Source organism: Isoptericola nanjingensis, from assembly GCF_050311635.1.
Taxonomy (GTDB): Bacteria; Actinomycetota; Actinomycetes; order Actinomycetales; family Cellulomonadaceae; genus Isoptericola; species Isoptericola nanjingensis.
In genome coordinates this window covers 506,353-600,958 of the sequence record NZ_JBNOZL010000001.1, presented here as the reverse complement: position 1 = coordinate 600,958, position 94,606 = coordinate 506,353, and the positions used below count along the sequence as shown (strand labels likewise).

Here is a 94,606-nt window from a genome sequence, read left to right as displayed (position 1 = left end):
ACGAGGCCGCATCCAGTGCGGCCTCGTCCGGGCCTCTCTATCTCGGCGGGTTCGCTTCTCTATCTCGGCGCATCATGGGACCCATGGTCGCGAGAAGCCAGCGTGGGTGGTCGGGCGAGCCGGGCGAGCTCCTGAGGGTGGGGCCGGGGTTCCGCCTCGCGGACGTCGACCCGGACGCGAAGCCCGGGTACGACGGGAAGAAGAAGGACGGCGCGGCCGACCTGCTCGCCGGCGAGCAGGAGCTCGACGAGCTGCAGGAGCGCCTGTACGCCCAGAGCCGCGAGGACCCGTCCGCGCCGGCCGTGCTGCTCGTGCTGCAGGCGATGGACTCGGCGGGCAAGGGCGGGATCGTGCGCCACGTCATCGGCGCCACGGACCCGCAGGGCGTGCACCTCGTGGCGTTCAAGAAGCCGACGCCGCAGGAGCTGGCGCACGACTTCCTCTGGCGGGTCGAGAAGGAGGTCCCCGAGGCCGGGTACATCGGCGTCTTCGACCGCTCGCACTACGAGGACGTGCTCATCGGGAGGGTGCGCGAGCTCGCGCCCCCGGAGGAGATCGAGCGGCGGTACGGTGCGATCAACGCGTTCGAGTCCGAGCTCGTCGCGCGCGGCACCCGCATCGTCAAGGTGATGCTGCACATCTCGCCCGAGGAGCAGAAGGCGCGGCTCGGCGAGCGCCTCGAGCGCCCCGACAAGCACTGGAAGTACAACCCCGGCGACGTCGACGAGCGCCTGGAGTGGCCCCGCTACATGGAGGCCTTCCAGGCCGTCTTCGAGCGCACCTCCACCGACCATGCGCCCTGGTGCGTCGTCCCCGCGAACGCCAAGTGGTACGCCCGCCTCGCCGTGCAGGCGCTGCTGCTGGACGCGCTCGAGGACATCGACCCGCAGTGGCCCGCCGCGACGTTCGACGTCGAGCACGAGAAGGCGCGCCTCGCGGCGTCGTGACGCTCAGCCCGCCGGGGCCGGCCCGGCCGCCTGCTCGACGTCGTCGGGCAGGTTGGCGTCGAGCGGCTCGCGGTCGGTCTTGGTCCACGTGCGCCGCCCGGCGAGCTCGCGGACCAGCGCCACCGTGACGACCGGCCACAGCAGCCAGGTGTAGAGCATGTACGGGATCAACCCGAACACCGCCCGCAGCAGCGGGTGCCGCCCCGGCTCGTCGGTCATGAGCAGGGACAGGAAGCTCGGCACCAGGGCGATCGTCGCGAAGAACACCAGCGACGGCCACCACCCGGAGACGAACGGGACGTCGCCGAACAGCCAGAACGCCAGCGACAGCACCAGGCCGAGCCCCATGAGGAGCTGCAGCAGCGGCATCAGCAGGTAGGCGAGGTGGTCGACGCGGGCGCCGACCGACACCGGCGCCCGCAGCGCGCCCCGCAGCAGGCCGAACGCCTGCCAGTTCCCCTGTGCCCAGCGCACGCGCTGCTTGACCAGGCGGCGCATGCTCGTCACGCCCTGCTGGTCGACGGTCGTCAGGACCGTCTGGCGACCGCGCCAGCCGGCACGGACCAGCCGCACGCCGATGTCCTGGTCCTCGGTGAGGCGGTCGCGCCACGGGCCGCGCTCGATCCCCGGCGGCAGGTTCTCCGTGACGACGACGTCGTCCAGCGCCGCGAGCCGCACGTACTGCCCGTTGCCGCCCATGTTCGCCGTGCCCCACGCCGACCGCCCGAGCTGGTAGACGTACGCCATGACGCCGAACTCCACGTCCTGGCCCCAGGTGAGGTAGTGCCGGCGGTTGTAGATGCGCACCAGGGCCTGCACGCCGCCCACCCGCTCGTCGGTGAACGCGCCGGCCAGCGCCCGCGGCGCGTCGGCGGGGATGCGCCCGTCGGCATCCACGACGCCGACGACGACGCGCGTCGTCGGCCAGCGGGCGTACCGCCCGGTGAGGACCTCGTCGTGGACGAACTCCCACGCGTCGTCGAGACCCGCGGACTTGCCCACGCGGGCGTTCGGCAGCTCGCGGCGCAGCACCTGGAGCTCGGGCACCCGGGCCCGCAGCTCGGCGAGGACCTCGGGCGTGCGGTCGTCCGAGCCGTCGTCGATGACGACGATCGCCTTGTGCGTGGCCTCGACGGCGACGAGGCGGCCCACGCTGTCGGCGATCGTCACCTCCTCGTTGAGCGCGGGCACGACGAAGACCCACAGGTAGTCCTCCTCGTGCGCGGACTCGACGGCCTCGCGCTGGCGCCGGCGCTCGATCCACGCGCGGACGACGAGCCAGACGATCACGCAGAACGTGACCAGCGTCAGGGCGAGCAGGAACCACATGAGCACCTGCACGCCCACCGGCATGCCGCGGTACGGGTCCCACCACGGCGCCGTCGTGGCCACGGTGGTCGCGGCCGTCGTCGCCAGGCCGGTCACTCGGCGGCCCGCTCGGGCGCGGCGCCGGACGACGTGCCGGGCGGGGCGTCGTACGGGTCGACCGTCGACCTCGGGGCGATGACGACGTCCTCGAGGTCCTGCGGGACGCGGTCCACCGGGCTGGGCTCGCGCACGAACTCCGGCCCGTCGACGGCGTCGGTGCGGTGGAACCCGGCCCACTCCAGCACCTGGGCGCGCACGAAGCCGGGGCCCGACGTGCGGGGCGCGGGGGAGTCGAAGACCAGGTGCTCCAGGGCGCCGACGATGCGCTCGGCGGAGCGCCCGTCCCCGTACGGGTTGGGCTGCCGCGAGAACGCGGCGTGCGCCGCCGGGTCGGTGAGCACCCGGGTGGCGGCGTCGACGATCGTGTCGGCGTCGGTGCCGACGAGCTCGAGGGTGCCCGCCTCGACGCCCTCGGTGCGCTCGGTGGTGGTGCGGGCGACGAGCACCGGGACGCCGAGCGCCGGCGCCTCCTCCTGGATGCCGCCGGAGTCGGTGATCACCAGGGTCGAGCGAGCGAGCAGGCGGGCGAACGTGTGGTACTCCATGGGCGCCGTGAGGGTCACGGCGTCGACGTCGCCGAGCTCGTCGCGCACGGTCTGCGCGACCCGGGGGTTCGGGTGCACCGGCACGACGAAGCGGACCCCCGGGTGGGCGTCCGCGAGCCGGTGGACGGCCCGAGCGATGCTCGCGATGCCCTCACCCCAGTTCTCGCGGCGGTGCGCGGTGACGGTGACGACGCGCGCCGTCGCGTCGTCCTCCAGCCACGCCAGCTCGGGCCGCCCGTAGGGCACCTCGCGCGCGGCGGCCCACTGCAGCGCGTCGATGCCGGTGTTGCCGGTGACGAACGTGCGCCCGATGTCGACGCCCTCGCGCACGAGGTTCTGCACGTTGCTGCGCGTGGGGGCCGCGTGGAAGGAGGCGATGCGCGCGACGAGCTGGCGGTTGAGCTCCTCGGGGAACGGCGAGAGCGTCGTGCCGGTCCGCAGCCCGGCCTCGACGTGGACCACCGGGATGCGCAGGTGGAACGCGGCGACGGCGGCCGCCGCCGCGCTGGAGGTGTCGCCGTGCACGATGGAGGCCGCGGGGTAGTGGTCCTCGCGGACGCGCCCGGTGATCCGCTCGGGCGGCGGCCCGTACCGGCCGGCGACGAACTCGTCCAGCCCGGCGATCACCGACGACGAGAGCTGGTTGAGCGTCAACCCCGGGCGGCCCACGCCGAGGTCGCCCGCGATCTCGCACCCGGCCTCCTGCAGCACGTAGTCCACGAGCTCCTTGTGCTGCCCGGTCGTGACGACGACCGGGCGCAGGCGCGGGTGGTCCTGCAGGCGCTGGATCAGCGGGAACAGCTTGATCGCCTCCGGGCGGGTGCCCAGCACGATCAGGATCTCGGGGCTGACGGGAAGCGGCATGTCTCTACCTTCGTCGAGCGGGGTGGCGGTGGTGCGCCGACACCGATGAGTTCCGGTTCGCCCGCGGGTCGGAAGGGTGCTGCACCGGCCGCGAGGGGACGGTGCCCGTCAGGAGGGAGCGGCCATGGTGACCGCACGCACGCACCTGTGGTTCGGGAACAACCGCGCGCACGAGGCGGCGGCCTTCTACGCCGAGCACATCCCGGGGTCGTCGGTGGAGTCGGTGCTCACGTCGCCCGAGGGGGTGCCGGGGGCGGCCGCCGGCGAACCGTTCGTCGTCGAGTTCACGGTAGCCGGGCTTCCTGTGACCGGCCTGAACGCGGGCCCCGAGTTCACGCTGAACGAGGCGTTCAGCTTCTACCTGCGCGTGGACTCGCAGGAGGAGGTGGACCGGTACTGGGACGTGCTCACGTCCGAGGGCGGCGAGCCGGGGCCCTGCGGCTGGTGCAAGGACAAGTTCGGCATCTCCTGGCAGGTGATCCCGAAGCAGCTCGAGGAGCTGTCCGGCGACTACTCGACCGAGGCGAACCTGCGCACCATGAACGCGATGCTGAAGATGGGCAAGATCGACGTCGCCGGGCTGGAGGCCGCCTACCGCGGGGAGTGACGCACCCGACGCCCGCGGCCGCTGGAGGTGTCGGCATCCCGTGACGGGGTTGCGGGCTCGACCGAAGGTCGATGGCGCCGTGTGATCAAATGGCCGGCGTGCTGACCGTCGCCACCGCCAACGTCAACGGCATCCGTGCCGCCTTCCGCCGCAACATGGACGCCTGGATCGCCGCCCGCACCCCCGACATCCTGCTGCTGCAGGAGGTCCGCGCGCCCGACGAGCTGGTCCACGAGTACCTCGAGGGCTGGCACGTCGCCCACCTGCCCAGCGATTTCAAGGGCCGCGCGGGCGTGGCCGTCGCGTCGCGCCTGCCGCTGCACGCGGTCCGGGTCGGCCTCGCCGCCCACGGACCGGACGGCGAGTCCGAGCCGCCCGTGGACACCGGCCGCTGGGTGGAGGCGGACGTCGAGCTGCCGGACGGCGGCCTGCTCACCGTCGTCTCCGCCTACCTGCACTCCGGGTCCAACGCCCCGGGCCAGGAGCACACGATGGCGGCCAAGTACGCGCACCTCGACAAGGTCACCGCGCGCCTGGCCGAGCTCGCCGCGGCCGAGCACCCCGCGGTCGTCGCCGGGGACCTCAACATCGCCCACCGGAACGAGGACATCGCGAACTGGAAGGGCAACCTCAAGAGCGCGGGATTCCTGCCGCAGGAGCGGGCGTACGTCGACCGGTGGCTCGACGAGCTCGGCTGGGCCGACCTCGGCCGCGCGCACGGCGGCGAGGGCCCCGGGCCCTACACCTGGTGGTCGTGGCGCGGGCAGTCGTACGTCAACGACCGCGGGTGGCGCATCGACTACCAGCTCGCCAACGCCGCGCTGGCGCCGCGCGCCGTCAAGGTCGAGGTCGACCGTGCGCCCACCTACGAGGAGCGTTGGTCCGACCACGCCGCCGTCGTCGTCACGTACGACCTGTAGCCCGGCGCCGCCGGTCGAGCCTGTCGAGACCACGGTCCGGGTCTCGACGGGCTCGACCGACGGGCTACCTCCGGGGGAACATCGCCCGCTGCACGGCGTCGTGCACGTCGGTGTTGAGCTGCGGCCCGGAGAGGCGCTCGGCGCCCGGCCCCTGTGCGGTGATCGGCGTGGCCTCGCCCGTGTGCCCGCCGGTGGTCCAGTCGACGGTGAACTCGAGGTCCGTCCCCGGGACGGGGAAGGGGCCGTCCTCGGCGGTCTGGCCCTCACCGGACTCGTCCTCGGGGTCGACGTTCTCGATCGCGAGGCCGCCCGTGGCGTGGTCGCCGACGACGAGCACCAGCGTGTCGCGGTGCTTCTTCTGGAAGTCGAGGGCGAGGGCGACGGTCTCGTCGAGGGACCGGCCCGCCTCGATGGTGCGCGTCGCGTTGCTCTGGTGGGCGAACTCGTCGATCGCCTCCTCCTCGAGGAACAGGAAGAAGCCGTCGCGGTCGCGCTGGAGCACGTCGAGCGCCTTGGCGGCCATGTCGACCAGTGGCACCTCGGGGGAGTAGACGTCGCCCTCGCCCTCGTTCGCCTGCTGGAACATCTCCTCGTTCGCGAACAGCCCGAGCAGCTTGCGGCCGTCCGCGTCGGCGAGGCCGTCCGCGTCGCTCACGTAGGTGTACCCGAGCTCCTGCGCCCGCTCGACGAGGTTGCCCTTCGTGCCCTTGCTCTGCTCCTCCGGGTCCTCGGTGGGGTTGTCGGGCCACGCCCCGGGCTCGCCCTCGGGGTACCAGAAGTCCTCGCCCCCGCCCAGTAGGACGTCGGGGCGGGACTCCTCCAGGTACTGCCGCGCGATCTCGCTCTGGTCGTACCGGTCGGTGACGTGCGCCCCGAACGCGGCGGGGCTCGCGTCGGTGACCTGCGCCGTCGAGACGAGGCCGGTGGCCTTGCCGGCGCGCCTCGCGTCCTCGAGCAGGGTGGGGACCGGGTCGCCGTCGACGTCGACGCCCACGGCGCCGTTGAACGTCCGCACCCCGGTGGCGAACGCGGTCGCGCCGGCGGCCGAGTCGGTCACCGCGTCCTCGGGATCGGCGGAGTCGGTCGCGGTCCAGCCGGCCTCGTCGAGCGAGTCCATGACGAGGTGGCCGTCCTTGCCCACGGTCGCCAGGCGGATCAGCTCCCGGGCCGCCAGGCCCATGCCGTCGCCCTGGAGCACGATGACGTTCCGCGCCCGGTCCCTGTCGTGCCGTCCCTCGTGCCCGCCGCGCCCGCGGTCGTCACCGCCGGCCGTCGCGCCGACGGCCGTCCCTGCGGCGACCACTGCCGTGAGCGCCGCCGCTCCGACGCGGCGCATCGTGGTGCGTGCTGCCATCGCTCCTCCTCGAACGATCGAGCCCGGCGACGTCGTGCCGCCGCGCCCCCGCACCGTAGGCAGGTGCCCGCGTCACCGGCATCCGGGGGGAGGAACCGCAGGTCGCGCGCGGTCAGGCGGCCCGGTCAGGCGGTGCGGCCCGCCGGCGCCGACGGCGGCGCGAGGAGGAATCCCGGCGCCCGCAGCCCGGCGGCGTCGAACGCGTCCTGCACGGCCGCGGCGACCGTGTCGACGGCGTCCGCGCGTACCAGCGCGATCGCCGAGCCGCCGAAGCCGCCGCCCGTCATGCGCGCGCCGAGCGCGCCCGCGGCCACCGCGGCGTCGACGACGAGGTCCAGCTCGCGGGCGGAGACCTCGTAGTCGTCCCGCAGCGACGTGTGGGACGCGACCATCAGCGGCCCGACCTCGTCCGCACGCCCCGCCGCGACGAGGTCGCGGAACCGCGCCGTGCGGTCGATCTCGGTGACCACGTGCCGCACCCGGCGGGCCAGGACCCCGTCGGGGTCGTGCGGCCCGAGAGCGGCGAGCGTCTCGTCCAGGCGGGCCGGGTCGACGTCACGCAGGGTCTCGACGCCGAGCAGCGCGGCCGCGCGCTCGCAGGTCGCCCGGCGCTCGGCGTACTGGCCGTCGACGAGCGCGTGCTCCGCGCGGGTGTCCACGACGAGCAGCGTGAGGCCCGCGGCCGCCAGGTCGAACGGCACGGGCGTGCCGGACTCCAGCGCGGACAGGCCGGGCCGCGAGTCGACGAGCAGCGCGTGCCCCGCGGTGGCGCGCAGCGACGCGGCCTGGTCCATGCCGCCCGTCGGGGCGCCGGCGATCTCGTTCTCCGCGCGCACGCAGGCCGTGACGAGGGCCGCGCGGCCCGCGTCGTCCGCCGCGAGCCCGAGGTCGCCCGTCTCGTCGAGGGCTACGGCGACGGCGCACTCCAGCGCGGCCGACGACGACAGCCCCGCTCCGAACGGCACGCACGAGTCGACGACGGCGTCGAAGCCGCGCACCGGGTGGCTGTCCTGGGCGAGCGCCCACGCGACGCCCGCGACGTACGCGCCCCAGCCCGTCACCGCGCCCGGCGCGACGTCGGCCAGCCGCGCCGTCCAGAGCTCGCCGGGCGCCTGCGCCGACCCGAGGCGCACGACGTCGTCGTCCCGGTGCCGCAGCGCGACGTACGTGCGGTGCGGCAGCGCGGTCGGCAGCGCCAGGCCGCCGTTGTAGTCGGTGTGCTCGCCGATGAGGTTGACCCGGCCCGGGGCGGACCAGACGCCGTCGGGCGCGCCGTCGTCGCCGAAGACCCGGGCGAACAGGTCGCGGACGCGGCGGGCCCCCTCGTCGTCGGACCAGGACTCGAGCCACTCGGGCGTGCTCATGGCGGGGACAGCTCCTTCGCAGGGGTGGACCGGGTGGTGGCGCCGGCGGGGCGCCCGGGCGAGGCTACCGTGCGTCAGCCCTGGACGGGGCTGAGGTTCAGCCGCATGCCCGCGAGGCCGCGCGACCGGGCGGCCAGGGATCGGGCGACGTCGCGCAGCACGCGCGCCCCGGCGGAGTCCGGGTCGCTGAGCACCACGGGCGTGCCGTCGTCGCCGGCCGCGCGGACCGCGACGTCGAGCGGCACCTGGCCCAGCAGCGGCACCGGCGTGCCGAGCGTGGCGCCCAGCCGGTCCGCGACCCGCCGGCCGCCGCCGGAACCGAACACCTCGAGCCGCGACCCGTCCGGCTGCTCGAGCCAGGACATGTTCTCCACCACGCCGACGACGCCCTGCGACGTCTGGGTGGCGATCGACCCGGCGCGCTCCGCGACCTCCGCTGCTGCGGCCTGCGGCGTCGTCACGACGACGATCTCGCTGCCGGGCAGCAGCTGCGCCACCGAGATGGCGATGTCGCCGGTGCCGGGCGGCAGGTCGAGCAGCAGCACGTCCAGGTCGCCCCAGAACACGTCCGCGAGGAACTGCTCCAGCGCGCGGTGCAGCATCGGCCCGCGCCACACGACCGGCTGCCCCTCGGGCACGAACATCCCGATCGACACGACCTTCACGCCGTGCTCGATCGGGGGCAGCAGCATCGAGTCCACGCGGGTGGGCTGGCGGTCCACGCCGAGCATGCGGGGGATCGAGAAGCCGTAGATGTCGGCGTCCACGACGCCGACGTTCAGCCCGTCGGCCGCCATCGCGGCCGCGAGGTTCGCCGTCACGCTCGACTTGCCCACGCCGCCCTTGCCGGACGCGATCGCGTACACCTTGGTGAGCGAGCCGGGTTGGGCGAACGGGATCACGGGGTCGCCCGCGCCGCCGCGCAGCTGCGAGCGCAGCGACTGCCGCTGCTCCGGGGTCATGACGCCGAGCTGCACGTCCACGCCGGTCACGTCGTCGAGTGCCTCGACCGCGGCGGTGACGTCGCGCACCAGCGTGCCCTTCATGGGGCAGCCGGCCACCGTGAGGTCCACGCCCACCGTGACGCGGCCGTCCTCGGCCACGTCCACCGAGCGGACCATGCCCAGGTCCGTGATGGGCCGGCGGATCTCCGGGTCGACCACCGACGTCAGGGCGGTGCGGACGCGGTCGGTCAGCGGTGCGGGGCCGTCGGGGGAGCCGGTGGTCATGCCTCGATCCTAGGCGCGGCGGGCGGCGGCACCGGTGCGTCGTGGGTCACGGCCGGACAGCGCCGTCGTGACCCGGAGGGCCAGCGCGCCGACGTCCACCGGGCGGGTCGTGTCCTGCCGCACCACCGGGCCGAGCGCGAGCGGCGCCGCCCCGGCGGACCAGGCCGCCCACTCGGCCGTCAGGTCCCGGTCGTCGGCGTGCACCGGGTGGCGGCCCGGGCGGGACTCGTAGCGTCCGCGCGCGACGTCGGGCGGCACGTCGCACCACACCTCGACGACGGCGTCCGCGCCCGCGGTCGCGAGCCCGCGCAGCGCGTGGTCCAGGTCGCGCGGCCGGAACCACCACGACTCGACGACGACGCGCGGCAGCGGCGCCGCGGCCAGGCGCCACACCGCCTCCATCGCCGCCGCCCCGACGACGGGCGCCCCGACGACGGAGGTCGCGGCCAGGGACGGCGCGCCCGGCCCGACGGCGTCGGCCAGGGCCTCCTTGACGGCGTCCTTGCTCAGCCACGGCGCGCCGAGGCGCGCCGCGAGCGGGCCTGCCAGCGTCGACTTGCCCGACCCGGGCAGCCCGTTGACCAGCACCACCTGTCGCGCCATGCCGTCGCCTCCTCCGGCCGCCGTCCGAGCCCCGCGAACGGGAGGATACCGGGCCGCACGGACGGCACGGCGTCGCGCGGCGCAGGGTGCTCGGGGCTACGTTGACCTGCATGGATGCGATGGCCTCCCTGGCTCGGGACTCGGTACTGCTCGTGGCGGCCGTGCACGCCGCCCCCGCCGACGCCGAGGTGCCGGCCTGCCCGGGGTGGACCGCCGACGACCTGGGCTTCCACGTCGCGTCGGTGCAGTCCTTCTGGGCGTCCGTGGTGGGCCGCGAACCGGGGACCGGCCTGCAGGCAGGCGACGTCGTCCCGCCCGAGCGGCCCGCCGGCGACGCCGCCCTCGCCGCGCTGCTGCACGACGCGACGGCGCACCTCGTCGCGGCGCTCGCGGGCCGCGACCCGCGCGAGCCGTGCTGGTCCTGGCACCCCGACGGTCACACCGTCGGGTGGGTGACCCGCCGCCAGCAGCACGAGGCGCTCGTGCACCGCGTCGACGCCGAGCAGGCGGCGGGCCGCGGGGTCACGCCGCTCGACCCCGAGATCGCGGCCGACGGCGTGGACGAGGTGCTCGACGTCCTGCTCGGCGGGCACCCGGGCTGGACGACCTTCACGCCGGCGGGCGGCGCCGTCGCCGTCGTCGTGGACGCCCCCGGCGAGGCGCCCCGGCGCTGGGACGTGGAGCTCGGGCGCGTGCGGGGGACCGGGCCGGAGTCCGGCCGGGAGTACGACGTGCCCGGCGGGCGCCTGGTCCATCCCGACGGCGAGCCCGCCGCCGTCGTCGCGGGCGCCGCCGCCGACCTCGACCTGTGGCTGTGGGGGCGTGGTACGGCCGAGTCGCTCCGGGTCACCGGCGACGCCGCGGCCGTCGAGGCGCTGCGCGCCGCCGCCGCCGACGCCATGCAGTGAGGGCGGCGTCCCGCGTCAGGAGGCGTCCCGGCCTCGCCCCGACTCCTTCTCGTCCAGCTCCTCGAGCAGGTTCCTGATCTCGGAGCGGACGAAGTCGCGCGTCGCGACCTCGCCCAGCGCGATCCGCAGCGCCGCCATCTCCCGGGCCAGGTACTCCGTGTCGGCGAGGTTGCGCTCCGCGCGCTGCCGGTCCTGCTCCGCGGTGACGCGGTCGCGGTCGTCCTGCCGGTTCTGCGCGAGCAGGATGAGCGGCGCGGCGTAGCTCGCCTGCAGCGACAGCACGAGGGTCAGCGCGGTGAAGCCGTTCGACGCGGAGTCGAACCGCAGCGCCTCCGGGCCCCAGGAGTTCCACGCCAGCCACAGCGCGCAGAACACCGTCAGGTAGATGAGGAAGCGCGGCGTGCCCAGGAAGCGGGCGATGCCCTCCGTGGCGCGGCCCACCGCGTCCTGGTCCATCTGCGGCCGGGGGATGAGGGTGCGGCGGGCCTCCTTCGGCTGGTCGAGGCGGTCAGCCACGCGGCACCTCCTCGAGGTTCTCGTCGACGTGCTCGCGCCAGTCGTCCGGGAGGATGTGGTCGAGCACGTCGTCCACGGAGACCGCGCCGAGCAGCCGCTTCTCGCCGTCGAGGACGGGCAGCGCGAGCAGGTCGTAGGCCGCGAGCAGGCGGGTCACCCGGCCCACCGGCGCGTCCGGCGTCAGCCACTCCGTGTCCGTGTCCAGCACCGACCCGACCGACGCGTGCGGGGGCTCGCGCAGGAGCCGCTGGAAGTGCGCGACGCCGAGGAAGCGGCCCGTGGGCGTCTCCAGCGGCGGCCGCACCACGAACACCATCGACGCCAGCGCCGGCGGCAGGTCCTGCTTGCGGATCTGCGCCAGCGCGGTCGCGATCGAGGTCTCCGGGCCGAGGATCACCGGCTCGGTGGTCATGAGACCGCCGGCCGTGTCCTCGTCGTAGGACAGCAGGCGGCGCACGTCCTTCGCCTCCTCCGGCTCCATGAGCTCCAGGAGGCGGGCCGCCTGCTCGTCGGGCAGTTCGTTGAGCAGGTCGGCGGCGTCGTCGGGCTGCATGGCCTCGAGGACGTCCGCGGCACGGTCGGAGTCCAGGCGGGACACGATGGCGACCTGGTCGTCCTCCGGCAGCTCCTCGAGCACGTCGGCCAGGCGCTCGTCGTCGAGCGCGCTCGCCACCTCGAGGCGCCGGGTGTCGCCCAGCTCGTGCAGCACGTCCGCCAGGTCCGCCGGGCGGAGGTCCTCGTACGCCTCCAGCAGCTTCGTGGCCCCCTGCTCCTCGGTGGAGCCGGCCAGCCCGGTGACGGCGGTCACCGGGACGACGAGCGTCTCCCCGCGCCGGCGCAGCGACAGCCCGCGGGCGGGTTGCTTGCGGCGCACGAAGAGCTGGTCCACCAACCAGTCGCCCGTGCGCTGGCGCGTGATGGACAGGTCCTCGACCGTGGCCTCGCCGGAGCCGTCCGTGAAACGCACGGTCCGGTCCAGCAGCTCGCCCAGCACCAGCGACTCCATGGCGCGCTGCTCGAACCGGCGCATGTTGAGCAGGCCGGTGGAGATCACCTGGCCCGCGTCGATCGCGGTGACCCGCGTCAGCGGGAGGAAGACGCGTCGCCGGCCGGGGACCTCGACGACCAGCCCCACCGCACGGGGCGCGCCCTTGGCGCGGACCAGCACGACGGCGTCGCGCACGCGCCCCACCTCGTCACCGATCGGGTCGAAGACCTGGGTGCCGGCGAGGCGTGCCATGAAGACCCTGGTTGCCGCGCTCACGTCGGTCAGCCTACGCGGGGCGGGCCCGTCGGGCCTGGTAGCGGGCGTGCGGCGCGGGTGGTGTGGTGGTGCGGGGCCCGCGACTGGGCCAGACTGGGCGGATGAGCTTCAGCCGCCCGAACGCCGTGCCCCGCGTCCCGACCCTCCCGGCGGGCGACGAGGTCGCCGCGTACGACACGTACCTCGAGGCCCAGCAGGCCGTCGACTACCTGTCGGACCACAAGTTCGCCGTCGAGCACGTCACCATCGTCGGCACCGACCTGCGCATGGTCGAGCGCGTCACCGGGCGGCTCTCGTACGGCCGCGTCGCGCTCGCGGGCGCCCTGTCGGGTGCGTGGTTCGGCTTCTTCGTCGGCCTGCTGCTCAGCCTCTTCGGCGGTGCCGGCATGGGCGGCGTGCTGCTCGTCGGCATCGGCCTGGGTGCCGGCTTCGGCCTCCTGTTCTCGGTGCTGTCCTACGCGCTGACCGGCGGGCGTCGGGACTTCACGTCGTCGTCGCAGATCGTCGCGTCGACCTACGCCATCCTCTGCGCCGCCGAGCAGGCCGGCGAGGCCCGGTCCATGCTCCGGGAGTCCCCGGGCGGGCTCGGCAAGGCGCGTCGTGGTGCGGCCACCGCCACCCCGCCGGTGGGGTCGCCCACCGTCGGCGCGCCGGCCGCGCCGGCCGCGCCCGTGGCTCCCGCCGCGCCGCGCACGCCCGATCCCCGCTGGACCACCCCCAGCGGGGCCCCGCGGTACGGCGCGATGCGGCCCCACGGGGAGCAGGCCCCTTCGCCGGAGCCCCAGAACCCCGCGGTGCAGAACGCTGCGCCCCAGAGCCCCGCGCCGCAGGACCCGGAGCCGCAGGGCACCCCGCCGGGCACCCACCAGACGGAGCCCCGGCAGCAGCAGGAGGGCGACCCGGAGCAGCCCAAGGCGCCGGAGCACGACGACCCGTACCGCCCGCCGCAGCCCTGAGTCGCCCTGCCCATCAGTTCGGCAGCCCCTTCATCTGGTCGACACGTCGGCCTGCCGAAGAGATCGATGCGCTGCCGAACTGAACCCACGCTCACGGCGGTGCCGGCAGCAGCGGGTGCTGCCGGAGCGTCCGTCGGAGCTCCTCCGGGAAGCGTGCGGTCAGAGCTCGCGCGACCTCGCCGAGGCGGGAGGGGCCGACGGCCGTCACCCGCACGGGGTTGATGCCGGTCGCACGGATGGCATCAAAGCGCTCCTTCTCCCGCAGGAGCTCCTGGGCGGCGTCGTGGCCGGGCCGCACGCCGCCGTCGCGGTACTTCACCAGTCCGTCGAACTCCGCGTACACGGACCAGTCCGGCCAGCCGAGGTCGCAGTGGAAGACGCCGCGTGCGGTGGTGATCGGCGCCTGGGTGATCGGCCGGGGCAGGCCGGATCGCAGCGCCAGGTACCGGAGCCAGGTCTCCCACGCGGAGTCGGCGCCGGCGTCCGCATGGTCCAGGACCCACCTCGCCCGGCGCGTGCCGTTGCGCCGGCGCGTGACCCCGAGCGCGGCACGGCACTCGTCGAGGTCGACGCCCCGTGCCAGGGCGTGGTCGGCGATCACCAGGCCTTCGAGGGGATGCATCGATCGGGCACAGTCCGCCACCGTGCGCGAGAGGGTCGTGACGGGCAGGCCGACCTGGTCCACGCGGTGTGCGGGGGGCACCGTGCTCAGGTGCCGGGCGAGGTCCGCAGCCGCGCCCCCTGACCGGCGGTACGCCTGCACGACGTGCGTCACGGCGGGGACCCGCCACAGCCGGAGACCGTGGAGCAGGGCGGCAGTCTCGTGGCTGAAGACGTGGTCCGCGTCGAGCTGGCGATGAGCGGCCGCGGCGAGCGCACGGGCGCGGCGTCGTGCCGTCTGGAGCCGGTGCTCGTCGCGGGGCTCCTCGACCGTGCGGTATGCGCCGCGACGTAGCCGCTCGAGGTCACCGGCGCGCCGCGCCTGGTCCAGCACGTGGCGCTGGAGCTCGCCCGCGAGAATCACCGGCTCGTCGTCGATCATGCGGACGAGCGTGCCGCAGCGTCCCGCCGTCCGGCGGCGGCCTGTGGACGGTCGTCGTCCGTTCGGCAGCAGATGGATCTCTTCGGCATGCTCACGTGCCGAAGAGATCCACCCGGTGCCGAACGGACGAGCGGGATCAGCCGCGCAGGCGCGCCATCCAGGCCTCGACGTCCTCGGGGCGGCGGGGGAGGGCGGCGGACAGGTTCTCGTTGCCGTCGGTGGTGACCAGCACGTCGTCCTCGATGCGCACGCCGATGCCGCGGTACTCCTCGGGCACGGCGAGGTCGTCGGCCTTGAAGTACAGCCCCGGCTCGATGGTGAAGACCATGCCGGGCTCGAGCACGCCGTCCAGGTAGAGCTCGCGGCGCGCCTGCGCGCAGTCGTGCACGTCCAGGCCGAGGTGGTGGCTGGTGCCGTGCACCATCCAGCGGCGGTGCTGCTGGCCCTCGGTGGAGAGGGACACCTCGGCGGTGACGCCGTCGGGCAGCAGGCCCCACTCCTCGAGGCGGGCGGCGATGACCTCCATCGCGGCGGCGTGGATGTCGCGGAACTTCGTGCCGGGCTTCGCGACGGCGAACGCGGCGTCGGCGGCGTCGAGCACGGCGGTGTAGATGCGGCGCTGGACGTCGGTGAACTCGCCGTCCACGGGCAGGGTGCGCGTGATGTCGGCGGTGTAGAGGGAGTCGACCTCGACGCCGGCGTCGAGCAGCACGAGCTCGCCGGTGCGGACCACGCCGTCGTTGGTGATCCAGTGCAGCGTGGTGGCGTGCTCGCCGGCGGCGGCGATGGTCTCGTAGCCGACGGTGTTGCCCTCGAGGCGGGCGTGCGCGTCGAACGTCGTCTCGATGACGCGCTCTCCGCGGCGGTGCGCGACGGCCTGGGGCAGCGCCGGCACGACCTGCTCGAAGCCCTCGATGGTGCGGGCCACGGCCTCGCGCAGGTGCTCCAGCTCGAGCGCGTCCTTCACCAGGCGGATCTCCGACGTCGCCTCGACGAGGGACTCGTCGTCCGCCTCCGCCTCGACGCCGGCCTCCTCGCGGATGGCCTCGACGAGCGTCTCGATGCTCTCGTCCGCACCGGTCACGACCAGCACGCGCACGCCGTCGGCGCCGACGTCCTTGGCCAGCGCGTCGCGCAGCTCGTCGACGTGGCGGGCCTCGACGCCGGTGAGCGTCGTGACGTCGTCGAGCGAGGGCCGCGCGCCCACCCAGAACTCGCCGTAGCGGGAGTCGGCGTAGAACTCCTCGGTGTCGCGGGCCGCGAGCGGGCGCACGTACAGCACGGCGTGGTGGTGGGTGCCGTTGCCGCTGCCGTCGGGGTCGCCCTCGCCGTCGGCCACGGGGTGGAGCACGAGCACGGCGTCGGGCTCCTGGTCGGTGCCGAGGCCCGTGAGGTGCGCGAACGCGGAGTGCGGGCGGAACCGGTAGTCGGTGTCGTTGGAGCGCACCTTGAGCGGCCCGGCAGGGACCACGAGGCGGGCGCCAGGGAAGCGGGCGGACAGCTTCGCGCGGCGCTCGGCCGTGTACGGCACGGCCTCGCCGGGCTCGACGCCGAGGTCGGCGCGCTCGCCCCACTGCGAGGTGATGAACGACTTGAACGCCTCCGAGACGGGGCGCTGGGAACGGTTGCTGCCGCGTTCCTCGGTGCTCGCGGGGGCGGTGGGCGCGGTCTCGTCGACGGGGGTGGTGTCGGTCATGGTTCCCAGTGTCCCACCCGCGCGGAGGGCCAGGCCCGGCCCCCGGCGACGGGGCCGGTCAGGCGCGCGCGAAGTCGTGCAGCGCCCGCGTGAGCACCTGGTTGAAGGCGGCGGGGGCGTCGGAGTTGACGTCGTGGCCGGCGTCCGGGACCACGATGAGCGCGCCCCGCTCGGCGGCCGCCACGTGCCGCGACTCCTCGAGCCGCATCCGGTCCCGCGCGCCGTTGACGAACCACACGGGCACGCGCAGGGCCCGCGTGCTGGCCACCGACGAGCGGCCGGCGAGGTGCGTGAGCGCGTCGGTGACGATGTCCCAGCCCGGCCGCTGGACGGTGTCGCCCAGGAGCGCCGCGACCTCGAGCCCGCCGGCGCGCGACCGGCCGCCGGTGAGTGCCGAGCGCCAGGCGAGACCGGCGTCGCGCAGTCCGCGCCGCACCGCCGTCGTGCCGGTGACGGCGAGGTGCGCGACGTCGCGGAACAGCGCCACGGGCTTGCCCTTGGGGTCGGACGAGCAGCCCGCCGCGACGACGCCGGCGAGCGGCGAACCGGCGCCGGCGGTCGCCTGGTGCGCCGCCCACGCGAGCGACGTGTACCCGCCGAGCGAGAGGCCCACGACGACGACGGGCCGGCCGGCGCCGAACGACCCGGCCGCCTCGTCGAGCACCTCGAACGCGCGGGGCATGGAGAACCTCTCCCGGTGGAGCGCGCCGTGCGCGGGCAGGTCGACGGCGACGGCGTCGTGCCCGGCGTCGCGCACGTGCTCCACCTGCCGCTCCCAGATGGCCGACGACGTGCGCATGCCGTGCACGAAGACGATCCCGGCACGCGGCGGTGCGGGGTCGGCGCCGAGGACGGTACCGAGCGCGGCGGGCACGGCGGGGGCAGGGGTGGCATCGGCGCTGGGGAGGTTCATCGCGAACGATGCTGCCCTGCCGGTCGGGGCGTGTGGGGGGAGGCGACGGCGGGCGGGGTGGAGAGGTTGTGCCCATTCCTTCACGGGGCCGGGGCGGCGGGAGTGTCCGACGTCGCACCGTGCGAAGGCCGTTTCGGGCGTGCGGGCGCGTGGCGCTCCCTAGAATCGGTGATCGTGACGCCGCCCCGGATCGACCTCCACGCCCACTCGCGGGCCTCCGACGGCACGGACTCCCCGCGCGGCGTGCTCGAGGCGGCTGCAGGTGCCGGGCTGGACGTCGTCGCCCTCACCGACCACGACACGACCGCCGGCTGGGCCGAGGCCGCCGACGCCGTCGTGACGACCGGCGTGGCGCTGGTGCGCGGCACCGAGATCTCCACGCGCGTCACGACCGAGGGCGGCAGCATCAGCGTGCACCTCCTGTCCTACCTGCACGACCCCGAGGACGCCGTCCTGCGCGCCGAGTGCGACCGCACCCGCGACGACCGCCTCACGCGGGCCCGGCGCATGACCGAGCGGCTCGCGGAGGACTTCCCGCTGACGTGGGACGACGTCGTCGCGCAGACGGGCGACGACGCGACGGTGGGCCGCCCGCACCTCGCGGACGCGCTGGTCGCGGCGGGCGTCGTGGCGTCGCGGGACGAGGCGTTCGCCACGATGCTGCACCCGGGCGCGCGCTACTACGTGCCGCACTACGCCCCGGACACGGACGCCGCGGTGCGGGCGGTGCTGGGCGCGGGCGGGGTGCCCGTCATGGCGCACCCGGGCGCCGGGGCGCGCGGCCGCACCGTGAGCGAGGAGACGATCGCGGCGCTCGCCGCGGCGGGCCTCGCCGGGCTCGAGGTGGACCACCGCGACCACGACGCGGCCACCCGCGACCGGCTGCGCGGCCTGGCGGGGGAGCTGGGGCTGCTCGTCACGGGCTCCAGCGACTACCACGGCACGGGGAAGCTCAACCGCATCGGGGAGCGCACGACCGCTCCCGAGGTGCTCGCACGGATAGAGGAACGAGGTCTGCTGGACGTGATCCGACCATGAGCGCGGTGCGACGGTGAGCGCGGTGCTGGACACCGCGCTGTTCACCGAGGTGTTCGTCACCCTGTTCGTCATCATGGACCCGCCCGGCACGGTGCCCGTGTTCCTGGGGCTGACGTCGGCGATGGGGGCCAAGCAGCGCAACCGCGCCGCGCGCCAGGCGATCCTCGTCGCGTTCGGCGTCATCGTGGTCTTCGCGCTGTTCGGCCAGCAGGTGCTGCACTACATGGGCATCACGCTGCCGGCGCTGCAGGCCTCCGGGGGTCTGCTGCTGCTCCTCATCGCGATGGAGCTGCTCACGGGCAAGATGGAGGAGCCGTCGCCGTCGGGCAACAAGGGCGTCAACGTGGCGCTCGTGCCGCTGGGCACGCCGCTGCTGGCGGGGCCGGGCGCGATCGTCGCGACGATGGTGTTCGTCCAGCAGACCCGGGTGTCGGACGACGGCGGCGCGCCGCAGCTGATCGCCATCGCGGTGGCGATCGTGCTGGTGCACGTGTGCCTGTACCTGTCGATGCGGTTCGCGAACGTCATCCACCGGGTGCTGAGGGAGTCGGGCGTCACGCTGGTGACGCGCATCGCGGGCCTGCTGCTGGCCGCGATCGCGGTGCAGCAGATCGCCACGGCGGTCACCGAGTTCGTCAAGATGGCGCAGTAGCGCCCGGGGTGCGGTCGTCCGGCCGGACCCCCGCCTCGTAAACATGGGATGTTAGGGTCTTTGGGTGTCCGAGCCCGTCGTGCCCCCGACCACGCCCATGACGTCGCCGATCTCCCCGCCCCGCAAGGTCTCCGAGCTCGTCGTCGAGCACCTGACCGACCTCGTCGAACGGGGGGAGTGGCCCGTCGGGTCCCGCATCCCCGCCGAGCCCGAGCTCGTCGCCCAGCTCGGCGTCGGGCGCAACACGGTCCGCGAGGCCGTGCGTGCCCTGGAGCACGCCGGCATCCTCGAGCCGCGGCGCGGCGACGGCACCTACGTGCGCGCCGCCAGCGGCCTGGACGCCGCCATCGGGCGCCGGGCGCGGACCTCCGACGCGCTGCAGGTGCTCGAGGTGCGCTCCGTGCTCGAGCGCGGGGCCGCGCGCGTCGCCGCCGGCCGGGTCGCCGCGGGCGGGCACGGCGACGGCGCCCTCGCCGCGCTGCGGACGGCGCTCGACCGGCAGGAGGCCGCTGCCCGCGAGGGCGGCGAGGACGACTTCCGGGCCGCCGACGTCGCCTTCCACGCCGAGCTCGTGCGCTCCGCCGGGAACGCCCTGCTCGCCGAGCTCTACGACGGCATCGACCACGTGCTCGTCCGGACCCTCGCCACCGACGCCCACGGCCGGCACCACCGCGACGTGCCCGGCCACCGCGAGGTCGTCGACGCCGTCGCCGCCGGGGACCCCGACGCCGCCGAGCGCGCGGTCGAGGCCACGATGGCCGCGGTCCATGCCCATCTCGTCGACCGGGCTGACGCCACGGCGGCGCCGTCGTCCGGCACGACGACGGAGGTGGACGCGTGAGCCTCCGTCGCCCGCTCGGGGCGGGGGCCGTCGTCGCCATCGTCCTCGCCGCGCTCAACCTCCGCCCCGGTGTCGTCGCTGTCTCGCCCCTGCTGGGCGAGATCCTCGCGGAGGAGGGGCTCAGCGCCACCGCCGGCGGCGTCCTCACGACGCTGCCCGTCCTCTGCTTCGGGCTCCTCGCCCCCGTGGCGCCCGGGCTGGCCCGCCGCGTCGGCCTGGAGCGCGCCCTGTTCGGCAGCCTCGTGGTGCTGTGCCTCGGCTTCGCGCTGCGGCTCGTGCCCGGGATCGCCCCGCTGCTGGTGGGCACGCTCGCCGTGGGCTCCGCGATCGGGCTCGGCAACGTGCTGCTGCCCGCCCTGATCAAGCGCGACTTCGCCGACCGGGTCGGCCTCATGACCGGGTTGTACTCCATGGCCCTGTCGGGCGGCGCGGCGCTCGCCGCCGGCCTCACCGTGCCGATCGCCACGGCCACCGGCATGGACTGGCGCGCCGCGCTCGCGTCGTGGGGGCTTCTCGCCGTGCTCGGCGCCGTCGTCTGGGCGCCGCGCGCGCTGCGCTCGACCGGCGTGGTCGCCACCCTCCGGCCGCCGGGCGCCACCCCCGCCGACGCCGTGCGGTCGGTGTGGCGCAGCCCGCTGGCCTGGGCAGTCACCGTGCTGATGGGCACGCAGTCGCTGTCGTTCTACGCCGTGAACGCGTGGCTGCCGGAGATCTTCGTCGCCGCGGGCCGGAGCGTCGCGGTGGGCGGCTGGCTGCTCGCGCTGACCAACCTGCTCGGCATCGTCGGCTCGTTCGTCACGCCCGTGCTCGCGGGCCGCATGCGGCGGCAGCGGGGGATCGGCGTCGTCATCGTCGCGCTCATCACCACCGGCCTGGTCGGCCTGATCCTCGCGCCCGACGCCGCCGTGCTGTGGGTCGTGCTGCTCGGCCTCGGCCAGGGGGGCGGCATCAGCCTGGCGCTGACCCTCATGGCCCTGCGCACCGAGCACGCCGCGCGCACGTCCGAGCTGTCGGGCATGGCGCAGAGCGCGGGCTACGTGCTGGCCGCCTGCGGCCCGCTCGGCCTCGGCGTGGCCCACGACGCCACCGGATCGTGGACCGCGCCGCTGGTGCTGCTCGTCGTGGCGTCGTTGGTGCAGGGTGTGGCGGCCTGGTTCGCCGGGCGGGACGAGATCGTCCGCTGACGCGCGCTCAGAGGCCCACGGGCTCGAGCGTGACGTGCACGGTCGCGCCCGGCTCGAGGCCCTCGGCCACGCGTACCGCCTTCTTCATCGGCAGCACGTAGCCCCGCTGCTCGTCGCTGGGGAACACCGACGTCGACCAGGTCGTGGCGCCGACGGTGACGGTGACCTTGATCGACCCGAAGCCGCGCGGCGGCAGGGGAAGCTCGGCGAGGGTGTCGGACTCCTCCGGCGGCACCGTGACGAACCACCACGAGTCCGTGCGGACCTGCCACTGCCACAGCGGGGCGGAGAACGTCAGGCGCATGCCGGCCACGCTACGACCCGCCCCGGACATGCTCCGGACTGCCCCGGACATGGATCGAGCGTGCTGACGTGCTCCTCGAACGGGGCGTCGAGGAGCACGTCAGCACGCTCGATGCGCGCCGGGTGCCGTGGTGGGGGTCAGCCCTCCGACGGGGCCTGCGGGGCGGAGGAGCCGCCCTCGACCGGGCGGCCTCCGCGGGTGCGACGGCGGTTGCGGCTGCGACGACGGCGCTGCTCGCCGTCGCGCTGCTCGCCCGCACCGGACGCTGCCGCCTCGGAGCGCTCGCCCGCGCCGTCCGCCGAGCCCTGGCCGGAGCGCGAGCCCTGGCCGGAGCGCGAGGCGCCGCGGCCGCCGCGCGAGCCGCCGTCGCGACGACCGTCCCGGCCTCCGTCACGACCGCCGCGGTGGCCGTCGCGCTGGCCGCCGGAGGAGCTGGTGCGCTTGCCCGTCTCGCCGAGGTCCTCGAGCTCCTCGGCCTCCAGGCCGCCCAGCTGCTGCTTGCTCTTCGGCAGGCGGCCCTTGGTGCCCTCGGGGATGCCCAGGTCGGAGAAGAGGTGCGGCGAGCTCGAGTACGTCTCGACCGGCTCCGGGAACCCGAGGTTCAGCGTGCGGTCGATGAGCTGCCACCGGGGCACGTCGTCCCAGTCGACGAACGTCACCGCGGTGCCCTGCTTGCCCGCGCGGCCGGTGCGGCCGATGCGGTGCAGGTAGGTGCGCTCGTCCTCGGGGCACTGGTAGTTGACGACGTGCGTGACGTCGTCGACGTCGATGCCGCGCGCCGCGACGTCCGTCGCGACGAGGACGTCGATGTGGCCGTGCCGGAACGCGCGCAGGGCCTGCTCGCGCGCGCCCTGGCCGAGGTCGCCGTGGATGGCGCCGGCCGCGAAGCCGCGGTCGCGCAGCTCGTCGGACACCTTCGCCGCGGTGCGCTTGGTCCGGGCGAACACGATGGTCCGCCCGCGGCCCTCGGCCTGCAGCAGGCGGGCGAGCACCTCGACCTTGTCCAGCGCGTGCGCGCGGTAGACGACCTGGCGCGTGTTCTTCACGGTCGCGCCGTCGTCGTCCGGCTCGGCCGCGCGGATGTGCGTGGGCTGCGACATGTAGCGGCGGGCCATCGAGACCACCGGGCCGGGCATCGTCGCGCTGAACAGCATGGTGTGCCGCACCGCGGGCGTGCGGGCGAGGATCTTCTCGACGTCCGGCAGGAAGCCCAGGTCGAGCATCTCGTCGGCCTCGTCCAGCACGACCGTGGCCGCGCGGGTGAGGTTGAGGTGGCCCTGGTTGAGCAGGTCGACCATGCGGCCCGGCGTGCCGACGACGACCTCCACACCGCTGTTCAGCATCTCGATCTGCGGCTCGTACGCGCGCCCGCCGTAGATCTGCGCGATGCGCACGGAGCGCTTCTTCGAGGCGGTGGCGAGGTCGTTCGCGACCTGCACCGCGAGCTCGCGGGTCGGCGCGACGACGATCGCCTGCGGCTTGCCGGGAGCGGGCAGCTCGTCGTAGCCGGGCTCGCCGGGCGCGACGACGCGGTGCAGCAGCGGAACGCCGAAGCCGAGGGTCTTGCCCGTGCCGGTCTTGGCCTGGCCGATGATGTCGTGACCCTGCAGGGCCACCGGCAGCGTCATCGCCTGGATGGGGAACGGGTGGGTGATGCCGGACTCGCGCAGGGCCTCGACGATCTCGGGGCGCACCCCGAAGTCCGCGAAGGAGACGTCCTGCGCCTGGATGGCGGCGGGGGTGGAGTAGTCGGGCTCGCCGGTGGCGGGCGCCGTGGGGGCCGCGGTGGCGGCGGGTTCGGTCGTGGTCACGGGTACCTTCGTCTGCTCGTCGGCGCGCGCGAACCGGGCTCCCGATCGGGCCGGAGATCCGGCGACGGGCCGTGTTCGGGTCGCAAGGAGCGCCGAGGTGGTCGGCAGCCGATCGCGGAAGAACGTCGCTCAGGCTCGGCAGGGATCCCGCCGGGCCGCTGCGGTCGAGTCAGTGGATTGAGACCCATGGCGTGACGACCGGGCAACCGAAGTACACGCCCATGGTACGCGACGGGTGCCGGGTAGGGGTGTGACGTGGCCGGTCGCCTCTATCCTGAGGCGCGTGAGCGAGCAGCAGAGCACCCCGGACCCCGCCCTGACGACGCTGGTCGGGCTCGCGGCCTACACGGAGCTGGCGGCGTTCGGGCTGCTCGCGGCCCGGTCGGTGGACGCCCCCGACCTTGTCGCCCGTCAGACGCTGGCGACGGCGGCGGGGGAGGCGCTGAGCCGTCAGGAGCGGCTGCTCGATCTCGTCGACGCCCCGGGGCCCGAGGGCTCGGGGGGCGCCGGCGCGGCCGCGACGATGGCCCCGTTCGACGGTGCGCTGGCCGACTTCGACGCCCGCACGACGCCGTCGGGCTGGGCCGAGGGCCTGCTCAAGAGCGTCGTGGGGCTCGGCGTCGCGCAGGACCTGTGCCGCGAGCTCGCCGCGGGCCTGCCCGGCGGCGCGGCAGGCTTCGTGGCCGCCGTGGGCGAGCCCCGGCCCGACGACCCCGCGACCGCCGTGCTGGCGGGGGCCGCCGCGGCGGACGGCGTGCTCGCCTCGCGCCTGGCGCTGTGGGGGCGCCGCGTCGTCGGCGAGGCGCTGGGCCTCGTCCCCGTGCTGCTCGCGGCTCACCGCCGCGCACACGCGCCGGATGGACCGCCTCGGCCTCGCCGCCTGACGCCGACCGACGCCGCCTGACGCCGACCGACGCCGCGCCGACGCCGCGCCGACGGTCAGAGGGCGCCGAAGCCCACCCGGGCCTGCTCGGTGGCGCCCACCTCGACGTAGCCGATCGTGGCGGTCGGCACGAGGATGGTGCGCCCCCGCGAGTCGGTGAGCTCCAGGAGCCCCCCGTCGGCGATCGCGCTGCGCACCGCGGCGGTCACGTCCTCCGCCGTCTGGTCGGTCTCGACGACCAGCTCGCGGGCCAGGTTCTGCACACCGATCGTGATCTCCACGTTGTCTCCTTCGCGAGCCGCGCCGGTCGTGCCGGCGCGTGTCTGTCGGCCGTCTAGCGGCCGTCCGTCGTTCCCGGTCGTCCCGGACGTCTCGTCGATCCTAGCCACGGCCGCGTGCCGCGACCGGCCCGGACGGCGCTTGTCAGCGGAGGGTGAAACTGCTCGTCGCGTGGGGCGGGGCGGTCGGGTCGGTGGGGCTGTCGGTGGGGCTGTCGGTGGGGCATGGTCGAATCGGTCCCGTGACGTCAGCTCCCTCCACCGCCGTGCGCCTCGTGGCGCCGGAGCCCGCCGCCGTCGGTAGCGCCGACGTCGTGCTGGACGCCACGCAGGAGGCGGCCGTGGAGACGGCGCTCGCCGGCGACGTCACGCTCGTGGTCGGCGCGCCGGGCACGGGGCGGACGACGGTCGCGACGGCGGTGGCGGTGCGGGCCATGGCGGGCGGCGAGGGGGTGCGCGGCGTCGACCCGTCGCGCGTGCTGGTGCTCGCGGCGTCGCGCCGGTCGGCCGCACGGCTGCGCGACGAGGTGGCCGCGCGCGCGGGCCGCACGGTCGGGGCCCCGATGGTGCGCACGCCCGCGTCGGCGGCGTTCGCGGTGCTGCGGTCGCGGGCTGCGGCGCACGGTGACGCCGCGCCGACGCTGGTCTCCGGGCCGGAGCAGGACCTGGTGCTGGCCGAGCTGCTCGAGGGGCACCTGTCCGGGGAGGGGACCGACCTCGCGCTGCCGCCGGGGCTGCCCGAGGAGTCGCTCGGCCTGCGCGGGCTGCGGCAGGAGCTGCGCGACCTGCTCATGCGCGCTGCAGAGCGCGGGCTCGGCCCGGTGGACCTCGACGAGCTGGGCCGCCGGCACGACCGCCCCGAGTGGGTGCTCGCCGCGCGGCTCTACGAGGAGTACCTGGACGTCACGACGCTGCGCCTCGGCACGCCGGACGCGGGCGCCCGGTACGACCCGGCGGGCGTGATCGACGAGGCGGCGCACGCCCTCGCGGGCTGGGACGACGAGCTGCCGGACGTGCCGCGCCCGTCCTGGGACCTCGTCGTCGTGGACGACTACCAGGAGGCGACCGTCGCCACGGCGCGGCTGCTGCACGTGCTGCACGACGCCGGGGCCCGGCTCGTGCTGCTGGCCGACCCGGACTCCGCGGTGCAGGGGTTCCGCGGCGCGTCCCCGGGTCTGGTCGGGCGCGCCGCCGCGCCCGCGCGCGCCGGCGTCGTGGGGGCGTTCGACGCGCGCACCGTGGTGCTGGGCACCGCGTGGCGGCAGCCGGAGGGGCTGCGGGAGGTGACGCGGGCCGTGACGTCGCGCATCGCGACCGTCTCCGGCGCCCTGCACCGCGGCGCCGCCCCGCGGCCCGACGACGACGGTCCGGTGGGCGACGGCGGCCCGGACGCGGACGGCGAGGACGGGTCGAGGGCTGCGGCATCGCCCGGCGCGGGGGACGGGCCCGAGGCCGTGGGGCCGTCGGGCGTGCAGGTCGCGGTGCTCGCCGGGCCGGCGCAGGAGGCCGCGTTCGTGGCGCGGGAGCTGCGCGCGGAGCACCTGCTGCACGGCACGCCGTGGGAGCGGATGGCGGTCGTGGCGCGCAGCGGCGACCGGCTGGCCTCGCTGCGCCGCGACCTGGTCGCGGCGTCGGTGCCGGTGGCGCTGCTCGGCTCGGACCTGCCCCTGCGCGACGAGCCGGCAGCGTCGCCCCTCCTGGCGGCGCTGCGCGTGTGCGCGGCCGGCGGCGGCGTGGACCGGCTGCTCGCGGAGGAGCTCGGGGAGCCCGGCGTGGGCTCCGCCCTCGACGCCGAGACGGCGGCGCTGCTGCTCACGTCCCCGGTGGGCGGGCTCGACGCGGTGGCGCTGCGCCGCCTGCGGCGCGCGCTGCGGGCGGAGGAGCTGTCGGGCGGCGGCGGACGGTCGTCGGACGCGCTGCTGGTCGAGGTGCTGGACGACCCGGCGCGCGCGGAGACGCTGCCGACGCCGGTGCGGCGCGGCCCGCACGCCGTCGCGCGGGTGCTGGCCGCGGGCCGGGCGGCGGCGGGCGAGCCGGGCGCCACCGCGCAGACCGTGCTGTGGGCGGTGTGGGCGGCCACCGGGCTCGCGGACCGGTGGCGCGACCAGGCGCTGGCGGGCGGCCCTGCCGGGGCGCGCGCGGACCGCGACCTGGACGCCGTCCTGGCCCTGTTCCGCGCGGCCGAGACGTACGTGGACCGCATGCCCGGCGCCCCGGTCGCCGCCTTCGTCGACTACCTCGCGTCGCAGGACCTGCCCGCCGACTCGCTCGCGGCGTCCGCGGTGGGCGCGCACGCGGTCGAGGCGCTCACCCCTGCGGGCGCGGCGGGGCGCGAGTGGGACGTCGTCGTGGTCGTGGGCGTGCAGGACGGCGTGTGGCCGGACCTGCGGCTGCGCGACTCGCTGCTCGGCTCGCAGGCGCTCGTGGAGCTGCTCGCCGGGCGCTCCGACGACGCGCACGGCATGGGCCCGGAGGCCCGCCGCCAGGTGCTCGCGGACGAGCTGCGGGCGTTCGCGGTCGCGACGTCGCGGGCGCGGCGCCGGCTGGTCGTGACGGCGGTCGAGGACGCCGAGGACGCGCCGTCGGTGTTCCTCGACCTGGTCGAACCGCCCGACGGCGACCGGGCGGGCGCCGAGGGGGCCGACCCGCGCCGCGTGACCGTGGGCCCGCCGCTCGACCTGCGCGGCGTGGTGGCCGAGGCGCGCGCGACGCTCGTCCGTGCGGGCGGCCGTACCGATGACGACGGACCGGTCGACGTGGCCGCCGCGCTGCTCGCCGACCTGGTGGACGCGGGGATCGCCGAGGCCGACCCGCGCACCTGGTACGGCGTGGCCGCGACCTCCAGCGACGCGCCGCTCTGGGGGCCGGACGACGTCGTGACGGTCTCGCCGTCCAAGGTGGAGACCGTGAGCACGTGCGCGCTGAAGTGGGCGTTCGAGTCGGCGGGGGCCACGGCACCCGACGCCACGCACCAGACGCTCGGCACGCTGGTCCACGCGATCGCGGAGGACCTGCCGAAGGCGTCGCTCGGCGAGCTGCGCGCCGAGCTGGACCGGCGCTGGCCGGAGCTCGCGCTGCCCGACGGCTGGCCGTCGCGCCAGCTGCGGAACCGCGCCGAGCAGATGATCGAGCGCCTCGCCGCCTACTACGGGGAGGCGGGCGACCCGCTGCTCGTGGAGCCGGCCTTCGAGCTCACCGTGGGGCGAGCGCGCCTGCGCGGCAAGATCGACCGCGTCGAGGACGCGGGCGACGACGGCGTGACGGTGGCCGACCTCAAGACCGGCCGTAGCGCGCCCGCCCGCGCGAAGGCCACCGAGCACCCGCAGCTCGGCGCGTACCAGCTCGCGGTGTCCGAGGGTGCGCTCGACCTGCCGCCCGGCACGCCCAGCGCGGGGGCGCGGCTCGTGTACGTGGGGACGCCGACCGTGGCGCCGACGCTGCGCGACCAGCCCGCGCTGCAGGTCGGCGAGGACGGGTCGAGCTGGGCGCGGGCGCTGGTGGAGAGCGCCGCCGACACGATGGCGGCGGGCCGCTTCACCGCGCACGAGAACGACCTGTGCCCCATGTGCCCCGTGCGCCGGTCGTGCCCCGTGCAGCCCGAGGGAAGGAACGTGATCGAGTGACCGGCGACGGCACCACCGGCCCGGCCGTTCCCGAGCCGCAGGACGACCGCCCCCACGGCGGTCGCGACGACCTCGCCGGGGCGTTCGCGGACGAGACGTGGGCCGCGCTGGGCGAGCCGGGCCGCGAGGCCGGCCTCGGGTTCCCGGAGCTCGCCGGCGTGGGCCTCGCGTCGCCGGACGCGGTGCTGTTCGACGACGCCGCGCTGCTCGGCGACTCGCTGCTCGGCGGCGCGACGGCGGACGACGGCCCCGGGACGTCCGGGCGCCGCGCTCCCGCGGAGCCGCGGCTGTCCGCCCGCGACATCGCCGAGCTGCTCGGGCGGCCCTCGCCCACGGACGAGCAGGTCGCCGTCATCGAGGCGCCGCTGGAGCCCGTGCTCGTCGTCGCCGGGGCCGGGTCGGGCAAGACGGAGACGATGGCGGCGCGCGTGGTGTGGCTCATCGCGAACGAGCTCGTGGCGCCCGAGGAGGTGCTCGGGCTGACGTTCACGCGCAAGGCGGCGGCGGAGCTCACCCAGCGGGTGCAGTCCCGTCTCGCGCAGCTCGCCCGCGCGCAGGGCCGCGCGACGTCGGGGCTCGACCTGCTCGCGCGGCCCACCGTCGCGACGTACAACGCGTACGCGGCGTCGCTGGTGGCCGACCACGGGCTGCGGCTCGGCATCGAGCCGGGCTCTCGCCTGCTGGGCGAGGCGAACCAGTGGCAGCTCGCGGCGCAGGTCGTGGAGTCGTGGGCCGACGACCTCGGCACCGACAAGGCGGTGAGCACCGTCACCGGGGCCGTCCTGGCGCTGTCGGGCGAGCTCGGCGAGCACCTGCTGCCCGTGGACGAGGCGCGCGACGCGCTGGCCGACGTCGTCGCCCGCCTGGAGGCGCTGCCGCTCGGCCCACGGCAGAAGAAGCGGACCAAGGAGATCCAGGGGCTGATCGACTCGGTGGCGGAACGCACCCGCCTGCTCGACCTCGTCGCGGAGTACCGGCGTCGCAAGCGTGTCGCGGACTCGCTGGACTTCGGCGACCAGATCGCGTTCGCGGCCGAGCTCGCGCTGTCGGTGCCGGCGGTCGGGGCCACGGAGCGCTCCCGCTTCCCGGTCGTGCTGCTCGACGAGTACCAGGACACGTCGTACGCCCAGGTCGAGCTGCTCGCCGGGCTGTTCGGCGGCGGGCACGCCGTGACCGCGGTGGGCGACCCGCACCAGTCGATCTACGGCTGGCGGGGCGCCTCGGCGTCGGGGCTGGCCCGCTTCGGCGAGCGGTTCCGCACGCGCGGGGGAGCGCCGGCCGCCGTGCGCTACCTGAGCACGTCGTGGCGCAACGACGCGGCCGTGCTCGCGGCCGCGAACGTCGCCGCGGCGCCGCTGCGCGAGCGCGCGCGGCACACCGGCACGGGCGTCGACGTCCCGCCGCTCGACCTGCGGCCCGGCGCGGGGACGGGCGTCGTGCGCGCGCACGTCGCCGCCACGAGCGAGGAGGAGGCGGAGGCGGCCGCGGAGTTCGTCGCGGCGCGCTGGCGCCGCGCGACCCGCCGGGACGGCTCCGACCGGGTGACGGCCGCCGTGCTGTGCCGGGCGCGGTCGCAGTTCGCGGCGGTCGAGGTCGCGCTGCGCCGCCGCGGGCTGCCGGTCGAGGTCGTGGGCCTGGGCGGGCTGCTGTCCACGCCGGAGGTGGTGGACGTCGTCGCGCTGCTCGAGGCCGTGCACGACCCGTCGCGCGGCGACTCGCTGCTGCGGCTCCTCACCGGGCCGCGGGTCAACCTCGGCGCCGCGGACCTGCACGCCCTCGGCTCGTGGGCGTCGGACCTGGCCCGCGCCGACGGCGCACGGCCGGGCGACCGCACCGCGGCACGGGACGAGGTGCCGGAGGGGGAGGACGGCGACGCCCCCGTCGTCGTCGAGGGCGACGTCGTGGACCACCGCTCGATCGTCGACGCGCTTGACGACCTGCCGGCGCCGGGCCGCCCCGCCCGCGACGGCCGCGTCTTGTCCGCCGCGGGCCACGGCCGGCTGGCCGCCCTCGCCCGGCTGCTGCGCGAGCTGCGGGGCCTCACCTACCTCTCGCTGCCCGAGCTGGTGGTGGCGGCCGAGCGCGCGCTCGGGCTCGACGTCGAGGTCGCCACGGCGCAGGTGCTCGCGGACACGCTCACCCCGGTGACCGGCCCCGGGGGCGGCGGGGCCGCCGCGGGCGTGAGCCTGCGCGGGCGCGAGCACCTCGACGCGTTCCGCGACGTCGCCGCGAGCTTCGCGCAGTCGGCCGACGTCGCGACGCTCGGCGCGTTCCTCGCGTGGCTCGGCGTGGCCGGCGACCAGGAGCGCGGGCTCGACATGCCGGTCCGCGAGCCCGACCCCGACGCCGTGCAGGTCATCACCGCGCACGCCGCGAAGGGGCTGGAGTGGGACGTGGTGGCGGTGCCGGGGCTGGTGGACGGCGTGTTCCCGAGCCAGGCGGAGTCGGCGCAGGGGCGCCTGGACAGCGGCTGGCTCACCGACGTCTCCGCGCTGCCGTACCACCTGCGCGGCGACGCCCCGGACCTGCCCGAGTTCACCTGGGCTGAGGCGGCCGACACCAAGGACCTCGCCGCCCGGCGCGACCAGTTCCGCGCGGACAGCGGCACGCACCGGCTCGCCGAGGAGCGGCGGCTCGCCTACGTCGCGTTCACGCGCGCCCGGCGCGAGCTGTTCCTCACCGCGCACTGGTGGGGCACGGGCAGCACGCCGCGGCGCGTCTCGCCGTTCCTCGCGGAGCTCGTCGAGGCCGGGGTGGTCGACGCGGGCGGCTGGGCCGACCAGCCCGACCCGGCGACGGGCAACCCCCGCGACGCCGTGGAGCACGCCGCGCCCTGGCCCGCGCCAGAGCAGGCCGTCGGGGGCGGAGCGGCGGACGACGCCGAGCCCGACCCTGCGGCCGGAGCACCACCACCCGGGCCCGACGACGCCGAAGGCTCGACGCCGCGCGACGTCCTGCGGGCGTCGGCGGCCCGGGTCGACGCGGCGCGCGCCGACCTCGCGAGAGCCGAGGGCGAGGGCGCCGCGACCGGCGTGCTGCGCGACGCGGCGGGGCGCGACCTGGTGCTGCTGGCCCGCACGCTGCTCGTGGAGCGCGGGGAGCGGGGGGCGCGGCAGGTCGAGATGCCGGCGCACGTGTCGGCGTCGGGCCTGGTCCGGCTCGCCGGGGACCGCGACGGCTTCGCTCTCCAGCTGCGCCGGCCGGTGCCGCAGGAGCCCACGGTGCACGCCCGCCGCGGCACGCACTTCCACGAGTGGGTGGAGCGGTTCTTCACCTCGTCGTCCCTGGTCGACGTCGACGACCTGCCGGGCGCCGAGGACGGCGAGATCGCACCGGACGTCGATCTGGAGACGCTGCGGCAGCGCTTCACGGAGTCCGTGTGGGCGTCCCGTACCCCGCTCGCTGTCGAGGTCGACGTCGAGACCCCGGTGGGCGGCGTCATGCTGCGCAGCCGGATCGACGCCGTCTTCCCCGACGACGACGCGCCGCCCCCCGCGGAGGGCGAGCCGCCGGCCGTCGTCGTCGTGGACTGGAAGACCGGGCACGAGCCCCGCGACGCGGGCGCGCGCTCCGCCCGCGAGGTGCAGCTCGCGGTCTACCGGCTCGCCTGGTCCCGCTACACCGGGCTGCCGCTCGACAAGGTCTCCGCCGCGTTCGTCTACGTCTCCAGCGGCACGACCGTCCGCCCCCGACGCCTGCTCGACGAGGCCGAGCTGGAGGCGCTGGTGCGGGGCGCGCCGCACCAGCGGTAGGGCTCACCAGCGGTAGTCGAGGAACTTCCCGTCGAGGGTCACCACCACCCGGTCGCCGTCCGGGTGGGCGCGCCGGGCGATGTCGACCTGGAAGTTGATCGCCGACATGATCCCGTCGCCGAACTCCTCGTGGATGAGCTCCTTGAGCGCCGGCCCGTACACGGCCAGCGCCTCGGTGAAGCGGTAGATCGTCGGGTCGGTGAGCACGGCCTCGTCGCGCACGCGGTAGGGCTGCAGCCGCAGGGCCTCGGCGACGTCCTCGCCCAGGCCGAGCAGCGTGCACGCCGCGGAGGCCTGGTCCGCTGACATCGGGTGGTTGCCGAGCAGCGCGGCCGTCGTCCAGACGACCGGGGCGCCGACCTTGTCGGCGATCTCCTGCCAGGTGAGGCCGGAGCGGAGGCGGGCGGTGACGACCTGCTCGGCCGCGGCGGCCTTGGTCATGATCGGGTCCACGGGTGTCCTTCGTTCGGGGGTTTGCTGTCTGACGGCGGCGGGGGCGGCGGCTCAGCCGACCGGCGTGGCCACGCGCTCCTCGGCGACGGTCTCGACCGGCGCGGGACGACGGCGCTCGGGCCGGGTGCGGTAGTGCGTGAGGTACAGGGGCAGCCCGACGAACGTCAGACCGCCGACGAGGTTGCCGAGCACGGTCGGGATCTCGTTCCAGACCAGGTAGTCCATGACGGTGAAGTCGCCGCCGAGCAGCAGGCCCGAGGGGAACAGGAACATGTTCACCACGGAGTGCTCGAAGCCCATGTAGAAGAACAGGAACACCGGCATCCACATCACGACGGCCTTGCTGATCGTGTCCTTCGACATGAGGAACGCGACGACGCCGGTCGAGACCATCCAGTTGCACAGCACGCCGCGCACGAACAGCGTGAGCATCCCGGCCGCGCCGTGGTCGGCGTACCCGACGGTGCGCCCCTCGCCGATGTGCCCGATGGCCTGCCCGATCTCGTTGGGCGGCGTGGAGAACCCGTACGTGAAGGTGATCGCCATGAGCACGGCGACGGTGAACGCGCCGGCGAAGTTGCCGCAGAACACGAGGCCCCAGTTGCGCCACATACCGGCCCAGGTGGCGCCCGGGCGGCGGGCGATGACGGCGAACGGCACCAGCGTGAAGACGCCGGTGAGCAGGTCGAAGCCCATCAGGTAGAGCATGATGAAGCCGATCGGGAAGAAGGCCGCCCCGAGCAGCGGGTTCCCGGTGTTCGTCGAGATGGTCACGGCCATCGCGGCGGCCAGGGCGAGGATGGCCCCGCCCATGAACGAGCGGATGAGCGTGTCCCGGGTGGACATGAACAGCTTCTTCTCGCCGGTGGCGATCATCTGCGAGACGAAGTCCTGCGGCATCACGTACGACATGGCGGACCCTTCGGCGGGAGTGGAGGCGCTGGTGTGCCGCCGAGTCTCGTCGCCGCAGGTTGTGGCCACGTCGCCGTGGTGTTGAGGTCGTGTTTCGGCCCGTCCCGAAGTGGTGAGCCCGCGGTTTCCGCGACCTCGCACCGGCGCGCGCGGGCCGGTGAGGCCGGTCAGGCGGGGGCGTCCTCGCGGGTGGCCTCGTCGAGGTCGGCGAGCATGGCCTCGGCGTCGGCGACGACGTCGCCCAGGCCGCGGCGGACGCCGTGCAGCAGCCAGCGGGCCAGCGCCAGCTCGCCCACGAGCAGCGCGCGGTCGACGAGGCGCGCGTCGTGCAGCTCGGTGCGGCGCAGCTGGTAGGCCTCCATGATCGAGTCGACCGCGTCCGGCGGGGCGGCGACGAGCAGCCAGGCGAGGTCGTCGGCCGGGTCGGCCACGCGGGCGTCGGACCAGCCGCTGATGGCGGTGACCCGCCCACCGGTGACGAGCATCTGGTCGGTGGCGAGGTCCCCGTGCACGACGACGGGCTGGAAGCGCCAGAGGGCCACGTCCTCGAGCGCGGCCTCCCAGCGGCGCAGCAGCGTGGGCGGCACCTTGCCGGTCGCGGCGGCCTCGTCGAGCTCGACCAGGCGGCGCTCGCGGTACTCGGCCGCGGTGTACGACGGAAGCCCGCACGACTCGACGACGGACGCGGGCAGCTCGTGCACCGCGGCGAGGGTGCGGCCGAGGTCGGCGGCGAGGCCGGGGCCGGGCCGCAGGGCCTCGAGGTCGAGCGCGGTGCCCGTCACGTGCCGATGCACGACGGCGCGCCCGCCCTCGGGCAGCAGCGCGAAGCCGGCCACCTGCGGCACGGTGAAGGGCAGCACCCCGGCGTCGACGTACAGGTGCAGCGCCTCGAGCAGCTCGGTCTCGGCCTCGAGGGCGGCGCCGGCCATGGTGGTGCGGGGCGCGCGCACGAGCCAGTCGACGCCGTCGTCTGCCGTGACGACGGCGACGTCGTAGTCGCCGGGGAGCTCCTCGGGGCGGACCGAGCGGGCGTCCAGGCCCGGGACGGCGGCCGTCGCGAGGGCGGCGAGGGCGAGCGGACTGCGTGGCACCCGCCCACCGTAGACGCTGCCGGGGTCCGCCCGGGAGCACCGCGGCGCGCGTGTCCGCCGTCGTCCCACCGTCCTCACGCCGTGCGCCCGGGGCCCCGCCGCCGCGGGTACGGTCGAGGCGTGACGGCCCCCTCTGCGATCCCCGACCTCTCCTTCACGCACGCCACCCACGACCGGGCGGCCGAGCGCCGCGCCGAGCCGGGGCTGCTGGCCCGGCTGCTGGGCGACCCCGCCACCCGGGTCGTGCTGGTGCTGCGCGGCCGCGTCGCCGTCGACGCCGCGGGCGACCTGCTCCTCGTCGACGTCGCGGCGGTCGACGGGCTCCCGGCCGAGCCCGAGCGGGCCGACCGGCCCGACGCGCACGTGCCCGGGCACCGCTGGCTGTTCCTCGGCGAGCAGGACGGCGCGGCGCTGCTGGGCCTCGTGCTGCCCGACGAGGCGGACGCCGACGCCGTGGGGATCGAGGGCGTCTCCCCGGCCGCGCCCGCCTCGCGGCTGGCGCGCGAGCACGCGTGGGCCGGGCTGCGCGAGGTGGGCGGGCGGCGTGGTGACGCGCTCGCCGCGGAGGCGGTGGCCCTGGCCGCGTGGCACGCGTCGCACGAGCGCTGCCCGCGGTGCGGCGAGCCGACCGTCGTCGAGCAGGCCGGTTGGGTGCGCCGCTGCGTGGCGCAGGACGTCGAGGTCTACCCGCGCACCGACCCGGCGGTGATCATGGCGGTCGTCGACGACGCCGACCGGTTGTTGCTGGGGCACGCCGCGCACTGGCCGGAGGGTCGCTACTCGACGCTCGCCGGCTACGTGGAGCCGGGGGAGGGTCTGGAGCAGGCGGTGCGCCGGGAGGTCGCCGAGGAGACGTCGGTCGTGATCGGCGACGCGCCCGGCGACGTCGTCTACCGCGGCAGCCAGCCGTGGCCGTTCCCCGCGTCGCTCATGCTCGGGTTCCGGGCGCGGGCCGTGGCGACCGACGTCGAGGTGGACGGCGCGGAGGTGACCGCGGCGCGCTGGTTCACCCGCGAGGAGCTGGCCGCGGGCGTGGCTGCGGGCGAGGTGGGCCTGCCGGGCCGGCCGTCGATCGCCCGCGCCCTCGTGGAGGAGTGGTACGGGAAGGAGCTGCCCGGCTGACGCGGCCTCCGACGGCGGGTCAGGCGGTCAGGCGCGCCTTCACGTCGAGCAGCGACGGGTTGGTCGCTGCGGTGCCGTCGGGGAAGACGACGGTCGGGACGGTGCGGTTGCCGTCGTTGACCTGCTCCACGAACTCCGCCGTCCCCGGCTGCTCCTCGATGTCGACCACCGTGTACCCGATGCCCTCGGAGTCGAGCTGGGTGCGCAGCCGCCGGCAGTACCCGCACCACGCGGTCGAGTACATGGTGACGGTGCCCGGGGCGGGGAGCTGCGGCGTGACGACGGTCATCGGGATCCTCCTGTGACGGCGGCTGGGGACGACGGGAGCGGGGTGTCGGCGACGGCTGCGAGAATCGCAGACGATGCCGACCACCACCAACTCCCCGAGCGCCCCGCTTCATCCCGACGCGATCCTCGACGCCCTCGACCCCGAGCAGCGCGACGTGGCGCTGGCCCTGACGGGGCCGGTGTGCGTGCTCGCGGGCGCGGGCACGGGCAAGACGCGCGCGATCACGCACCGCATCGCCTACGGCGTGCGGAACGGCACCTACAAGCCGACGTCGGTGCTCGCGGTGACGTTCACCGCCCGGGCGGCGGGGGAGATGCGCACCCGGCTCCGCGACCTGGGGGTGGTGGGCGTGCAGGCGCGCACCTTCCACGCGGCGGCGCTGCGTCAGCTCGGCTACTTCTGGCCACGCGTCGTGGGCGGCGCGCCGCCGCGGATCCTCGAGCACAAGGCGCCCGCGGTCGCCGAGGCCGCCCGCCGCGTCGGCGTCAGCGTCGACCGGGTCGCCGTGCGCGACCTGTCCTCCGAGGTGGAGTGGGCCAAGGTGTCGCTCGTCACGGCGGAGGACTACGTGAAGGCGGCCCAGGTCGACGACCGCCCGGCGCCGTCGGGCTACGACCACCAGACGGTCGCCCGCCTCATCACGGCGTACGAGGACGTCAAGACCGAGCGCGGCGTCATCGACTTCGAGGACGTCCTGCTCATGCTCGCCGACATGCTGAACTCCCACCGGCAGGTGGCCGACGAGGTGCGCTCGCAGTACCGCCACTTCGTCGTCGACGAGTACCAGGACGTCTCGCCGCTGCAGCAGTTCCTGCTCGACCAGTGGCTCGGGGACCGCAAGGAGCTCTGCGTGGTGGGCGACCCCTCGCAGACCATCTACTCCTTCACGGGCGCGACGCCGCACTACCTGCTCGACTTCACGCGGACCTACTCCGAGGCCCAGGTGGTCCGGCTGGTGCGCGACTACCGCTCCACGCCGCAGGTCGTGCACCTCGCGAACCAGGTGCTGCGCCGCGGCCGGGTCCCCGGGGCGCTGGAGCTGGTGGCGCAGCGCCCGGCGGGTCCGCCCGCGAGCTTCACGGCCTACGACGACGACGACGCGGAGGCCACGGGGATCGCGGCCCGCGCGGGCCGGCTGATCGCGTCGGGCGTGCGGCCCAGCGAGATCGCGGTGCTCTACCGCACCAACGCGCAGTCGGCGGCGTTCGAGTCGGCGCTCGCGGACGCCGGGATCAGCTATCTCGTCCGCGGGGGCGAGCGGTTCTTCCAGCGCAAGGAGGTGCGCGACGCGATCGTCCTGCTGCGCGGCGCGGCCCGGTCCGCCGACCCGGACCAGCCGATGCCCGAGCAGGTGCGCGACGTGCTCACCACCGCCGGCTGGACGGAGCAGCCGCCCGCCGCGCGGGGCGCCGCGCGCGAGCGGTGGGAGGCGATGCAGGCGCTCGTCGGGCTGGCCGACGACGTCGCGGCCGCCGCCCCGCAGGACGCGCCGGCCACGATGGCCACCCTCGTCGGCGAGCTGGAGGAGCGGGCCTCGGCGCAGCACGCACCCACCGTCGAGGGCGTCACGCTGGCGTCGCTGCACGCGGCGAAGGGGCTCGAGTGGGACGCCGTGTTCCTCGCGGGGGTGAGCGAGGGGCTCATGCCGATCTCGCTCGCGGAGACGGACGAGGCGGTCGCCGAGGAGCGCCGCCTCCTGTACGTGGGGATCACCCGCGCCCGCGAGCACCTGGAGCTGTCGTTCGCGCGGTCCCGCAACCCGGGCGGCCGGGCCACGCGCAAGCGCACCCGCTTCCTCGACGGGCTGTGGCCGGACGACCCGTCGGACCGGCGCGGCCGCGGGCGGGCGGTGCGCGGCCAGGCGCGCCAGCTGCTCACCGGGGAGCACGACGTCGCCCTGTTCGACGCGCTGCGCGAGTGGCGGCTGTCGGTGGCCCGCGAGACGGACAAGCCGGCGTTCACGGTGCTGGGCGACGCCACGCTGGCCGCCATCGCGGAGCTCAAGCCGACGTCGGTGGCGCAGCTCGCGCGTGTGAACGGCGTGGGCCCGGCGAAGATCGACCGGTACGGGCCGACGATCCTCGCGATCGTGGCGGAGCAGGCCGGCTGAGCACGTACGGCATAACCCGTATTTGTGAGCGGACCTGCCGAAAGGTCTTGTCGGCAGGTCGCAGGGCTGCCAGATTGTCGGGGTCCGTCCCCGACGAGAGGTGTCCTCCATGTTCCCGGCACGGTTCCCGCCCCACCGTTCCCGGTGCCCCCGTCCCGACGGCCGTCGTACCCGCACGGCGCTGACGGCGGGCGCCGGCGTCGTCCTGGCCGTGCTGCTGGCGGCCTGCTCCGCCGGCGGCGGCGAGCCGGGTGACGGCAACGGCCCGCGTGGCGGCGGCGACCACGCCGACCACGGCGGATCTCAGGGGACCTCGGAGGGTCACGCCGCGCACGTGATGCCCGAGGGCTTCACCGAGGCCCTCGAACGGGTCACGACCGACCGGGGGACCGAGATCCTCGAGGACGGGCTGATCACCAGGGCCGAGGTGCAGGACCTGCAGCAGGTCCAGGTGGACTGCCTCGTCGACGAGGGCTTCGACGCGAGCCGCGGGGACGGCGGGCTGCAGGTCCGGGCGGTCCCGGACGGCCTCGACGACGCGGGTGTCGCGGCCGCCGTGGAGGGCTGCCTGGGTGACCTGAAGGTCATCGGCCCGCTGGAGGCGGCGACCTCCTCGGGGGCCTGAACGGGTGCCCGAAAAAACTCGTCGAAGAAAATCTCGAAAAAGATGTGGCGGCCTGGGCGGGGCCGTCTATGCTCGGAGAGTCCCAGACGGAGTGGCGTCTGCCGAGAGGCGGAGGTCCGAGAGCAGTGAGGAGGTGGGTGCACAAGATGGACACGATGACTCAGATCGTGATGGCGACCGCGTCTGCCGGCGCGCCCGGGTACACGTCTGCCCGTGGCGAGCTTGACGCCGTCCGTCCGTTCCGCGCGCGTCAGCACGGAGCAGGCAACGCCGATCTCCACATCGCACCCGACTCCGCCTCCTGGAGACATCCGGTCTAGAACCGGATCCAGGCCGCGGAGTCCCCCCGGGACCCGCGGCCTTCGTCTTTCCGCTCAGGGAAGAAGACCTCACCAGGTCGTTCGAGCCGGACCTCTGACTCCAGAGGTCCACCCGCAGGTCCTGAACACCGACGTTCACATCAACACTCAGGACCTGACGGAGGAACTCGTGCGTCTCGCACAGCTGTTGGACGAGCGGCTGCTCGACACGATCCCCCAGGGCGGAAACGGCCCCTGGACCCCGCATCAACCCCTCACCCAGAGCCCGGCCGAGGTGGCCGAGCTCGACCGCCAGTTCGCGGCGCTGCTGCCGTGCCGTACCAACGACCCGGAGCTCTGGTTCGCCGAGCACACCACCCAGGTCGAGGAGGCCAAGGCGCTGTGCCGTGGCTGCCCGCTGCAGGCCGGCTGCCTCGCCGGTGCCCTCGAGCGGCAGGAGCCCTGGGGCGTCTGGGGTGGTGAGGTCTTCGTCGACGGCAAGGTCGTGGCCCGCAAGCGCGGTCGCGGCCGGCCCCGGAAGTCGGAGACCGTCGCAGCATGACCGCGCAGTGCGCCCGGGACCCCCGGCGTGCTGACCAGGCAGGAACCATCACAGGCCTCCGGCGAGACCTCGGGGAGCGCGCCCGCACCACGTGCGGCCGGCTCTCCGCGGTCTCGCCCGGGGCCTGTCCTCATTCCGGCAGGCGAGTACACCCGCAGTCCGGGTGCGGCGCGACGTCCCGCGCCCGCGGTACCGCCTCGGGCAGCGCGACCTCGAGGCTGCGCCCCACGGTCGCGGGCATCGCGCCGTCGAGCAGCGCGAGCACCTGCCCGGCCGCGAGCGCCGCGGCCGTCGCCGCCAGCATGGTCTCGTGGGCGACGTCGTCGTCCGGGCGGAGCGCGAGGTCCGCGGCGACGAAGGGCCAGCGCCGGTCCGCGTCGGCGGCGTGACGGTCGCAGCACCCCACGCACGGCGAGCGGCCCGGCAGCACGAGCGGGCCGACCACCACGTCGGCCTCCCGCACCACGACCGGGAGGTGGGGGACCCCGGCGCCGAGCAGCCGCTCGTAGCGCTCCGGGCGCGCGGCGTGACCCTCCACCACCACGACGGCGTCCGGCAGGCGGGGCTCGCCGGCCGCCGTGACCGGCAGCGCGCTGCCGACGCGCAGGCGCGGGTGCGCGGACGCGAGCCGAGCGGCGGCGGACTGCTCCCGCGGGCGACCGACGTCGCCGGGTGCGTGGCCCCCGAGCCCCAGGTCGCCCACCTGGACGGGGTCGCGGTCGTCGAGCACGAGGGTGCCGACGCCGGCGCCCGCGAGGAGGCCGGCCAGGGCGGTGCCGGTCCGGCCGAGGCCGCGCACCCCGACGACGCGGGCGCCGCGGACGGCGAGCGTGGCCGTGCCCGCACCGTCGGGGCGCAGCGCGCCCAGCACGGTGGCGTCCGGGGTCCAGCCCGGCGCCGCGTCCGCGGCCTCGAGCGGCCGGTCCGGGGCGGCGCGGACGAGGAACCCTCCGTCGGCCAGCGCGCGCACGATCTGCTCCTGGCGCTCGGGGCTCACGCCCCAGTGCCGCGCGCCGCGGGCCAGGGAGCGGTGCCGCCGCGCGCCGGCGTCGCGCAGCCACCGCGCCTCGTGGTCGTCCAGCCCGGACAGGACGAGGCTCCAGCGAGGGTCCGTCCCGAGCTGGACCTCGCCGGCTCCGTGGTCGAGGACCGGGGTCGCCGGGCGCAGCGTGAGGAGGGGCCCCGCCGAGGTGGTCGGGCTGTCGGCGTCTGCCATGCGGTCACCCTGGCACGCACGTCGGAGGCCGGCCGGGCGTCGTCCACAGGCCCGACGCCCGGGCCTCGTGGCGCCCCGGTTCGTGTGTTGTGACACACAAAGTTCACGATTCCCCGGTACCGTCGTGCCGTGGCCCACGACACGATGATGACGTCGGTGGAGGTCCGGCGCAGTCGCCGGCGGACCGCCACGGTCAGCGCGTACCGCGACGGCGAGCGCACCGTCGTGGCCATTCCCGCGCGCTTCTCTCGTGCCCAGGAGCGTGAATGGGTGGCGAAGATGCTCGCGCGGCTCGAGGACAAGGAGCGTCGTCGGCGCCCGTCCGACGCCGAGCTCGTCCAGCGGGCCAGGGAGCTCTCCGAGCGGTACCTGGACGGTCGTGCCCACCCGACCAGCGTGTCCTGGTCGCCCCACCAGGGCCGACGCTGGGGGTCGTGCACGCTGGTCGACGGCTCGATCCGGATCTCCACGCGCGTGCAGGGGATGCCCGAGTGGGTGCTCGACTACGTGCTGCTGCACGAGCTGGCGCACCTGCTGCACGCGGGGCACGGCGCCGCTTTCTGGCAGCTGCTCGAGGGCTACCCGCGCACCGACCGCGCGCGCGGGTTCCTCGAGGGCGTCTCCTTCGTCCAGGACGACGGCGGCGCGCAGCCCGGGCCCTCCGGCGGCGACACCGCCGGCTGAGCCTGCCGGCCGTCGAGCCTGTCGGAACGAGCCCCGCGCGAAGGTCCCGACAGGCCGACCGGCGACAGGTCAGGAGCTCGGGGAGTCCCCGTCCTCGGCGTCGCCGTCCTTCGCCGAGCGGTCCGCGGCGTCCAGGATCTGCGCCAGCGCCGCGTCGACGTCGGACTGCTCCTCCGCCTGCTCCTGACGGCGCGTGAAGTAGCCGGCGGGGTCGTCGAGGTCCGCGGTGCCGGGCAGCAGGTCCGGGTGCTCCCAGACGGCGTCGCGGGCCTGCGGGCCGCCCTCGGCGAGGACGTGCGCGAAGAGCGCGGTGGCGTCGCGTGAGCGCCGCGGGCGCAGCTCGAGCCCGACCAGCGTGGCGAAGGTGTGCTCCGCGGGGCCGCCGGCCGCGCGGCGGCGGCGGATCATCTCGCGCAGCGGGTAGGTGTGCGGCAGGTGGGGGAGGGCCGCGGTGGCGGCGACCTCCGTGACCCAGCCCTCGACGAGCGCGAGCGCGGTCTCGAGGCGCAGCAGCGTGGCCTCCTGCTCGGGGGTGTGCTGCAGCCCGAACACGCCGCCGGTCAGCGCGCCGCGCAGCGCCTCGGGGTCGCTGGGGTCGATGTCGCGCACCTGCTGCTCGAGCACGTCCAGGTCGATGGTGATGCCGCGCGCGTACTGCTCGACGAGGCCGTGCAGGTGCGCCGCGAGCCAGGGGACGTGCGTGAACAGCCGGGCGTGCGCGGCCTCGCGCAGCGCGAGGAAGTGGCGCACCTCCTCCAGCGGCGCGTCGAGCCCGTCGGCGAACGCCGTGAGGTTGGTCGGCAGCAGCACGGTGGCGGGCTCGGACAGGAGCGGGACGCCGACGTCGGTCGCGCCGAACACCTCCCGCGACAGGGTCCCCGCGGCCTGCCCCACCTGCATGCCGAACACGGCCGACCCGAGCCGGCGCATCATCTGGGCGGGGTCGAACGCGCCGCCGCCCAGGGCGCCGGCGGGCAGGCCCGCGAGACCCGGCATGTCCAGCGCGTCGTCTCCGAGCTCCCCGGGGAGCTGGTCGCGCAGCACGGTGGCGAGGGCGTCGGCGACGGACGTCGCGACGGGTGCCACCAGCCGGTTCCAGGCGGGCAGTGTGGCCTCGACCCACTCCGAGCGGCTCCACGCGTGCGCGCGGCCGCCGGCGGGCGGCAGGTCGGTCACGGCGTCGAGCCACAGCTCCGCCACGCCGAGGGCGTCGGTCGCGGCCTTGGCCTGGCCGCCCGTGAGCGACGGGTCGCCCTCGGCGACGGCGACCTGCCGGGCGATGTCGTGCGCGACGTCGGTGTTCACCGGGCCGTCCCCGGACGCGGACAGCAGCCGCTGCACCTGGGCGAGGACGTGCTGCATGGTCGCCGGGTCCGGGGTGCCGGCGCCGGGCATTCCCGCGAGCGCGGCCGGGTCGATGCCCTGCGCGCGCATCTGGGCGAGGACCTCGTCGGTGCGGTCGCCGAAGAAGCCCTCCAGCATCGAGCGCAGCATGCGCTCGCGCTCCTCGGCACCCTCGGGGTCGTCGGGAAGGTTGCTCATGCGCGGGGCTCCTCGGCTGTGCGGTGGAGGGACGTCGGGCGACGGCGGCCGTCTTCCGACTGGTTCACCGTAACCACCGACGACGTCCGGTCGGGTCGTGGGGTTCCGGCGGTTCGCTCTGGGCGCAGATCTCCCGGATACCCTGACCCGGGGACGGGCCCCGGCCGCGCCACCGACCGTGCCCGTGACCGGGCGCAGCGTCCAGGAACGTCGGCGATGATGTGCCCGTGACCTTCGACCGCGACATCCTCGCGCCCGACGACCCGTCGTCGCCCGACGAGGACACGCTCCCCGGCGCGCGTGCGTCGCGCCGCAGCGTGACGCTCGGCGTCTCCCTGCTGACGACGGCGCTCCTCGCGGCCGTCCTCCTGGTGCTCCCCACGCCCTACGCGATCCGGGCCCCGGGGCCGACGGAGGACACGCTCGGGCTGCAGGGCGCGGACGTGCAGAGCGGTGCGGACGAGACGTCGAGCGGAGGCAAGAGCGCGACGGCGAAGCCCGTCGTCGAGATCGAGGGCGCCGAGACCTACGACGTCTCGGGCGAGCTGCGACTCACCACCGTGTCCGTCTACGGCGGGCCCGGCGGGGACGTCCTGCTCGGCGACGTGCTGTGGGGCTGGGGCTCGCGCGAGCGCTCGGTGCAGCCGGTCGAGTCGATCTTCCCGGAGCAGACCACGCGGGAGCAGCAGCAGGAGGTCGGCCAGGCGCAGATGGCGGGGTCGGAGTCGGCCGCGACCGTGGCCGCGCTGACGGAGCTGGGGTACGAGGTGCCCGCCACCCTCACCGTCGCGGGCACCGTGCCCGACTCCGGCGCCGACGGCGTCGTCGAGGCGGGGGACGTCGTGCGCAGCATCGACGGGCACCAGGTCACGACCCACCAGGACCTGCTCGCCGCCCTCGACGACGTGACGCCGGGCGCCGACGTCACGCTGGGCGTCGAGCGCGACGGCGAGCCGACGGAACTCACGGTGACGACGTCGGAGGGGGACGGGCGGGCCGCGCTCGGCGTGCTCCTCGACCCGGCGTACGACTACCCGGTCGACGTGACCATCCGGCCGGGCGACATCGGAGGGCCGAGCGCCGGCACGATGTTCGCGCTGGCGATCATCACGAAGATGACGCCCGAGGACGAGCTGGACGGCGCGCACGTGGCGGGCACGGGCACGATGAGCGTCGACGGGCTCGTCGGCCCGATCGGCGGCATCCAGCAGAAGCTCTTCGGCGCGGTCGACGCCGGCGCGGACTGGTTCCTCGCCCCGGCGGACAACTGTGACGAGGTCGTCGGGCACGTCCCCGACGGGCTGCGGGTGGTCCGGGTGGCCACCCTCGACGACGCGCGGACCGCGATCGAGGCGATCGGTGCGGGGGAGGGCACGGACCTTCCGACGTGCTCGTGACCGGCGAGTGAAGGGCCGGTCGCCCACCCGCGCGCGAAGCGTGGGAACCTGAGGGATGACAGGGACGTTCCACACCAGAACGTCCGTCCGTCCCGAGCACGAGTGAGGTGCCCGCACCGTGTCCTTCGCTGCCCCACCCCGTCGACGGCCAGGCGGCCCGCCCGCCAAGCGCCGCCGCAGCCCTCTGGCGATCACGCTGGTCGTGATCGCCGCGGTCGTCGTCGCGCTGCTCCTGCTCGCGCAGTTCTGGACCGAGATCATGTGGTTCGACGCGCTCGGCTTCGGCAACGTGATCTGGACGGAGTGGATCACCCGCGGCGTCCTGTTCGTCATCGGCTTCCTCGTGATGGCGGCCGCCGTGTTCTCGTCGTTCGCCGTCGCGTACCGGGTGCGCCCGGTCTACGCGCCGTCGACGCCCGAGCAGGCGACCCTCGACCAGTACCGCGAGGCCATCGAGCCCCTGCGGCGCGTCGTGACCATCGCCGGGCCGGTCGTCGTCGGGTTCTTCGCCGGTGTCGCGGCGTCCGCGCAGTGGCGCAGCGTGCTCCTGGCGATCAACCCCTCGTCGTTCGGCGAGAAGGACCCGCAGTTCGGCATCGACCTCGGGTTCTACGTCTTCTCGCTGCCCGCGCTGCGGTTCATGGTGAGCTTCCTCATGGCGGTCGTGATCATCGCCGGCATCGCCGCGCTGGTGACGCACTACCTGTACGGCGGGCTCCGGCTCGGGCCGGTGCCGGCGGGCACCCCGCGCACCACGCGCGCGTCCCGCGTGCACCTCGCCGTGCTGGGCTCCGCGCTCATGCTCGTGATCGGCGCGAACTACTGGCTCGACCGGTACTCGTTGCTGACGGCGACGAACGGCGGCAGCACCGCGGCCACCTACAACGGCGCGTCCTACTCGGACGTGCACGCCGTCATCCCGTCGAAGGAGATCCTCACGGGCGTCGCGGTGCTCGTGGCGCTCCTGTTCGTCGTGGCGGCGGTCCGCGGCACGTGGCGCCTGCCGGCCATCGGCGTCGGCCTCATGGTGGTGTCGGCGATCGCGATCGGCGGCATCTACCCGGCCGTGGTGCAGCGGTTCCAGGTGAACCCCAACGCCCAGGAGCTCGAGGCCGACTACATCCAGCGCAACATCGACGCCACGCACGCGGCGTACGGTCTGGACGACATCGAGACCCAGCCGTACGACGCCACCACGGAGGCGGAGCAGGGCGCGCTGCGCGAGGACGCGGACACCACCGCGTCGGTACGTCTGCTCGACCCGCAGATCGTCAGCCCGTCGTTCCGTCAGCTGCAGCAGAACAAGCAGTACTACAACTTCGCCGACAACCTGTCGGTGGACCGGTACGAGATCGACGGCGAGTCCCGCGACACCGTGATCGCGGTGCGCGAGCTGAACCTCGGGGGCCTCGGCGACGGGCAGCGCAACTGGGTGAACGACCACACCGTCTTCACCCACGGGTACGGCGTCGTCGCCGCGTACGGCAACCAGCCCGGACCCGACGGTCAGCCCGCGTTCTACGAGGGCGGCATCCCGACGCAGGGCGCGCTCACCGACAAGGGGTACGAGCCGCGCATCTACTTCAGCCCCTCCACCACGGAGTACTCCATCGTGGGCGCGCCGGAGGACACGAAGCCGTGGGAGCTCGACTACCAGGCCGACGACGAGCAGGGTGGCCAGCAGGTCAACACGACGTTCCCCACGGAGGAGGTGACCGCCGGCCCGTCCGTCGGGTCGTTCGGCAGCAAGCTGCTGTACGCGCTGAAGTTCGGCTCGCAGGAGATGCTGTTCTCCGACCGCGTCACCGACGAGTCGCAGATCCTCTACGACCGTGACCCGATGACCCGCGTGCAGAAGGTCGCCCCGTGGCTGACCCTCGACCAGGGCATGTACCCGGCGGTGGTCGACGGACGCGTCAAGTGGATCGTCGACGGGTACACCACCTCGGACGCGTACCCGTACTCGACCAGCCGCCCGATGCAGGAGGCGACGGCGGACTCCCTGACGCTCGCCGCGCAGGGCGTGCCGGTGGAGATGCCGCCGGAGGTCAACTACATCCGCAACTCGGTGAAGGCGACCGTCGACGCGTACGACGGCTCGGTGGACCTGTACGCCTGGGACACCGACGACCCCGTCCTCAAGGCGTGGTCCGACGTCTTCCCGACGTCGGTGAAGCCGATGTCGGAGATCTCCGGCGACCTCATGAGCCACATCCGCTACCCCGAGGACATGTTCAAGGTCCAGCGCACGCTGCTGACGCAGTACCACGTCGAGGACGCGGGGCAGTTCTTCTCCGGCCAGGACTTCTGGGCGAATCCGGCGGACCCGGTGTCCACCGGTGGCGCGACCGGCTCGAACGCGGCGAAGCAGCCCCCGTACTACCTGTCGCTGCAGATGCCGGGACAGGAATCCTCGGCGTTCTCGTTGACCAGCACCTTCATCCCGGGCGGTAACACCGACCGCGAGATCCTCACGGGATACCTGGCCGCCGACGGCGACGCCGGGTCCACCGCGGGCGAGGTGGCGGAGGGCTACGGGAAGCTCCGGATGCTGGAGCTGCCCCGCGACTCGACGGTGCCGGGCCCGGGCCAGGTGCAGAACAACTTCGACTCGAACCCGACGATCTCCGAGCAGCTGAACATCCTGGAGCGCGGCTCGTCGAACGTCGTGCGCGGCAACCAGCTGACCCTGCCCGTGGGTGGTGGCCTGCTCTACGTGCAGCCGGTGTACATCCAGTCCGCCGGTGGCACGGCGTACCCGCTGCTGCGCCGCGTGCTCGTCGCGTTCGGCGACCAGACCGGGTACGCGGAGACGCTCGACGAGGCCCTGGACCAGGTCTTCGGCGGCGACTCGGGTGCGACGGCCGGCGACGCCGACGGCGGGACCGAGACCGAGGTGCCCACCGCGCCGGTCGAGGGCGAGGACGGGGCGACCGAGCCGTCCACGGAGCCCAGCACGGAGCCGAGCACCGAGCCCAGCACGGAGCCGTCGACGGAGCCGAGCGGCGGCAGCACGCCGTCGGGTGACGCGCAGTCGCGGCTGAACGCCGCCCTCCAGGAGGCGAATGACGCGATGACCGACAGCGACGAGGCGCTGAAGGCCGGCGACTTCACCGCGTACGGCGAGGCGCAGGACCGCCTGCAGCAGGCGATCGAGGACGCGCTCGCTGCGGAGAAGGAGATCGGGTCCGCCGGCTGACCGGCCGGTGGTGCGAGGCGCGGGGTCGTCGGTCCGTCCGGACCGGCGGCCCCGCCGTCGTCTGCGCCGCCGTCCGGTGGTCGTGGTCGGGGGCGTCGTCGCTGGTCGGAGGCCACCGCGAGTGTGACCTCCGTCCCATTCGCCCGATGCGATTTGATTCGTGTCCGACGACGCCGTAATGTTCAGGGAGTCGACGCGGGGTGGAGCAGCTCGGTAGCTCGCTGGGCTCATAACCCAGAGGTCGCAGGTTCAAATCCTGCCCCCGCTACCACGGGATGTCGTCGACATCCACGAAGGCCCCGACCGGGATCCGGTCGGGGCCTTCGTCATGTCCGGGTGCCGGCACCACCCGTGAGTGATAGGTCTCGAGCGTGGGCCCCGCGTGAAGCCACCGCGCGGGCACGCCCGGATCGGGAGGAGCCACCATGCCGCGACGAGACGCAGGGCCGAGCGTCAAGGACAAGGAGCTCTACGAGGAGCTCCGCGACGAGGGCAACAGCAAGGAGAAGTCCGCGCGGATCGCGAACGCCGCCGCGGCGCGAGGCCGGAAGAAGGTCGGCGCCAAGGGCGGGAAGTCCGGCTCCTACGACGACTGGACTGTCGCCGACCTGCGGAAGCGGGCGTCGGAGATCGGCATCGAGGGACGCTCGTCGATGCGTAAGGCGGAGCTCGTCAAGGCGCTGCGCTCGCACTGACCGCGCCGTGCCAGGGGCCCGTGCCGGGCGCATGATGGAAGGAGCCGGCACGGGGACGGCGGGCACCCGACGACGCGAGGAGGCGGCGATGAGAGCGACGGTGGGCGACCGGATCGTGGTGGCGTCCGGGGTGGTCGGCGGGGCGGTGCGCGACGGCGTCGTGATCGCCTGCCCGCACGACGACGGGTCGCCGCCCTACCAGGTGCGCTGGTCCGACACGGGGGAGGAGACGCTGGTGTTCCCCGGCGCGGACACGCTCGTGCAGCACGACGGCGGCGGGACGGAGCACGCACGGTCGCCGCGACCGTCGCCCGCCCGGGCCCTGACGTGGGACGTGCGGGTCTCGCTCGTGGAGTCGTCCGGGAGCACGACGGCGGAGGCGATGCTGACGCCCGGTCCGGACGTGGGCTCGTTGCGCGGCGTCGGGCACGCGCGCAAGGACCCGGGCGACCTGCAGGTCCCGGTCATCGGGGACGAGGTCGCGGCGGCACGGGCCCTGCGACGCCTGGCGGACGCGCTGCTCGAGCAGGCGGAGCAGGACATCTCGGCGCAGACGGGGCACCAGGCGCACGTGCACCCCTGACCGACCGCCGCCCGGGCGGTCAGGCGAGCTCGGCCCGACGCCGGCGCAGATGGTCGTGCTCGGCCCCCGGCCCGCACAGGGCGAGCGCCGCGTCGTAGGCCCGCAGGGCACCGTCGGGGTCGCCCGCGCGCCGCAGCAGCTCCGCCCGCAGCGCGGGCAGCCGGTGCCCGGGCAGCGCGACCTCGGCGAGGGCGTCGAGGCCGGCGCGCGGACCGGAGACCTCGGCGACGGCGACCGCGCGGTTGAGGCGCACCACCGGGGTGTCGGCCAGCGTCAGGAGCTCGTCGTAGCGGGCGAGGATGCGGTCCCAGGCGGTCGCGTCCGGGGTGCGGGCGATCGCGTGCTCGGCCGCCACGAGGGCCTGCAGCAGGTACGGCGTCGGGGCAGCGGTGGCGAGCGGGGTGAGCAGCTCGAGGGCCTCGGCGATCTCGTGCTGGTGCCACCGGGAGCGGTCCTGGTCCGGAAGCAGCACCAGGGCGCCGTCGTCCACGCGGGCGTCGCGGCGCGAGTGCTGGAGCAGCACCAGCGCGAGGAGCGCGTCGAGGTCGCGCGCCGCCACGCCGCCGCCGGCCTCCCCGCCGGCCCCCAGCGTGGGCCGGACGTCGCGCAGCACGCGGACGAGCCGCACCGCTTCGCCGGCGAGCTCGGCTCGCACGACGTCGTCCCCGCTGGCGGGCGCGTAGCCCGCGGTGAAGGCCAGGTAGGCGACGTCGGCCGCGACACCGAGGCGGTCGGCGACCTCGTCGGCGGGCGGCAGCGCGAACCGCTCGCCCGCGAGCTTCTTGCGGGCCCGGGTGAGGCGCGCCGCCATCGTCGGCGTGGACTGGAGGAACAGGCGGGCGACGTCGGCCGTGGGCACGCCGAGCACCAGGCGCAGCGAGAGCGCCGCGGCCGCCTCGCGCGACAGCCGCGGGTGGGCGCACAGCAGCACCAGCCGGAGCCGCTCGTCGGTGAGGGGCTCGCCGACGTCCGCCATGACCCGCTGTGCCCGGGCGGCCACGTCCGCCTCGACCTCCAGCAGCGGCATCGACCGCGCCAGCACCTGTTCCGACCGGAGCCGGTCGAGGACGCGGCGCCGGGCGGCGGTGAGGAGCCAGGCCGGGCCGTTCGCCGGCACGCCCTCGCGCGGCCAGGTGCGCGCCGCCGCCTCGAACGCGTCCGCGAGCCCGTCCTCGGCCAGGTCGAGGCGGCGGAACCGCGCGACGAGCAGGGCCAGGAGCCGGCCCCACTCGTCGCGCACGAGGTCCTCGAGGACCGTCACGAGCGTCTCCCCACGGGGTGCCCTACCCGGCCACGGCCGGCCGCAGCTCGACCGTGAGCTCGTCCGGGAGCAGCCGCGCGAGCTCGACGGCCGTGCCCAGGTCGGGCAGGTCGACGACGTAGAAGCCGCCGAGCTGCTCGGCCGCCTCGGCGTACGGGCCGTCGGTGACGGCGCGGTCGCCGTTCGCCCCCGGCCCGAGCGTGCGGGCGGTGCCGGGGTGGCCGAGGCCCTCGCCCGCGAGGACCGCGCCCCGCTCCGGGACGGCGGAGTCGAACGCCTCCAGCCGGGCGTAGAAGCGCTCGCGGTGCGCGTCGTCGGCGGCGCCCCAGATCTCGTCGTGGTCCGGCTGCGTGAGCAGGACGACGACCTTCATGCGTCCCCCTCCTCGTGGTCGACCGCGGCGCGGACCTCGACGACGCCGTCGGCGTCGCCGCTGCCGGTCGAGCCGACGAGGGTCGCACTGACCTGGAGCAGGTCGTCGAGGTCGTCCGACTCGACCAGGTAGAACCCGGAGAGCTGCTCCGCCGTCTCGGCGAACGGACCGTCGGTGACGACGACCCGGCCCGCGGCGTCGCGGGAGACCTGCTTGGTGGAGCGGGAGTGCGTCAGCTCGGCACCGCCGGTGATGCGGTGCCCGCGCTCGGCGAGCAGTCGGGCGAACTCCTCGTGCTTCGCGTAGACGGCGGCGCGCTCCTCGGCGCTCGCGCGTTCCCAGACGTCCTCGACGCCGGGCAGCAGTACGACGTACGTGGTCATGGTCCCATCGTCCTTCCTCGTGGCGGGTCGTACACGGTGATGACGCGCCAGGGGCGGGAAGATCGACAACCGCGCCGAGGTTCCTCTGTGACCACCGCCATGCCGCAGGGACCCGCGGTCGGCATAGGCTCGTCGGCGGCGTGACCCGCCGCGTCCCCCTCGTCGGAAAGGCTCCACCGTGCGCACCTCCCGTCCTGTCCTCGCGGTCGCTCTCGCGTCGGCCGCCACGCTCGCGTTCGCCGGCTGCTCGACGTCGGACGACGGCGACGGCGCGCCCGTGGCGTCCGGCAGCGCGACCGACTGCACGCCCGAGGGGATGCAGACCCTCACCGACGGCACGTTGACCGTGGGCGCCAGCGACCCCTTCGAGCCCTGGTACGTGGGCGAGCCGAGCAGCGGGGAGGGCTTCGAGTCGGCGCTCGTGTACGCCGTCGCGGACGAGCTCGGGTTCGCGAAGGATGACGTCGAGTGGACGTCGGTCACCTTCGAGCAGATCATCAGCCCGGCCGTGAAGACCTTCGACGTCGCCGCCTACCAGACGACGATCACGGACGAGCGGAAGAACGCCGTCGACTTCTCCAGCCCCTACCTGACCAGCCGCCAGGGCGTCATCGTCGCCGACGAGGGCGACTTCTCCGACGCCGCGAGCCTGGCCGACCTCAAGGGCGCGACGATCGGCGTCACCGCCTCGCAGACGTCGCTCGCCGTCGCCGACGCCGCGTGGGGCGACGACGTCGAGGTCACCCCCTTCAACGCCGCGGGCGACGGCATGACGGCGCTGAGCTCGGGCACCATCGACGCCATGGTGATGGACGTCGACCAGGGCGTCGCCGCCTCGACCGTCTACTTCCCCGACACGCACGTGATCGGCACCCTGCCGCCCGTGGGCGAGCCCGAGCAGCTGGGTCTGGTGCTCGACAAGGGGTCGTCGCTCACCGCGTGCGTCTCGGCCGCCGTCGACACGCTCGAGGAGAACGGCACGCTCGACGAGCTGCGCACCACGTGGCTCAAGTCGGACGACATCACCGAGCTGTCCTGACGCGCACGTGAGCACCCCGACGTCCGGACCCGCGACGACGCCGACCGGCGGATGGCAGCCGTCGGAGCGGGCGCGCGCCCGCGCGGCGTACCGCCGGGCGCAGCACCGCCGCGCGCTGCTGGTGGCGGGTGTCGCGACCGTGCTGGTGGTGGCCGCCGTCGCGTACGTCGTGACGACGGCGCCCGGCTGGGAGCGGGCGCGCGAGGCGTTCTTCTCCCCGGAGCGGGCGTGGGAGGTGCTGCCCGAGGTCGCGGCGGGGCTGTGGCTCAATCTGCGGGTGTGGGTGGTGGCGAGCGTCGTCGCGCTGGTCGTGGGGCTCCTGCTGGCGGTCGTGCGGACGTCGCGGGTGCCGGCGCTGTTCCCGCTGCGGATCCTCGCCGTCGGGTACGTGGACGTGTTCCGCGGCGTGCCTCTGCTGCTCGTGCTGCTGCTGGTCGGCTTCGGCCTGCCCGCCCTTCGGCTGCCGTGGCTGCCGGTGAGCGCGGCCTTCCTCGGCGGCCTGTCGATCGTGGTCTGCTACACCGCGTACCTCGCGGAGATCTTCCGGGCGGGCATCGAGGCGGTGCACCCGTCCCAGGTGGCCGCCGCGCGGTCGCTCGGGCTGACCCGCGCGCAGGCGGCACGGCGCGTCGTGCTGCCGCAGGCGGTCCGCAACGTCGCCGCGCCCGTGGCCAGCATGCTCGTGTCGCTGCAGAAGGACTCCGGCCTCATCTCCATCCTCGGCGCCGTCGACGCGATCCGCGCGGCCCAGATCGCCACCACCGGGGACTACAACTTCACGCCGTACGTCGTCGCGGGCCTGCTGTTCATCGCGATCTCGATCCCGCTCACCCGGCTGGTCGACGCCTGGTCGGCGAGGCAGGGCTGGCGCGGCGAGCTGCGCGGCGTCGCGGGCGCGGGGGCGATCCGATGACCGCACCCCTGCGCGCGCCGCTGCTGGCGCTGCGCGACGTGCGCAAGTCCTTCGGTACCGGCGCCGACCGCAAGGTCGTGCTCGACGGCGTCGACCTCGACGTGGCCGAGGGGTCGTGCGTCGTCGTGGTCGGGTCGTCCGGCTCCGGCAAGTCCACGCTCCTGCGCGTCGTCGACCTGCTCGAGGAGGTCGACGACGGCCAGGTGCTGCTCGACGGCGAGGACGTCGCCGACCCGTGGGTGGACGCCGACGCCGTGCGCGCCCGCCTCGCCATGGTGTTCCAGCAGTACAACCTCTTCCCGCACCTGCGCGTGCTCGACAACGTGACCCTGGCGCCGCGCGTCGTGCACAAGGTGCCGCGGGCCGAGGCCGAGGCGGCCGCGCTGGCGATGCTCGAGCGCGTCGGCCTCGCGGACAAGGCCCGCGCCTTTCCCGACCAGCTCTCGGGCGGGCAGCAGCAGCGCGCCGCCATCGCCCGCGCGCTGGTGAACGGGCCCGAGCTGCTCCTGCTCGACGAGGTGACGTCCGCTCTCGACCCCGAGCTGGTGGGGGAGGTGCTCGACCTCCTGCTGTCCCTGCGCACCGAAGGTGTCGCCGGGCGGCCCACGACGATGCTCGTCGCCACGCACGAGATGGGCTTCGCCCGCGAGGTCGCCGACGAGGTCGTCTTCCTGCACGCCGGGCGCGTGCACGAGCGCGGTACGCCGGAGCAGGTGCTCGGGGACCCGCACGAGCAGCGCACCCGGGAGTTCCTGCGCCGGCTGCGCTGACGGCCCGTCAGGAGCCGGTGCCCGGCGCGGTCGCGCCCGCCCTGTCGACGAGGACGGCCAGCTGTTCCCGAGCCGTGAGGTCGAGCTTGGCCATGGCCCGCCCCAGGTGGGCCTTGACCGTCGACTCGGACAGGTAGAGCCGCCGCCCGATCTCTCGGTTCGACAGCCCGTGCGGCAGGAACGTCGCGATCTCCCGTTCCCGAGTGGTGAGGGCGTCGAGGGCGCTACGGGCCTCGTCGCGGCGGCTGTCGAGGCGCCGGCTGCCGGAGAGGTGGCGGATCACCGCGCCCGCGGAGACGTGGTCGAGCGCGCCGGAACCGGCGGCGACGTCACGCACGTGGGCGGCGATGTGCTCGGGGTCGTCGTCCTTGCTGAGGAAGCCCTGCGCGCCCGCGGCCAGCGCGGCGACGACCGTCTCGTCGGTGCCGAACGACGTGAGCGCGATGACCGCGGGAGGACCGGGACGACGCCGGAGCTCGCGGATGGCGTCGAGCCCGCCGGTGCGGCGCATGTGCAGGTCCATGAGCACGACGTCGGGCCGGTACTCGGCGACAGCCGGCACGACCTCGTCGCCGTCGGTCGCCTCACCGACGACGTCGATGCCCTGGGCGGCCAGCACCGTCGTGAGAAGCCGCCGCACCATCGGGTCGTCGTCGACCACGAGGACTCGGACCTCCATGCACGCGAACGATAGCCCCGGGCGCCAGCGTTCGCCGGACGAACGCCCGGGTCACGTCGCGCGGGCGACCCACGGCAGGTGGGCGCGGACGATAAACGACCCGTCCTCACGGCCGGCGACGAGGGTGCCTCCGACGGCGTCGGCCCGCTCGTGCATCCCGAGCAGCCCCGAACCGGTACCCGGCAGCGACGGCGCACGAGCACCGTCGGACGGCAACAGGTTGCGCACCGTGATGTCGACCCCACGCTCCGGCGCAGCGTCGACGCGGACGTCGACGGGCTGACCACCCGCGTGCTTGTGGGCGTTGGTGACCGCCTCCTGCACCACCCGGAACGTGGCACGCACCAGGGTGGGTGCGGCGTCCTGCCCGCCCGTGACGGAGACCGCGGCGGTGGTCCGGGGGTCGTCGCCGGTCATCCGGCCGAGCAGTGGGCGCAGGTCGTCGAGCGTCGCGCCGGGGAATCCGGTCACGGTGTCGCCCGAGCGCAGGGTGGTCACCAGCGAACGCAGCTCCCTGATGGCCTGCTGCGCCGAGGCGCGCATCTCTCGGGCCGCCCGCGCCGCCGCCGGGTCGTTCGTGCTCGTGACCTCGAGGGCCGAGGCCTGCAGCGAGATCTCTGCGACATGGTGCGCCACGGTGTCGTGCACCTCCCGCGCGATGAGGCGTCGCTCGTCCTGGCGCCCCGCCTGGTCGCGCAGGACGGCCGCCGCGGCGGCTGCCGCCTGCTGCTCGTCACGGGCACGCTCGGCCGCCAGGTGCGCACGGCGGACGAGTCCGGCAGCGACCGACAGGCCGAGCAGCACGATCCCCACCGCGACGTAGGCCGCCGCCGTCGGGTCGGAGGACAGCACGCGGGTCTGCTCGTCGACGGTCACCAGCACCTGGGCCTCGTGGTCGCGCAGCGCGTCCCGCAGGAGCGCCGTCGCGGTCGCGGCCGTCGTCGCACCGGCCGCGGTCAGGCAGGCCCGGACAGATCCCGTGGCCAGCACCCACGGGAGGGTGAGGAGCGCCGCCGACGCGTCCAGAGGGAGCAGGACCGAGCACGCCGAGGCGCCGAGGCAGAGGGCGAACGGGAACCGCCGCCTCCACACGAGCAGACCCGCCAGCGCGAGACCGACGACGGCGCCCACCACGTACAGCGTCGGGTGCAGGGCACTCTCCCGTCCCGTGGCCTGCGACGCGAACCACACCGCCACCAGGGCGCTCGCGGCCGACACCGCCACGGCGACCACCGTGCCGGCTGCCGACGCCCAGCGCAGGACGGCGGCACGCCGCACCCGCGAGCTTCTGTCCGGGCCTGGCGTGTCAGCCGCTCGAGCGAACATGCGTCGACAGTACGGCGGGCCGTGCCGCCGCGCGTCTGCCGACCGGGTACGTCCGGCCCTTCCCGGCGTACCCGACCGGGCACCCGGCTCTGCCCGATCGGGCGATGTAGTGAGGGCGTGCCCGGGCTGATCCTGGCCATGGACCGAAGTCAGGCATCACGCAGGGTGCCGCCGTCAGAGCAGGAGTAGCCCGATGACCGATCAGTTCCCGTCCTCCGTCCCGCCCACCGACGCGCCGGCGACGAAGGCGCAGCTCAAGCAGCAGGCTCGCGAGGCCAAGGCGGTCGCGAAGGCGAACCGCAGCTGGGTCCGGCGCCACAAGATCCTCACGGGCCTGGGCGTGGCCGGGGTGGTCGCGGTCGGTGCGACGGCGATGAACTCAGGCGGGGAGGACCCGGCCGTTGCCGAGCCGCCCGCGGCGGTGGCGGAGGCGGCACCCGCCGCTGAAGCCGACCTTCCTGCAGAGACCGGGACGGACGCTGACGCGTCCGAGGACACGGCGACCGTGGAGGCGACGACGGACACGTCGAGCGAGGCGTCCACCGAGACGACGTCACAGGCCAACGCGCGCAGCAGCGCGGAGTCGTACCTGGGCACCATGGCGTTCTCGCGCTCGGGGCTCGTGAAGCAGTTGAAGTTCGACGGGTACTCGGACAAGGACGCGAAGTACGCGGCCGGCGCGGTGGACGCGGACTGGAGCGAGCAGGCCGCGAAGAGTGCGGAGTCGTACCTGGACACGATGGCGTTCTCGCGGTCGGGTCTCGTCGACCAGCTGGAGCACGACGGCTTCTCTGCGAAGCAGGCCGAGCACGGCGCGGACACGGTGGACGCGGACTGGAGCGAGCAGGCCGCCAAGAGCGCCGAGACGTACCTGGACACCATGTCGTTCTCGCGCTCCGCGCTCGTCGACCAGCTGCAGTTCGACGGCTTCAGCGCCGACCAGGCCCAGCACGGTGCGGACTCCGTCGGCCTCTGATCCGCCAGACCGCTGATCGTGCGGCGCCCAGCCTCTCTCATCAGGAGACGAACATGACTGATCACATCGCCACCGCATCGCTGCGAGACGGTGCCGTCCAGCCGATCTCAGGCCCGGCTGCCGTCACTCCCACCGTGACCTTTCGCGCCATGCGGCTCGGAGTCCGCCCCGTGGTCACGGTCACGGAGAAGGCTGTGACTTACGAGCAGCGGTACGCGAACTGGCTGACTTGGCTTCTCGTCGTCTGCACGGCCGGCTGCGCTGCCTTCGCCTGGCCGTGGGTACTGTTCGGCAAGCGCATCCAGACGCTTCCCGCCAAGGCGATCTCGAACGTCGAGGTCGCCAGCGGCGCGACGTCCGTCCTCCGACTTACCACGTCGGGCGGCGTGATGGAGTTTCGTACCGATTCCGCGACAGCCGACCGTGCCAGGAGCGTCCTCTTCGGTGCGCTGTGAGACCCGGCCGCTGAGGTGATTCCTCCGTCGGTCAGGTGCCCGTCTCACGTTTCCTCCGCCGAGGTGCCGGGACGGCCGGGAAGCTAACCTGGCCGCTTGACCGTAGCCCGGGCCCCGGTGCTGCTTCGACGACGTCGCGGAGGTAGCCAGTGCAGCGCACGTCGATCGGTTTCGTCGGCACGGGGCCGATGGGGGCGCCGATGGCGCGGAATCTGCTGGCGGCGGGTTTCGACGTCGCGCTGTGGAACCGCACGCCGGAGAAGGCGGAGGCGGTCGCCGAGGGCGAGTCGCGTGCGACGGTCGCGGCGACGCCGGCAGAGGTGGCGCGGTCGGTGGTGGTGGTGATGCTCCCGGACCTGCCGCAGGTGCGCGACGTCGTCCACCGGCCCGACGGGCTGCGTGCGGGGTGGCGCGCGGCGGGGGTGGCCGACCCGGTGCTGGTCGTGATGAGCACCGTGAGCCCGGTCGAGGTCGCCGCGTGGGCGAAGGAGCTCGCGACGGACGGCATCCGCCTGGTGGACGCGCCCGTGAGCGGCGGCGTCGAGGGCGCTGTGGCGGGCAGCCTGAGCATCATGGCGGGCGGCGCGGACCACGACCTCGCCGCCGTCCTCCCCGTGCTGGAGGCGATGGGCTCGACGGTCCGCCACCTCGGTGCGGTGGGCGCGGGCTCGCTCACCAAGACGTGCAACCAGATCGTGGTGGGCGGCACGCTCAACGCGCTGGCCGAGGCGGTCGCCATCGCCCAGGCCGGTGGCCTGGACCTCGCCACCGTGCTGGAGGTGCTGGGCGCCGGGCTGGCCGGCTCGCAGGTGCTCACGGACAAGTCGCGGCGCTACCTCTCGGGCGACTATGCGGACGGTGCCGCGTGCCGCACCCAGCTCAAGGACCTCGAGTTCGGCCTCGCGGTCGGGCGGCGGCTCGGCGTCGACACCGCGCTGACGGCGGTCGCCCGCGACCGCTACCAGCGGATGGTCGACCGCGGCGACGCCGAGCTGGACCACAGCGCCGTCATCCGCGTCGTCGTCTGACCCTGCGCATGTCACCGCACGCGGCGCCGTCGGTGGACGGACGTCGCGCGACGGCGTGAACGCTCGTCGTATCAGCGTCGCCCTGCCTCCCTCCGAGGTACATGGAGGGGACGACGATGAAGCGACTGGTGCTGTGCTGCGACGGGACGTGGAGCCATGCGGTGAACCCGCAGGTGTCCAACATCGAGAAGCTCGCGCGGTCCGTGCTGCGCTCCGGAGGGAGCGCTGATCCGGACGTCGAGCAGATCGTCGGCTACGTGGCGGGCGTCGGTGCCCGCGGCTACCTGGTCGACCAGCTGCTGGGCGGCGCCTTCGGCTACGGGTTCACCCGCAACGTGGTGGACGGCTACCGATTCCTGGCCATGAACTACGAGCCCGGTGACGAGATCGTCGTCCTCGGCTACTCCCGCGGGGCGTACACGGCGCGCAGCGTCGTGGGGATGCTGTCGCAGGTGGGCCTGCTGACCGTGGAGGCCCAGGACGCCGGGCTGCTGTGCGAGGCGGAGCGCGTCTACCGCCTCAAGCCGCCGACGGCGCGCCGCGTCGCGAGGGCGGAACGCACCGTGGCCCGCACCAGGCCCGGCTCGTGGCGGCGCCGGCGGGCGGAGACCGTGCTGCGGCAGGGCGACGAGGTCCGGGCGGAGAAGAAGGCGTTCCGCGCGGAGCACGGGATCGAGGTCCCGGTCCGCTTCCTGGGCGTCTTCGACACGGTCGGCGCGCTCGGGGTCCCCGGGCCGTCGCGACGCAAGAACCGCTTCCACGACGTCTCCCTCGCGCCCGCCGTGCAGACCGCCCGGCAGGCGCTCGCGATCGACGAGCGTCGCCTGACCTTCGCGCCGTGCCTGTGGTCCGTGCCCGACGACGACCCGTCCGGCCGCGTGGAGCAGGTGTGGTTCCCCGGCACCCACGGCGACGTGGGCGGCGGCGGCTCGCGCTGCGGCCTGTCCGACCTCGCGCTGCAGTGGATGGCCGCCGAGATGCGCGCCGTGGGCGTGCAGTTCGACGAGCACCGTCTCGCGCGTCAGCTCACCCCGCGCGCCGCCCTGGTCCTGGACCAGGCGCCGCCGTGGCCGTTCCGCATCCTCAACGTGGCCACCCGCGTGCGTCCGCGGTACGCGACGGTCGACGGCCGCCTCGTGTTCCGCCGCGGCCTGCGGGTCCTCGCGCTGCCGGTGGCCTCGTCCCCGGCGGAGCTCGCGGCCGGCGCCACGGGGCACGACGTCGTCCCGGCGGAGGTCGTCGGGGCGTGGCGCGACGGCGTGCGCCTCGCGGACACCGTGCTGCGGCACGTCCTGCGCGACGGCTACGCCGCCCTGGCCCCGAACCTCGGCTGGTGGATCACCGAGGCCGGGGGAGTGGAGCGCGTCCCCGTCGAGCGGGTCGACGCCGCCCGCGGCGACCTGCGCCCGTTCGTCGTGCCGGGCGACGACGTCATCGGACCGGTGCGAAGTCCTCGAGCGCTGCCGGCGGGTCGGTGAGGTCGGGGTCCTTCGCGAGGTAGGCCCTCGTCTCCCGCGCGATCAGTCCGGACAGCAGGAGCAGCCCGACGAGGTTCGGCAGCGCCATGAGCCCGTTGAGGACGTCGGCGACGCCCCACACGAGGTCCAGCTCCCAGACCGCGCCCACGAGGCACACGAGCGTGAAGATCGCGCGGTACGGCAGCGACACCCTGATGCCGAAGAGCGAGGTGGCGCACCTCTCGCCGTAGTACGCCCACCCGATCACCGTGGAGAGCGCGAAGAACACGACGGCGATCGCGACCACGGCGCCGCCGAACTGCGCGAGCGGGCCGGACGACATCGCCGTCGACGTCATCGCCGCGCCCTCCTCGCCCGACGTCCACGCGCCGGACGTGATGATGACGAGGCCGGTGAACGACACGACGACGATCGTGTCGATGAAGGTCTGCGTCATGGACACCAGGCCCTGGCGCACCGGGTGGTGCGTCTTCGCCGCGGCGGCGACGATCGCGGCCGAGCCCAGGCCCGACTCGTTGGAGAACAGGCCGCGCGCGACGCCGAACTGCAGTGCGAGGGCGACGGTCGAGCCGACGAAGCCGCCCGTGGCCGCCGTCCCGGTGAACGCGTCGGTGAACACGAGCGCGAGGGCGTCGGGGATGGCGGTGACGTTCGCGCCGAGCACCAGGAGCCCGGCCAGGATGTAGAAGAGGATCATCGTCGGCACGAACGACGCGGTGACCGCGCCGATCCGCTTGATGCCGCCGAGGAGGACGACGCCCACGAAGAGCACGATGACGATGCCCGTCGCCAGCGGCGGGACGCCGAACGTGTCGTCGAGGGACTGCGCGATCGTGTTGGTCTGCGTCATGTTGCCGATCCCGAACGCGGCGAGCGCGGCGAAGACGGCGAACGCGACGGCGAGGATCGTGCCCAGCGGCCCGCGGATGCCCCGCTTGAGGTACTCCTGGGGCCCGCCGCGCTGCTCGCCCTTCTCGTCGACGACGCGGAACTTCGAGCCGAGGAACGCCTCGGAGTACTTGGACGCCATGCCCAGCAGGCCGGTGACCCACATCCAGAACAGGGCGCCGGGGCCGCCGATGCCGATGGCGGTCGCGACGCCGGCGATGTTGCCGACGCCGACCGTGGCGGCGAGCGCGGTGGTCAGCGCCTGGTAGTGCGAGATGTCGCCCTCGCCGTCCCCGTCGCCCGCCGAGGCCTCCTTGCGCTGGAGCAGCCCGAGGCGCAGTGCGGGCCCGAGCTTGCGGAACTGCAGCCCCTTGAGCCGGATCGTGAGGTACAGGCCCGTGCCCAGCAACAACGGGATCAGGAGGAAGGGGCCCCAGACGAAGGAGCTGGCTGCCGCGATGAAGTCAGCGAAAGAATCCACGCCGCGCACCGTAACCCGTTGCCGTCGTCATCCGTCGAGGGGCCACGGCGCGTGTCGCCGGTCGGGCGAAGCCCGACACGTCGCAGCTGGTCAGGAGTCGTAGGCGTCCTTGACGACGAGCACCGGGACCGGGGCGTCTAGCAGCACCCGCTGCGTCGTCGTGCCGACGAGGAAGGTGCCCGCGTTGGAGCGCTTGCGGGAGCCGAGGACGACGAGCGTCGCGCCGGACGCCTCGGCGGCGTCGAGGATCGCGTCCGCGGGCTCGGTGCCGGAGGGCCGGCGGGTGACCGGCAGGACCTCGACGCTCTCGCCCGCCTCGGCGAGGATGCCGTCGAGAGGGTCGCCCTCGACGGGGTCGTCCGACCGGGCGAGGTGGACCACGTGCAGCGGCAGCCCGCGCCGGGTCGCCTCCGCGATCGCCGTCCGGACGGCCGCCTCACCGTGGGGCGACGGGTTGTAGGCCACGAGCACCGTCATGCGCACACTCTCGCACACGGAGGGAACCTCGCGCCGGTCCGACCCGTTGACCTCACCAGCCGACGAAGGAGCAGCGCATCATGCAGTGCCCCCACGACCAGTCCGTCCTCGTGATGTCCGAGCGCAAGGGCATCGAGATCGACTACTGCCCGCAGTGCCGGGGCGTGTGGCTCGACCGGGGTGAGCTCGACAAGATCATCGAACGATCCCTCGAGTCGGAGATCGCCGCCGAGGCGCGCGGGCCCGTGCCGCCCGCGCCGGCCTCCCCGGGGCCGCCCTACCCGGCGTCGTACGACGAGCGCCGCTACGACGACAAGCGCTACGACGACCGTCGCTATGACGACAAGAGGTACGACGACAAGAGGTACGACGACCGCGGGTACGACCCCCGCTACCGCAAGCGCAAGAAGAAGGACTCGTTCCTCGGGGACCTGTTCGACTTCTGACGGGCCCGAAGCCCGCGTCGGCGGGTGCGTCAGGCGGCGGCGAGCTGCTCGCGCACCTGCCGCTTGGCGCGGGTGAGCATGCCCGCCATGCCGTTGAGACGCAGGGGGCTGACCGCGCGGGTGAGCCCGATCATCAGCGGGAAGTCGTCGGGCACGTCCAGGACCTGCTGGGCCGAGAGGCCGGACAGCCCCTGGGCCAGGATCGACGCGAACCCGCGCGTGGTGGGTGCCTCCTGCGGGGCGGTCGCGTAGAAGTGCACGACGTCGCCGTCGACCTCCGCGAACGCGCGCACGGGGGACTGGCACTCCTCGACCGCCTCGAGCAGGCCGGGCGCGCTCTCGTACCGCGGGGGCAGCCCCGGCAGCTCGCGGGAGAACTCGAGCAGCAGCTGCAGCCGATCGCGCTCGGGCAGGGCGAGGAACTCCTCGCGGATCTCGGCGAGCGGTTCGGGCAGGGTGGCGGCGTCGGTCATGGCTCCAGTCTCTCTCGGTGCGGGTCGGTGCCGCCGCGGGCGACGTAGTCCGAGATGGCGCGAGGTAGTCCCGATCTCGCCGAGGTAGTGGACCAGACCACTACCTCGGCGAGATCGGGACTACCTCGGCGGGACGTGAACGACCTCGGCGCAGGTCAGGCGGCCTGCTGCTGCTTCACGCTCGCGGGGACCTCGCCCGGCTCGGCGCCCGCGACGATCGGCACGCGCACGGCGTTGCCCCACTCGGTCCAGGAGCCGTCGTAGTTGCGGACGTCGTCGATGCCGAGCAGGTAGCGCAGCGCGAACCACGTGTGGCTGGAGCGCTCGCCGATGCGGCAGTACGTGATCACGGAGTCGCCCGCCGTGAGGCCGAGGCCGCCCTCCTGGTAGATCGCCTCGAGCTCGGCGCGCGGCTTGTAGGTGCCGTCCTCGGCGACCGCGGTGGCCCAGGGGACGTTGCGCGCCGACGGGATGTGGCCGCCGCGCAGCACGCCCTCCTCCGGGTAGTCCGGGATGTGCAGGCGCTCGCCGGAGAACTCCTGCGGGGAGCGGATGTCGACCAGCGGCCCGTTGCCCAGGTGGGCGAGCACGTCCTCCTTGAAGGCGCGGAACGTGGCGTCGTCGCGCTCGACGACGGGGTAGGTGCCGCGGGCGGGGGACGGCACGTCGGTGGTGAGGTCGCGCCCCTCGGCCACCCACAGGTTGCGTCCGCCGTCGAGCAGGCGGACGTCCTCGTGGCCGAACAGCGTGAAGACCCACGCGGTGTACGCGGCCCACCAGTTGTTTTTGTCGCCGTACAGCACGATCGTCGTGTCGCGGGAGATGCCGCGGCTCGCGAGCAGGTCGGCGAAGCCGGCGCCGTCGAGGTAGTCGCGCTCGACGGGCTGCAGCAGGTCGGTGTGCCAGTCGATCTTCACGGACCCGGGGATGTGGCCGGTCTCGTAGAGGAGCACGTCCTCGTCGGACTCCACGACCACCAGGCCCGGGGTGTCGAGGTTCTCGGCGAGCCACGACGTCGTCACGAGGCGCTCGGGGTGCGCGTACTCGGCGAGGCGCGGCGTCGGGTCGGTGGGTGCGGGCATGGGTTCCTCCATCTGTGCGGCGCGGGGCGCGCCGGGCGCGGCGGGTCGTGGCCACTCGGGTTCGTGGACACTCTAGGAACAGGCGGACCTGCCGCGACAGTCCGTGTCCATCATGTGGGACCACGATGCGAGACGGCGTTCATCGCGACGAAACGCCCGCGATACGGAAATGTGATTCCGAAATTCTTGTGGTGCCCGTCACCGAGTGCTAGCGTCGCGGATGCCTAAGGCGGGCCCGGGCCGCGCGGACGTCGACGTCGACTCCCGCACGGTGATCGACGAGATCGATCCGACACCGGCAGCTATCTACCAGGCGGCATGAAGGACAACTCGCCTGCAGCGACCCGCCGAGCGCCCGGTCTCCACCGGGACCTCGAGGGGCCGACGGACCCGAGCACCCGGGGGCCGCTGCCCGAACCGTGGAGACTCACCATGGACCGCAATGCCGTGATCAACCAGTCAGTCCGCACGGCCGTTCCCGTGGACGCAGCACACCTCGAGAAGGCCGTCTCCCTCGCCGTCGACAGCGTGGCGAACGCGGGCGGCCCCTTCGGAGCCGTCGTCGTCACCCGTGACGGCCGCGTCATCGAGGGCAACAACCGCGTCACCCAGGACAACGACCCCACCGCGCACGCGGAGGTCACCGCCATCCGGCGGGCCTGCGCCGAGCTCGGCACGTTCGACCTGTCGGGGGCCGTCCTCTACTCGAGCTGCGAGCCCTGCCCGATGTGCCTCGCGTCCGCCCTCTGGGCGCGCGTGGACGCCGTCTACTTCGCTGCCGACCGCCACGACGCGGCCGCCGCCGGGTTCGACGACGCCGTGTTCTACGACTTCTTCGCCGCGACACCCGAGACCCGGGCCGCCGGCGGGGTGATGACCGTGCGCCACGAGCGCACGGGCAGCGCCGTCGCGCCGTTCGACGCGTGGCGTGTCCTCGAGACCCGCATCGACTACTGACGCGCTGGCCGGAGAGGACACAAGGACGTGACCATCCTGGGAACCCGGCGGGACACCGCCGAGAACGACAAGACGCCCTCCACCGGCGCCCGCCGAGGCGTGCTGGAACGGCTGTTCAAGATCACCGAACGAGGCTCCACCACGGGACGCGAGATCCGTGGCGGGCTGGTGACCTTCTTCGCGATGGCGTACATCGTCATCCTCAACCCCCTGATCCTCGGCGGCACCAGCGCCGGGAACGCCCCCACCGACGTCGCGGGCGGGTGGCTCGCGACGGCCCAGGTGGGTGCCGTCACCGGCCTCGCAGCGGGCGTGCTGACCATCTTGTTCGGCCTCGTCGCGAACCTGCCGTTCGCGCTCGCGGCCGGGCTGGGGATCAACTCGTTCCTCGCCGTGGCCGTGGTCGGCGACGTCACCTGGCCCGAGGCCATGGGCCTCGTGCTCATCAACGGCCTGCTCATCGTGCTGCTCGCCGCGACGGGCGCGCGGTCGGCGATCTTCAACGCCGTCCCGCGGCAGCTCAAGGCGGCCATCACGGTCGGCATCGGGCTGTTCATCGCCTTCATCGGCTTCGTCGACGCCGGCTTCGTCACCCCCACCGAGGGCGGCCCGCCGGTACAGCTCGGCGACGGCGGCTCGATCACCACCGTCCCGACGATGATCTTCGTCTTCGGCCTGCTGCTCATGGGGATCCTCGTGTCCCGCGGGGTCAAGGGTGGGCTGCTCATCGGCCTGGTCGGGACCACGATCGTGGCGATCGTCGTCGAGGCGGTGCTCCAGCTCGGGCCCGCGAGCGACGACAACCCGGGCGGTTGGCACCTGTCGGTGCCCGCGCTGCCGGACTCGCTGGTCTCCGTGCCCGACCTGTCCCTGCTGGGGCAGTTCAGCTTCGGCGCCTTCGACCGCATCGGGGCGCTCGCCGCCACGATGCTCGTGTTCACGCTGTTCTTCACGAACTTCTTCGACGCGATGGGCACGATGACGGGCCTGGCCAAGCAGGGCGGGCTCGCCGACAAGGACGGGAACTTCCCGAAGATCAAGTCGGCGCTCGTCGTCGAGGGCGTGGGCGCCGTCGTGGGCGGCGCGTCGTCGTCGTCGTCGAACACCGTGTTCGTCGACTCGGCGGCGGGCGTCGGCGAGGGGGCGCGCACCGGCCTGGCGTCGGTCGTGACGGGTGGCCTGTTCCTGGTCGCCATGTTCCTCACGCCGCTGACCGCCGTCGTGCCGATCGAGGTCGCCAGCGGCGCCCTCGTGGTGGTCGGCGCGATGATGATGAGGGAGATCAAGGAGATCGACCTGGGCGACTTCTCCGTCGCCCTGCCGGTGTTCCTCACGGTCGTGACGATGCCGCTGACGTACTCCATCGCCAACGGGATCGGGATCGGCTTCATCACGTGGGTGCTGCTGCGCTTCGCCTGCGGTCGGTCGCGCGACGTGCACCCGCTGCTGTGGGTGGTCGCCGCGGGCTTCCTCGTGTACTTCGTGCGCGGCCCGCTCTCGGCGGCGCTCGGCGCCTGACGGCAACGTCGGTCGGGCCTGCCGCGACCCGGCAGGCCCGACCGACGGGGAGGGACCCCAGATGCTCACCCTGGCTGACCAGCTGGCCGAGTGGCTCGAGCCCGGCGCGCAGCCGTTCGCCGTCGCGACGGTGGTCGGCGCGTCCGGCTCGGTGCCGCGGCCCGTCGGCACCGCGATGGCCGTGCGCGCCGACGGCGCCGTCGTCGGCAGCCTCTCCGGCGGCTGCGTGGAGGCGGCCGTGCACGCGGCCGCGCTCGACGCGATCGCCGTCGGCGAGTGCCACCGCGAGACCTTCGGCTACTCCGACGACGACGCGTTCGCCGTCGGGCTCACCTGCGGCGGCAGCCTCGAGGTGCACGTGCAGCCCGTGCGGCCGGGCGACCCGGACGACCCCGCCGCCGTCGCGCTCGCCCGCCTCGTCACCGCCGACGTCGGAGCCCCCGCCGCCCTCGTGCGGCGCCTCGACGTCGCGCGCCCCACCGCCGTGCTCCTCCCTGACCTGTCGGACAACCCGTTGCGCGGGCTGGTGGACGACGGCGCGCTGCCCGCGGTGTCCGCACAGGTCGCGGCCGTGCTGCGCGCGGGCGGGGCCGCCACCGTGCACGCCGCCCCCGGCGTTCCCGCCGGCGCGTGCGACGACGGCGCCCCGGAGGAGCCCGTCACGCTGCTCGTGGAGACCCGGCTGGCGCCGCCGCGGTTCGTGGTGGTGGGTGCCAACGACTTCGCCGGCGCGCTCGTGCGCGCCGTGCACCTGCTCGGGTACCGCGTGACGCTCGTCGACGCCCGCGAAGTGTTCGCCGCGCCGCGCCGGTTCCCGCAGGCGGACGAGGTGGTCGTGGACTGGCCGGACCGGTACCTCGCCGCCGAGGCCGCCGCCGGCCGGCTCGACGCCCGCACCGCCGTCGCGGTCCTCACCCACGACGTGAAGTTCGACGTCCCGACGCTGCGGCTCGCGCTCGGGCTCCCGCTCGCGTACGTGGGCGCGATGGGCTCGCGCCGCTCGCACGCGCAGCGGGTGCAGGCCCTCCGCGACGAGGGCGTGACCCCCGACCGGCTGGCCCGGCTGCGCTCGCCGATCGGCCTCGACCTCGGAGCCGTGACGCCGGAGGAGGTGGCCGTGTCGGTCGTCGCCGAGCTCGTCGCGGTCCGCTACGGCCGCGACGCGCCCGTCCCCCTGAGCCGCACCGACGGGCCGCTGCACGCGGCCACCGGCACGACCCCTGGCACGACCTCGGGCACCACCCCCAGCACCACCCGAACCAAGGAGCACCCCCGGTGGACATGAACACCGTCACCGACCTGGTCCCCACCGCCGACCCCGCCGACTGGCGCGAGGGCGACGCGTGGCTGGCCGGCGGCACCGTCCTGTTCTCGTACGGCAGCCAGACGCTACGCCGCCTGCTGGACGTCACGACCGCCGGCTGGCCCGCGCTCACCGTGACCGACGAGGGGCTGGAGATCGCCGCGACCTGCACCGTCGCCGAGCTCTACGCCTTCCCGGAGGCCGCCGCGTCGGAACCGGTGCGCGACGCGTGGCGCGCGCTCGACCTCGTGCGCCCGTGCTGCGACGCGTTCGTCGCGTCGTTCAAGATCTGGAACACCTCGACCGTCGGCGGCAACGTCGCGACGTCGCTGCCCGCGGGCCCGATGACGTCGCTCACCGCGGCGCTCGACGGCGTCGCCGAGGTGTGGGGGCCTGGCGGCGCCCGGCGCACGCAGCCCGTGGCGGAGCTCGTCACCGGCGAGATGCGCAACACCCTCGCCCCGGGCGAGCTGCTGCGCGCGATCCGGCTCGCGGCCGCGGCGCTCCGCGCCCGCACCGCCTACCGGCGGTTGTCGCTGTCGAACCTCGGACGCTCCGGGGTGCTGCTGATCGGGCGCCTCGACGCGCCCGCCGACGGCGGCGAGCTGGTGATCACCGTGACCGCGTCGACCCGTCGGCCGGTGCAGCTGCGGTTCCCCGACGGCGCGCACCCCGACGCCGCCGGGCTGGCCGCCGCGATCGACGCCGCGATCCCGTTCGACCTCTACCACGACGACATCCACGGCCTGCCCGAGTGGCGCCGCGACATGACCTACCGGCTCGCGGAGGAGATCCGCGCCGAGCTGACCGACGGAGGCCGGCGATGACCGACGCGACCACCCGCCCCACGACTCTCGCCCCGGGCGCCTCCCTCGTGCTCCGGGTGGACGGCCGCGACGTGGACGCCGTGCCGCGAGCCGGCCAGTGCCTGCGCACGTTCCTGCGCGAGCAGGGCTCGCTCGGCGTCAAGAAGGGGTGCGACGGCGGCGACTGCGGCGCGTGCACCGTGCACGTCGACGGGGTCCCCGTGCACAGCTGCGTGTACCCCGCGCGGCGTGCCGCCGGGCGCGACGTCACGACGATCGGGGGCCTCGCCGCCACGGCCGAGGAGCCGACGGCGGACGGGCTGCACCCCGTGCAGCAGCAGTTCCACGACGCGCAGGGCTTCCAGTGCGGCTTCTGCACCGCCGGCATGATCATGACGGCGGCGACCTTCGACGACGAGCAGCGCGCGAACCTGCCCCGCAACCTCAAGGGCAACCTGTGCCGGTGCACCGGGTACCGGGCGATCGAGGACGCGGTGCGGGGGACGGAGAACGCCGAGACGACCGGCGGCTGTGGCACGGCGTTCGGCACCTCGGAGCCCGCCCCCGCGAGCCGCGGCGTGGTCACCGGCCGGGTGCGCTACACGCTCGACGTCGACCCGGAGGCGTACCCGGGGCTGCTGCACCTCAAGCTGGCGAGGTCGCCGCACGCGCACGCACGGATCCTGTCGATCGACACCTCCGACGCGCTCGCCGTGCCCGGGGTCCGCGCGGTGCTCTCGCACGAGGACGCGCCCGCCGCCCGGTTCAGCACGGCCCAGCACGAGCTGTGGACGGACGACCCCGACGACACCCGCGTCCTCGACGACGTGGTCCGGTACGTCGGGCAGCGCGTGGCCGCCGTCGTCGCCGACTCGGTGGCCGCGGCGGAGGAGGGCGTGCGCCGGCTGCGGGTGGAGTACGAGGTGCTGCCCGCGCTGATCGACCCCGAGCAGGCGATGGTCCCCGGCGCGCCGCTCGTGCACCCCGACCTGGACGCCGCGGCGGCGCGGGTCTCGCGTCCGGAGGCGAACGTCGTCGCGGAGCTGCACTCCGAGCTCGGTGACGTCGAGGCGGGCCTCGCGGAGGCCGACGTCGTGCACGAGGCCACCTACCGCACGCAGCGGGTGCAGAACGCGGCGCTCGAGACGCACGCGGCGATCGCGTCGTTCGACGACGACGGCCGGCTCGTGGTGCGGTCCTCGACCCAGGTGCCCTTCCTCGCGCGGCGCCATCTCGCGCGTGTGCTGGACCTGCCCATGGACCGCGTGCGCGTGGTGTGCGAGCGCGTGGGCGGCGGGTTCGGCGGCAAGCAGGAGGTGCTGGTCGAGGACGTCGCGGGGCTCGCGGCACTGCGGCTCGGCCGGCCGGTGCAGCTCGAGCTCACGCGCACCGACACGTTCGTCGGCACGACGACCCGGCACCCGTTCCGCATCAAGGTGCGGGCGGGTGCCCGCCGCGACGGCACGCTGACCGCGCTGCACCTCGACGTGCTGAGCAACACCGGCGCGTACGGCAACCACGGGCCGGGCGTGATGTTCCACGGCTGCGGCGAGTCGATCGCCGTCTACCGGTGCGCGAACAAGAAGGTCGACGCGCACTGCGTCTACACGCACACGCTGCCCGCGGGCGCGTTCCGCGGGTACGGCCTGAGCCAGATGATCTTCGCCGTCGAGTCCGCGATGGACGAGCTGGCCCGGCAGCTCGGCCTGGACCCGCTCGAGCTGCGGCGGCGCAACGTCGTGCACCCGGGCGTGCCGATGCTGTCCACCGCGCCCGAGCCCGAGGAGGACGTGCTGTACGGCAGCTACGGCCTCGACCAGTGCATCGAGCTGGCCGACGACGCGCTGGCCCGCGGCCGGGCGCGCGACGTCGCGGCGTACGGCGCCGACCCCGCGGACGCGACGCGACCCTGGCTGGGCGACGACTGGGGCGTCGGCGAGGGCACCGCGCTGTCCATGATCGACACCGTGCCGCCGCGCGGGCACGTGGCGCACGCCCGCACCCGGCTGCGCCCGGACGGCGTGGTCGAGGCCGAGGTCGGCACCGCCGAGTTCGGCAACGGCACCACGACGGTGCACGCCCAGCTCGTGGCCAGCGCGCTCGGGCAGCGGGCCGCCGACGTCGTCGTCAAGCAGTCCGACACGGATCTCGTGGAGCACGACACCGGCGCCTTCGGGTCCACCGGCACCGTGGTGGCGGGCAAGGCGTCGCTCGCGGCGGCCACGGAGCTGGCGGAGCGGGTGCGCGTGGTGGCGTCGTCCCTCACCGGGACGGCGCCGGCCGGCTGCCGCCTGGTGCCCGGCGGCGTCGAGCACGCGGGCGGGGCCGTCGTGCCGCTCGCCGAGGTGGCGCGCCACGCGCGGGCCGCGGGCGTGCGGCTCGAGGCCGAGGGCCGCTGGGGCGGCACGCCCCGGTCGGTCGCGTTCAACGTGCACGGCTTCCGCGTGGCCGTGCACCGCGGCACCGGCGAGATCCGCATCCTGCAGAGCGTCCAGGCCGCCGACGCCGGCGAGGTCGTCAACCCCCGGCAGTGCCGCGGCCAGGTCGAGGGCGGCATCGCGCAGGCCCTCGGCGCCGCGCTGTACGAGGACGTCGTGATCGACGACGCCGGCCGCGTCACGACCGACATCTTCCGCCAGTACCACCTGCCCACCTTCGCGGACGTGCCCCGCAGCGAGGTGTACTTCGCCGAGACGTCGGACTCCACCGGGCCGATGGGGGCGAAGTCGATGAGCGAGAGCCCGTTCAACCCCGTCGCGCCCGCGCTCGCCAACGCGCTGCGCGCCGCCACGGGCGTGCGGTTCACCGAGCTGCCGCTCTCGCGCGACAAGGTCTACCTGGGCATGAAGGCCGCCGCGACGTCCTGAAGCGCCCACGACGTTTCCAGGTCGGGTCAGGCGAGCAGGTCGAGGTCGGCCTCGGTGTCGACGTCGCGGCCGTCGCCGGGGTGGACGACGACGTCGATCAGGTCGGCGTGCGCGCGGAGGAACGCGCGGGCCCCGGCGTCCCCGACGGCGCCGGCCGCGGCCGGGCCGGCGTGCGCGGCGTCCAGCACGAGCGGGTGGGCCCAGCGCGGCCGGCCGCCCTCGGGCGCCGGCGCGCCGGCCCATCGCGAGGCGGTGACCCGGCCGGGGCGGTGCGTCGCGAGCAGGCGCGCGACGTCCTCGGGCGTGACGCCGGGCTGGTCCACGTGCGCGACGACGACGCGCGCCGGAGCCTCGCCGTCGCGCGGTTCCAGGGCCGCCGCGACGCCCGCCCGCAGCGACGACGCCATGCCCGTGGCCCAGTCGTCGTTGACGACCACGCGGGCGGCGTGGAGATCGGTCGCGGCCGCGACCCGCGGAGCCCCGGCGCCGATCACGACGACGACCTGGTCGCAGCCGCCGTCGGCCAGCACGCCTGCGACGTGCTCCACGAGCGGCCGACCGCCGTGGGGGAGGAGCGCCTTCGGTCCGCGCCCCAGGCGGGTGCCCGCGCCCGCGGCGAGCAGCACGGCGACGGTGCGACCCGTCACGAGACCTCGCGCCGCGCGTCGTAGCGCTGCTGGGCGGCGCTGACCTCGTCGACCGAGCCCTCGAGGACGTCGAGCAGGCCCACGAGCCGGTCGGCGACGCGGCGGCCGAGGTCGGTGAGCGAGTACTCGACGTGCGGCGGGATGGTGGTGCGCACCTCGCGGGCGACCATGCCGTCGCGCTCGAGCGCCTGGAGGGTCTGGGCGAGCATCTTCTCGCTCACCCCGTCGATGCGGCGGCGCAGCGCGTTGAACCTCACGGCTCCGTCGCGCAGCCCGGCCACCGTGAGCACGCCCCATCGCCCGGTGACCGCCTCCAGCGCCTGGCGCGAGGTGCACCCGCGCGAGAACACGTCGGCGATCATCGCGTCCGTCGGGCCGGCGTCGACGGGGTCGACCGGGGCGATGGCGGGGGAGTCAGGGGTCACCCGGACAGGATACGGCGCGCTCCGCACGCAGGCACTGTGACGAGCGCCGCACATGCATCCAGTTGGCACTAACGAAAAGTAAGTGCATGCTGGGCGAGGCGGTCCGGTCGACGGGCCGGCCGCGAGCCCGACCTGAGCCTGCACCCGAAGGAGCATCACCATGACCATCGCCGTCACCGGCACCAGCGGCCACCTGGGCCGCCTCGTCGTCGAGTCCCTCCTCGCCCGCGGCGCCGCGCCCGCGGACGTCGTCGCCCTCGCCCGCTCGACGGCGAAGGTCGCGGACCTCGCGCAGCGCGGCGTCGTCGTCCGCGAGGCCGACTACGACCGCCCGGAGACGCTCGCCCCCGCCCTCGACGGCGTCGAGGTGCTGGTGCTCGTCTCCGGCTCCGCCGTCGGCCAGCGGGTCCGCCAGCACGGCGCCGTGATCGACGCGGCCAAGGGCGCCGGCGTCCGCCGCGTCGTCTACACGAGCGCCCCGCACGCCGACACCTCGCCGCTGATCCTCGCGCCGGAGCACAAGGCGACCGAGGAGCTGCTCGCGGCGTCCGGCCTGACCACGACGGTGCTGCGCAACGGCTGGTACACCGAGAACTACCTGCCCGACGTCGAGCGGGCCCGGGAGACCGGGGAGATCGTCGCCTCGGTCGGGGACGGCCGCGTCGCGAGCGCGAGCCGTGCCGACTACGCCGAGGCCGCGGCCGTCGTCGCGCTCGCCACCGACGGTGCGCACGACGACGCCGTCCACGAGCTCACCGGCGACGTCGCGTGGGACTTCGACGAGCTCGCCCGCACCGTCACGGAGCTGCTCGGCCGTCCCGTGACCTACCGTTCGGTCGAGCCCGAGGAGCAGCGCGAGGCGCTGCTCGCCGCCGGTCTCGACGAGGGCACGGCCGGATTCCTCGTCGCGCTGGACGCCGACACCCGCGCCGGGCTGCTGGCGGAGACGACGGGCGTGCTCGCCGGGCTGATCGGCCGCCCCACCACGCCGTTGGCCGACGGCCTCCGCAAGGGCTTGAAGGGCTGAGCGCCACCGCCGTGCCGCTCTGACCCGCCGGCGTCTCGTCGTCCCGCCGGTCCTCCCCGGGGGGCGCGAGAGACCGGTGGGGATAATCGCCCCGTGGACCTCGAGAACACCTGCCGCGCGTTCGTCGCGGTGAGCGAGCGGCGCAGCTTCACCGGCGGCGCGGCGGCGATCGGCGTGCCGCAGCCCGTCGTGAGCCGCCGCGTCGCCGCGCTCGAGACGCACCTCGGTGGGCGCCTGTTCGACCGGACGACGCGCGAGGTGTTCCTCACGGGGCTGGGGAGCCGGCTGCTCCCGGCCGCCCAGCGCGTCGTCGAGGCGGCGGACGACCTGCGGGCGGCGGCGGCGATGCGCGAGGCTCCGCCCCTGCGCCTCGTGGTCCCGGAGGACCTCTCGCCGACGGTCACGGCCACGCTGATCGCTGACGCCCGGCAGGCGGGGATCGTGCTGCGGCCGCTGCCTGCCCCTCCGGCACGACGCGCGGAGATGGTGCGCGACTCGCGCGCGGACGCCGCGCTCGTCGTGGCGACGACCGGTGCGGCGCGCTGGACCGCCCCGCTGGGGTGGGGCGGTGGCGGCCCGGACGGCGGGGCACGGGTGTACCTCGACGAGCTGGCCCCGCGCCGCGGAGACCCCGGACCGCCGCGACGCGTGTGGGTGACCCCGGAGGACGACAACGCCCTCGTCGGCGACGCCCTGGCCCGGCACGCCGCGTCCGCAGGCTGTTTGCCGCGGCAGGTGCGAGTGGCCCCGCTGGTCCCCGCGCTGGCCGCGGTGACGACCAGCGCGGACCTGCTGCTCTGCACCCCGGTGCAGGCTCGCGAGCTGGGGCTCTCCTGGACGTCGCCGGGCGGTCTCGACCTCTCCCGGGCGCACCGCCTGGAGCTGCGGCCCGGCGATCCCGTGGCGGCGACCGCCTCGATCGACGCCCTGGCCGAGGCGATCGCGCTCGCCCTCGGCGCCGCGGAGGTCGCCCCGTGATCGCGGGAGCCGCCGCGGCGGGCGAGGTCCGGCGGGTGCGGCACGAGCTCGCCGATGCCGGCCTGACCGCGGGGATCCTCGTCCGCGACCTCGACTCCGGCCGGGAGGTCGGCGTCGACCCGCACCTCGAGCTCCCGGTCGCCTCCCTCGTCAAGGTCCCGGTAGCTCTCGCGACGCTCGAGCGGATCCGTCGCCGGGAGCTCGACGCCGCCTCGACCGTGGTGGTCGACCCGGGGCGTGCGACGAGCACGGGACCGCCGGGCGTCACGCGGTTCAGGCACCCGGCGTCGGTGGCCCTCGACGACCTGCTCTACCTGGCCGTCTCGCTGAGCGACAGCAGCGCCTGCGACGCGCTGCTCGCCCTGACACCTCCCGCCCACGTCAGCCGGGTGCTGCGCGAGCTCCGGGTGCCGGACGTCGAGATCCGGCACGGTCTCGGCGAGCTGGACGACACCCCGGCGGAGGCGATGGAGCACCTCGCGCCGGGGCTCGGGCACGCCTTCGCGGCGCTGGCGAGCACCGCGAGCGGAGGAAGCGTGATCCGGTCGCTCGACGTCTCGGTGTCGACGACCTCCTCGGCGCGCGTGCTGGCGGACCTCCTCGGCGCGGTCTGGGACCCGGACCGGCTGGACCCCGCGGTGTCCGGACGCCTGCGCGAGCTCCTCGCCTCCAACGTGCACCGGCACCGCCTGGCGCCCGAGTTCGACCGCGACTCGTCCACCTGGTCGTCCAAGACGGGCACCGTGCTCAACCTGCGCCACGAGGCGGGGGTCGTCGAGCACGCGGACGGCGGCCGGTTCGTCGTCGTCGTCCTCAGCCGGTCCAGCGTGGCGGCGGGGGCGCAGCCGGCCGCGGAGATGGCGCTCGGTCGCGCCGCTCGCCGGCTGCACGACCTGGTGCGCCGCACCGCACCCTCGCCACGCCCGTGATCCCGGTGGTCCGTCAGAGCAGGTCGAGCGAGGTCCGGTAGTCCGGCACGACGACGCGGGTCCGGGGCGACGCGCGTCGGATCGCGGCCACCGTGGCACGCAGCCGGTCGGCCGTCCCGTCGTCCTGCACGGTGGGCGGGTCGGTCGGCGAGGCCTCGAAGTGGTCCCAGTGGACGGGGACGACCAGCCTGGGCCCGTCGAGGACGTCCATGAGCCGGGAGGCGTACTCGCTGGTGACGTCGTTCGCCGGCACCGGCACGGCGACCGCGTCGGGCCGCAGCCCGCGCAGCGACACGTCGTCGAAGTCGCTCGCCCCCAGGAGCAGCACGCTGCGGCCCGACGGCGCGCGCAGGAGGTACGCCAGCGTGTCCCCCTCCGGCAGGTCGGCGATGGTCGCGGGGCGCTCCGGTACCGCGTGGCGCACCCCGGGGAACAGCACCCCACCGTTGCCGGAGCGGCTGTGCAACGACCGGACGGCGCGGACCACCAGGTCACCCACGACGATCTCCTCGCCGCCCTTGAGCACCGCGAGCTGGTCGTCGGCCACACCGAAGGACCGTGCGAGGTGATATCCCGTCAGGGTGGTGAACACCGTGCCGCCCCGGGTCGCGGCGATGTGCGGGACGTCGCCGAAGTGGTCCCAGTGGGTGTGCGTGACCAGGGTCGCGGTGACCCGGCCTGCCCGGTCGGGCCGCCCCAGGACGTCGTCGATCGCCGCCGGGTCGACCGTGAGCTGCGTGCCGCGGTCGAACAGTCCCTTCGCCAGCCCCGTGTCGAACCGGGTGAGGTAGGGGTCGACCAGCAGGTGGGAGCGCGGCGTGCGGATCTGCCAGCCCGCCACGCCGAGCCAGCGGAACGTCGCGTGGCCGGTCGCACCTCGGTCCTCCACCCGGGGCGCGGCGAGGGCAGGGGCGCCGGTGAGCGCTCCGGCAGCGGCGGTTCCGGCCAAGCCGAACAGGGTCCGGCGGCGGACGGTCACGGTCATGTCGTCTCCTCGGGTCGTCGTGGCCACGACCGTGCCACCCCGCGACCGATGCCCACCAAGACTCGTGACCGCCCGGTCATGCGCTTCGGGAATGAGTGGTCCGGTCGGCGCCGGGCGGACGTGTCCGCGCCTCCGGCGCTGCACTCCCTACACTCGCCCGGTGCGTCGTGTGCTGAGCCGTTGGGTGGACCCGTTCGTCGTCACGCTGGTCGTGGTGATGGTGCTGGGGCTGGTGGTGCCCGTCGGCCCGGGGGTGCAGCAGGTCGTCGACGTCGCGGCCGACGTCGCGGTGACGATCCTGTTCCTCGTCTACGGCGCGCGCCTGTCGACCCGCGAGGTGTGGGCGGGGCTGCGCAACTGGCGCCTGCAGGGCGGCATCCTCGTCGCCACGTACGTGCTGTTCCCGGTGCTCGGCCTCGTCGTCGCGTGGGCGATCACCCCGCTGGTCGGTGCGCCGCTCGCCGCCGGGATGCTCTACCTGTCGCTGCTGCCGTCGACCGTGCAGTCGTCGGTGGCGTTCACGTCGGTGGCGCGCGGCAACGTCGCGGGCGCGATCTGCGGCGCCACCGTGTCCAACGTGCTCGGCATGGTGCTCACCCCGCTGCTGGTGCTGTGGCTCATGACCGACGCCGACGGCGGCGCAGGCGCGACCGCCGGTCACGGCCTCGACGGGCTGCAGACCGTGCTGCTGCGGCTCCTGCTCCCGTTCGTCGTGGGCCAGCTGCTGCAGCCGTGGGTGGGCGACTGGGTCCGCGCCCGCCGCTGGCTCACCCTGTCCGTGGACCGGGGCACGATCCTCGTCGTGGTGTTCTCCGCCGTCGCGGCGGCGAGCTCCGCGGGCGTGTGGGCCGGCACCTCCGCCTGGGCGATCGTCGTGCTGCTCGTGGTGAGCGGGGTGTTCCTGGCGATCATGCTCGGGCTCACGTGGTGGGGCGGCGCCGCGCTCAAGCTGCCCGTCGAGGACCGGATCGCGCTGCTCATGTGCGGGTCCAAGAAGTCCCTCGCCACCGGCCTGCCCATGGCGAGCGTGCTGTTCCCGGTCGCCGCGGCCGGCGTCATCGCCGTCCCGGTGATCATCTTCCACCAGCTCCAGCTCGTGGTCTGCGCCGTGCTCGCCCGCCGCCTCGCCCTGCGGGACTGAGCAACGGGGCGGCGGCGAGCATCCCGGCGGCGCAGCGCAGCGGGGTCCACGGCCGCTGCGGCCCGGGCCGGCCGACACGGCGCTCCGCGTTCGGGTCGTCCCACAGGATCGCACGCGCCCCACGGTGCCCCGCGGTGCCCGACGGTGCGGGGGCTGATCCAGGGTCCGGCGATCCGTGGCTGGGCTGTCCGCCCCCTAGACTGTGCCGCACGCACCGGACGACGACGTCGGGAGGTCGCGGTGGAACGCTCGGCCATGTCGATGGCCCGCGGGGACGGGGCCCGCGCGGCAGGGGTGCGTCGTGACCCCCGCAGCGTGCGCGCCGCGTACGAGCGGTTCCTCGGCACGGGCGAGCCGCCCGGCGGCATCGACCCCGTCGTCGCCGACTCCTGGCGCCGCTCCCTGCGCAGCGGCGTCGACCCGGACACCCCGCACCCGCAGGTCGCGCTCGCCGACGCCGAGCTGGCCGCCTACCGCGCCGCCCATCCCCTCGCCGCCGTCATGCCGGTGGTCCGCGAGCTCGTGGTCGACGGCGCCGCGGACGACGGCCTGGTCGTCGCCGTCTCCGACGAGATCGGCCGCCTGCTCTGGGTGGAGGGCAACCGCCGGCTGCGCGGCACGGTCGACCGGGTCGGGTTCGTCGAGGGTGCCGTGTGGGGCGAGGAGAGCGTGGGCACCAACGCGCCGGGCACGGCTCTGGCGACCCGCCGTGCCGTCCAGGTGATCGGCGCCGAGCACTTCGCCCGCCCCGTGCAGGAGCTCAGCTGCGCCGCCGCGCCCATCCGCGACCCTCGCACCGGACGGGTGCTGGGCGTCCTCGACGTCACCGGCCGACGGGCCGCGGCGACGCACGTCGTGCTGTCCCTCGTGCGGGCCACGGTCGCCACCGTGGAGCGCGAGCTCGCGACCCGCGCCGCCGCGGCCCTGCACCCGTCCGGCATCGCGCCGGTCGACCTCCGTGTGCTCGGCCGGCCCGTGCTGCGGACGCCCGCGGGGGAGCGGCCGCTGTCGCTGCGGCACGCCGAGATCCTGCTGCTGCTCGCGGAGCACCCGCGCGGCCTCGCCGCCGACGAGCTCGCCGTGCTGCTGCACCCCGGCGTGCTGTCCGACGTCACCGTGCGGGCCGAGGTCTCCCGGCTGCGGCACGTCGCCGGCGCGCTGCTCGCCGGGTCGCGGCCGTACCGGCTCGCCCGCCCGCTGCGCACCGACGCGGGCGACGTGCGCGCGGCCCTCGCCGACGGCGATGCGCGCGCCGCCGTCGACGCCTACGCGCCGCTGCTGCCGCGGTCCGTGGCCCCCGGCGTCGAGCAGCTGCGCGCCGAGCTCTCGGCCGAGGTCCGTGCCGCCGTCCTGGCCGCCGGCGACCCGGACGCCCTGGACGCCTGGGTGCGCGGCGCCGAGGGCGCAGACGACCACGCCGCCTGGACCCGCCTGCTCGACGTCGCCCCGGCCGGCAGCCCGCAGGCCGTGCGCGCCCGCGCCCGCGCCGGGCTGCTCGACGAGACGCTCTCGTGACGGCCTGACTGCAACGGGGCTGCAACCCTCGCCGTCCTACGGTCGCGTCCAACGCGGCGCGACGAGGCGCCGCACGTGCGAGGAGGCAGCATGACCGTCTACGCAGCCCCCGGTCAGCCCGGGGCGGTCGCCGAGTACCGCGCCCGGTACGACCACTGGATCGGCGGCGAGTACGTGCCGCCGGCGAGCGGGCAGTACTTCGAGAACCCCAGCCCGGTCACCGGGCAGACCTTCACCGAGGTGGCGCGCGGGAACGCCGAGGACATCGAGCGCGCGCTCGACGCCGCCCACGGCGCGGCGCCCGCGTGGGGGCGCACGTCCGTCACGGAGCGGGCGAACGTCCTCAACAGGATCGCCGACCGCATGGAGGCGAACCTCGAGAAGATCGCGGTGGCCGAGACCTGGGAGAACGGCAAGCCCGTCCGCGAGACCCTCGCCGCCGACATCCCGCTCGCCATCGACCACTTCCGCTACTTCGCGGGCGCCATCCGCGCGCAGGAGGGGTCGATCTCGGAGATCGACGAGGACACCGTCGCGTACCACTTCCACGAGCCGCTCGGCGTGGTCGGGCAGATCATCCCGTGGAACTTCCCGATCCTCATGGCCACGTGGAAGCTGGCCCCGGCGCTCGCGGCGGGCAACGCCGTCGTGCTCAAGCCGGCCGAGCAGACCCCGGCGTCGATCCTATTCCTCATGGACCTCATCGGCGACCTGCTGCCGCCCGGCGTGGTCAACGTCGTCAACGGGTTCGGCGTCGAGGCGGGCAAGCCGCTCGCGTCGAGCTCGCGCATCCGCAAGATCGCGTTCACCGGCGAGACGACGACCGGCCGCCTGATCATGCAGTACGCGTCGCAGAACATCATCCCGGTGACGCTGGAGCTCGGCGGCAAGAGCCCGAACATCTTCTTCTCGGACGTCGCGTCGGCGAAGGACGACTACTACGACAAGGCGCTCGAGGGGTTCACGATGTTCGCCCTCAACCAGGGGGAGGTGTGCACCTGCCCGTCGCGCGCGCTGATCCAGGCCGACATCTACGACCAGTTCCTCGGCGACGCCCTGGAGCGCACGAAGGCCGTGAAGCAGGGCAACCCGCTGGACACCGACACGATGATCGGCGCGCAGGCGAGCAACGACCAGCTCGAGAAGATCCTGTCGTACATCGACATCGGCAAGGCGGAGGGCGCCAAGGTCCTCACGGGCGGGGGCCGCGCGGAGATGGACGGCGACCTGGCGGGCGGGTACTACGTGACGCCCACCGTCTTCGAGGGCAAGAACTCGATGCGGATCTTCCAGGAGGAGATCTTCGGGCCGGTCGTGTCGGTGACGGAGTTCGCCGACTTCGACGACGCGATGAAGATCGCCAACGACACCCTCTACGGCCTGGGCGCCGGCGTCTGGTCCCGTCAGGGCGAGACGGCGTACCGCGCCGGCCGCACGATCGAGGCCGGGCGGGTGTGGACGAACTGCTACCACGCGTACCCCGCGGCCGCGGCGTTCGGCGGGTACAAGGGCTCCGGCGTCGGGCGCGAGAACCACAAGATGATGCTCGACCACTACCAGCAGACCAAGAACCTCCTGGTCAGCTACTCGGGCCAGAAGCTCGGGTTCTTCTAGACCGATGACCGACGACACGATCTCCCGTGTCGCCGTGACGGACGCCGCGGCCGGGCTCCTCGCCCGGCTGCGGCGCCAGCACGGCGAGCTGATGTTCCACCAGTCCGGCGGCTGCTGCGACGGGTCCAGCCCGATGTGCTACCCGGACGGCGACTTCCTGCTGGGCGACGCCGACGTGCACCTGGGCGACCTGCGCCTCGTCGACGGGCCGGACGACGCACCCGGCGCGACGGGGGAGGCGTTCACCGTCGCGGTGTGGATGAGTCGCGCCCAGTTCGAGTACTGGCAGCACACGCACCTGACGATCGACGTCGTGCCCGGCCGTGGCGCCGGCTTCAGCGTCGAGGCGCCTGAGGGCGTGCGGTTCCTCATCCGCTCGCGGCTGCTCACCGACTCGGAGTGGGCCGGGGCCTGACGGGCGTCGTCGGCCAGGTCACCAGCCGGCGAACCGCCCGACGGCGACGAACGCGGCGGCCAGCAGCAGGAGCACGTTGACCCACAGCTGCGCGAGCTCGCGGCGGCGCACGTGCACCGAGATCGCCAGCGCCTGCAGCACGACGAGGCAGGTCGCCGCGGTCGGGGTCAGCCATGGCTGGACATCGGTGGCGAGCGGGAGGATCAGGCCCAGCGCGCCCGCGATCTCCGCCAGGCCGATGAGCCGCACCACGACGACCGGGAAGTCCTCCACCCACCCCATGGACGCGCGCAGGCGCTCGCGGCTGCGGGTCAGCTTGACGAAGCCCACCGCCAGGTAGAGCAGGGCCAGCAGCCCGGCGGCGACCCACAGTCCGATGTTCATCCGTGCCTCCTCGCGGCAGAAGCTCGTCGGCGGGGCGGCGGCGGTGCCTGGTGTAGTGCACGGTGCGGAGCGGCGACGCCGTCGTGCCTGCTCGGAACCTAGCGCGGGGACGTCGCGACCGGAACGACCTCGCCCGTGGTGTCGGAGGGTCGGCGCCCGATATGTTCTCCCGGTGACCCGAGAGACCCTCCCCTCCCTGTCGGCGCTGCCCGCGTGGCTCGTGCCGTCCGTGTACCTCCACTGGTCGGCCGACTGGCTGACGGAGTCCGTCGCGATCGCGACCCGCTCGCCGGAGCACCGGCTGCCGGCCGGCCCGGACGGCCCGCAGCGGGGCGACGTCGTCGTCACCGTGCTCGGCGACGCCGGTGTGGTCGCCGCCGTCGAGCTCATGGGCGCCAGCGACGGCGAGAGCTGGGTCAGCGACGACCTCTTCGGCCCGGACCGCCCGATCGTGTGGGCCGACCTGTTCGAGGGCGCCGACACCTACACGGGTACGTCCGGCTGGCTGCCGCCCGAGCACGCCCGGCTCGTGCTCGACGGCGTCGCGGAGCAGTTCCGCGGCGGCCCCGTGCACACGCTGGACCCGGGTGACTGCGGCGCCGGCGCCACCGCGCCCGACGTGCACGCCCTGCGCATCCTGGGCCACCGCGCCGTGACGGGCTGGTCGATGCGCCGCGAGGAGCGCTGCGCCACCTGCGAGCGGTTCGTCGACGTGCACCGCATGCAGGCCCACGACGACGGCGCGGTCCGCCTCGGCACCACCACCGCGGGCGGGCGCACCCTCGAGCAGCTCGTGCGCGACGTGCACCTGCTGTGCGGCCAGTGCCACGACCTGCTGCACGCGCACACCGTGGCGTCGCAGCGCGCGCGGATGCGCCCCCAGTGCCCGGGCTGCGGAGCGCGCGGCAAGACCAAGCGGATCGTGTGGGGCATGACGTTCCAGGACGACGTGATGAACGCCGAGCCGGACGTCGTCTACGGCGGCTTCGAGGTGCCCGTGCCCACGCCCGAGTGGTACTGCACCGAGTGCCACGCGAACTTCGCGAGCAGCGTCATCGCGTCGCGCGCGCTCACGCCGGCGGACCGGGGCGGCGCGAACGCCCTGCCGGCGACCGGGTCGCTCACCGTGGTGCCCGACCTTCCGGAGGACGAGCCCGCGGCCTGAGCTCAGGCCGCGGCCGGCGCGGTGGCGCGCCGTCGCCGGCGCACGAGCCCGTGCTCCGCGGGCGGGACGAACGGTGCGAGCAGCAGCGGCATGCCGGCCTCCAGCGGGGTGCGGTCGGCCTTGCGCCCGTTGCACGTCTCGCACGCGGCGACGAGGTTGAGCCACGACGAGTCGCCGCCACGGGAGCGGGGGACCACGTGGTCGACCGTCTCCGCGGGGCCGCCGCAGTAGGCGCACGCGCCGTCCCGGCGCTTCACGCCGTCCTTGGTGACCGCCGGCCGGCCCGCGCTGCGGTACCGCCAGCGCATCGCGACGTACCGCACCAGGCGCAGCACGCGGGGCATCGGGTAGGGGCCGAAGCGGTGGCCCTCCACCGCCTCCTCGACGACCGCGACCTCGCGGACGAGCATCGTGATGGCGTGCTTGACCGACACGCGGTGCAGGGGCTCGTAGCCCGCGTTGAGCACCAGGACGTCGGCCACGGCCTCGCTCCCTCCAGCTCGTCCGTCCGGCGGATCCGGTAGCGTGTGTGAATCCGGTCACAGCATGCTGCCGAGGTGAAAATATGCCGCCGAGGCGCGGAAGTCCAGGGCAAAGGTCGGCCGGGCGGTCGATGACGGAGGATGCCATGCGGCTGAGCGTCAACATCTTCACCTCGCTCGACGGTGTGGTGCAGGGCCCCGGAGGGCCCGAGGAGGACACCCGCGGCGGCTTCACCGAGGGCGGCTGGTTCGTGCCGTTCACCACGGACCCGGTGTTCGGGGAGGTCGTGGACGGGTGGTTCGCGGACGTCGACGCCTTCCTGCTCGGCCGCACCACCTACGACATGTTCTGGGCGTCGTGGGGGCAGGTCACCGACCCGGACGACGCGCTCGCCGCGCGCATCGACGCTGGCCCGCGCTACGTCGTCTCCTCGACCCTGCGCGACCCGGAGTGGGCCGGGACCACCGTGATCGACCCCGCCGACCTGGCCGCCCGGGTGCAGGCGCTCAAGGACGGCCCGGACGGTGAGCTGCAGGTGCACGGCAGCGCGCGCCTCGCGAGCACGCTGCACGACCTGGGGCTCGTGGACGTCTGGCGTCTCGTCGTCGCGCCCGTCGTCGTCGGCTCCGGCGCGCGCCTGTTCGACGACGGCGCCGCGCCCTCCGGCTTCGACGTCACGCGGTCGCGGCTCGGCGAGAGCGGGCTGGTGTTCCTGGACCTCGAGCCGCGCGAGCTGCGGCACGGCACCGCCGACGTCGTCGACGGCGCGCAGTCGGTGCGCGTCGACCCGGGATCGACTGGCTAGAGGCCGGCCGGGCTAGGGTCGGCCGGGCGAGGTCGTCAGCGCCAGGTGGGGATCCTCCTCGCGGACGGGCACACCACGCGCGACCTACCCTCGAAGGATGCGGGTGCTGTTCGCGACCACGGGCGGCCAGGGCCACTTCCGGCCGATGGTGCCCCTCGCCCGCGCGGTCGCCGACTCCGGCCACGAGGTGCGCGTCGCCGCGCCCGCTTCCTTCGCGGAGCACGTCGCGACGACCGGTCTGCGACACGAACCGTTCGACGACGCGGACCCCGTTGCGCTGGGAGCCGTCTTCGCCGCGCTGCCGAGCCTGTCGCGGCAGGAGGCGAACGCGCGGGTGATGACGGAGGTCTTCGGCCGCCTCGACCCCGTCGCGGCGCTGCCGGCGGTGACCGGCCTCCTGGCCGCGTGGCGCCCCGACGTCGTGGTCCGCGAGCCCGCGGAGGTGGCCTCCCTCGTCGCCGCGGAGGCGGCAGGGGTCCCGCACGTCCAGGTGGCGATCGGGCTGTGCTCGCTGATCAGGACGTTCGTCGACGAGCTGACCGGTCCGCTGGCCGAGCTCGCGGCCCGGGAGGGCGTCGAGGCCGACCTCGCCGCAGCGGCGGCGGCCGAGCCCGTGTTCACCAGCGTGCCGCCATCGTTCGACGACGATCGCGAGGGTGACGGCGTCGCGCCCGTGCGCTACCGGATCCCGGGGCCGCGCACGCAGGCCCCGCCGTTGCCTGCGTGGGGAGATCCTGACGCCCCGCTCGTCTACGTCTCCTTCGGCACGGTCGCCGCGGCGCAGGGCGTGTTCGACAGCACCTACTCCGCCGCCGTCGACGCCCTGGCCGGGGTGGAGGCCCGGGCCCTGGTGACGGTCGGCGCTCACGGCGACCCGGAGGCCTGGGCCCCGTGGCCGCCCAACGTGCGCGTCGAGCGCTGGTGGCCGCAGGAGGCGGTGATGCCGCTCGCGGCGGCGATGGTCGGGCACGGCGGTTTCGGCACCACGACGCTCGCGCTCGGGGCGGGCGTCCCGCAGGTGGTCGTCCCGCTGTTCGCGTCGGACCAGTGGATCAACGCCCGCCGGGTCGCCGAGGTGCGGGCGGGGCTCGCCGTCGAGTCGGGCCCGGGGCTCGTCGCCCGGCTCGGGGACGCGGTGCGCGCCGTCCTGCACGAGCCGCGCTACAGGTCCGCGGCACGGGGGACGGCCGAGGAGATGGGCCGGCTCCCGGCGCCGCGCGCCGTCGTCGGAGACCTGCTCGCGCACGCCCGGTGAGCGGCCGACGGGGCCGGCCCTCACGCGTCGTCCAGCGCCAGCGGCCGTACCTGCCCGCCGGCGGCGACGAAGAACCCGCGCAGCCGCACGCCCTGGGCGTCGGCCTGCTCGCGCAGGTCGCGGTTCCAGGCGCGGTCGTCGGCCGTGAGCGTGGCGTCGCCGGGCCGCTCGAGCACGACGACGGCGCTGCCGCCGGGCGCCTCGTCGTCGACGACGCCGCGCAGCACGGTGCCCAGGCCGACGAGGGCGGCGGGGTCGGGCCGGCGGGGCACGTCGTCGATGGGCAGCGCGAGCCCGAGGAGCCGGTCGTCGGCGTCGAGCCAGGTGACGGTGAGCGTGCGCCGTCGTGGGTGGACGCCGCCCGCGAGGAAGTGGGCGAGCTCCAGCAGCTCGGCGTCGTCGGCGACCTCGTCGCCCGGGCGGAACGGGGTGATGGTGTCCATGCGCCGTCACCCTGCCGCACCCGGGCCGCCGTCCGCCGGCGTTATCCACAGGCCGCTGCCCCGCGCTGCTCGGCAGTCAGGGGGTGAGGACCTCCGCGAGCTCGGCCCGGCCCAGGAAGTCCGCCCAGCCGGCCGGCGTCGTCCCGAAGCGTCCGTCGACGGCGCTGGGATCGGCGCCGTGGTCGAGCAGCAGCCGGGCGTCGTCCGGGGTGCCGGTGGTCGCCGCGTAGTGCAGGGCCGTGGAGCCGTCGTCGGCCGCGACGGTGACCGGGAAGCCGCGCGCCGCGAGCGACCGCACCGCGTCCCAGCGGCCGAGCCCCGCCAGCTCGATGACCAGCGTCGGGTGCCGGTCGGCCAGGTCGCCCAGGCCGCCGTCGAGCCGGAGCATCCGCTCGAGATCGGCCGGGCTGCCCCCGAGCGCCGTCGCGACGACGGGGTCGCCGCGCTCGCGCTGCGCGCGGTAGAGGTCGCGCAGCAGGCAGATCTCGGCGCCGTGCGCCATCGCCTCGCGGTTGAGGTGCACGACGAGCGCCGCGAGCGAGTCGCTCGCGTAGGGACCGCCGCGTGGCCCGAGCGGCTCGGCGAGCGCGTCGTCGTCGAGCCGCGAGAGGTGGTCGCGCCACAGCTCGTAGCCCTCGCGCAGCAGGTCGAGCCCGCCGGCGGCCGTGAGGGGCAGGGGCTCCGGCCAGTGCCGCGCGTCGAACATGTCGGCGTCGGTGGGGGCGGTCGTCGGCCCGAAGAGCGCGCGGCCGCGCTTGCCCCAGACGTCGCGGCCCAGGTGCGCGGCGCGCCACGCGATCGTCGTCACCGGTGGCACGGGCGGGTCCACCGGCGTCAGCTCGATCCGGACCGTGCCGTCGTCGTCGCGCCGCAGGCTCCACGCCCCGTCGACCGGCTCCCAGAGGTACTCGTCGTCGGTCAGCCCCTGCAGCCGCGGCCACAGGTGGGCGTCCCAGTAGAACTCGACCTGGCCGAGCAGGAGCGTGCGCAGGGTCGTCGTCATCCTCCGATCCTGCCCTGGAGGCGGTCGCCGAGCATGCAGCTGCGCACGTTCTCACGACTGAGAACGTGCGCAGCTGCATGCTCCGCGCTCAGCCGGCGAGGTAGCGGGCGTACGCGCCTGTCGTGAGGAACGGCGGGAACTCCTCGCCCAGCGCCACCTCGCGGAACAGGGCCGCGGCGTCCTCGAAGCGGTCGCGGGCGGACCGCGGGAGGCCGCGCAGGACGTCGCGCAGCACAGCCTCGCAGCGCACGCGGGTGATGGGCAGGCCGTCGTCCGTCGTCGTGCCGGACGCGACCCACTGCCACACCTGCGACCGGGAGATCTCGGCGGTGGCCGCGTCCTCCATGAGGTGGTCGATCGCCGCCGCGCCGGTGCCGCGCAGCCACGACTCGATGTAGCGCAGCCCCACGGACACGTTCGTCCGGAGCCCGGCCGCCGTGACGGTGGCGCCCCCGCGCCGCGCCGACGCGACGTCGAGCAGCTCCGCCTGGCCCACCACGACGTCGTCGCGCAGGCGGGCGACCTGGTTCTCGCGCTCGCCGAGCACCTCGTCGAACGCGCCGCGTGCCACCTCGACCAGGTCGGGGTGGGCCACCCAGGTGCCGTCGAAGCCGTCGTGGGCCTCGCGCGTCTTGTCGGCCCACACCTGCTCGACGGCGCGCTCGGTCACCTCGGGGGAGCGGCGGTCGGGGATGAAGGCGCTCATGCCGCCGATGGCGTGCGCCCCGCGCTTGTGGCACGTGGCGACGAGCAGCTCGGTGTACGCCCGCATGAACGGCGCGGTCATCGTGACCTGCGCGCGGTCCGGCAGCACGTACGACGACCCCCGCTTCCGGAAGCACTTGATCACGCTGAACAGGTAGTCCCAGCGGCCGGCGTTGAGGCCGGCGCAGTGGTCGCGCAGCTCGTAGAGGATCTCCTCCATCTCGAAGGCGGCGGGCAGCGTCTCGATGAGGACCGTCGCGCGGATCGTGCCCCGCGGGATGCCGAGCGCGTCCTGGGCCGCCTCGAACACCTCGTTCCACAGCCGCGCCTCGCGGTACCCCTCGAGCTTCGGCAGGTAGAAGTACGGTCCGCGCCCGCGGGAGACCAGCTCGTGGGCGTTGTGGAACAGGTACAGGCCGAAGTCGACCAGCGACCCCGACGCCGGCTGCGTCGACCCGTCGGGGCCGGTGTACGCCAGGTGCGACTCGAACAGGTGCCACCCGCGGGGCCGGAACACGATGGTCGGAAGCTCGGTGAGGTCCGTCGACCGGAGCGCGTACTCCTTGCCCGCCGGGTTGGTGAACCTCAGCGTGCCGCGGATCGCGTCGTGCAGGGCGAGCTGCCCCTCCACGACGTTGCGCCACGTCGGGGACTGCGCGTCCTCGGCGTCGGCCAGCCAGCACCGGGCGCCCGAGTTGAGCGCGTTGATCGTCATCTTCGGGTCCGTCGGGCCCGTGATCTCCACGCGGCGGTCGCTCAGCCCCGGAGCCCCGGCCGCGCCCGCCACCCGCCAGGACGGGTCGTCGCGCACGGGCCGGGTGGCGGGGTGGAAGTCCGGGTCCTCGCCGTCGGCGACGCTCCGCATCCGCCGCTGCCGCTCCAGCAGCAGCGCGGTGCGGTCGTCGGCGAACCGGTCGTGCAGCATCGCCAGGAACGCCAGCGCCTCCGGGGTGAGGATCTCCTCGTCGCGCGCCTCCAGCGGGGCGGTGACGGTGAGGTGCCCCTCCGCGAGCGACGTCCCGCCCCAGACGAACGGGTCGGGCGCCGTGTCGGCGAGAGGCGTCGCCGTGGTCGGGCTGGTGGTGGGGGGAGCGAGCGTGGTCATGACGTGCCTCCGGGCGGGTCGTCGGCGAGATAGAGAGGGGGATCCGCCGAGATAGAGAGCCTGGATCGCCGAGATAGAGAGGGGCGGGCGACGAGATAGATCGAACTCTCTATCTCGGCGATGCGCCCTCTCTATCTCGCCGGGCTCTCTGTCTCGCGGTCAGAACTGTGCGGCCTCGGTGGAGCCCGCGAGCGCGAGGGTGGCGGCGTCGGGGTTGAGCGCCGTTGACACGCGGTCGAAGTAGCCGGTGCCGACCTCGCGCTGGTGCTTGGTCGCGGTGTAACCGCGCTCCTCGGCGGCGAATTCGGCCTCCTGCAGCCGCACGTAGGCGGACATCTGCTCGCGGGCGTAGCCGTGGGCGAGGTCGAACATCGAGTAGTTGAGGGCGTGGAAGCCGGCCAGGGTGATGAACTGGAAGCGGAAGCCCATGGCGCCCAGCTCGCGCTGGAACCTCGCGATCGTGTCGTCGTCCAGGTGCTTCTTCCAGTTGAACGACGGCGAGCAGTTGTACGCCAGCATCTGGTCCGGGAAGTCGGCCTTGACGGCCTCCGCGAACGTCCGCGCGAGCTCGAGGTCCGGGGTGCCGGTCTCCATCCAGATGAGGTCGGCGTACGGGGCGTAGGCCTTGGCCCGCGCGATGCACGGCTCGACGCCGTTGCGCACCTCGTAGAAGCCCTCGCCCGTGCGACCGCCGGTGAGGAACGGACGGTCGCGCTCGTCGACGTCGGACGTGATCAGCGTGGCTGCCTCGGCGTCGGTGCGGGCGATGACGACGCTCGGCACGTCGGAGACGTCGGCCGCGAGGCGTGCCGCGTTGAGGGTGCGCACGTGCTGCTGGGTGGGGATGAGCACCTTGCCGCCCAGGTGGCCGCACTTCTTCTCGCTCGCGAGCTGGTCCTCCCAGTGCACGCCCGCGGCGCCCGACGCGATCATCGACCGCATCAGCTCGTACGCGTTGAGCGGGCCGCCGAAGCCGGCCTCGGCGTCCGCGACGATCGGGGCGAGCCAGTCGCGCGTCGGGGCGCCGTTCTCGGAGACGTCGATCTGGTCGGCGCGCAGCAGCGCGTTGTTGATGCGGCGCACGACGGCGGGCACGGAGTTCGCCGGGTAGAGGGACTGGTCGGGGTAGGTCTGGCCCGCGAGGTTCGCGTCGCCGGCCACCTGCCAGCCCGAGAGGTAGATGGCCTGGAGACCGGCCTTCACCTGCTGCACGGCCTGGTTGCCGGTCAGCGCGCCGAGCGCGTTGATGAAGTCCTCCTCGTGCAGCTGGCGCCACAGCCGCTCGGCGCCGCGGCGGGCCAGGGTGAACTCCTCGCCGACCGACCCGCGCAGCGCGACGACGTCCTCCGCGGTGTAGTCACGGCTGATGCCGTCCCAGCGCGGGTCGGCGGCCCACTGCTCGGCGAGCTGTGCGGCCGTCTGGGCCTGGTCGCCGGCGCGGGTGGTGCTGCGGGAGTCGAGGATGGCGGTCATATCGAGCCTCTTTCGTGTGTCTCGGTCGTCGGTGGCGGTGCCGATGACCACGACCCTCGCGCGCCCCGCCACCCCGCGGCCAGGAAATCTGAGGAGAAATTCCGGCGTTCTTCTCCTGGACGGAAGGTGTGGCACGTGTCACCCTCGAGCATGGCCATCTCGACCGATTCCGCGCCCGGTACCCGGGACGACGCCACGCTGCCGCGCGGCATCCCCATCAGCCAGGAGGCGGACGCCCTCACGATCGGCCGCCGCATCCGGCACCTGCGCACCCGCCGCGGCATGACCCTGGAGCAGCTCGGAGAGGCCATCGGACGTGCGCCGTCGCAGGTCTCCATGCTCGAGAACGGCAAGCGCGAACCCACGATCGCGCGCCTGCAGGCCGTGGCCCGCGCCCTCGGCGCCACGGTCGAGGACCTGCTCTCGGCCGAGCCGCCGTCGCACCGCGACGCCCTGGAGATCGAGCTGGAGCGCGTGCAAAGGGGCTCGCTCTTCTCCGCGCTGGGTGTGCGCCCTGTGAAGGTGGGCAAGTCCCTCCCGTCGGACGCGCTCGAGGCGATCGTCGGGCTGCAGCGCGAGCTGGAGCGGCTGCACTCCGAGCGCGCGCTGACACCCGAGGAGGCGCGCCGGGCCAACACCGAGCTGCGCGCGGACATGCGCGCGCAGGACAACTACTTCCCCGACCTGGAGATCGTCGCGCGCGGGCTGCTCGACGACGTCGGGCACGGGCGAGGACCGCTGCCGCAGCGCGCGGTGGGGGAGCTCGCCGCCCACCTCGGCTTCTCGATCCACTACGAGCCGGACCTGCCGCAGTCCACGCGCGCCGTCATCGACCAGCTCCACCGCCGGGTCTACCTGCCGAGCAACGGGATCCGCGGCCGGTCCGAGGCGCGCTCGGCGGTGCTCCAGGCCCTCGCCTCGCACGTGCTGGAGCACGCAGAGCCGCGCGACTACCGCGAGTTCCTGCGCCAGCGCGTCGAGGCCAACTACCTGTGCGCGGCGCTGCTGGTGCCGGAGCGGGAGGCGGTCAAGCAGCTGCGCGAGGCCAAGGAGCGGCGGTCGATCTCGCTGGAGGACCTGCGCGACGCGTTCGCCGTCTCCTACGAGACGGTGGCCCACCGCTTCACGAACCTGGCGACCCGGCACCTGGGCATCCCGGTGCACTTCATGAAGGTCCACGAGTCGGGGTCGATCCACAAGGCGTACGAGAACGACGGCGTGCGGTTCCCCGCCGACCCGCTGGGCACCGTGGAGGGGCAGCACGTGTGTCGCCACTGGACCGCCCGCGTGGTGTTCGGCATCGCCGACCGGCTCAGCCCGTACTACCAGTACACCGACACCCCGACCGGCACGTACTGGTGCACCTCGCGCGTGCAGGACACGCCCGACGGGCGGTTCTCCGTGAGTGTCGGCGTGCCGTACGCGCAGGTCAAGTGGTTCCTGGGCCGGGAGACGACGGCGCGCAGCACGTCGCGCTGCCCCGACGAGAGCTGCTGCCGGCGGCCGGCCGAGCCGCTCGCCCGCCGCTGGGTCGGGCACGCGTTCCCGAGCGCCCGCCCGCACGCCTCGATGCTCGCGGCCATGCCGTCGGGTGCGTTCCCCGGCGTCGACACCACCGAGGTCTACGAGTTCCTGGAGCGGCACGCACCGGCAGACGCATGACGCCTGTGCTCAGTCGTGCCAGGCGCCGACCCACTCGTCCCAGCTCGGGCCGTCGCCGAGCCCGACGTCGTCGCGCGCCCCTGCCCGCAGGCCGGCCAGGACGAGCCGGAGGTAGCGCAGGTGCAGGGCGTCCGCCTCGGCGCGGGGGAAGGGGAGCGTCGGGCGCAGGTGCAGCAGCAGCTGCATGACGTCGGCGGTGGTGAAGCCCTCGGGCAGCAGGCCCGCCGCGCGGTCGTGCGCGATCAGCCGCCCGAGCCCCGCGTGCAGCTCGGCGGTGGCGGCCGCGAGGTCCTTCGGCAGCGGGCCGGTCGCACCCGTCGGGCGCAGGATCGGGCCGCTGGCGCCCGTGATCTGCCGTGTCAGGAACGCCCCCACCGCGCCGTCGCCCGCCTGCTCCGGAGCCGTCGCCGCGAACTCGTCGGCGACCTCGGCGGCGAGGCGGGCGGCCTGGCGCACGCCGTGCACGCGCAGCGCCTCCACCAGCGCCTCCTTGGTGGGGTAGCGGCGGTACACCGAGCCGACGCCGACGCCGGCGTGGCGCGCGACGTCGGCCATGGACGCGCCGTGCCCCTGGGCCGCGAACACCTCGCGGGCGGCGGCCAGCACCGCCGTGTCGTTGGCGCGGGCCTCTCGCTTGCGGCCGGGCAGCGGCCGGTCGGCGCGCTCGTCGGCGGGGACGTCGGGGGAGGGCATGGGCACACGGTAGCCCGCGACACGGTGCTAGGGTGAATCGGAACGGTGATTCCGTTCCGATTCGTCTTCCCGCCCGTCGGCCCGCGCGACGAGGCGCAGCCACCCTCACCACGAGAGCGAGCCCACCCGTGCCTCCGACCCGCCCTGCCCCCGACCCTGCCCCCGACCATGCCCCCGATCGGCCGACCGAGGGCACCGTCGTCCGCCACCCCGGCCGCGCGACCTTCGCGCTGAGCGCCGCCGTCCTGGCGTTCTCGCTGATGCAGACGCTCGTCGTGCCCGCCCTGCCGACGCTGGGCCGGGAGCTCGGCGCCACCGCCCAGGGGACCGGCTGGATCCTCACGGCGTTCCTGCTCGCCGGGGCGGTCTTCGCGCCCGTCGTCGGCAACCTCGGCGACCGGTTCGGCCACCGCCGCGTGCTGCTCGGCACCGTCGTCGTGTTCGCAGCGGCGACGCTCCTGGCGGCCGCCGCACCGACGCTCGGCGTGCTGCTCGTGGCGCGCGTGGTGCAGGGCGTGAGCACCGCGACGTTCCCGCTCGCGCTGGCGATCGCCCGGTCCGCGCTGGCGGGGCCGCGGCTCGCGGCCGCGTTCGGCTGGATCCCCGGCATGATCGGCCTCGGCGCGGGCGCGGCCCTCGTGGTGGGCGGCGTGGTCGTCGACGCCCTGGGCTGGCGTTGGCTGTTCGTCCTGGGCGCCGTGCTGATCCTCGGCTCGGGCGCGCTCGTCGCGGCCTGGGTGCCGCGCGGTGGCGCGCCCGCCGTGCAGCGCCGGACGGACTGGCCCGGCATCGCTCTGCTCGCGGGCGGCCTCGTGGGCGTGCTGCTCGCCGTCTCGCAGGGCGGCTCGTGGGGCTGGACCTCGGCGCGGACGGTCGTCGTCGGCGTGGCCGGCCTCGTGCTGCTCGCCGGGCTCGTCCTCGTCGAGCGGCGCACGGACGCGCCCGTGGTCGACGTGCGCACCTTCCGCCACGGGCCGATCGTGCTCGTCAGCCTGCTGACGGTGGCCGTGGGCTTCGTGCCCTACGTCTGCTACGTCGCCCTGCCGCTGCTCATGCAGGCGCCCGCCGGCACCGGGTACGGCCACGGGATGAGCGTGACGGTGTCCGGCCTGGCGATGCTCCCCAGCGCCGTCCTCGTCTTCCTCGGCGGGCGCGCGACACCGGCGCTCGTGCGCCGGGTCGGCCCTGGCGGCACGGGGGCTGTCGCGGCGGCCGTGATGCTTCTCGGCGCGGTGGGGCTGGCGCTGTGGCCGGCGACGCCGTGGGCGGTCGTGGTGGCCTTCTCCGTGCTCGGCCTGGGCAACGGGATCGGGTACGCGATCTGCGCCCAGCTCGTCGTCTCCTGGTCGCCGCCCACGGAGACCGGCGCCGCGACCGGGCTGAACAGCGTGGTGCGGACCGTCGGCTCGGCGGCAGCGGCGCCCGTCGTCACCGCGCTCCTCGCGGCCGGCACGGCCGACCCCGCCGCCGCCTACTCCTCCGCGTTCTGGGTCGCGGCGGCGGCGAGCGTCGTCGGCGTGCTGGTCGCCCTCGCCCTCGCGGTCCGTTCCCGCCGGGTCGCCTGAGGTCGTCCGGCGGGCCGGCGGTCACGCGACGGCCGCGTCGGCGTCCCGGCGGTCGAGGGCGAGCGTGACGGGCGCGCCGGTCGCCGCCACGACGTCGTCGACGGCGACGCCCGGCGCCAGCTCGCGGAGCACGAAGCCGTCGGGCGTGACGTCGAGCACCGCGAGGTCGGTGATGACGCGGTGCACCACGCCTCGCCCCGTGAGGGGGAGCGTGCACTCCGGCAGGAGCTTGGGGGACCCGTCCTTGGCGGAGTGCTCCATGAGCACGATCACGCGCCGCGCGCCGTGCACCAGGTCCATCGCGCCGCCGGGCCCCTTGACCGTCCTGCCGGGGATCATCCAGTTGGCGAGGTCGCCGGCGGCGCTGACCTGCATGCCGCCGAGGACGGCCGCGTCGATCTTGCCCCCGCGGATCATGCCGAAGCTGGTCGCCGAGTCGAACACGGAGGCGCCGGGCAGCAGCGTGACCGTCTCCTTGCCGGCATTGATCAGGTCAGGGTCCACGTCGGCGTCGGAGGGATAGGGGCCGACGCCGAGCAGGCCGTTCTCGGACTGGAGCACGAGGTGACGGCCGGCGGGCACGTGGTTCGGCACGAGCGTCGGCAGCCCGATGCCCAGGTTCACGTACCAGCCGTCGGCCAGCTCCGCCGCCGCGCGCGCGGCCATCTCGTCGCGGGTGAGCGGCACGGCTCAGCCCTCCTTCGTCGTCGCGGTCGGCATGGCGGTCGCCGGTGTCGTGGTGCGCTTCTCGATCCGCTTCTCGCCCCCGGGCACGTGCACCACGCGGTGCACGAAGACGCCGGGCAGGTGCACGTCGTCCGGGTCGATCTCGCCGGGCTCGACGAGCTCCTCCACCTGGGCGACGCACACGCGGCCCGCCATGGCGGCCAGCGGCGAGAAGTTCCGGGCGGAGCGGTGGAAGACGAGGTTGCCGTGCCGGTCGCCCCGCGCGGCGTGCACCAGGGCGTAGTCGGTCGTGATCGCCTCCTCGAGCACGAAGTCGGCGCTCGTGCCGTCCGCAGCCGTGAAGGCGCGGACCTCCTTGCGCGGCGAGGCGACGGCGACGCCGCCGGCGCCGTCGTACCGCCGCGGCAGGCCGCCGTCGGCCACCTGCGTGCCGACGCCGGTCCGCGTCCAGAACGCCGCGATCCCGGAACCGCCCGCGCGCAGCTGCTCGGCGAGCGTGCCCGGCGGCGTGAGGACCAGCTCGAGCTCGCCCGCCAGGAACTGCCGCTCGAACTCCCTGTTCTCGCCCACGTAGGAGCTGGTCATCCGGCGGATGCGCCCGGCGCCCAGCAGCAGGCCCAGGCCCCAGTCGTCGACGCCGCAGTTGTTGCTCACCACGGACAGGCCCGTGGTGCCGCGGGCGAGGAGTGCCTCGATCAGCGCGACCGGGTTGCCGGACAGCCCGAAGCCGCCGACGGCGAGCGAGGCGCCGTCGGGGACGTCCGCGACGGCGTCGACCGCCGTCGCGACGGTCTTGTCGAGACCGGTCATCGTGCGCTCCATCCGCCGTCGATCGTCCACGAGGCGCCGGTGACCATCGAGGCGTCCGGCCCGGTGAGCCACCCGACCAGCGACGCGACCTCCTCCGGCTCCACCAGGCGTTTCACGGCCGGCTCGGCGAGCATCACCTGCGCCAGCACGTCCGCCTCGGAGATGCCGTGCACGGCGGCCTGGTCGGCGACCTGCTTCTCGACGAGCGGCGTGCGCACGTAGCCCGGGTTCACGCAGACGCTGGTGACCCCGTGCGGCCCGCCCTCGAGCGCCACCGTCTTGGACAGGCCCTCGAGCCCGTGCTTCGCGGACACGTACGCCGACTTGAACGGCGACGCGACGAGCCCGTGCACGGACGAGACGTTGACGACCCGCCCCCAGCCGCGGGCGTACATGTGGGGCAGCGCCGCCC

88 protein-coding genes and 1 tRNA gene (1 of these 89 cut by a window edge) are annotated in these 94,606 nt (G+C 74.7%); 47 read left to right on the top strand and 42 right to left on the bottom strand.

What is annotated here, in order from left to right; translation table 11 throughout:
* Nucleotides 1-83: 83 nt before the first annotated feature.
* The gene (locus tag ACQP6G_RS02895; RefSeq protein ID WP_429762667.1) at nt 84-947 is read left to right on the top strand and encodes a polyphosphate kinase 2 family protein; all 864 of its coding nucleotides are present in this window, start codon (nt 84-86) and stop codon (nt 945-947) included.
* A 3-nt stretch (nt 948-950) separates the two neighbouring features.
* On the opposite strand, the gene ACQP6G_RS02890 is transcribed toward ACQP6G_RS02895, so the two are convergent.
* Both ACQP6G_RS02890 and wecB read right to left on the bottom strand, forming a co-directional pair.
* On the bottom strand, nt 951-2,372 hold the full coding sequence (locus ACQP6G_RS02890) for a glycosyltransferase family 2 protein (protein WP_429762666.1): 1,422 nt from the start codon (nt 2,370-2,372) through the stop codon (nt 951-953).
* The gene (gene wecB, locus ACQP6G_RS02885) at nt 2,369-3,784 is read right to left on the bottom strand and encodes a non-hydrolyzing UDP-N-acetylglucosamine 2-epimerase (protein WP_429762665.1); all 1,416 of its coding nucleotides are present in this window, start codon (nt 3,782-3,784) and stop codon (nt 2,369-2,371) included. Before wecB ends, ACQP6G_RS02890 begins: the two co-directional genes overlap by 4 nt.
* A gap of 124 nt (nt 3,785-3,908) precedes the next feature.
* Between wecB and ACQP6G_RS02880 the strand changes: the two genes are divergently transcribed.
* Both ACQP6G_RS02880 and ACQP6G_RS02875 read left to right on the top strand, forming a co-directional pair.
* Entirely contained in the window at nt 3,909-4,391 is a 483-nt protein-coding gene (locus ACQP6G_RS02880; protein WP_429762664.1) for a VOC family protein, read from the top strand.
* Between the two features lie 98 nt (nt 4,392-4,489).
* Nucleotides 4,490-5,311 (top strand): exodeoxyribonuclease III, encoded by an 822-nt coding sequence (locus ACQP6G_RS02875; protein WP_429762663.1) that lies wholly within the window; start codon nt 4,490-4,492, stop codon nt 5,309-5,311.
* A gap of 64 nt (nt 5,312-5,375) precedes the next feature.
* Here the strand turns inward: ACQP6G_RS02875 and ACQP6G_RS02870 are convergent, their stop codons facing one another.
* From ACQP6G_RS02870 to ACQP6G_RS02855, 4 genes are all read right to left on the bottom strand, one after another.
* Entirely contained in the window at nt 5,376-6,665 is a 1,290-nt protein-coding gene (locus ACQP6G_RS02870; protein ID WP_429762662.1) for an alkaline phosphatase, read from the bottom strand.
* 125 nt (nt 6,666-6,790) lie between these two features.
* Nucleotides 6,791-8,029: a galactokinase gene (gene galK / locus ACQP6G_RS02865; RefSeq protein WP_429762661.1), complete on the bottom strand. Its 1,239-nt coding sequence runs from the start codon at nt 8,027-8,029 to the stop codon at nt 6,791-6,793.
* A 74-nt stretch (nt 8,030-8,103) separates the two neighbouring features.
* A complete protein-coding gene (locus tag ACQP6G_RS02860; protein WP_429762660.1) occupies nt 8,104-9,258 on the bottom strand; it encodes a P-loop NTPase in 1,155 nt (384 codons plus the stop codon).
* A 9-nt stretch (nt 9,259-9,267) separates the two neighbouring features.
* Nucleotides 9,268-9,861 carry a P-loop nucleotide/nucleoside kinase family protein gene (locus ACQP6G_RS02855; RefSeq protein ID WP_429762659.1) on the bottom strand — a complete coding sequence of 198 codons (594 nt, stop codon included), beginning with the start codon at nt 9,859-9,861 and terminating at the stop codon, nt 9,268-9,270.
* A gap of 110 nt (nt 9,862-9,971) precedes the next feature.
* Here ACQP6G_RS02855 and ACQP6G_RS02850 point away from each other — a divergent pair, with 110 nt between their 5' ends.
* Complete coding sequence (locus ACQP6G_RS02850; protein WP_429762658.1) at nt 9,972-10,769, top strand: maleylpyruvate isomerase N-terminal domain-containing protein; 798 nt, start codon at nt 9,972-9,974, stop codon at nt 10,767-10,769.
* A 15-nt stretch (nt 10,770-10,784) separates the two neighbouring features.
* On the opposite strand, the gene ACQP6G_RS02845 is transcribed toward ACQP6G_RS02850, so the two are convergent.
* On the bottom strand, nt 10,785-11,285 hold the full coding sequence (locus ACQP6G_RS02845) for a DUF1003 domain-containing protein (RefSeq protein WP_429762657.1): 501 nt from the start codon (nt 11,283-11,285) through the stop codon (nt 10,785-10,787).
* Nucleotides 11,278-12,549: a magnesium transporter MgtE N-terminal domain-containing protein gene (locus ACQP6G_RS02840; RefSeq protein WP_429762656.1), complete on the bottom strand. Its 1,272-nt coding sequence runs from the start codon at nt 12,547-12,549 to the stop codon at nt 11,278-11,280. The genes ACQP6G_RS02845 and ACQP6G_RS02840 overlap by 8 nt, the downstream gene beginning before the upstream one ends.
* A 101-nt stretch (nt 12,550-12,650) precedes the next feature.
* On the opposite strand from ACQP6G_RS02840, the gene ACQP6G_RS02835 reads away from it, so the two are divergent.
* On the top strand, nt 12,651-13,505 hold the full coding sequence (locus ACQP6G_RS02835; protein WP_429762655.1) for a YflT domain-containing protein: 855 nt from the start codon (nt 12,651-12,653) through the stop codon (nt 13,503-13,505).
* A 91-nt stretch (nt 13,506-13,596) separates the two neighbouring features.
* Here ACQP6G_RS02835 and ACQP6G_RS02830 read toward each other — a convergent pair whose 3' ends face one another.
* The 3 genes from ACQP6G_RS02830 to ACQP6G_RS02820 form a co-directional block, all read right to left on the bottom strand.
* Nucleotides 13,597-14,547, bottom strand: coding sequence for a type IV toxin-antitoxin system AbiEi family antitoxin domain-containing protein (locus ACQP6G_RS02830; RefSeq protein ID WP_429762654.1), 951 nt, complete (start codon nt 14,545-14,547; stop codon nt 13,597-13,599).
* A gap of 136 nt (nt 14,548-14,683) precedes the next feature.
* Nucleotides 14,684-16,243 carry an aminopeptidase P family protein gene (locus ACQP6G_RS02825; RefSeq protein WP_429762653.1) on the bottom strand — a complete coding sequence of 520 codons (1,560 nt, stop codon included), beginning with the start codon at nt 16,241-16,243 and terminating at the stop codon, nt 14,684-14,686.
* A gap of 58 nt (nt 16,244-16,301) precedes the next feature.
* Complete coding sequence (locus ACQP6G_RS02820) at nt 16,302-17,156, bottom strand: alpha/beta fold hydrolase (RefSeq protein ID WP_429762652.1); 855 nt, start codon at nt 17,154-17,156, stop codon at nt 16,302-16,304.
* Nucleotides 17,157-17,330: 174 nt separating this feature from the next.
* On the opposite strand from ACQP6G_RS02820, the gene ACQP6G_RS02815 reads away from it, so the two are divergent.
* The 4 genes from ACQP6G_RS02815 to ACQP6G_RS02800 all read left to right on the top strand — a co-directional run bounded on the left by ACQP6G_RS02815 (nt 17,331) and on the right by ACQP6G_RS02800 (nt 20,871).
* Nucleotides 17,331-18,194, top strand: a complete 864-nt coding sequence (locus ACQP6G_RS02815) for a PHP domain-containing protein (RefSeq protein WP_429762651.1) — start codon at nt 17,331-17,333, stop codon at nt 18,192-18,194.
* Between the two features lie 13 nt (nt 18,195-18,207).
* Complete coding sequence (locus ACQP6G_RS02810; RefSeq protein WP_429728043.1) at nt 18,208-18,846, top strand: MarC family protein; 639 nt, start codon at nt 18,208-18,210, stop codon at nt 18,844-18,846.
* A gap of 64 nt (nt 18,847-18,910) precedes the next feature.
* A complete protein-coding gene (locus ACQP6G_RS02805; protein WP_429762650.1) occupies nt 18,911-19,687 on the top strand; it encodes a FadR/GntR family transcriptional regulator in 777 nt (258 codons plus the stop codon).
* Complete coding sequence (locus ACQP6G_RS02800; protein ID WP_429762649.1) at nt 19,684-20,871, top strand: CynX/NimT family MFS transporter; 1,188 nt, start codon at nt 19,684-19,686, stop codon at nt 20,869-20,871. The genes ACQP6G_RS02805 and ACQP6G_RS02800 overlap by 4 nt, the downstream gene beginning before the upstream one ends.
* A 7-nt stretch (nt 20,872-20,878) precedes the next feature.
* Here the strand turns inward: ACQP6G_RS02800 and ACQP6G_RS02795 are convergent, their stop codons facing one another.
* Complete coding sequence (locus ACQP6G_RS02795) at nt 20,879-21,175, bottom strand: DUF1905 domain-containing protein (protein WP_429762648.1); 297 nt, start codon at nt 21,173-21,175, stop codon at nt 20,879-20,881.
* A 137-nt stretch (nt 21,176-21,312) separates the two neighbouring features.
* On the bottom strand, nt 21,313-22,986 hold the full coding sequence (locus ACQP6G_RS02790) for a DEAD/DEAH box helicase (protein ID WP_429762647.1): 1,674 nt from the start codon (nt 22,984-22,986) through the stop codon (nt 21,313-21,315).
* Nucleotides 22,987-23,269: 283 nt separating this feature from the next.
* On the opposite strand from ACQP6G_RS02790, the gene ACQP6G_RS02785 reads away from it, so the two are divergent.
* A complete protein-coding gene (locus ACQP6G_RS02785) occupies nt 23,270-23,890 on the top strand; it encodes a ferritin-like fold-containing protein (RefSeq protein ID WP_429762646.1) in 621 nt (206 codons plus the stop codon).
* 35 nt (nt 23,891-23,925) lie between these two features.
* Here ACQP6G_RS02785 and ACQP6G_RS02780 read toward each other — a convergent pair whose 3' ends face one another.
* Nucleotides 23,926-24,150, bottom strand: a complete 225-nt coding sequence (locus ACQP6G_RS02780) for a DUF3107 domain-containing protein (RefSeq protein ID WP_429762645.1) — start codon at nt 24,148-24,150, stop codon at nt 23,926-23,928.
* Between the two features lie 239 nt (nt 24,151-24,389).
* On the opposite strand from ACQP6G_RS02780, the gene ACQP6G_RS02775 reads away from it, so the two are divergent.
* Nucleotides 24,390-27,770: a PD-(D/E)XK nuclease family protein gene (locus ACQP6G_RS02775; protein WP_429762644.1), complete on the top strand. Its 3,381-nt coding sequence runs from the start codon at nt 24,390-24,392 to the stop codon at nt 27,768-27,770.
* On the top strand, nt 27,767-31,522 hold the full coding sequence (locus ACQP6G_RS02770) for an ATP-dependent helicase (RefSeq protein WP_429762643.1): 3,756 nt from the start codon (nt 27,767-27,769) through the stop codon (nt 31,520-31,522). The genes ACQP6G_RS02775 and ACQP6G_RS02770 overlap by 4 nt, the downstream gene beginning before the upstream one ends.
* A 3-nt stretch (nt 31,523-31,525) precedes the next feature.
* On the opposite strand, the gene cynS is transcribed toward ACQP6G_RS02770, so the two are convergent.
* The 3 genes from cynS to ACQP6G_RS02755 all read right to left on the bottom strand — a co-directional run bounded on the left by cynS (nt 31,526) and on the right by ACQP6G_RS02755 (nt 33,978).
* A complete protein-coding gene (cynS, locus tag ACQP6G_RS02765) occupies nt 31,526-31,975 on the bottom strand; it encodes a cyanase (protein ID WP_429762642.1) in 450 nt (149 codons plus the stop codon).
* Between the two features lie 51 nt (nt 31,976-32,026).
* A complete protein-coding gene (locus ACQP6G_RS02760; RefSeq protein ID WP_429762641.1) occupies nt 32,027-32,887 on the bottom strand; it encodes a formate/nitrite transporter family protein in 861 nt (286 codons plus the stop codon).
* A gap of 167 nt (nt 32,888-33,054) precedes the next feature.
* On the bottom strand, nt 33,055-33,978 hold the full coding sequence (locus ACQP6G_RS02755) for a macrolide 2'-phosphotransferase (protein ID WP_429762640.1): 924 nt from the start codon (nt 33,976-33,978) through the stop codon (nt 33,055-33,057).
* A 120-nt stretch (nt 33,979-34,098) separates the two neighbouring features.
* Here ACQP6G_RS02755 and nudC point away from each other — a divergent pair, with 120 nt between their 5' ends.
* Nucleotides 34,099-35,100 (top strand): NAD(+) diphosphatase, encoded by a 1,002-nt coding sequence (gene nudC / locus ACQP6G_RS02750; RefSeq protein WP_429762639.1) that lies wholly within the window; start codon nt 34,099-34,101, stop codon nt 35,098-35,100.
* Nucleotides 35,101-35,119: 19 nt separating this feature from the next.
* Here the strand turns inward: nudC and ACQP6G_RS02745 are convergent, their stop codons facing one another.
* The gene (locus ACQP6G_RS02745; protein WP_429762638.1) at nt 35,120-35,389 is read right to left on the bottom strand and encodes a mycoredoxin; all 270 of its coding nucleotides are present in this window, start codon (nt 35,387-35,389) and stop codon (nt 35,120-35,122) included.
* Nucleotides 35,390-35,462: 73 nt separating this feature from the next.
* Between ACQP6G_RS02745 and ACQP6G_RS02740 the strand changes: the two genes are divergently transcribed.
* From ACQP6G_RS02740 to ACQP6G_RS02730, 3 genes are all read left to right on the top strand, one after another.
* Complete coding sequence (locus ACQP6G_RS02740) at nt 35,463-37,499, top strand: ATP-dependent DNA helicase UvrD2 (protein ID WP_429762637.1); 2,037 nt, start codon at nt 35,463-35,465, stop codon at nt 37,497-37,499.
* Nucleotides 37,500-37,608: 109 nt separating this feature from the next.
* On the top strand, nt 37,609-38,124 hold the full coding sequence (locus ACQP6G_RS02735; RefSeq protein WP_429762636.1) for a hypothetical protein: 516 nt from the start codon (nt 37,609-37,611) through the stop codon (nt 38,122-38,124).
* Between the two features lie 489 nt (nt 38,125-38,613).
* Nucleotides 38,614-38,985 (top strand): WhiB family transcriptional regulator, encoded by a 372-nt coding sequence (locus ACQP6G_RS02730; RefSeq protein ID WP_429762635.1) that lies wholly within the window; start codon nt 38,614-38,616, stop codon nt 38,983-38,985.
* A gap of 130 nt (nt 38,986-39,115) precedes the next feature.
* On the opposite strand, the gene ACQP6G_RS02725 is transcribed toward ACQP6G_RS02730, so the two are convergent.
* Entirely contained in the window at nt 39,116-40,201 is a 1,086-nt protein-coding gene (locus tag ACQP6G_RS02725) for a ThiF family adenylyltransferase (protein WP_429762634.1), read from the bottom strand.
* 144 nt (nt 40,202-40,345) lie between these two features.
* Here ACQP6G_RS02725 and ACQP6G_RS02720 point away from each other — a divergent pair, with 144 nt between their 5' ends.
* On the top strand, nt 40,346-40,885 hold the full coding sequence (locus ACQP6G_RS02720; protein ID WP_429762695.1) for a SprT-like domain-containing protein: 540 nt from the start codon (nt 40,346-40,348) through the stop codon (nt 40,883-40,885).
* Between the two features lie 69 nt (nt 40,886-40,954).
* Here the strand turns inward: ACQP6G_RS02720 and ACQP6G_RS02715 are convergent, their stop codons facing one another.
* A complete protein-coding gene (locus tag ACQP6G_RS02715) occupies nt 40,955-42,427 on the bottom strand; it encodes a zinc-dependent metalloprotease (RefSeq protein ID WP_429762633.1) in 1,473 nt (490 codons plus the stop codon).
* A 227-nt stretch (nt 42,428-42,654) separates the two neighbouring features.
* Between ACQP6G_RS02715 and ACQP6G_RS02710 the strand changes: the two genes are divergently transcribed.
* From ACQP6G_RS02710 to ACQP6G_RS02690, 5 genes are all read left to right on the top strand, one after another.
* Nucleotides 42,655-43,824 carry a YlbL family protein gene (locus ACQP6G_RS02710; RefSeq protein ID WP_429762632.1) on the top strand — a complete coding sequence of 390 codons (1,170 nt, stop codon included), beginning with the start codon at nt 42,655-42,657 and terminating at the stop codon, nt 43,822-43,824.
* Nucleotides 43,825-43,942: 118 nt separating this feature from the next.
* Nucleotides 43,943-47,023, top strand: coding sequence for a UPF0182 family membrane protein (locus ACQP6G_RS02705; RefSeq protein WP_429762631.1), 3,081 nt, complete (start codon nt 43,943-43,945; stop codon nt 47,021-47,023).
* A gap of 194 nt (nt 47,024-47,217) precedes the next feature.
* Nucleotides 47,218-47,294 (top strand) — tRNA-Met (locus tag ACQP6G_RS02700).
* Nucleotides 47,295-47,448: 154 nt separating this feature from the next.
* Nucleotides 47,449-47,718: a DUF7218 family protein gene (locus ACQP6G_RS02695; protein WP_429762630.1), complete on the top strand. Its 270-nt coding sequence runs from the start codon at nt 47,449-47,451 to the stop codon at nt 47,716-47,718.
* Between the two features lie 88 nt (nt 47,719-47,806).
* Nucleotides 47,807-48,301, top strand: a complete 495-nt coding sequence (locus ACQP6G_RS02690; RefSeq protein ID WP_429762629.1) for a dsRBD fold-containing protein — start codon at nt 47,807-47,809, stop codon at nt 48,299-48,301.
* A gap of 19 nt (nt 48,302-48,320) precedes the next feature.
* Here the strand turns inward: ACQP6G_RS02690 and ACQP6G_RS02685 are convergent, their stop codons facing one another.
* The 3 genes from ACQP6G_RS02685 to ACQP6G_RS02675 are packed head-to-tail and all read right to left on the bottom strand — an operon-like array spanning nt 48,321 to nt 50,318.
* Nucleotides 48,321-49,562: an RNA polymerase sigma factor gene (locus ACQP6G_RS02685; RefSeq protein WP_429762628.1), complete on the bottom strand. Its 1,242-nt coding sequence runs from the start codon at nt 49,560-49,562 to the stop codon at nt 48,321-48,323.
* Between the two features lie 22 nt (nt 49,563-49,584).
* Nucleotides 49,585-49,935 carry a YciI family protein gene (locus ACQP6G_RS02680; RefSeq protein ID WP_429762627.1) on the bottom strand — a complete coding sequence of 117 codons (351 nt, stop codon included), beginning with the start codon at nt 49,933-49,935 and terminating at the stop codon, nt 49,585-49,587.
* Complete coding sequence (locus ACQP6G_RS02675; protein WP_429762626.1) at nt 49,932-50,318, bottom strand: YciI family protein; 387 nt, start codon at nt 50,316-50,318, stop codon at nt 49,932-49,934. Before ACQP6G_RS02675 ends, ACQP6G_RS02680 begins: the two co-directional genes overlap by 4 nt.
* Nucleotides 50,319-50,496: 178 nt before the next feature.
* Here ACQP6G_RS02675 and ACQP6G_RS02670 point away from each other — a divergent pair, with 178 nt between their 5' ends.
* From ACQP6G_RS02670 to ACQP6G_RS02660, 3 genes are read left to right on the top strand one after another with little or no spacing between them, the layout of a single operon-like run.
* Complete coding sequence (locus tag ACQP6G_RS02670; protein WP_429762624.1) at nt 50,497-51,357, top strand: ABC transporter substrate-binding protein; 861 nt, start codon at nt 50,497-50,499, stop codon at nt 51,355-51,357.
* Between the two features lie 7 nt (nt 51,358-51,364).
* Nucleotides 51,365-52,270 carry an ABC transporter permease subunit gene (locus tag ACQP6G_RS02665; RefSeq protein WP_429762623.1) on the top strand — a complete coding sequence of 302 codons (906 nt, stop codon included), beginning with the start codon at nt 51,365-51,367 and terminating at the stop codon, nt 52,268-52,270.
* Entirely contained in the window at nt 52,267-53,040 is a 774-nt protein-coding gene (locus ACQP6G_RS02660; RefSeq protein WP_429762622.1) for an amino acid ABC transporter ATP-binding protein, read from the top strand. Before ACQP6G_RS02665 ends, ACQP6G_RS02660 begins: the two co-directional genes overlap by 4 nt.
* 7 nt (nt 53,041-53,047) lie before the next feature.
* Here the strand turns inward: ACQP6G_RS02660 and ACQP6G_RS02655 are convergent, their stop codons facing one another.
* Nucleotides 53,048-53,719 (bottom strand): response regulator, encoded by a 672-nt coding sequence (locus tag ACQP6G_RS02655; RefSeq protein WP_429762621.1) that lies wholly within the window; start codon nt 53,717-53,719, stop codon nt 53,048-53,050.
* Nucleotides 53,720-53,770: 51 nt separating this feature from the next.
* Nucleotides 53,771-54,997: a sensor histidine kinase gene (locus tag ACQP6G_RS02650; RefSeq protein WP_429762620.1), complete on the bottom strand. Its 1,227-nt coding sequence runs from the start codon at nt 54,995-54,997 to the stop codon at nt 53,771-53,773.
* 241 nt (nt 54,998-55,238) lie between these two features.
* On the opposite strand from ACQP6G_RS02650, the gene ACQP6G_RS02645 reads away from it, so the two are divergent.
* The 4 genes from ACQP6G_RS02645 to ACQP6G_RS02630 all read left to right on the top strand — a co-directional run bounded on the left by ACQP6G_RS02645 (nt 55,239) and on the right by ACQP6G_RS02630 (nt 58,982).
* A complete protein-coding gene (locus ACQP6G_RS02645) occupies nt 55,239-56,021 on the top strand; it encodes an Ltp family lipoprotein (protein WP_429762619.1) in 783 nt (260 codons plus the stop codon).
* Nucleotides 56,022-56,074: 53 nt separating this feature from the next.
* Entirely contained in the window at nt 56,075-56,476 is a 402-nt protein-coding gene (locus ACQP6G_RS02640) for a hypothetical protein (protein WP_429762618.1), read from the top strand.
* A 149-nt stretch (nt 56,477-56,625) separates the two neighbouring features.
* Complete coding sequence (locus tag ACQP6G_RS02635; protein WP_429762617.1) at nt 56,626-57,504, top strand: NAD(P)-dependent oxidoreductase; 879 nt, start codon at nt 56,626-56,628, stop codon at nt 57,502-57,504.
* Between the two features lie 116 nt (nt 57,505-57,620).
* A complete protein-coding gene (locus ACQP6G_RS02630) occupies nt 57,621-58,982 on the top strand; it encodes a DUF2235 domain-containing protein (protein WP_429762616.1) in 1,362 nt (453 codons plus the stop codon).
* Here the strand turns inward: ACQP6G_RS02630 and ACQP6G_RS02625 are convergent.
* On the bottom strand, nt 58,936-60,351 hold the full coding sequence (locus tag ACQP6G_RS02625; protein WP_429762614.1) for an alanine/glycine:cation symporter family protein: 1,416 nt from the start codon (nt 60,349-60,351) through the stop codon (nt 58,936-58,938). The genes ACQP6G_RS02630 and ACQP6G_RS02625 overlap by 47 nt on opposite strands.
* A 90-nt stretch (nt 60,352-60,441) precedes the next feature.
* Nucleotides 60,442-60,828, bottom strand: coding sequence for a universal stress protein (locus ACQP6G_RS02620; RefSeq protein ID WP_429762613.1), 387 nt, complete (start codon nt 60,826-60,828; stop codon nt 60,442-60,444).
* An 80-nt stretch (nt 60,829-60,908) separates the two neighbouring features.
* On the opposite strand from ACQP6G_RS02620, the gene ACQP6G_RS02615 reads away from it, so the two are divergent.
* A complete protein-coding gene (locus tag ACQP6G_RS02615; RefSeq protein WP_429762612.1) occupies nt 60,909-61,274 on the top strand; it encodes a TFIIB-type zinc ribbon-containing protein in 366 nt (121 codons plus the stop codon).
* 29 nt (nt 61,275-61,303) lie between these two features.
* Here ACQP6G_RS02615 and ACQP6G_RS02610 read toward each other — a convergent pair whose 3' ends face one another.
* Complete coding sequence (locus ACQP6G_RS02610) at nt 61,304-61,747, bottom strand: SufE family protein (RefSeq protein WP_429762611.1); 444 nt, start codon at nt 61,745-61,747, stop codon at nt 61,304-61,306.
* Between the two features lie 155 nt (nt 61,748-61,902).
* Nucleotides 61,903-62,829 carry a sulfurtransferase gene (locus ACQP6G_RS02605; protein WP_429762610.1) on the bottom strand — a complete coding sequence of 309 codons (927 nt, stop codon included), beginning with the start codon at nt 62,827-62,829 and terminating at the stop codon, nt 61,903-61,905.
* A gap of 432 nt (nt 62,830-63,261) precedes the next feature.
* On the opposite strand from ACQP6G_RS02605, the gene ACQP6G_RS02600 reads away from it, so the two are divergent.
* The 5 genes from ACQP6G_RS02600 (at nt 63,262) to ACQP6G_RS02580 (ending at nt 70,280) form a co-directional block, all read left to right on the top strand.
* Nucleotides 63,262-63,786, top strand: coding sequence for a nucleoside deaminase (locus ACQP6G_RS02600; protein WP_429762609.1), 525 nt, complete (start codon nt 63,262-63,264; stop codon nt 63,784-63,786).
* Nucleotides 63,787-63,813: 27 nt separating this feature from the next.
* A complete protein-coding gene (locus tag ACQP6G_RS02595; protein WP_429762608.1) occupies nt 63,814-65,304 on the top strand; it encodes an NCS2 family permease in 1,491 nt (496 codons plus the stop codon).
* Nucleotides 65,305-65,365: 61 nt separating this feature from the next.
* Nucleotides 65,366-66,589 carry an XdhC family protein gene (locus ACQP6G_RS02590; protein ID WP_429762607.1) on the top strand — a complete coding sequence of 408 codons (1,224 nt, stop codon included), beginning with the start codon at nt 65,366-65,368 and terminating at the stop codon, nt 66,587-66,589.
* A complete protein-coding gene (locus tag ACQP6G_RS02585) occupies nt 66,580-67,434 on the top strand; it encodes an FAD binding domain-containing protein (protein ID WP_429762606.1) in 855 nt (284 codons plus the stop codon). The genes ACQP6G_RS02590 and ACQP6G_RS02585 overlap by 10 nt, the downstream gene beginning before the upstream one ends.
* The gene (locus tag ACQP6G_RS02580) at nt 67,431-70,280 is read left to right on the top strand and encodes a molybdopterin-dependent oxidoreductase (RefSeq protein WP_429762605.1); all 2,850 of its coding nucleotides are present in this window, start codon (nt 67,431-67,433) and stop codon (nt 70,278-70,280) included. The genes ACQP6G_RS02585 and ACQP6G_RS02580 overlap by 4 nt, the downstream gene beginning before the upstream one ends.
* Nucleotides 70,281-70,306: 26 nt before the next feature.
* Here ACQP6G_RS02580 and ACQP6G_RS02575 read toward each other — a convergent pair whose 3' ends face one another.
* Entirely contained in the window at nt 70,307-70,927 is a 621-nt protein-coding gene (locus ACQP6G_RS02575; protein WP_429762604.1) for a nucleotidyltransferase family protein, read from the bottom strand.
* Nucleotides 70,924-71,352, bottom strand: a complete 429-nt coding sequence (locus tag ACQP6G_RS02570) for a winged helix-turn-helix transcriptional regulator (RefSeq protein WP_429762602.1) — start codon at nt 71,350-71,352, stop codon at nt 70,924-70,926. The genes ACQP6G_RS02575 and ACQP6G_RS02570 overlap by 4 nt, the downstream gene beginning before the upstream one ends.
* 160 nt (nt 71,353-71,512) lie before the next feature.
* On the opposite strand from ACQP6G_RS02570, the gene ACQP6G_RS02565 reads away from it, so the two are divergent.
* The 3 genes from ACQP6G_RS02565 (at nt 71,513) to ACQP6G_RS02555 (ending at nt 74,286) form a co-directional block, all read left to right on the top strand.
* Entirely contained in the window at nt 71,513-72,379 is an 867-nt protein-coding gene (locus tag ACQP6G_RS02565) for an SDR family oxidoreductase (protein WP_429762601.1), read from the top strand.
* Between the two features lie 93 nt (nt 72,380-72,472).
* A complete protein-coding gene (locus ACQP6G_RS02560) occupies nt 72,473-73,357 on the top strand; it encodes a LysR family transcriptional regulator (RefSeq protein WP_429762600.1) in 885 nt (294 codons plus the stop codon).
* The gene (locus ACQP6G_RS02555; protein WP_429762599.1) at nt 73,354-74,286 is read left to right on the top strand and encodes a serine hydrolase; all 933 of its coding nucleotides are present in this window, start codon (nt 73,354-73,356) and stop codon (nt 74,284-74,286) included. Before ACQP6G_RS02560 ends, ACQP6G_RS02555 begins: the two co-directional genes overlap by 4 nt.
* A gap of 13 nt (nt 74,287-74,299) precedes the next feature.
* Here the strand turns inward: ACQP6G_RS02555 and ACQP6G_RS02550 are convergent, their stop codons facing one another.
* Nucleotides 74,300-75,271 carry an MBL fold metallo-hydrolase gene (locus ACQP6G_RS02550; RefSeq protein WP_429762598.1) on the bottom strand — a complete coding sequence of 324 codons (972 nt, stop codon included), beginning with the start codon at nt 75,269-75,271 and terminating at the stop codon, nt 74,300-74,302.
* 160 nt (nt 75,272-75,431) lie between these two features.
* Between ACQP6G_RS02550 and ACQP6G_RS02545 the strand changes: the two genes are divergently transcribed.
* The 4 genes from ACQP6G_RS02545 (at nt 75,432) to ACQP6G_RS02530 (ending at nt 79,956) form a co-directional block, all read left to right on the top strand.
* Nucleotides 75,432-76,412, top strand: a complete 981-nt coding sequence (locus ACQP6G_RS02545) for a bile acid:sodium symporter family protein (RefSeq protein WP_429762597.1) — start codon at nt 75,432-75,434, stop codon at nt 76,410-76,412.
* A 240-nt stretch (nt 76,413-76,652) separates the two neighbouring features.
* Complete coding sequence (locus ACQP6G_RS02540) at nt 76,653-77,927, top strand: GAF domain-containing protein (RefSeq protein ID WP_429762596.1); 1,275 nt, start codon at nt 76,653-76,655, stop codon at nt 77,925-77,927.
* A 90-nt stretch (nt 77,928-78,017) separates the two neighbouring features.
* Complete coding sequence (gene exaC / locus ACQP6G_RS02535; protein ID WP_429762595.1) at nt 78,018-79,541, top strand: acetaldehyde dehydrogenase ExaC; 1,524 nt, start codon at nt 78,018-78,020, stop codon at nt 79,539-79,541.
* 4 nt (nt 79,542-79,545) lie between these two features.
* The gene (locus ACQP6G_RS02530) at nt 79,546-79,956 is read left to right on the top strand and encodes a DUF779 domain-containing protein (protein WP_429762594.1); all 411 of its coding nucleotides are present in this window, start codon (nt 79,546-79,548) and stop codon (nt 79,954-79,956) included.
* Nucleotides 79,957-79,974: 18 nt separating this feature from the next.
* Here the strand turns inward: ACQP6G_RS02530 and ACQP6G_RS02525 are convergent, their stop codons facing one another.
* Nucleotides 79,975-80,340 (bottom strand): DoxX family protein, encoded by a 366-nt coding sequence (locus ACQP6G_RS02525; protein WP_429728096.1) that lies wholly within the window; start codon nt 80,338-80,340, stop codon nt 79,975-79,977.
* Between the two features lie 172 nt (nt 80,341-80,512).
* On the opposite strand from ACQP6G_RS02525, the gene ACQP6G_RS02520 reads away from it, so the two are divergent.
* Nucleotides 80,513-81,505 carry a hypothetical protein gene (locus ACQP6G_RS02520; RefSeq protein ID WP_429762593.1) on the top strand — a complete coding sequence of 331 codons (993 nt, stop codon included), beginning with the start codon at nt 80,513-80,515 and terminating at the stop codon, nt 81,503-81,505.
* 2 nt (nt 81,506-81,507) lie between these two features.
* Here ACQP6G_RS02520 and ACQP6G_RS02515 read toward each other — a convergent pair whose 3' ends face one another.
* Complete coding sequence (locus ACQP6G_RS02515; RefSeq protein ID WP_429762592.1) at nt 81,508-81,987, bottom strand: HNH endonuclease; 480 nt, start codon at nt 81,985-81,987, stop codon at nt 81,508-81,510.
* A gap of 146 nt (nt 81,988-82,133) precedes the next feature.
* Here ACQP6G_RS02515 and ACQP6G_RS02510 point away from each other — a divergent pair, with 146 nt between their 5' ends.
* The gene (locus ACQP6G_RS02510) at nt 82,134-82,793 is read left to right on the top strand and encodes a dihydrofolate reductase family protein (RefSeq protein WP_429762591.1); all 660 of its coding nucleotides are present in this window, start codon (nt 82,134-82,136) and stop codon (nt 82,791-82,793) included.
* A 97-nt stretch (nt 82,794-82,890) separates the two neighbouring features.
* Nucleotides 82,891-84,048, top strand: a complete 1,158-nt coding sequence (locus ACQP6G_RS02505) for a glycosyltransferase (protein ID WP_429762590.1) — start codon at nt 82,891-82,893, stop codon at nt 84,046-84,048.
* Between the two features lie 20 nt (nt 84,049-84,068).
* Here the strand turns inward: ACQP6G_RS02505 and ACQP6G_RS02500 are convergent, their stop codons facing one another.
* From ACQP6G_RS02500 to aceA, 4 genes are all read right to left on the bottom strand, one after another.
* Complete coding sequence (locus ACQP6G_RS02500) at nt 84,069-84,491, bottom strand: hypothetical protein (protein WP_429762589.1); 423 nt, start codon at nt 84,489-84,491, stop codon at nt 84,069-84,071.
* Nucleotides 84,492-84,567: 76 nt separating this feature from the next.
* Nucleotides 84,568-85,494, bottom strand: a complete 927-nt coding sequence (locus ACQP6G_RS02495; RefSeq protein WP_429762588.1) for a DinB family protein — start codon at nt 85,492-85,494, stop codon at nt 84,568-84,570.
* Nucleotides 85,495-85,582: 88 nt separating this feature from the next.
* Nucleotides 85,583-87,304, bottom strand: coding sequence for a malate synthase A (gene aceB / locus ACQP6G_RS02490; protein WP_429762587.1), 1,722 nt, complete (start codon nt 87,302-87,304; stop codon nt 85,583-85,585).
* A 159-nt stretch (nt 87,305-87,463) separates the two neighbouring features.
* Nucleotides 87,464-88,777, bottom strand: coding sequence for an isocitrate lyase (aceA, locus tag ACQP6G_RS02485; RefSeq protein ID WP_429762586.1), 1,314 nt, complete (start codon nt 88,775-88,777; stop codon nt 87,464-87,466).
* 150 nt (nt 88,778-88,927) lie between these two features.
* Between aceA and ACQP6G_RS02480 the strand changes: the two genes are divergently transcribed.
* Nucleotides 88,928-90,439 carry a helix-turn-helix domain-containing protein gene (locus ACQP6G_RS02480; protein WP_429762585.1) on the top strand — a complete coding sequence of 504 codons (1,512 nt, stop codon included), beginning with the start codon at nt 88,928-88,930 and terminating at the stop codon, nt 90,437-90,439.
* Nucleotides 90,440-90,448: 9 nt separating this feature from the next.
* On the opposite strand, the gene ACQP6G_RS02475 is transcribed toward ACQP6G_RS02480, so the two are convergent.
* Nucleotides 90,449-91,132, bottom strand: coding sequence for a TetR/AcrR family transcriptional regulator (locus ACQP6G_RS02475; protein WP_429762584.1), 684 nt, complete (start codon nt 91,130-91,132; stop codon nt 90,449-90,451).
* A gap of 128 nt (nt 91,133-91,260) precedes the next feature.
* Between ACQP6G_RS02475 and ACQP6G_RS02470 the strand changes: the two genes are divergently transcribed.
* On the top strand, nt 91,261-92,697 hold the full coding sequence (locus ACQP6G_RS02470) for an MFS transporter (protein ID WP_429762582.1): 1,437 nt from the start codon (nt 91,261-91,263) through the stop codon (nt 92,695-92,697).
* Nucleotides 92,698-92,718: 21 nt separating this feature from the next.
* Here the strand turns inward: ACQP6G_RS02470 and ACQP6G_RS02465 are convergent, their stop codons facing one another.
* The 3 genes in view from ACQP6G_RS02465 to ACQP6G_RS02455 are tightly spaced (at most 3 nt apart) and all read right to left on the bottom strand, a layout consistent with a single transcriptional unit that may run on beyond the window.
* Entirely contained in the window at nt 92,719-93,384 is a 666-nt protein-coding gene (locus tag ACQP6G_RS02465; RefSeq protein ID WP_429762581.1) for a 3-oxoacid CoA-transferase subunit B, read from the bottom strand.
* Nucleotides 93,385-93,387: 3 nt separating this feature from the next.
* Nucleotides 93,388-94,194, bottom strand: a complete 807-nt coding sequence (locus tag ACQP6G_RS02460) for a CoA transferase subunit A (protein ID WP_429762580.1) — start codon at nt 94,192-94,194, stop codon at nt 93,388-93,390.
* A protein-coding gene (locus ACQP6G_RS02455) for a 3-hydroxybutyrate dehydrogenase (protein ID WP_429762579.1) crosses the window boundary here: on the bottom strand, nt 94,191-94,606 show its 3' portion. It continues 364 nt past the right edge of the window; only the last 416 of its 780 coding nucleotides appear in the window; its start codon lies beyond the right edge, outside the window; its stop codon occupies nt 94,191-94,193. The genes ACQP6G_RS02460 and ACQP6G_RS02455 overlap by 4 nt, the downstream gene beginning before the upstream one ends.

Coding starts and splice junctions, on each gene's coding strand:
- ACQP6G_RS02895 (WP_429762667.1), top strand. CDS start 84: ATGGTCGCGAGAAGCCAGCGTGGGTGGTCGGGCGAGCCGGGCGAGCTC.
- wecB (WP_429762665.1), bottom strand. CDS start 3,784: ATGCCGCTTCCCGTCAGCCCCGAGATCCTGATCGTGCTGGGCACCCGC.
- ACQP6G_RS02880 (WP_429762664.1), top strand. CDS start 3,909: ATGGTGACCGCACGCACGCACCTGTGGTTCGGGAACAACCGCGCGCAC.
- ACQP6G_RS02870 (WP_429762662.1), bottom strand. CDS start 6,665: ATGGCAGCACGCACCACGATGCGCCGCGTCGGAGCGGCGGCGCTCACG.
- galK (WP_429762661.1), bottom strand. CDS start 8,029: ATGAGCACGCCCGAGTGGCTCGAGTCCTGGTCCGACGACGAGGGGGCC.
- ACQP6G_RS02860 (WP_429762660.1), bottom strand. CDS start 9,258: ATGACCACCGGCTCCCCCGACGGCCCCGCACCGCTGACCGACCGCGTC.
- ACQP6G_RS02855 (WP_429762659.1), bottom strand. CDS start 9,861: ATGGCGCGACAGGTGGTGCTGGTCAACGGGCTGCCCGGGTCGGGCAAG.
- ACQP6G_RS02850 (WP_429762658.1), top strand. CDS start 9,972: ATGGATGCGATGGCCTCCCTGGCTCGGGACTCGGTACTGCTCGTGGCG.
- ACQP6G_RS02835 (WP_429762655.1), top strand. CDS start 12,651: ATGAGCTTCAGCCGCCCGAACGCCGTGCCCCGCGTCCCGACCCTCCCG.
- ACQP6G_RS02830 (WP_429762654.1), bottom strand. CDS start 14,547: ATGATCGACGACGAGCCGGTGATTCTCGCGGGCGAGCTCCAGCGCCAC.
- ACQP6G_RS02825 (WP_429762653.1), bottom strand. CDS start 16,243: ATGACCGACACCACCCCCGTCGACGAGACCGCGCCCACCGCCCCCGCG.
- ACQP6G_RS02820 (WP_429762652.1), bottom strand. CDS start 17,156: ATGAACCTCCCCAGCGCCGATGCCACCCCTGCCCCCGCCGTGCCCGCC.
- ACQP6G_RS02795 (WP_429762648.1), bottom strand. CDS start 21,175: ATGCGCCTGACGTTCTCCGCCCCGCTGTGGCAGTGGCAGGTCCGCACG.
- ACQP6G_RS02760 (WP_429762641.1), bottom strand. CDS start 32,887: ATGTCGTACGTGATGCCGCAGGACTTCGTCTCGCAGATGATCGCCACC.
- ACQP6G_RS02745 (WP_429762638.1), bottom strand. CDS start 35,389: ATGACCGTCGTCACGCCGCAGCTCCCCGCCCCGGGCACCGTCACCATG.
- ACQP6G_RS02740 (WP_429762637.1), top strand. CDS start 35,463: ATGCCGACCACCACCAACTCCCCGAGCGCCCCGCTTCATCCCGACGCG.
- ACQP6G_RS02735 (WP_429762636.1), top strand. CDS start 37,609: ATGTTCCCGGCACGGTTCCCGCCCCACCGTTCCCGGTGCCCCCGTCCC.
- ACQP6G_RS02725 (WP_429762634.1), bottom strand. CDS start 40,201: ATGGCAGACGCCGACAGCCCGACCACCTCGGCGGGGCCCCTCCTCACG.
- ACQP6G_RS02720 (WP_429762695.1), top strand. CDS start 40,346: ATGATGACGTCGGTGGAGGTCCGGCGCAGTCGCCGGCGGACCGCCACG.
- ACQP6G_RS02715 (WP_429762633.1), bottom strand. CDS start 42,427: ATGAGCAACCTTCCCGACGACCCCGAGGGTGCCGAGGAGCGCGAGCGC.
- ACQP6G_RS02695 (WP_429762630.1), top strand. CDS start 47,449: ATGCCGCGACGAGACGCAGGGCCGAGCGTCAAGGACAAGGAGCTCTAC.
- ACQP6G_RS02690 (WP_429762629.1), top strand. CDS start 47,807: ATGAGAGCGACGGTGGGCGACCGGATCGTGGTGGCGTCCGGGGTGGTC.
- ACQP6G_RS02680 (WP_429762627.1), bottom strand. CDS start 49,935: ATGAAGGTCGTCGTCCTGCTCACGCAGCCGGACCACGACGAGATCTGG.
- ACQP6G_RS02675 (WP_429762626.1), bottom strand. CDS start 50,318: ATGACCACGTACGTCGTACTGCTGCCCGGCGTCGAGGACGTCTGGGAA.
- ACQP6G_RS02660 (WP_429762622.1), top strand. CDS start 52,267: ATGACCGCACCCCTGCGCGCGCCGCTGCTGGCGCTGCGCGACGTGCGC.
- ACQP6G_RS02655 (WP_429762621.1), bottom strand. CDS start 53,719: ATGGAGGTCCGAGTCCTCGTGGTCGACGACGACCCGATGGTGCGGCGG.
- ACQP6G_RS02645 (WP_429762619.1), top strand. CDS start 55,239: ATGACCGATCAGTTCCCGTCCTCCGTCCCGCCCACCGACGCGCCGGCG.
- ACQP6G_RS02640 (WP_429762618.1), top strand. CDS start 56,075: ATGACTGATCACATCGCCACCGCATCGCTGCGAGACGGTGCCGTCCAG.
- ACQP6G_RS02630 (WP_429762616.1), top strand. CDS start 57,621: ATGAAGCGACTGGTGCTGTGCTGCGACGGGACGTGGAGCCATGCGGTG.
- ACQP6G_RS02620 (WP_429762613.1), bottom strand. CDS start 60,828: ATGACGGTGCTCGTGGCCTACAACCCGTCGCCCCACGGTGAGGCGGCC.
- ACQP6G_RS02615 (WP_429762612.1), top strand. CDS start 60,909: ATGCAGTGCCCCCACGACCAGTCCGTCCTCGTGATGTCCGAGCGCAAG.
- ACQP6G_RS02610 (WP_429762611.1), bottom strand. CDS start 61,747: ATGACCGACGCCGCCACCCTGCCCGAACCGCTCGCCGAGATCCGCGAG.
- ACQP6G_RS02605 (WP_429762610.1), bottom strand. CDS start 62,829: ATGCCCGCACCCACCGACCCGACGCCGCGCCTCGCCGAGTACGCGCAC.
- ACQP6G_RS02600 (WP_429762609.1), top strand. CDS start 63,262: ATGGACCGCAATGCCGTGATCAACCAGTCAGTCCGCACGGCCGTTCCC.
- ACQP6G_RS02590 (WP_429762607.1), top strand. CDS start 65,366: ATGCTCACCCTGGCTGACCAGCTGGCCGAGTGGCTCGAGCCCGGCGCG.
- ACQP6G_RS02580 (WP_429762605.1), top strand. CDS start 67,431: ATGACCGACGCGACCACCCGCCCCACGACTCTCGCCCCGGGCGCCTCC.
- ACQP6G_RS02565 (WP_429762601.1), top strand. CDS start 71,513: ATGACCATCGCCGTCACCGGCACCAGCGGCCACCTGGGCCGCCTCGTC.
- ACQP6G_RS02550 (WP_429762598.1), bottom strand. CDS start 75,271: ATGACCGTGACCGTCCGCCGCCGGACCCTGTTCGGCTTGGCCGGAACC.
- exaC (WP_429762595.1), top strand. CDS start 78,018: ATGACCGTCTACGCAGCCCCCGGTCAGCCCGGGGCGGTCGCCGAGTAC.
- ACQP6G_RS02530 (WP_429762594.1), top strand. CDS start 79,546: ATGACCGACGACACGATCTCCCGTGTCGCCGTGACGGACGCCGCGGCC.
- ACQP6G_RS02525 (WP_429728096.1), bottom strand. CDS start 80,340: ATGAACATCGGACTGTGGGTCGCCGCCGGGCTGCTGGCCCTGCTCTAC.
- ACQP6G_RS02510 (WP_429762591.1), top strand. CDS start 82,134: ATGCGGCTGAGCGTCAACATCTTCACCTCGCTCGACGGTGTGGTGCAG.
- ACQP6G_RS02505 (WP_429762590.1), top strand. CDS start 82,891: ATGCGGGTGCTGTTCGCGACCACGGGCGGCCAGGGCCACTTCCGGCCG.
- ACQP6G_RS02500 (WP_429762589.1), bottom strand. CDS start 84,491: ATGGACACCATCACCCCGTTCCGCCCGGGCGACGAGGTCGCCGACGAC.
- ACQP6G_RS02495 (WP_429762588.1), bottom strand. CDS start 85,494: ATGACGACGACCCTGCGCACGCTCCTGCTCGGCCAGGTCGAGTTCTAC.
- aceB (WP_429762587.1), bottom strand. CDS start 87,304: ATGACCACGCTCGCTCCCCCCACCACCAGCCCGACCACGGCGACGCCT.
- aceA (WP_429762586.1), bottom strand. CDS start 88,777: ATGACCGCCATCCTCGACTCCCGCAGCACCACCCGCGCCGGCGACCAG.
- ACQP6G_RS02480 (WP_429762585.1), top strand. CDS start 88,928: ATGGCCATCTCGACCGATTCCGCGCCCGGTACCCGGGACGACGCCACG.
- ACQP6G_RS02475 (WP_429762584.1), bottom strand. CDS start 91,132: ATGCCCTCCCCCGACGTCCCCGCCGACGAGCGCGCCGACCGGCCGCTG.
- ACQP6G_RS02460 (WP_429762580.1), bottom strand. CDS start 94,194: ATGACCGGTCTCGACAAGACCGTCGCGACGGCGGTCGACGCCGTCGCG.